The organism is Carboxylicivirga taeanensis, from assembly GCF_051851475.1.
GTDB classification, from domain to species: domain Bacteria; phylum Bacteroidota; class Bacteroidia; order Bacteroidales; family Marinilabiliaceae; genus Carboxylicivirga; species Carboxylicivirga taeanensis.
In genome coordinates this window covers 1-115,343 of record NZ_JBPUSJ010000009.1, presented here as the reverse complement: position 1 = coordinate 115,343, position 115,343 = coordinate 1, and the positions used below count along the sequence as shown (strand labels likewise).

Here is a 115,343-nt window from a genome sequence, read left to right as displayed (position 1 = left end):
GAGTTTTTGGGCAAGAAGCTTACCGATAAGCAGGTGGAGCAATTGGTAAAAAAGGGACAAACATCAAAAATAAAGGGGCTTACAAAAGACGGAGCTAAAATAGAAGGCGTTGTAAAGCTCGATGACTCTTTTAATCTGGTTGTTGAAGAGGCAGAAACAGTGGTTTGGACCTGCCCTATGTGTAAGGCTGGTACGGTAGTAAAGGGAAAAGCCGCTTACGGGTGCAATAATTTTAAGAATGGTTGTCGTTTGCGTATTCCTTTTGAGTTTATGGGGAAAGTATTTACAACTAGTCAGGTTGAGGCCTTGGTGCTAAAACAAAAAACCGGTCTTATAAAAGGACTCGTTGATCCCCAAACGAACGAGAAGATAAATGCCAAAGTGGTATTAAGCAAAGACGGCCGGTTGACAATCGAATTATAGCGAATATCATCATGTGTTCAATTATCCACGATTTTGAACATGGCTTTATATGATTATTTCCCATTAACAACCAACTTTGATGGTTTAAATAAATAATCATGAAATACCTTATTAGCTTACTATTAGTTTTGATTACATGCTCCGTTGCCGGTCAGAAACAGCCGCATATTTTTTTAATTATGACCGACCAGCAACGAGGGGACTGCCTGGGTAAAGAAAATCCAGCTATAAAAACACCGCATATGGATGCTCTGGCTGATGATGGTGTTTGGTTTTCAAATGCTTATAGTTCTGTTCCCAGCTGTACACCGGCCCGTGCTGGTTTGCTTACAGGGATGTCGCCCTGGCAGCATGGCATGTTAGGTTATTACAAAATAGCCGAAAAATATAAGTACGAAATGCCTCAGATGTTACGTGATAATGGCTATTATACCATTGGTATCGGAAAAATGCACTGGCATCCGCAACGTAACTTACATGGCTTTCATCAAACACTTTTAGACGAGAGTGGACGAGTGGAGTCCGATGATTTTGAGAGCGACTACCGTCAGTGGTTCAGACAAAAAGCTCCCAATCTCGATCCCGATGCAACGGGCATTGGTTGGAACGAGCACCGCGCAGGTACCTACTTATTGGCCGAAGATCTCCATCCAACATATTGGACTGCGCAAACAGCAATTGATTTCATCAAAGAATATGAACAAACGCAGCCATTGTTTATGAAGGTGAGTTTTGCCCGACCACACAGTCCCTATGATCCGCCAAAGCGATACCTTGATATGTACGATAATGTAGACGTGCCTGTACCATTTATGGGAGAGTGGGCTGGTCGTTTCGCTGACTATCCGGAAGATAAAGATGCCGCTTTTGGTGATTATGGAGTGGAGCATGCGGTAAACTCCAGGCGTCATTACTATGCAGCCATAACTTTTATCGATGATCAGATAGGTCGGTTTATCGATGAGTTGAAAGACAAAGGTCTGTATGATGATGCACTGATTATTTTCGTATCTGATCATGGAGATATGATGGGTGATCACAATCACTGGCGAAAAACCTATGCTTATGAAGGTTCTACCAGGGTGCCTTTTGTCCTAAAATGGCCCAAGTCTGTGCCTGTAAACTCCTCAAAAGGTGCTGAATTACTGCAGTGTATTGAATTAAGAGATATTTTACCAACAATGCTCGATGTGGCAGGTGTGCAGCAGCCGGCAGAAATGGATGGGAAGTCCTTGATGGACATCGTGACCAATGAAAAGGCTACCTGGCGTGAGTACATTGATATGGAGCATGCAACTACCTATGATGCTCATAACTACTGGTGTGCCTTAACTGATGGAACAATGAAATATGTGTGGTTCTTCAGAACCGGCGAAGAGCAGTTATTTAATTTGACCGACGACGCAGGCGAAGAGCACAATCTGGCAGAGCTTGGCAAATATAAAAAAGAGTTAAAAAAATGGCGCAAACACATGACTGAGCATTTGCGTGAAAGAGGAGCGCCGTATGTAAAAAAAGGTCGATTACAAACTTTTGACAGGAATATTTTAATCAGTCCAAATTATCCACAAAAATAGTTGCATAGTGTAAGGTTTGTGCAAAGCTGTTTATAAGTATTAAATGCGGTGATTCTTTTGTTGAGTTTCGCCGCTTTTTTTACTTTTGAACTTTTATTATTAATTGCAGCAAATGAAACGTAGCAAGCGGTGCTGCTATTTATCTCATACCACAAATATGAAAAACACTAAAACTATCATATTAAGTCTGCTGATCGCTTTTATTACAGTGGTTTGTAACAGTGTTTATGCTCAGGAAGGGATTCCGGAAGGGACGGAAAAGATCATCATCGATGGTTCTGAGTATTACCTGCATAAAGTTCGTAAGGCTGAAGGCTTATATCGCATCAGTGTATCATATGGCGTTTCGCAGAAAGAAATATTAGAAGTAAACCCTGCTGCAGCCTTTGGCCTCAAGGAAGGACAGCTTATTAAAGTGCCTGTTATTAAAGGACGTAATAGTACGCAGGAGCAACTAAATACAGGGGAGTATATCTACCATACCGTTGAAAAAGGGCAAACCGCCTATTACATTGCTAAGCGTTACAAGGTGGATTTACAGGATGTTTATAACAATAACCCCGGGAGTGAGCAGCAGTTATTGGTTGGTGCCATTGTCAAAATCCCCAAAAAGGATGTTGAAGATGCTGCCCCTTCTTCGCTTGAAGGCGGCTATCGCATTCACCAGGTAGCTCCAAAAGAAACTTTGTATGGCATTGCCCGAAAGTATGGGGTTGATATTCGCGACATTATCAAGCATAATAAGGGCCTTGAATCGGGCGTGCTTTCAGCCGGTTCATTTGTACGGGTGCCGCATGTGAATTCAGAAGTGAATGACCAGAAAAGTCAGCTGGTTGATGGCGCTGAGGACGATAATTACATCTATCATAAAATAAAAGCAGGTGAAACGCTTTATAGTATTGCTGAAAGTTATAAAGCCAAGTCGCAGGATGTTATGGCGGCTAATGCCTCTGTAAATGCCAGTGATTTGCCTTTAGGATACTTGGTGCGCATCCCCAAAGCCAGCATTCGGGGAGAAAAAGAAGATGCTTTTTTAAGTAATGGTTTATTTATCGAGCACAAAGTCAAAAAGCGTGAGAGTATCTATGATATTGAACAGCGTTATGGTGTTCCGGCTGATATCATCGATAAAGTTAATGCTGCTTCTGGTATTGACATAAACCGGTTGAAGAAAAACATGATTATTAAGGTTCCTACGGAGAAATGGCTGCAGGGGTATTATGAGATGGCTAAAGGAACAGACGAGGAAACCCCTCAGGAGGTGCCCGAAGAGTTGTTTGCGTTTGAGCAGCGTGATTGTGGCACTTACGATTACAGCGTTAGCAAACCATCGATAGCAGTGGCTTTACTATTACCCTTTAATGTGGAAGCAACCAGGAATGTTAATTTCACTACTGAAGAAGTAGAAGGGGATACCATAGAGGTGGAGCGGGAAAAAAGAAAGCTGTCGTTGCATTCAAAAGTATTTGTTGAATTCTATCAGGGTACGCTGTTGGCTCTTGATGCCTTGAAGAAGGAAGGGGTAAATGTGGATTTATTTGTTTATGATACTGCCCCTGATACCAATAAAGTAAAGCAAATATTGCTTAAGCCCGAGTTAATGCATGCCGATTTGATTATCGGACCGGCCTATTCATCCAACCTTAAGCTGGTATCTGAGTTTTCAAAGCGGAATAATATACCAATGGTTTATCCGCTATCAACCAGCAATAGTGAAATGGAGAGTAACCCAATTCTTTTCCAGGCCAACACGCCAGATACGCTCATGATTAATGCCATGACGCAGAAGGTGATTCAAAGTTCGAGAGGCAAGCGCCTGGTAATGATACGTACTGAAAGTACTGATAACGAATTTGAACAGAAGTTAAGCCAGCTTATTCGCGATAAAGTTTATTGGGAAAGTTTCAATAATGGAGAGGTGCCCGATTTTGTTGAGTATAAGTTCAGACAGGACGATTTGGTAAGCATGGAGCGGATGTTTTCTGCCGACAAAGAAAATGTTATTGTGATTCCTTCAATGGAAGAAGCCCAGGTTAACCGCATCATTACAACAGTAAAAGGGGCAGCTGATAAAGCCAAGGCGCACGTCACTTTATGGGGCTTGCCCGATTGGCTAAAGTATAACACGGTTAATCCTGAAGACATTTACAAATTAAATGGTCATATCTTCAGTTACTATGCGGTGGACTATACCGACACCATCAGCGAAGGTCGTATTCAACTGTACCGGGATTCATTTGGCACAGAACCCATGGCAATTTCACCATTTTTTGAAACGGCCTCGGTAACATCAAATATGAGCCGATATAGTTTATGGGGGCATGATGTAACCTATTATTTTGTCACAGCTATTCGCGAATATGGGAAGAGTTTTCCATACTGTATTGAGCAGCATCACCCACACACCATTCAGTCAAGGCTAAAATTCTCACGTTTGGCCAACTGGGGTGGCTTTTATAATCGCGGGTTACTGGTGGTGAAATTCAGTCCGGATTACGGTGTGTCTATTGAAGAAGTGAACTAATCGAATATTAATCTAGCCGAACGATTACATGAAGCTGATGGCTCTGGCTGTCAGCTTTTTTATGCTATCTTTGCACAAATTTTAATGAATGGTTTCAATTAATCAGTTAACGGTTGATTTCGGCGGTTTCAAACTTTTTGAAGAAGTATCATTCCTGATTAATAATAAAGACAGGATTGGACTCATAGGGAAAAACGGTGCCGGAAAGTCGACTTTACTAAAAATAATAGCAGGTCATCAGGAGCCTACCGAAGGCACAGTTTCAATGCCCAAAGGAATTAAAATGGGCTACTTGCCTCAGCACATGAAGTATGCTGATACCCGAACTGTGGTTGAAGAGGTTGAGCTGGCTTTTGGCGAATTAAAAAGCCTGGAGCAACAAATCGCTGACATCAATACCGAAATTGCTGAGCGAACCGACTACGAATCGGATTCGTACATGGCGCTTCTGGATCGCCTTAATGAAAAAACCGAGCGGTTTAATTTGTTGGGCGGCAGTAATCACGAAGCACTAATTGAAACCACCTTAAAGGGCTTGGGGTTTGAGCGAAGCGACTTTACGCGTAATACAGGCGAGTTTAGTGGTGGCTGGCGCATGCGTATCGAGTTGGCCAAGATCCTACTTGAACAGCCCGATATTTTCCTGCTTGATGAGCCCACTAACCATTTGGATATTGACTCCATTCAGTGGCTCGAAGATTTTCTCAAAACCTACAGTGGGGCCGTGGTATTAATATCGCACGATAAAGCCTTTCTGGATGCAATCACCAACAGAAGTATTGAAATTTCTTTGGGGAGGATATACGACTATAAAGCCAGCTACTCCAAGTTTATCGAATTGCGCAAAGAGCGGCAGGAGCAGCAGCTTAATGCCTTTGTCAACCAGCAAAAAAAGATTGAAGACACCGAAAAATTTATAGAGCGCTTTCGTTATAAAGCGACCAAAGCTGTGCAGGTGCAATCGCGCATAAAGCAGCTGGAGAAGCTTGATCGCATTGAAGTGGATGAGTTCGACAATTCGGCTTTAAATATCAAATTTCCACCAGCTCCCCGTTCCGGAACGGTTGTTGTTAAAGGGGAGGGCGTTACCAAGGCATATGGCGATTTGCTGGTGCTAAACGACGTGGATTTGACCATTGAACGGGGCGAAAAGGTGGCTTTTGTAGGGCGTAATGGTGAAGGAAAAACCACCATGGCGCGAATAATTATGAGTGAATTGGCTCATCAGGGCAAACTCACTACCGGACACAATGTGAAGATTGGCTACTTTGCACAGGACCAGGCAGAGCGACTCGATGAAACTCATACAGTACTTGAAACTATTGATTTGGTGGCTGTAGGCGAAATTCGTACTAAGATACGTGATCTCCTCGGAGCCTTTATGTTTTCGGGTGAGGAAGTAGAAAAGAAAGTGGCCGTCCTCTCAGGTGGGGAGCGCACGCGTTTGGCGATGGTACGCTTGTTGCTGGAGCCCGTGAATCTCCTCATCCTCGATGAGCCGACGAACCATTTGGATATGCGTTCAAAGGAGATTCTCAAACAAGCTTTGCGCGATTTTGATGGAACGGTGGTACTCGTTTCGCACGATCGTGAGTTTTTAGATGGTTTAGTGGATAAAGTGTATGAGTTTCGTCATCAGAAAATAAAGGAGCATATAGGAGGCATCTACGATTTTTTGCAAAAGAAAAAGATGGATAGCCTTAATGAGCTAAATGAGTCCATTGCTTCGAAGAAGAATGAATCGGCCCGTAAAGAAACCTCTCAGGCAAAACTGTCATTTGAAGAGCGCAAGGAATTAAATAAGAAAATTAAAAAGGCTGAGAAACAGGTGGAGGAGTATGAAGGGCAAATTGCAACCCTTGAGGAGCAGTTGGAAGGCCTGACGGAAAAAATAAACCAGCCGGAAAATGCCGCTGATACGGCATTATTTATAGAGTATAAAGATGTGGAAACCGCTTTAACCGGGCGCATGCACGACTGGGAGCAGGCACATGAGGAATTAGAAAAGCTGCAACAGCAAAAACTGGATTTAGACTAATTATGGAAAAGCAAGCAAAAGAGCAACAGATGGTGTTCGGCATACGGGCCGTTCAGGAGGCAATAAATGCAGGTAAAGAGATTGAGAAGGTAATGATTAAAAAGGGTTTGCAAGGCGCTCTTTTTCAGGCTTTCTTAGATCTGGTAAGGGAGCATCAGATTCCATTTCAGTTTGTGCCAATTGAGAAATTAAATCGCGTGACCAGACAGAACCACCAAGGGGTTATTGCCATGATTTCGCCAGTTACTTACCAGAATATTGAACAGCTGGTACCTATGCTTTACGATGCCGGTAAAGAGCCCTTTATCATGGTACTCGACCACATTACGGATGTGCGCAATTTTGGGGCTATAGCGCGAACAGCGGAGTGTGCTGGTGTGGATGCCATCGTGATTCCGGAAACGGGGGCTGCGGCTGTTACATCTGATGCCATGAAGACCTCAGCAGGGGCATTGCATACCATTCCGGTATGTCGGGTAAGAAGTTTGCTGTCGACCGTCGAGTACCTGCAGAATAGTGGTTTAAAGGTTGTGGCTGCCACCGAGAAAGGAGCTGTTGATTATGACAAGGCCAACTATCGTGGTCCAATTGCACTGGTTATGGGCGCTGAAGACAGAGGGGTTAACCCTAAAATTCTGGCTGCCGCAGATGTGAAGAGCAAAATTCCAGTTTTAGGCGAAATTGAATCATTGAATGTGTCGGTGGCTGCCGGTATTTTGATGTATGAAATTCTGAAAACACGCATGAGTCAATAGTTCAGTTCTTAAGCGCTGGTAGCGCTTGAGCATTTAAATTGATAATGGCTGACATGGAAGGGATACACGCAGTGTACCGCGCAATGTCAGCCTTTTTTGTGGCTTTGCAACCGGTTTGGATAGTTGATTTTTGAAGAGTATTTGATGGTCCGAATAAAGAAAATCTTCTAATGTGCTTGAGATAGGAGTGTTGCGGCTGAATACAATTTTTAACATTTAGACTTTTTCTGTAGTCAAACACCTGTAAACAGAGGTGAATTTGCAAGTACGTCGCACTTTTTTAATCATGACGATTCGGCCTTTCATCGTTAAAAATTTGATTTTTGTCATATCTTTTCTAAATTCGACAAGTTTTGCGATGAGGAAAATCATTTTTTTTTAATCAAAAGCAACGCTTATGATTCACAAGGAAAGAGTCCTAAAGGCACTAAACCGCGAAGCGGTGGACAGGGTGCCATTTTTTTATTGGGACGTCCCTGAATTTGGTGTTAAGTTGATGAAACACCTGGGGTTTCAGAATCGTGATCAGCTATTGGAGTATCTGGATGTTGACTTTCGTTGGGTTGAGCCAGATTATGTAGGAAAGAATCTTGTTGAGAGTGATGGTCTGTCAAAGACCGATATTTGGGGAGTTGGTTATTCAAAAGTTAAGCAGGGAGACTTCGAGTTTTGGGAGGCTACCCATTTTCCTTTAGAAGGACAAACAGACCCGTTAGTGTTGGAGGATTTTGATTGGCCTACAACTGCTTTATTTGATTTTGATTCGTTACCCCCTAAAATCAAGAAATATAAGAACTATGCTGTAATGACAGCACCTGGTTATTCATCACCAGGTTTATTCCGAATTATTCAGCGTTTACTCGGAAGAGATAGTTTTTTGGATGTCATCATGTACCATCCTAAGTTCTTCGAAACCTTAGTAGAAAAAGTCAATCAATTCTATCTGGACTTTATTGAAAAATTCTTTGAAAAAGCGCAGGGTGGCGTTGACTTTATCCGTATCGCCGATGATTTTGGTTCCCAGTCCGGGCTGTCTATCAGTCATGAGATTTGGGAGCAGTATTGTAAACCAGCTATCCAATCGTTTGTTGAGATACCAAAAGCCAATGGGGCAAAATTTTACATGCACTCCTGCGGTGGTGTGCGTAAGCTCTTGCCTGAGTTCATAAGTATTGGTGCGGATGTGCTTGATCCTATTCAAACCAGGGCCAATGGCATGCAGCCCGATGGACTTAAAAACGATTTTGGCAGGTACATTGCCTTTAGTGGTGCTTTGGATGAAGAACTCCTCCTAAGGCAGGGAACACCTGAGCAGGTTAAAGACGGAGTTAAGCAGCTTCTGGATACCATGGCTCCTGGAGGTGGCTTTATTTTAGGTCCCTCGCATAAGCTTAAAGTGGAAACACCCGTAGAGAATGTACTGGCTATGTACGAAGCCGCTAAAGAGTGGAAATATTAGAATATAAATTTTATCGCAATTCTATCGGCCTTGATTCATGAGTGGATGAATCAAGGCTTTTTATTGAATTAAGATTAATATTTCCATGTTGTTAGGAGAATTTCTATCTTTGCGGCCGCTAATTGATTATCCTTTTATGCTTGCTCTTTTAGCAAGTTAATCCCTAGTAACATATACTCATTCATGCACTATGTGAATAGTGTTAGGTGTGTTTTGTGTCATTTTAAAATTTATATACATGGTTTTTATTGAAAAACTACGACAGGGGTCGTCCCTTAAAAATGAAATTTTATCCGGTTTAACAGTCGCTCTAGCGCTAGTGCCAGAGGCCGTTGCTTTTTCTCTTATGGCAAAAGTAAGTCCTTTAATTGGCTTGTATTCAGCGTTTATTATTGGCTTGATAACGGCCTTGTTTGGCGGACGTCCGGGAATGATTTCGGGAGCGACTGGCGCCATCGCTGTGGTTATTGTGAGCTTAGTGGTGCGTCATGGTGTTGAATTTCTTTTTGCAGCTGTTGTGCTGATGGGCATCATACAAATTCTGGTGGGCGTACTCAGGCTCGGAAAATTTATTCGTTTAGTGCCGCATCCGGTAATGTTTGGATTTGTTAACGGACTGGCTATTGTGATATTTATGGCACAGCTGGATCAGTTTAAAGTGCCCGATGTTGATGGTGCATTACAATGGATGCAAGGGTCTGCTTTGTGGATGATGTTAGGATTTGTGGCGCTGACCATGCTAATTATCCATTTCTTGCCAAAAATTACAAAGGCAGTTCCAGCCGCGCTAACCGCTATTTTAGTTGTGTCAGGCATCATCCTCACACTGGGTATCGACACCAAAACAGTAGGAGATATAGCTTCTATTTCCGGTGGATTACCTGAGTTTCATCTGCCAATGATTCCATTTACCTGGGAGAACATCATGATTATATTGCCATATTCACTGATAATGGCTTCTGTGGGATTGATCGAAAGTTTGCTGACCTTATCCGTGATTGATGAAATGACAGAAACGCGAGGGAGAGGAAATAAGGAGTGTATTGCTCAGGGAACAGCCAACTTAGTTTGTGGCTTTTTTAGTGGCATGGGTGGTTGCGCCATGATTGGTCAGAGTATCATCAACGTAAGTTCTGGTGGGCGGAAACGACTGTCTGGCATTGTAGCCGCTGTTGGGCTTTTGTTAATTGTGCTGTTTGGCTCTTCATTGATTGAAAAAGTGCCAATGGCCGCACTGGTTGGTTTAATGTTTATGGTGGCGGTTGGTACCTTCGAATGGGCCAGTTTGAAAATATTTAATAAGGTGCCGGTAATCGATGTAATTGTGATGATTATTGTAGCAGGGGTAACCGTTTTCTATCATAACCTGGCTGTAGCAGTGTTTGTGGGGGTTATTATTTCGGCCTTATCGTATGCCTGGGAAAATGCCAAGCGCATCAGAGCGCGCAAGTACATCGATGACGAGGGGATTAAGCATTATGAAATATATGGTCCACTCTTTTTTGGTTCTGTCACCGCGTTTCAGGAGAAGTTTGATGTTATCAACGACCCGGATGAAGTCATTATTGATTTTGCTGAGTCGAGAGTCGCTGATCATTCGGCCATTGAGGCTTTAAGTAAAGTAACAGAGCGTTATGCCAAGCAAGGCAAGAAGGTGCATTTGCGTCATTTAAGTGCAGATTGTCGCAGTTTGCTTGACAATGCATCGACAATTATAGATGTTAATTATTATGAAGATCCAAAGTACAAGGTAGCTGTTGATGAGTTAGCTTAAGAGGACGTCACTATATAAAATAGCAGCCGGTTAAACACTATTATCCGGCTGTTTTTGTATCTACTGGTAATGCTGTGATTATGGTGTTGGCAGGCCTTCTTCAATTTCGTTTAAGATGCGCACTGGACTCATGTATATTTCTGTTTTGTAGGTTTTATACTCTTCCGAAGCATCGGAATCGTGCAGCACGAAGCTGGCCCATTCGTATAGGTGTTGACCGTAGCCGGCGGCAATCGTCAGGCTGTCTGTATAGTGCTCAACTTTTCTCTTACCTTTTTGCGACAGGTATTGGATGCCCCGTTGCACAACTCCTGTCATCTTTCGGCTTTCGTAGTCGCGAATATGCATAAGTTCATGGGCGAAGAGTCCAATACGGGCATCAGAGGGAACATCTTTCAGGTGCACCCCGTCAAAGCTTTCTTTTTTATTGACCACGATAATGTAGCGCCTGTTTTTTTTGCCCAGCAGTAAAGAGGGGAAGGTAGGCCGCGCGGCCATGGTTGTTTTTATTTTTTTGCTTTTAACTTTTATTTTGCAGTCGTGCAAATCAGTAAACTCACGATAAGGAATCAAAAAATCATCGAAATACTTATCGTTAAAGCTCGTATCAACCTTCAGGTTTCCAATTGTATGGTATCTTTTTTCAGGTGGATTGGCTGTGGTTTGTGCGGCCACAGCCGAAGAAATTAAAATACCTGTTATTACCCCAAACCAATCTTTCAACATCATAGCCAATAACTTTTAAATAAGTATTATGCGTTGAAGGGGTAAATTGTTTCGAATATTTAGTTAAAAAATGTGAATAGTCATTTGTAAGGCAAAGGTATTGTATAGTACTTGCCTTGTTAAGTGCTTTTTAGCTCATTTGCATGGCGTGCAGTTTCTTATAAATACCATCTTTATCAATTAACTCATCATGAGTTCCCATTTCAACAATCTGGCCATCATTAAATACGCAGATCATATCGGCATTGCGAACAGTTGATAGGCGGTGGGCAATAACCAGTGAAGTACGGTTCTTCATCAGATTTTCGAGAGCATCCTGCACCAGTCGTTCCGATTCTGTATCCAAGGCCGAAGTGGCTTCGTCAAGTATCAGTATTGGCGGGTTCTTTAAGATGGCACGCGCGATGCTTATCCGTTGGCGCTGACCTCCCGAAAGTTTACTTCCCCGGTCACCAATCACTGTTTGATAGCCGTTTTCAGACGCCGTAATAAAATCATGGGCATTGGCTACTTTGGCCGCATTGATAACTTCCTCTTCAGTGGCGTGTTCAACCCCAAACGTAATGTTATTGTAAATGGTATCGTTAAACAAGATGGCTTCCTGATTAACATTGCCCATTAGCTCCCGAAGGTCGAAAAGCTTTAAATCCTTAATGTTGGTACCATCTATATATATACCGCCCCCTTGTACATCGTAAAAGCGCGGAAGCAAGTCTACAAACGTCGTTTTACCGCTGCCCGACTGGCCAACCAAGGCGTATGTTTTGCCTTGTGGGATGGTTAAGCTCACATTCTTAAGAACATTGACATCCTCGTAGGCAAAGTTGATATTGCGGTATTCAATGGCATTGCTAAAGGTTTTTATTTCTTTGGAGCCGTCATGCTCCTTAATGCCTAAATCAGCATCAAGAACTTGTTCGATGCGCTCATAGGCCGCCATCCCTTTTTGAATGCTATAGGCTGCTTGTGAAAAAGCCTTTGCAGGATTGATGATTTGGTAAAACATGCCTAAGTAAGTCATAAAAACCGCCATGCTTAACGTCTCGTCGCCTTTTAAAATTAACGATCCTCCATACCAGAAAATAATCACAAAAACAATGGTGCCTAAAAATTCGCTTGTTGGGTGTGCCAGGTGTCTGCGGCGTTGCAGTTTATTCATGGTTCGGCGGTAGCTTTCAATCTCACCATTAAAGCGCCCCGACATTCTCTCCTCGGCATTAAATGCTTTAATGATTCGTAAACCAGAAAGAGACTCTTCTATAATGCCAAGTATTAAGCCAAGTTTGTTCTGTCCTTCGCGGGAAGTTTTCTTCAGGCTCTTGCCGATGCGCCCAATTACAAAACCGGCAATGGGCAGCACCAGAAACACGAATAGGGTTAATTCAAAGCTAACTAAGAACATGGAGGTGAGCACTACCACAATAATTACCGGGTTTTTCAAAAGCATATCCAGTGATGACATAACCGAAGACTCAACTTCTTGTACATCAGCAGTAGAGCGTGCCATCATATCGCCTTTTCGCTCGTTACTGTAAAAGCCTAAAGGTAATTCGATCATTTTGTTATAGATGGCCTTTCTAATATCGCGTGTAATGCCATTTCGGATGCCGGTTATGGTATACGAACCTAAGTAGGTGAAACCGGTTTTTAGTAGCGTGGTGATAATACCAAACAGTCCAAGAAACAATAGAGTGGTTCCTTGTCCATAATGGTTTTTGATGACAGTAATGTAGTAGTTAAGGTTATTGAATAATGCATCTTTATCGAATGACCATGCCATTAATGTTGTCACCTCCTTATCATCTTCCAGAATCACCTGTAGCATGGGTATCATCGAAAGCATGGAGAAAACAATAAATAATGCACTTAATACATTAAACAGAAAGGTTAAAGCCAGTTGGGCTTTATATGGAGGTAAATAAGTGCGTAATACTTTTATGAAATCGCTCATTGTGTTGTCTTTGAATTTATGTCAGTAGATTTCTTTCGGTTTTTAAAGCGTGTGCGCTGTCTTTAACTATTAAATACTACCGACGAAAACGGGCAGTAAAAGTAAGTTTTTACTGCCCGAAACACAAATAGTACTTATGTTATTATATCTTAAAAACACCAGTGTAGGTGTGAGGTGTTAAGGCACGCATTTCTTCTTTTACTTCATCAGAAATGTTTAAGCGCTCAATAAACTCACTCATTGTCTTGGCATTAATGGCTTCATTAGTGCGAGTAAGGTCTTTCAGCGCTTCATACGGATTTGGGTAGCCCTCGCGGCGCAGAATGGTTTGAATACCTTCAGCCACAACCGCCCAATTGTCTTCTAAATCGCGTTTGATAGCCGCTTCGTTCAGTAACAATTTACTGAGCCCTTTGGCCAGCGAACGCATTGAGATCACTGAGTGGGCAATAGGCACGCCAATGTTACGCAGTACGGTAGAGTCTGTCAGGTCGCGTTGCAATCGTGAAACGGGCAGTTTTTCTGCCAAATGCGAAAATATTGCGTTGGCTACACCCAGGTTACCTTCGGCATTTTCAAAATCAATGGGGTTTACTTTATGTGGCATTGCACTTGAACCCACTTCGCCTTTTTTAATTTTCTGCTTGAAATACTCCATCATGATGTATGTCCAGAAATCGCGCGAAAGGTCCAGCAGAATCACATTGATACGTTTGAGGTTATCAAATGTGGCTGCCATATTATCGTAGTTCGATATTTGGGTGGTAACTTGTTCACGGTCCAGTTTCAGGATGTTGTTCACAAAGTTATTTCCAAAATCAACCCAGTCGATAGTTGGATATGCTGCGTTGTGTGCATTGAAGTTTCCTGTGGCACCGCCAAACTTAGCCGAGCAAGGTATCCCTTTTAAAAGGGCCAACTGCTTGTTCAGGCGCTCCACATATACCTTCATTTCTTTACCTAAACGAGTTGGAGATGCTGGTTGACCGTGTGTTTTTGCCAACATTGGAATATCTTTCCATTCATTTGCCAAATCATCTAAAGTTTGAATCAGCTCTTCCAGCAGAGGGTAATATATTTCATGCACCGCATCGCGCAAGGAGTATGGTACCGCTGTGTTATTAATATCCTGTGAAGTGAGGCCAAAGTGGATAAACTCTTTGTACTTGTCAAGGTTTAGAGCATCAAATTTTTCTTTGATGAAGTATTCAACGGCTTTCACATCGTGATTGGTTACAGACTCGATTTCCTTGATTCGCTCGGCATCCTCCAATTCAAAGTTTTTATACACCTTACGCAGGTCGGCGTATAGGTTTTTGTCGAAATCGGCCAATTGTGGTAGTGGTTGCTCACAAAGTGCAATAAAGTACTCTATCTCAACAAGAACTCGGTAGCGGATAAGAGCATATTCTGAGAAGTATAAGGCTAATCCATCTACTTTGTTTCTATATCTTCCGTCAATAGGAGATATGGCAGTCAATAATTGAATATCCATCATTTTTTCTATTTGATTTTTTGGCAGTGCAAAAGTAGTAAATTTTAGTCTAAAAGCTTAGTTTTGGCGCCTCAGGATTTTAATTATCGGAAAATTACAAATGAATTACAGACAAGGGTTTCAATTGGGTTTACGAACCTATTCAAAGGCATTATCATTTATGTTTAAGAATGGATTAGGGTGGTTCTTTATTTTTCCCATTCTGTTCAATGTATTGTTGTTTGTTGCAGGAGTTTACTCTGTGGGTTCTTTAAGTGATGGCATGATAGCTTCGCTGGCAGAGTGGATAGATTTTGCCTCCTGGAATTTTTGGGGTGCAGGTTTCTTAGTTGCACTTATTGAGGGGGTTATCTGGCTGGTTCTGCGGCTCTTGTTTTTTATTGTATATGCTTACGTTGGGGGCTATGTTATCCTGATTTTGCTGTCGCCGGTATTTGCCCTTTTGTCAGAAAAAACTGAGGAGTTGTTGAGTGGCAAGAAAGTCCCTTTTAACCTGACTCAGTTTCTTAATGATATTTTGAGGGGAGTAATGTTAGCCATGCGTAATTTAGTTGTTGAGCTGCTGTTTACTGTTTTGCTTTTATTGCTAAGTTTCATTCCTTTAGTTGGTTACCTCACACCAATTGCTCTCTTTCTTGTGTCTGCCTACTTTTATGGTTTTTCATTTTTAGACTACACATTTGAGCGCAGACGGTTTAAAATTGATGCCAGTGTGCGTTTCATGAGAAATAATAAAGGTTTGGCAGTTGGTAATGGATTTGTTTTCTCTTTAGTATTACTAATTCCTTATGCAGGGGTTATGCTGGCGGGTTTTGTTTCCGTTATTTCTGTGGTGGCCGCCACCTTGGCTGCTAATAAAGCTATTGATAATGAGTGTGAAGTAATTGTTAGCTGATAAAAAAGAGCTTTTTCAATGATTTAACTCACTATTGTAAATTATTTCAATATCATTTTCCTCTCTAGCTTTGTGCTGTGATTATTTGAGTATTAATATACAATTATCTGATAGGATGAAATCTAAAAACATTGCAATTCTTGGAGGAGGAAATTTAGGATCTTCAATTGCCAAGGGGCTTGTAAAGAGTGGTTTAATGGCACCACAGCAATTAACCATTACGAATCTTGATTTGGAGTTAATCCAGCACCTGAAAGATGAGGATGGATTTAATATTACCACCAATAATATTGAAGCAGTAGCAGAAGCAGAGATCGTTATAATTGCAGTAAAACCCACCGCTGCCAAGGCCTTATTGACTCAGGTAGCCGACGAGCTAAAAGTCGCTAATAAAGTGGTTATTTCTGTTATTTCAGGAGTAAAGATTGAGGACCTGGAGCAGGTGTTAGGCAACAGCGTACCTATTATCAGGGCCATGCCCAATACGGCCATTGCAATTCAGGAGTCGATGACTGCCTTATCTTTCAATACGCAAGGCCTGAAGCATAAACAGGAGGTAACAGAAATATTTAACCAGTTAGGTTCAACAATGGTGATACCGGAAACACAGATGCCGGCAGCAACAGTGTTGGCTTCTTGCGGTATTGCGTTTGCCTTAAGGTTTTTAAGGGCAGCATCACAAGGGGGGATTGAAATTGGCTTCTCATCAAAGTTATCGCTTGAAATTGCGGCGCAGATTATGAAGGGCGCTTCCAAGCTGATTATCGAAAACAACTCGCACCCCGAACCTGAGATAGATAAAGTGACTACGCCACTGGGGGTAACGATTAAATCCTTGAATAAAATGGAATATGAAGGCTTTAGTTCTTCACTAATTCAGGGTGTTGTTGCGGGCTACAATAAAATTTTGGAAACAGAATCCTAAAAAATAAAGCCGCCTTTAATTTTCAAAGGCGGCTTTATTCAAACCAAAACTCAAACTATTATGATAATTATTAGCGTACAGGTTCTCTTCGCGGGCAAGCAGGTAATTTAACTTCTTGTTCATCACCTTCGTAGCACGACTCTAAACAGTCCTTAGGATCGCAGCAGGTGTGACACACGCGCTTGTAGGCCGCGTAACTTAACAGCTCCACACCAGTGGCTAAGAAATCACTTTTTACTGGCTCTTCCTTCATCAGGTCGGTGCTCAGGTATTTTTTGTTGTCATCGGCAAATACGGTTACCACTACCGCATCAGGTCCCAATTCTTCCTGTATTTTCAAAGCACCTAAAAAGTTGGCTCCACTTGAAATACCAACGCCTAAGCCCAGCTCCGAACTCAGTTTTTGCGCCATTATTATCGCATCGCCATCGTCCACACTTACAATTTCATCCAATTCATCCAGTTTAACAATGGAAGGGATGAACTCATCAGAGATGCCTTGAATACGGTGCTTACCTACTTTGTAACCCGTTGACATAGTGGGTGAGTTAGACGGTTCAAGCGGGTAAACTTTAATGCCCGGTATTTTTTCGCGTAAGTATTTTCCAACTCCCATTACTGTTCCTCCGGTTCCCACGCCTGCCACAAAAGCATCGGGTATTAAAGAGCGGAACTTCAACTGCCAAAAAAGTTCTGGTCCTGTAGTAGTGTAGTGAGCCTCGCAATTGTCGTAATTGGAAAACTGACGTGGTAAAAAAGTGTTATCATTATCCGCTGCCAATTGGTTGGCCATTTCGATACTTCCCAAAAAGCCGCCCTCTTCAGGGGTAACTAACTTGATATTAGCTCCAAAGCTTTTTATCAGGTTCTTACGTTCCTGACTCATCCAGTTAGGCATAAAAATAGTAACGGGATGTCCTAATGCTCTGCCAACGCCTGAGAAGGCGATGCCGGTGTTGCCACTGGTGGCCTCAATAATGCGGTCACCTGGCTTTAGGTTGCCATTTTCATAGGCTTTGTTTAAAATATGAAAGGCCATCCGATCTTTAATACTGCCTGTAAGGTTGAGAAACTCCGCCTTGGCATATATTTTCCGGATTTGACCTTTGTATTCAAATTCAATGGCTAGCAGAGGCGTGTTGCCAATTAGGGTTGATAAGCCTTGTATTCTGTTAAATTGCTTTTCATTCATGGTTCACGATTTAAAGACTAAGGGGTCTCTTTTAATTTGTAATATGCTTTAAAGACACACATAAAAGCATTTAGGGTGACAATAATAGCTGAAAATTTAGGTTTGTACTTATGATTTTTCTCACTCACCATGATGAAAGCACTCATTTTTAGACTATAGTGGAACATTATTAAAAAAGCGTTTTACTATCATTAAAAGATAGCAAAACGCCTATGTGTTCTGTTGCGATTATTTACTACAATTGTCGGTATGGCCTTCTTTTTTGGTGATGATTGTCAAACCAAAGCTTTTGTTCGTCATTGAGTTGACTTCTTGTTTCAAGCATCTTATCAGCATGCAGTTTGGCTATTTGTAATTTTATTTCAGATTGACGATCAATAAGTCGGTCTAACTTTTTGACATCATAGGTTTTGCCTGTTGATAGTGTCTGAATCTGCGCGCGTAGCTCATTGAGTTCGTTATTCAATGGCTGTTGTTCCTTCATCATGTTTAGGTGCGATTGTTTCATGGTAGCTTGCAGCTCTTCAGGCATCATTCCACGCTGCATATGGCGCTGGTGGCCGCTCCTGTTTCCTTGTCTGCCACCATAATTTGCCTGTATGCCCTTTCTTTGTTCGTCGCCGCGTCTTTGCCCCTGGCACATTGGTGTTTCACAGTTGCCGTATCCTGCGTACTTTCGGCCTTTATGGTTCCCGTTCATATGGTATGCTTGTTTAGTTCTGCGGGCGTCAAACTCTATTATCTGCTGGTCGTTCAAAAACGATTTGACTACTTGTTGATGACGAAAGCGTTTTTTTTCAATCGCTGCCTCAATGTTATTGATCTCCATAAGCACCTCATCAAGCGATTTTCTATTAATAGGTTCCGTTGTCATTACGGTACGTTTTCGGGCCCGAAGCTCATTCAATCGGTTTTTATCATCCTGTATTTCTTTCTTAAACCTGACGCGTTCCGTTTGTAATTGCTTCTGTTGTTCCTCATTCAGTTCATCTGTCAGGCAATAAGTTCCAGAACCATTCTTGGGGCAGTAACCATTGCGGTTAGCTTGCTTGCCTTGTGCTGTAGCATTGCACATCACTGTAGTGAGGATGGCAAGTGCTAATAAGTACTTGTATTGCATTGTTTGATAATTTAAAATTTAACAATAGGGTATAGCTATCACATTATAGCACGCGCGCTTATGCTAAGTGACTTATTTATAGTATGTTGTTTTCTAGTGTCTTTTTCCCCGGCCTCTAAAGCGCTTTTTGTGTCCGTCATGCATCATGCGCGAGCGTAGTAGTTTATCCAACATCTCTCGTTGCTCATCGGTTTCGCAAATGTTTCGAAGTTTCCTGAAATGGAAGTAGTTCGCTTCATTGATCTTTCGCTGCTTTACGCTCAGTTCATTCAGCAGGCGCTCTACGGCAAACGTATCAGAATGGCTATTGAATGTTTCGCTCATTAATTGCTGTCGTAGACTGTCTAATTCTGTTTGCCCTTTGTACATGTATTTAGCATGTTCTTTCCAGAGCTGATACATTTGATCAAATTGGGCTTCAGTTATGTTTGTATGACGAAGCAGGTGTTCACGCATTTCAAGTCGATGATCTTCCTTGCTAAAGCGGCGTGTTTCATTCTTTTGTTTCGCATCGGTATCCAGCCACCAAACACCCAGCAAGATGATGTTTCCTAATAAAAACAACCCCAGGATCACCCAACATATTTTGCAAGTATTTTTCATGCTAATCATTTGTTTGGTTATTGGCTATATACGTCTCATTGTCATAGTATTCGTACCAATTGGTACTGGTGCCCAATTCATATACGCTGGTCCAGTCATTACTGCTTTCTGTTGTATTTTGTGTGGAAGTCACCAAAATGAATATGTTAGTAATAAATACCGCAATGGCTACCGCCGCAGCTACTTGAAACAGCACTTTTATATATCTGGAGGCAGGCTGAATAATATCCATATCGGCCACCTTTCTCATTAAATCATCAACAAAACCAGCAGATGGTTCGTAGGTATTAATCAGCTTCTGATTTAGGTACTGATCAATGTCTTTACTATGTATTTCCCTCTTTTTCATAACTAACACTCACTTTATATGACGATATAAATCCAAGTTTCCTGCGTTTAAATAAATTCTTCCTTGTGGCTGAAGAGTGTTTCCCTTAACTTTTTCTTCGCTCTTACTAACAGCGACTCTACCGATGATATGGTTGTTTCCATTATTTCAGCCACTTCATTTTGTTTTAATTCATTAATTTGTGAAAGAATGATGGCTTTCTTTTGTCGTTCTGGCAATTGGTTTATTGCAGAATATAATAGCTGCCTTTTTTCATCTTCTTCAAGGTAATCGCTGGGTGATTGGTCGCTGGTGATATGTAATTGTTCTACTTCACTTTTCTCAATAAGGCTTACTTTGCCACTACCTCTTTTCTGCCGTTTGGCTTGCCGGATAAAGTCGAGCGATTTATTGACCGATAAGCGGTAGAGCCAGGTTGATACTGTTGATTCTTTTCTGAAATTCTTGAGAGATCGGTACATTTCAATAAAGACCTCCTGTGCAATATCTTCGGCGTCATGTCCATTATTGACAAATGATAAGCAGATGTAGATGACCTTTTTATGATGCATCTCCACTAACTGGCGAAATGCATCTTTGTCACCTTTACTGCTTAAATCGATTAATTGCTCCTCTTTTGTCATTAAATTACCTCTACAAACCTTAGACGATGAATTATTGCTGATCCTGTGTTTAGATGTAAAAAAATTATTGCATTATTACTTCACTAGTGGCTGCCACAGGGCGTTTGTTAACGATGAGAAGAACGGGCAGATGGTCGCTGATTCCACCATTATAGCGCGGGCCAACATAGGTCCTGTATGGTTTTACTCCACTATAGGCCGGGTCGGTTTCCAATAAAAAGGGGAGGGCCACTATGCGATGTTCAAAGTTGTAGTGGGATTGTGACTGCCAGGCGTTGGCTACTAAAATATGATCGATTATCGACCATTTCCCTTGGTATTTGTATGAACCAGCAATGCGTTGGTTATTCAGGTCTTCTGGTTGAAGAAGGGAGCTGGCTTCAGCAGAATGAATTAATGCGTGCAAGGCCGGTTCATGCAGTTCGGAGTTAAAATCTCCCATCAAAACAAGTTTGGCATCATTCTCCGCTGCTTTAATGGAGTCAATGTGGCTACTGATAAGTTTGGCAACCTTCTTTCTTTTAAACTCAGACGCTAAAGTGCCACCTCTTTTGGATGGCCAATGATTGATGATTAGATGAACCGTGTCTGATTTGATACAGCCTTTAACATAGAGGGCATCTCGCGTAAAAAAATCTGTTGCTGCATCGGATAGGCTGATAGGTTTTGCATGAAGGGGAATAAAGTCTTTACTTCTATATAGGAGGGCAACATCAATTCCGCGTGGGTCATCGCATTCGTAGTGAATATATTTGTACTTTAATGCAGATAAGCCTGAGTTATAGATTAATTGTTTGAGCACCCACTCATTTTCAACTTCGCACAGGCCAATTAGCGCAGGCGGGTCCCAACCATTACAGGCCAGTATCGTTTTACTGATGCCGTTTATTTTTTTGTACATTTTTGCATGCGACCATCGTTTGTCTCCCTCTGGCAGAAATTCATTATCTATCTTGAGTGAGTCATCCACACAGTCGAACAGGTTCTCGATGTTATAAAAGAGGATGGCGTAATTTTCATTTGTTGGGGGCTGGCCAAGCAAGGGGATGAAGCCCCAATACAGAAAAAGGAATAATGAGCACAGTTTCATTTCTTTTCATAGCGTTCATAAGCCCCTAAATCGGGCCCGGCATCTTCCAGACGATTGGTGCCTAAAATATCCAACGGATATGGTTCTGCCAGTTCGTATGACCCAATATCTTTGGCCACAGAAAGTGTGTCAAGCTGGAAATTGTTGTCAACAGTGCTGATGAATAAGGGGTCTTCGTTGAGTAATACATTTATGTATTTCGATTCATCAGATACATCAAACCCATCTTTTACTTTTAAAATAACACTATTAAAAACATAGTTGGCGTCCATCTCTGGTATTTCGGGATTACTGTATTTTAAGTCGAATCCTAACTCAGAAATACTATTGCCATAAATGATACAATTATTAAAGGAGGCTTTTTTCAGTGGGACGATTTGTTCCTCTTCATTGACATCCAGGTAGTAATTGTTTAAAAATACGGCTGGTTTACTGCGGTAGGTCCAGTCAAAATAATTTGCAAACGTGCAGTGACTAAATTCGTAGGAACCACCAACGGTTAATGCAGCAGAGCTGTTTCCACAGTTTCCGAAAACGCTGTTGGCAACTTCTAAATTAGAGGTTTGAGCCAGCAGCCCAAAAGTACTAACATGTTCAATTTTTGTGTTGGTTATTGAGATCGGGGGGGTATTAAGCCCAACCGAGTCGGCTAAAATACCCATCATACCATTTTTGATGGTGCAGTAATTGAATGAAGATGCTCCAGAGCCGGGTAATAAATGGATGTAGCCCCATTGGCCAGGTTTATCGGCATACCAATCCTCCTGTCGGTGCCCGGCAAAAATAACAGGCTCTTCTACGCTGCCATTTGCATTGAGTGTTCCCAGCACGAGCAGGCTCGCATCTTTGTAGAAATAAAGTTTAGCGCCCGGATCGATTGTTACGGTTTGGGCCGAATCAACCACCAAGTAGTCGTAAATAAGGTAGGGCTTATCTTTGGTTAGCGTTTGTGTTTTAAGCCACTCCTTTTTCAGAAGAATAACGTCTTGTCCGTATGCTACCAGATGGATAGTTTGGACCCTTTCTTTTGTTCTGAAGAAAATAGAATCGGTTACCACGTAGGGGGTGTTGCTGCCCACAGGATCAATGGTAACTTCCACGAAAATATAGAGGCTATCCTTCGATCGGACTCTTACATCTTCTGCATAATTATCTGAAAATCCATCAATATTTAAGCGAAACTGGGATTCATCACCGCCAGCTAATTCAATTGATTCAATGGACATATCCTCCGCATAAGGGTTAAACACCCTGAAGTTTTTTGTGGTTGAACCAATGGATGTGAAAATGGTATCGAACATAATTGTATCCGACGAAAAGACTAGCCCTTCCTCACCTCCTCTGTATACAAATTCGCGCTCACAAGCGGAGAATGATACAAGAAGGATAACTATTAATATACACAGGTTAATGTGTTTCATGTTTTGCTTTCACTAATCTTTGCTATCCGGCTTAAACTATTACGAAATGTAGTGCGGGAAACCATATGCAAAGTAATAAAACATCGACCAAAAAACAATACATTTTTTCACATTTAGCCAAATATTTTTACAAAAATTAACCAGGTGTTGACGAAAGTGTACCGTTGTCCTTTAAACGCTGATTGTTACTATTTATTTTGTTTCGTTTAGAATTTGTATTCGATTTTAGTAATTTGGCTTCAAATTTTATACTGTATGCAAAATTCACAACCTCGCCCATATACGTTCGATCGTGTTGTCAGGATGGTTTTTTCGGCTATCATTTTTGGGGCACTTCTTTATGTTGTTAATCTTTTAAAGAATGTTCTGGGCCCCTTTATAATAGCTTTATTCATAGCGTACCTGCTGGACCCTTTAGTAAATTTCGTGCAAGGCAAACTGAGAGTCAGACACCGGGGGGCTTCCGTTTTGTTAACTGTGTTAACCGTGGCGGTAGCACTCTCTTTGATTTTAATGTATTTGGTTCCTGCTTTTGTCGATGAGATGAATAAAATGGTTCAATTGATCAGAGTTTATCTTCAATCGGTTGATGTTAGGGGAGTGCTGCCCCCTAAGTTGGAGAATGGGATAAAGGCGCTGCTTCGTGAGATGGAAGTGATAAACTACCTCAATTTTGAGAACCTGACAGAGTTTTTCAAAAAAATACTTCCAGGTTTTTGGAACTTATTTTCAGGTTCGATGCGGGTTATAGCCGGTTTGGTTGGTATTTTGGTTGTGACGCTGTATACCATATTTATTCTGATGGATTTTCAAAAGATTAGAAATTTTGGTATGGGCTTAATACCAGCACGTTATCGAGAGGTAACTTCTGATATATTTGACGATTTGGGACATTCAATGAACTTGTATTTCCGCTCACAGGGATTAATTGCTTTAATTGTTGGGGTATTGTTAGCCATTGGCTTTAAAATTATAGGTTTACCAATGGCCATCCTGATCGGCTTATTTATTGGCGCTTTAAATATCGTTCCATACCTGCAAATTGTCGGGTTAATTCCTGCCTTACTTTTGGCGCTATTAAAAGCCATGGAGACGCAACAAAGCTTTTGGCATGTGGCCTTTTTGGTACTGTTGGTTTTAGGCATTGTTCAGCTAATTCAGGAAACCATATTGGTGCCCCGCATCATGGGAAAAGCCTATGGGATGAATCCGGCTATTGTTCTTTTAGCCTTATCCATTTGGGGAAGTTTAATGGGCTTGATCGGCTTACTGCTTGCGCTGCCATTAACTTCTGTTATTGTATCGTACTATAAGCGATTTGTGTTACACGAAGAGGCTGAAGATTTATTGAATGAGACGAATCTCGATTAGCGCCAAATTTTGATAACTAATAAAAACCTTATCAAAAGGAAAAGAAAGTAACAGTAATTAATAAACAACAAAACGTAGGACTTTCAAAAGTAAAAATTAAATTTGTCAGGAATTAATACTTAAATACTATGACAAAAAATATACAGGCTGTTATAAAGCAATTTATAATAGAGGGTACTTTTGAGGAGGCCATTATTTTTGGCGATGGTTTAATTAACACAACCTATAAGGTGAAGACCAAAGAAGCAGATAAGCCAAATTATTTACTGCAGGTGGTCAATCATCATATATTTAAAAACGTACCTGAGCTTACGAAAAATATTAAGCGAGTAACCGATCATTTGCGCGCTAAGTTGGAGCAAATTCCGGGAAGTGATATTAAGAGACAGGTGCTCACACCAATTGATACTGTTGATGGTAAAGGCTACGTTAAAGATGCCGAAGGTAATTATTGGCGCGTGTTTTTATTCATCGAAAATGCCCGTTCATACAATAAGCTATCGAATGCTAAGCAGGCCTATGTGGGTGGAAAAGCTTTCGGTCAGTTTCAGAGTCGCCTCGCCGATCTGCCTGGTGAACCATTGTATCCCGTGTTGCCAGATTTCCATAATACCGAGATGCGTATTTTGAATTTTATTGAGCGGGTAAAACAAAATCCCGTAGGACGATTGAAAGAGGTGCAGGCTGAAGTGGATTTTCTAATGGCTCGTTCCGAAGAGTATAAGAAGGTGGTGCAAATGGGACGCGAAGGCATCTTGCCTGAACGCATCGTTCATCAGGATACGAAATTTAACAACGTTCTGCTCGATGAAAATGATGAAATCCTTTGTGTTATCGATTTGGATACAGTAATGCCCGGATTTGTGTGTTACGATATTGGCGATGCTATTCGAAATGGCGCCAATACAGGCCTGGAGGATGATCCAAACCTCGAAAATGTGAGTATGGACATCGACCTGTTCGAAGGCTTTATCAAAGGATTCTTGGAAGAAACAAAATCTGTTTTAACCCCTGCTGAAGTAGATACCTTGGCCTTTGGAGCTAAGCTTCTAACGTATGAGCAGGCCGTTCGTTTCCTTGATGATTACATCGATGGCGATAACTATTATAAAGTCAATGCACCTGATCATAACCTGGTACGCACCAGGGCACAAATTAAATTGTTGCAAAGCATGGAAGAGCAATTTGAGCAGATGGAGGCCATCGTTAAGCAATATGCTTCATAAAGTCGGGTAGCTTTCAATAAACTCTATGTAGCCTAAGTTTATAAAAGCCGGATGAGATAATGTCTCATCCGGCATTCTTTTTTTGCCGAATAGGTTTACTGTTTTCAGTTCATTCGTCAAGGCCTTTTTCCAAAACGACCATTCTAAGTCATCTGTGTTCACAATTATATATTTTGTTTTGTGAATTGTGTACTTTTGCCACATAAAGCTTATTCATGATTTTACTACTCACCCCGCCATTTACGCAACTAAATACACCTTATCCAGCTACTGCCTACCTTAAGGGGTATCTCAATTCACTCAAGCTACAATCGGTTCAGGTTGATTTGGGCATTGAGGTGTTCAACACGCTTTTTACCAAAGGAGGATTAACCCAACTTTTTAAGCAGATTGATGATGAGCAGTCTCTATCGCCCAATGCACAGCGGATTTACTTGCTAAAAGAAGCGTATGTGAATAGCGTTGAGCGGGCCTTGGGTTTTTTACGACAGCCAACAACGGTTGAAGCTCAAAATATTTGTCATGGCAACATACTGCCAGAAGCGGCGCGGTTCAATCAACTCGAAGAAGATACAGATGCTTTTGGTACAATGGGGCTTTTGGATAAAGCAAAGCACTATTGCACCTTGTTTTTAGAGGATTTATCTGATTTCATTGTAGAAACGGTTGATGCCAATTTTGGGTTTAGTCGCTATGCCGAGCGACTTGGACGGGCAGCATCGTCTTTTGATGCAATTCAGGCCCATCTGGAGAAGCGCTGTACTTTTATTGAGCAAATTTTGGTTGATGAGTTGGCAAGGCAGGTGCATCAGCATCAACCCGAGCTGGTGCTGATTTCAATACCCTTCCCCGGCAATATAACTGGTGCGTTGCGCATTGGGCAGTGGTTGAAGCAGAACAGCCCCGATGTTAGAGTCGTGCTGGGTGGCGGGTATGTCAATACCGAGTTGCGGGAGGTGACGGATGCCAGATTGTTTAAGTTTTGTGATTATGTGACTTTGGATGATGGAGAGTTGCCTGTAAAGTGTATTGTAGAACATCTCCAAGGGCAAAGAACCCTAGCATCGTTAAAACGCACTTTTGTGTTGCAGAATGGCCATGTTTGTTTTATGAATGGGGCGACAGAGCAAGATATTCTACAAAAGAACCTTAGTACGCCTGACTATTCAGATGTGGCTTGGGGGAAATATATATCAGTGGTGGAGGTTGCTAATCCCATGTTTCGGCTTTGGTCCGATGGGCAGTGGTTAAAATTGACTTTGGCTCATGGGTGCTATTGGGGCAAATGTACTTTTTGCGATGGCTCCTTGGATTATATTAAAAGGTATGAGCCGAGTCCGGTAACAATGATTGTTGACCGTATGGAAGCGTTAATGGAGCAAACGGGGCTAAGAGGTTTTCATTTTGTTGATGAGGCAGCGCCACCAGTTTTACTCAAAGACTTGGCTTTAGAAATCATTAGAAGGGATTTGCAGCTTGTTTGGTGGACCAATATTCGGTTTGAAAAAAGTTTTACATCCGACTTATGTCTGCTGTTAAAGCAAAGTGGTTGTATTGCTATTGCCGGTGGCCTTGAGGTGGCTTCACCGCGGGTTCTCAAACTAATCAATAAAGGCGTAACGCTTGAACAGGTGACGAACGTGACGGCCAATTTAACCGGAGCCGGCATCATGGTACATGCTTACCTAATGTATGGTTTTCCAACTCAAACCGACCAGGAAACGATTGATTCACTGGAGGTTGTTAGGCAGCTGTTTAGTCTGGGAGTTATTGAGTCTGGTTTTTGGCACCAGTTTGCACTGACCGCTCATAGCCCTGTCGGCCTCAACGCACAGCAATACAATGTTTGTATTACCGGCGGCCTGGATGGTGATTTTGCGAAGAATGATTTAGATTTTATGGATCTGTCAGGAGCCAATCATACACGATATGGTGAAGGCTTAAAAAAGGCCCTTTACAATTACATGCATGGTGTGGGCTTTGATTTTCCTTTGTCTGATTGGTTCGAGTTTCGAGTGCCTAAAACACAACTGCCGCCCAACTACATTCAAAACCTGCTTAGCGAAAGTTTAGTGTTAAAAAGTAATAGCCAAGTGATATGGCTCTCACAAGCACCTGTTTGTAAGTATTTTGTTCGTGAACGAGGAAAAAAGCGATTACCAATGGCTGAATTAACTCTTTTGGGCAACAAAACTCATGTGGTAATAGAGGTCAAAGAACAGCTGGGGACATGGTTATGCAGCTATTTGAAAGAGCTATCTGTTGCTTCGGGTAAAAAGGTTACCCTCGAAGAATTTCAGGCAGATTATGAAGCATCAACAAAGGGCAGTTTCGATAAGTTTATTAACAGTTACACCTTTAGTCAGTTACGCGAAGCCGGCCTGCTGATTCTCTAGTGCTCTAAAAGTAATTTTCCCCCTGAAAGCCACCTTATCCTGTGTACGGTTATAGCCTTCAAAGCTGTTTATTGTGTTTGTTTGTTGGTGGTTGAGGGCAATGGTATCGCCAAGCATTGTTTCTTTGAGGTAGTTAACCGAAAGTTGTTGGGGGTAATGGGATTGATGGAAATCCACTGAAAGTTGATCCATCATCCAGTCGATATAACGTGTTGAAGTCACGTGCTTATTTAAATCGATATCGAAATAGCTGGGAGCAATTAGCTGGGAAGTGCAATTGGGTATGGCCGCCAGTTTTTCGGGCGAATGGCTTAATGCGTGAACATCTTTTAAGCGTGTAAACACTTCCATTTTTTCTTTGTTGAAAGTCCCCGGGCGTTTGCTTTTTAAGTCAATAGCCAGCCACGCCGAGCTTGCTTTTGCAACAACCTGTTTTTGTGCATCACGAACAATAAAATCACGGATGTAAAAAATGCGTTCGACATTCTTTGGCCAGGTTTCAACTTCTACCTGCTCGCTCCACATAACCGGCCGAACAATTTCAATGGTCAGGCGGTTGAGAACCCAAAACAAATGTTCATCTTTTAAATCTGCAAAACCAAAGCCAAGCTGTTCGGCAGAACTTATTGCTGATTGAATCAGATAGTTAACCAATGCACTTACTTTCAGCCTCGAAAACATGTCAGTATCTGCTGAAGTAATCGTGTATTGGGTGATGCTTTTTGTCGAATTGCTCATGGTATATGTGTCGAGATTGCAAAAGTAAACAAATAACTCAAAATTGCCTGAGGGAGGTGTTCTGCAAACCTTTTCGGAAGGTGTATCGAAGGATTGATGAAGAAAAGAGAAAGTGGTAAGATATTGGTTGTTAGTATTTAATGATTTATCTATAGGTGCAATGTTGATTATCAGTAGGAAACTGTAGTTTGTCTTTTTTACTTTTACATGCAAACTAAAAACATCAATACTATGAAAAGTATCCTTTCCTTCTTTATTCTATTGTCTTTAAGTATGGTATCTTGCCTGACCAAGGAAAGTCAAACCACCGTAAAACAAAGCGAAGTGCCCTTTTTATGGGAAAATGCCAATGTGTATTTTCTTTTGACAGACCGCTTTAATAATGGCAATCCGGCCAATGATGTTAATTTCAATCGCTCTTCAGAAACAGGTGTTTTAAGAGGCTTTATGGGGGGCGATCTGAAGGGGATTACTCAAAAAATCAAGTCAGGATACTTTACCGACTTAGGAATCAATGCTATATGGTTTAGTCCTGTTGTTGAGCAAATACATGGTGTGGTAGACGAGGGAACAGGAAACACCTACGGATTTCATGGTTACTGGACGAAAGACTGGACTGCTCTGGAACCTAATTTTGGCAATGAGGCGGATTTGGCCGAATTGGTTCAAACGGCTCATCAACATGGCATCCGGCTGGTATTAGATGTAGTTATTAATCACACCGGTCCGGTGACTGAGCAAGATCCACTATGGGGAACCGATTGGGTGCGAACAGAACCGCAATGTCGTTATCAGGACTATGCCTCCACTGTGAGTTGCACGCTGGTTGAGAATTTGCCAGATATTAAAACTGAAAGTACCGATGAGGTGGAGTTACCGAAAGCCTTACTCGACAAGTGGGCCGAAGAAGGGCGTTTGCAGAAAGAGATGGATGAGCTTGATGCTTTTTTTAGTGCCACCGGCTATCCGCGCACACCACGCTATTATATTATCAAATGGTTAACCGATTTTATACGTGATTACGGCATTGATGCTTTCAGGCTTGATACAGTAAAGCATACTGAGGAAGATGTGTGGGCTGATTTATGGAAAGAGGCAGCAAAAGCATTTTCCGAATGGAAAAACATGCATCCTGATTTAGTGCTTGATGATAATGATTTTTTCATGGTGGGCGAGGTGTATAATTATGGTATTTCCGGCGGTCGCTGGTTTAACTTTGGAGACCGTCAGGTCGACTATTTTGCACATGGCATGCGTAGCCTCATTAATTTTGAATTCAAGCACGATGCTAATAATTCCTATGAGCAGATTTTCTCAAAGTATAGCAAGGCGCTTAATGGTCCTTTAAAAGGATTAAGTGTTATGAACTACACGACATCACATGATGATGGAGGCCCCTTTGATAAGCAAAGGGGACGAAGCCTGGAAGCTGGCACAAAATTGTTGCTGTGTCCGGGTGCAGCTCAGGTCTATTATGGCGATGAAAGTGGGCGTTCACTGGATATTGAAGGAGCCGTTGGCGATGCAACTTTGCGCTCATTTATGAATTGGGAAGACCTGAAAAATGATAAGGAGATTAATGGCGTGACAGCTAATGATATTTTACAACATTGGCAGAAGCTAGGACGTTTCAGGGCGGCTCATCCCTCTGTAGGAGCTGGTGTTCATCAGCAACTTAGTGCTGAGCCCTATTATTTTAAGCGCGAATACGTCTCAGGTAACTACAGCGATAAAGTTGTTGTTGGACTCGACTTAAACAAGGGGCCTAAAACAGTGAATGTTGGCGGCGTGTTCTCAAATGGTGATGTTCTGATGGATTACTATTCAGGCGAAAAAGTGACGGTTGAAGATAATGAAGTAAAAGTTGATACAGATTTTGAGATTTTACTCCTCGGATTTTAGAGTAGTAGCGAGAAGCTGAATCTATATGGAGTTGTCGAAAAATTGAGTTTTACGAAAAACTTTGAGTAATGCCATGCATGCAAAGGTGAGAGAGTCATTCTTCACACCTTTGCATGTATGGTTTTTCTGTTTTGTGTCCTTGAGAAGAAGGATACTTTTTAATATCCTTTCAAAGACTATATACTGTTCTGGTTATTTTGTCTCCTCCTCTTTAAGTTCCGAAACCTGTCCATTGTAGCTAATATGGCTTCTGTTATTACTCATTACACTAAGTGATGCGTTGCCATTATAGCCAATGTCCAGTTTCAAGGAGTAAGTATCCTCTTTGCTACGTGCCTCAAAACTATAGCTAATCCTCATTTTTTTCTCGTTGATCTCAATTTGTTCATTTTTAATACTGGTGGTTTCAAATTTAATACCACTACCACCTCCATAAGGGACAGAATAGGCTCTTCCAAAATAAGGCAGATCACCGGTTGTTTCTGTGCCTTCGACTTTAACAAAGCCGTAATTAGTGGTTAAGTCAATTGAGCGTCCTCCTTGCGGAAAAGCTCGGTCTGGTACAAAAATAAACTGTTTGCTGTTCACCAACTTTTGGGTTTCAATAAATTGCTCTTGCTGACGTTCCTTTTTGTTTTTTTTCTGTGCCGAAGCACTAAATGTTGGACTTAGCAAAATCAATGACAGGGTAATGATGCTGAATATTGATTTCATAGTAGTTGTATTTGATGTGATTGTAGTTGATAAATAAAGATAAGACACATAACTGGCAACTTCACTAATATATTTGTAAATTTCGAACAATTTAATGAATTGTAATACTTTTATAATTAGTTTATTTGCAATCAAATAGTATGCCACAGATTAACGAAAACAGCAAACAGTTTAATTGCTTTGTTTGTGAGATGGTGATTCAGGAGGTGGAGGTTGAATACCATGCGCGCGTGTATTTGCCGGTGTGTGAAACGTGTAAAGGGACCAACGCAGAGAAACAAAAAGAAACAGAACTATTGAATGGTTTGGCTGAAGGGTTTGTGTGTGGCTGCATTTAATCCTGATCCTATGAAAATGATAAAACGTGTATTCTTTTTGGTGATTTTTGCCAGTCTCAGCTTCGTGGCAGATGGGCAGGAAACTTCTGAACAACCCAAGCAGGCGTTTAAAGACAAATTATTTACCGGCGGGAGTCTGGGGCTGACTTTCGGCGATTATACAAACGTGATAATCAGTCCGGTTATTGGTGCCCGTTTAAATCCCAAAGTGTATGCTGGTTTAGGTATTGAGTATCAGTATACCAAAGACAAACGTTTTAACCCTTCTCGTACATACAATCAATTTGGAGGAAGGTTGTTTGGTCAATATAATATTACCCCAAGTTTGTTTGCCCATGGCGAGTTTGCTGGCTATAGTATGGAACGCTATACTGCAACCTTACAAAACAAGCAGCGGGACTTCGTTCCTTTTATCTACTTTGGAGGTGGTTACCGTCAGATGCTGTCTCGGCGGAGCTTCGTATCTGTGCAGGTTTTATTTGATGTGTTGCAGCATAAATATTCCCCGTATAAAGCCTGGGAACCAATTTTTAGCGTTGGTTTTGGCGTAGGTATCTAAACGCATTTGTTGCAAGCATTATTTTTGCCGAACGAACTTTTAAAGCTTTAACTGCAATTTTTGAAATTGAAAGTTTGAGCGCTACTGACATGCGTTTGATACTAATTTATCCAGTCACCTAATGGCATGAGGTGTTCCGTTCATGAAATCGATTTGTTTGATTAGCAGCCTAAAGGTAGCCTTTGAGTTTATATACCAGCATACCGGCCCATTCTTTTGTGAGAATAGCCCACGATTGCAAGGTGTGCAGCGAGGGTAGAAAGTAATCAGCCGGTTTGAATGGTTGGTGGTTAGTGAAAGGGTTGGTAGCAACCGCCTGTACACTAAAGTTTTGTTTCTCAAAGCAAGCCGTAGCTCGTTTCATGTGAAAAGCTGATGTTACCAAAGTGATGTCTTTCTTCAGTTGATGGCTATCGAACAGTGCAGCGGTGTTAAAGGCATTTTCGTGGGTGTTTCTGGATTGTGATTCAACGAGTATTTGACTTGCAGGTATGCCAATAGCCATCAGGTAGTCTTTTAAATACTCTGCTTCTGGCTTTTCTTCAAAATAAATTTCAGCTGAACCCCCAGTAATTACAACCAGACGTGAGGGGTTCTTTTTAAAGAGGAGTAAGGCCTGCATCAGCCTGTCTGTTGCTTCCTTAAAAATAATACGGTCTGTTTGCTCATCGTAGCTCGACAAACCACCAAGGACAACTATTGGTGTATGATTGGGTGCTAGCTGGTTGAGGTTTTCTGTAGGATGCTCCCACTGTGCAATAACCTTCTGGAAAATAAAGGTGTTGGAAAATAAAAGGAAAAGTGTAGCAGCGGATCCAAATAGATAGTATTTGAGTCGTTTATGCTTGCTTAGGGTTCCGCCAATAATTAGTAGGACGCACCAATTAAATGGAACTAATAAGAAGAATAAAATTTTAGATAGTAAGAAAAACATTTGTTATAGCTAAAATTTGCAAGTTACAGCAGGCCGTTTAATTTTGTGTAAAGAAAAACAAAGTTATCATTTGCTCAAAATCCTGTTTTATGCATTTTAATCAACTTCTTCGAGAGCGCTTCTCTGTGCGGGAATATAAGCCTCTCAAGGTTTCCAAGGCTCTGCTTATTGAAGTACTTGAAGCCGGACGCCTGGCACCATCTGCAGCTAATCGTCAGCCCTGGAACTTTATTCTGGTCTCTGATGAGGCTAATCTGGATCAACTAAAATCCTGCTACGACAGAGAGTGGTTTAAAAGTGTTCCTCAGGTGATTGTCGTGTGTGGCAATCACGATGAATCGTGGAAACGTTCATACGATCAAAAAGATCACTGCGATGTTGACGCTGCTATTGCCGTTGATCATATGACATTGAGAGCGGCCGAATTAGGTTTGGGAACCTGTTGGATTTGTCATTTTGATCCCGATAAAGTGCGTGAATTACTTCGCTTACCAAGTCACATTGAGCCCATTGCCCTTTTGCCCATTGGCTACCCGCAGGATAACAAAATGCCGGAAAAAAAGCGCAAAGCTTTTTCTGATGTGGTACACGAAGAGTATTTTGGAAGGCCTCTTAGTCGATAAGGCAGAAAAGTTTACCGGATGGAGATGAGTTGTTAGTGATTATTTTGAGGGAAAAAAACCTGCAAAAAAAAAGCCCTGAAGCAAATGCATCAGGGCTATGTATTTTTATGGTTAGCGTATCCTATCTGAAGTTAATGCCAACGCCGCCAGTGATAACTGCATACTCGCCAAGGCTGTAATCGCCATGTATCGAAAAAATGCCTAAACGAATATGCATGCCGGCATTGAAATCAAAGCCGTTGGTGGTGTATTCCAAAGTAACCGGATCTGGAAGCTCGCCTTCAGGGCCAACATCAAAGGTGCCTTTTAAGTCAAAATTACTGGTGGCGGTGCCGTAACCAATGCCTGTGTAAAATGAGAGAACCGGTATGTTGGCTCCAATTAGTAAGCGCGAAGTAAATGCGCCCGATGTGGTTTCCAGTTTGCCGGGATAAGCATTGTCCTGAATAACGCCCAAATCGGCACTAAAATCGGTATAGGCCGCTAGAACAGAAGCTTCCAGAAAAGGCACCCGCTTCACAAATGGGATATACTCCTTAATCTCATGTTTAATGCCAAGTCCCCATAGGCCAGCCTCGCCAAAATCGCCATAGCCTACTTTGGGCATAAAACGTCCCATTATTTCGGTATGAAACGGTAAGCCAACAGCCGCCTGCACCATGGGCGTAATAAAAATGTCAGCATTGGCTCCTTCTATTGTAAATACCTCAGAATTGGTTATTTTGTCGTTAAAGGCCATACTTTGGTTATCACTACCAGCCATTGTTGGAGCTAAGCCATCCTTAGCTGGTTGAACGGTATTTAAGCTTAATGTATTCGGATCAAAGCTTTTTTTACTGCCTGGTGCTGTGGTGTAGCTCGCAGTGATGGTGAAATCAAAGCCACCCAGTTTGTGTACTTTGGCCGAATTATACCAGCCACTATTCAGGTTAACGCCCAGCATTTCGCCATAGGGCATCAGATAGGCTTTAGCCAGGGTGTTGGCATCTGCCTTCCCAGCTTTTAAAAAATCAACAATTTGTCCTTGCCCATAAACAAGGGATGAAGTTGCGATGAGTGCAACGCTAAGTATCGTTCTAACTTTTTTCATTTTGCGAATGTATCGGTTATTTTTTTATGATTCTCCATTAATTATTGCCACTGCTTCTTTAACCGGAATGCGCTGGTTTTTGTTGTAAGCAACAATAAATCCTTTGATATTTTCCTCGCTCAGGGTGGATTTAGCTTTTTCAATATCCTGATAGCGTCCTACAGAGTATTTATACCAATCATTAACATGCATTTCAACAATTTCGAGATTGCCACTGTAAAGTAGCTTTAGTTGTTCAGCACTGGCTTTTTGCTTGTCGGCCATAATTTGTATTGTAAAAAATACAGTGGGGTGAGCTACTTCGTTATTGTTGGGAAGAGCTTCGTTGTTGCTGGCTGGAGAGCTTATTTCGGGACTGCTGATTGAGCCTATAGCAACTGGAGGTGCTGCAGATACACTTGTTGACAGGGGCGCTGTACTGGCGGCCGAGTTGGTGTCAGCCACAAATGTATCCAAACTAGTTGATGCTGTATCTTTTGCAACGGGCAGATCTTCCTGCTGGTCAGTCGTTGTTTGCAACGTATCTGCTGATGCCTCGGCTATTAGTTCCGGTTCTTCTGTTGCTTCATTCAGGCTGATGAGGCATTTTTTATGCAGTTCGATGGCTTGTTGCTGATTGGCTTGTGCTTCTTCGATCAATGCGAGCATCTTCTCGGCCGAAGACTTGTTTTCTGCCTTATTATAGAGTTTTCTGGCTTTTTTCTCCAGTGTTTTTACATCCTCGCGTGATTGTTTGGCTTCTGAGTTACCCGCTTTATCCATTTTTTTCAGATGATCGTCCAACACATCGATGTATCGCTTGTAGCCATCTTTATAATAGAATGAAGCTTTGATTTTTATGTCTGTAATTTTTTTATTGTACTTTTTAATTTTCCGCTTTTTTATTCGGCCCTCGGCGTTTTGCAAAACTTCAATTTTCTGCTCAAGATCAAGTGTTTGGTCTTTGAACTTATCTCCCTTGCCAATCAGTTTTCCGGCCGATTCGATTCGCTTCATTTCTTTTGGGCTTAGGATGTTTTTAAGCTCCTTATTATCGGCCCCGGTTATGGTTGTAATTGAAAGAATCAGTAAGGTTAGAATGATTCGTGTGAAATGTGGCTTATTCATTTTAAATGCTTGACTTTGTGTTGTTTCTTATAACCGGTTTTTGCTACTGTTTTAATAACACCCGGCTGTTAAGGATTTTTAACGAACGATATTTAAAAAGGTTTGTTGTTATTAGGTGAAAATTGAAGTAATTGATGATTACTTTTGCTGTATTAGTAAAAAAATAGGGTTCGGCAAAAGCTCTTCATAAGATTAAATAGAATTAATTGAGATAATATATGGTACAAAATACTTTGCAGGAGCGCTTTAAAACGCTTCATCAAACTCCACCTTTTGAGCAGATTAAAGAGGATAACTATTTACCCGCTTTTAAGGCTTTAATAGCTAAAGGGAAAGATGAAATTGAGGCAATAAGCAACAACCCTGAATTGCCTGATTTCTTTAATACCATTGTTGCTTTAGAAAAGGCAGGAAGTCAGCTGGGAATTGTTAGTCACATCTTTTTTAATTTGAACCATGCCGAAACCAATGAACAGATTCAGGCAATTGCACGTGAAGTTTCGCCGTTACTAACTGAGTATTCGAATGATATTTGGCTGAATGAGAATTTGTTTAAGCGGGTCAAGCAGGTTTATGATACAATAAATCGGGCAGAGTTAAGTGCTGAGCAGGTTCAATTATTGGAGGAGTCGTATAAAGGATTTGTGCGAAAAGGGGCCTTATTGGATGGAGCAGCGCGTGAACGGTATCGGGCCATCACCACTCAACTGTCTAAATTGACCTTGCAGTTTGGCGAAAACCTATTGGCCGAAACCAATGCTTTTCAGTTGCATGTTACGGCAAAAGAGGAACTTGCCGGTGTGCCGGAAGGTGTTTTGGAGGCTGCAGCGGCACTGGCCAAATCCCAAAATAAAGAAGGCTGGATTTTTACATTACAGTTTCCCAGCTACATGCCTTTTATGAAATATGCAGAAAACAGAGAGCTGCGAAAGGCCCTCTTCATGGCCTATTCCAAAAGGGGCAATAATAACAATAAGCACGATAACAAGGAGTTAATCAGACAGATAGTTACGCTGCGGGTAGAAAAGGCGAAATTATTGGGTTTCGAAAGTCATGCTCATTTCGTTTTGGAAGAGCACATGGCGCTCCATCCCGATAAGGTAAACAGCTTTTTGCAGGAGCTGCTCGATGCTTCTTTGGATGTTGCCAAGCAAGATGTGGCAGAAGTAGAGGAATATGCCCGCCAAAAAGGGTTGGAGGGACAACTGGAACGCTGGGATTATGCATTTTACAGCGAGCAGCTTAAGGCTCAAAAGTATGGATTGGATGATGAGGCAACACGACCTTATTTTCAGCTCGAAAAGGTTGAAAAGGGAGTGTTTGGACTTGCTACGAAGCTTTATGGGATAAGCTTCCGTGAGAATAAGGAAATTTCGGTGTACCACGAAGAAGTGAAAGCATACGAAGTATTTGATGCGGACGGTAGTTTTTTAAGCGTTTTCTATGTGGATTATCACCCCAGAGCATCCAAGCAGGGAGGTGCCTGGATGACTAGTTTCCGTGATCAACACAGAGATGGACAGGGAGATATACGCCCACATATTTCTATTGTTTGTAATTTTACGCGACCTACTGAAAATAAACCTTCTTTACTCACCTTTAACGAGGTGCAGACCTTTTTGCATGAATTTGGCCACGCCTTGCACGGCATGTTCAGCAAAGTAACGTATGAGAGTTTGGCTGGCACAAATGTGTATCGCGATTTTGTGGAGTTACCATCTCAAATAATGGAAAACTGGGCGACTCAAAAAGACTGGCTTAAAGAGGTAGGTGTGCATTACCAAACAGGTGAGGTAATTCCGGCCGAGCTTATTCAGAAGATTGTGGACAGCGAAAATTACCAGAGTGGTTATGCAACTGTCCGACAATTAAGTTTTGGAATGAATGACATGGCGTGGCACTCGCTGACTACCGCTTTTGAAGGCGATGTGGTTGAGTTCGAAAAGGAGGCAATGTCAGCTACAGAACTGTTTCCAGCAGTTGAAGGAACGGCATTTTCTACCGGCTTTGCTCATATTTTTGACGGAGGCTATGCCGCAGGTTACTATGGCTATAAGTGGGCCGAGGTATTGGACGCTGATGCTTTTGAGGCTTTTAAGGAAAATGGAATTTTTAATCGCGAAATTGCCTTAAAATTCAGACAAGAAATCCTGGAAAAAGGAGGGACTGCACATCCAATGACGCTTTACAAAAACTTTAGAGGTCACGAGCCTTCTATTGAACCGCTATTGAAAAGGTGTGGTCTGAAAAAATAAAGGAGAGAAGGACTTTTCAGAAGTAAGTTCACGCAATAAACGCTAATAATAACGCCCGGCACGGAATAAACCGTTTATCAGTTATTTCCGTGCCTGGCGTTATTGTGTTTTTAATTCCTGATGATATTCCTTTAAGGCGCCTGGTTTTTTGATGAGTATAGTGAACATACGAAAACCTTTGCTAAAGGACGCATCTCCAATATTTTTTAAGTTCTTTCGCTCAACTCCAGCAGGCTTTCCAATCGTTCAATCTGACTTTGCTTATTAACTTCTCGCAGGTTGCGAGCCGTTTCGGTATGGTATTGATGCATACGTATAAAAGCGAGCTGCTTATGATTCCACTCCTGAATCGTTCCAATCATACTGCGCTCTTTCAGCTCCTGATACAAAGTGTTGGATACTGGAATGAAATCGCTACGCCCCAGATAATCAAGATCCGAATCGCATATAACCTGTTCGAGTATATCTTTTGGCTGCGGCGGAAATTGCGTTGATAAAATCAGCCGGCACACCGTGTCAATTTGTTCTTTGGGATAGTTATAATTCTTTAAGATGTCGCGCGCTATTTTAGCACTGTGCATTTCATGGTCGTGATAGTCAATGGTATGTCCGCTATCGTGGAATAAGGCGGCCAGTTTAAGTACCAAAATATTTTCTTCGCTCAGGCCTTCAGCCCAACCAATCAGTTCTACTTCGGTTACCACATCAATGGTGTGTTTAATGTTGTGATAGTAGAGGTTTTCAGGCAGCTTTTGCTCTAGTATGTCCAGCAGTTCCTCCTGGATATCCATAAACTGGATGAGGTTGTATTTCGTATTGAAGTTTCGGTTGGGCAGGCGTCCTTCGCCATTTTCCGACAGGGCGGGCAGAATCCCTTCCACCTTAAACATATCCAGCAGGCCTTTGTACCTGGCGGGCATTTTTCCATTATCCTGCACCTTGAAAAATTCTTTAATCAGCTCATAGGTCATCACTGATATGTTTATTTCCCCGGCTTTACAGGCCATTCCCATGCGCGATGCAATGTTCACACTTTCTCCAGTTAGGGTAAATGGCGAGCTTTTTTTGCCGGTTGGCTCACCCAATACAGGACCAGTATGGATACCAATACTCACCTGCCAAAAGGGTTCAGTATCCCCATTGATCAGACAGTTGTTGGCTGCAGCCTGCATCTCCAGGGCTGTGTTAACCACATCTATCGGATTTGTTCTGTTTTCTTCCAGAACCCCGCCGGCAAATAAAAAGGTATCACCGATGGTTTTAACTTTTAGCACGCCATATTTCTTGGCAATATCATCGAATCGCAGATAGAGCTCATCTAAGGCATCGATTAGTTTTTGGGAATGGGCATTGCCGCGTATTCTATCAAAGCCATTAATGGTAGCATGAAGCACCGAAACCATTTTGAATCGTTTGACCCGCTTTTTAGAGGGGACTCTAAGGCGTTCTTCAATTTCCTCATATGAATATTCCGATAGCAGATTCAGGTATTTTTCATTCTGCTTCTGAATGATTTCATAGCGCCCAACAAGCCCCTGCAGTTGGTCATTTAGTTCTTTGTTTCTGTTGGCTAACTTTGTAATCCTCAATATGTAATCTTCAATGCTTTCCATTGTTTGGGTCTTTTGATAGCGTATTAATTATTGCGAGTTTATGTGCCTGTAAAAGTTGTATCGCAAGTATAATTAATGCCTTCATTTATAAACTGTCTCTAAACTCTACGTTGAAACGTTGAAAAATGTTCTTTATATTTATTAGCATTCTATAAATTTACATAAACAAACGAAAAATGCATATGAATTACCTAACTCTTGTTCTGCTATTGCTCTCGAATGTTGTGACTGCACAATTGACAAAAACCTGGGAGACAAAACCTGTTTTAGAAGTGCCTGAATCGGTAAAGTTTTACCATGAAGGAAATTGTATGTTTGTGTCCAATATAGTAGGTAAACCCTTAGATAAAGATGGAATAGGCTACCTAACAAAACTATCAGTATCGGGTGAGATATTGGTGCATAAATGGGTGGATGGGCTAAATGCTCCTAAGGGAATGGCCATAAAAGAGGGGCTTCTCTTTGTTACAGACATCGACGATTTGGTTGTAATCGATATCGAGAAAGCCAAAATAATCAAACGAATACATCAGCCGGCGGCCGTATTTTTAAACGATGTGACAATTACTCATGAGAAGGACGTATTGGTCTCTGATACGCAAACATCAACCATTTATGTATTAGAAAATAATAAGTTGGTGCCATGGTTAACTAACGAAGCCTGGGGGCGCATCAATGGTTTGTTTGCTGAAAAGGATTATGTATTGCTGGGGACAGGCAACAGTATTATTAAGATTTCGGTGGCCACCAAAGATGCACAGCTCTTTATCGAAACAGGAGGACAGGCAGATGGCATTGAAGCAGATGGCAAAGGCGGCTATTACTATTCTTTTTGGAAAGGGGCGCTTTATCACTACACTCCCGGTGAAAAGCCCCGACAATTATTGAACACGGCTGAGCAGAATATTCAGAGTGCTGACATCGGCTATAATACGCAGACGCACGAAGTGCTTGTACCCACCTTTTTCGCCAATCAGGTGGTTGCCTATAAGTTAGATTAAGCCTGCAGCAGCTTGATAACTTTTTGAATTTTTTCTTCCATGGGCTCAAAGGCGTTTACCCAATGTATATGGGCGCCTTTGCGTTCCATGCCTCTGAACCAGGTCATCTGTCGCTTGGCAAACTGATGAATAGCAACGTTTAGTTTATCAAACATCTGCTTGTAGGTCAATTGGCCGGTGGCATACATTGTTAGGTACTTGTATTCCAAACCGTAGTATATTAAATCTTCCGGAGTAACCCCGCTATCCAATAATTGCTTTACTTCATCAATCATTCCTTCATCAAGGCGTTTTTTGAGTCGATCAGTAATTTTTCGACGGCGCGATTCTCGGTCTATATTGACTCCAATTATCAGTGGATGGATGTCAGGAAGTTTCACTTCAATTTCGGGGTGCTCTTTGTAATACTCTTCAATCTCGATGGCCCGAATGGCTCTTTTTACCGTATCGGTATCCGTTTGGTTATGCAGAGATTTGTAGCCGGCCAGAATCGTACTTAATTCCTGCAGGTTTTTTCCCTGCAGGCTATCTCGTAGGGGTTGATTAACTGGCACGTTAATGAGCTTGTATTTTTTTAGTACAGACTCAATGTACAGGCCTGTGCCGCCACACATAACAGGCCAGCGTCTATTATGCTGCACCTGCTCAAAGGCTTTGAAAAAGTCTGCCTGGTATTCAAAAACGTTGTATTTGTAACCGGCATCAACTATATCAATGAGGTGATGGGGAATAGTTTGTCCATCAATGGTGTAATCTTCCAGATCTTTACCGGTTCCCAAATCCATTCCGCGGTATATCTGTCTCGAATCGGCGCTAATAATTTCTCCATCCAGCTCTTTGGCCAGATGAGCCGCAAAAGTGGTTTTTCCGCTGGCCGTAGGCCCTAATAGAACTAATAGGTTGTATGGAGAATTGTCGTAATGCATTTTAAAAAGATTTATGCCAAAACTAAAACAAATTATTTGAACTTCGCTAATGGCGTGGGCTTACTTCCAGCTGGCCGCGGCTATTTTCGATGACTATTTCATACTCCTCCATCCACCGGAGTACTTTAGACAGCTCCTCTTGCTGGATGTTGAGTTTTAGAACCAGTTCATCGTAGGTTAGCGATTGATTAGCCAGAGTCGTCAGTATCTGCTCCTGAATGTTTTTAAAGGTTGACAGTGGCAGTTGTGTTTTTTTTACATTTTGGCAAACATCGCACAGGCCACAATCATCGCTTCCCTGCTGGCCAAAATAGTTGAGCAGTAACCTGCTTCGGCATATGTGACCAGACGTGCCATAATCAATTACACTTTGAATGCGCTGCTCATATTTTTCTTTTCTGTCCTTATAAACTTCTTTTTTGAGTTCTATGTATCTGCCGTCTTCGCGCGATGTTGTATAGGTTATTAGCGGAGTCTTTTTTTGAGGGATGTATTTTATTACACGCATTTGACTCAGTTTTACCAAGTATTGATAGATGGTGTTTTGTGTTACTTCCATGCGTTTGGCCAGTAACTCTTCATTAATGGCCACATATTCGGTGAACAGGCCGGTGTAGGAGCGGAGCAATAGCTTTATGAAGCGATCAAAATCGTCATTGGCCACCTGAAATTTATATAACTCATCCCGGCGCATGATAAAATGTACTTTGGCTGATAGTTGTATTTCTTCGGTGAATTCAATATAACCAGCTCGTTGCAGTATTTTCAGGCTATTGAATACCGTCATGAGGTTCATCCGATAGTTCTTGCAAAAAAGGGCCAGATTGAAATCATAAACTCTGCCATATCCACTTCCTGCGGCGAGTTGGAAAAAGTTCCCCAAGGCCTCGTATACGGCAACAATTTTTTCCTTTTCAGGAAAGGTAACACCTACCGAACGTTTAAGTCTCACTTTGTCATTGTCGGACCAAAGCAGCACTGCATATGCTTTTTTACCATCACGTCCGGCGCGTCCTGCCTCCTGAAAGTATGCTTCCAGCGAGTCGGGCGCATCCATATGCACCACCAGTCGCACATCGGGCTTGTCGATGCCCATTCCAAAGGCATTGGTCGAAACAATTACCCGAATCTCTCCATCGGTCCATTTTTTCTGCCGAAGGTCCTTTGCTTCTTGCGGCATGCCCGCGTGGAACGAACTGGCCGATATTCCGTTTTTAACGAGCAGATCTGAATATTCCTGTGTTTTTTTTCTGTTTCTGACATAAACTACGGCACTACCAGGTACTTTATTTATAATATTAAGTAGTTGTTGCTCTTTATCTTCAGCCTGTCGGACTACATAAACGAGGTTATCTCGTTTAAAACTTTTCTGAAACAGGTTTTTCTTTTTGAACAGCAATCTATCCTGAATGTCGTCAACTACCTCGGGTGTTGCAGTGGCTGTTAGAGCCAGCACAGGCGTGTCGGGGAGCAGTTCACGTATTTCGGCTATTTTTAAATAGGAGGGTCTGAAATCATAACCCCACTGAGAAATACAGTGCGCTTCGTCAATGGCCAGCAGGTTGACCGGCATCTGTTGTACTTTTTCCTGAAAAATATCTGTGGCTAATCTTTCTGGCGAAACGTACAGGAATTTGATGCCACCAAAAATACAATTATCCAGGGTGACGTTAATCTCCTCTCTGCTTAAGCCAGAGTGAATAGCAACCGCTTTTATGTCGCGCTTTTTCAGGTTGTTTACCTGATCCTTCATTAAGGCTATTAAGGGCGTTACCACAACGCAAACTCCCTCTTTGGCTAGAGCAGGTACCTGAAAAGTGAGCGACTTACCACCACCCGTGGGCATTAACCCAATGGTGTCATCCCCATTAGCTATCGAGCGAATAATGTCCTCCTGGAGGGGACGAAAGGCTTCATACCCCCAGTATTGTTTTAAAATATGATGAAAAATATCCATACCAAAGCAAAAGTAATATTATAGCGGCTGTTGAAGGGTAATCGCATGTATAAAATTAATTAAAAACAAACTAAAGGGCAGGCATTTAATTAATTGCTATTGATTAAGAGAAATTAACTTTGTAATATTTACCAATTAGCACCTAGGAGTAGTTTTTTTTACTAATTTTGCCAAAATTTTTAAATCCCAAAAAAACAAGGTTCCATGTCATTTACTGAGGATAAAGTCGTTTCTGAAGGTTTAACATTTGATGATGTTTTGCTTATTCCTGCCTATTCGCAGGTGTTGCCGCGTGATGTAAAATTAAACGGACGCTTCTCTAAAAATATTGAATTAAAGACACCAATTGTATCTGCTGCAATGGATACAGTAACCGAAGCGAGTCTGGCTATGGCTATAGCACGCGAAGGAGGTATTGGTGTAATTCATAAAAATATGCCAATCAAGGATCAAGCCAAACAAGTGGAAATGGTAAAACGTGCCGAGAATGGTATGATTTATCATCCTGTAACAATTTTGCAGGGAAGCACTGTGGGCCAAGCTCTTGATTTAATGAAGGAATATAAAATTGGAGGTATTCCGGTTGTTGATCAGTATGGGTATTTAGTGGGTATTGTTACGAATCGTGATTTACGCTTTGAGCCAGATATGAACCGGTTGATTGATGAGGTGATGACCACCGAAAACCTGGTGACTACCAACCAAACTACCGACCTTGAAAAAGCAGCCGCTATTTTGCAGCAGTACAAGATTGAAAAACTGCCTGTTGTGGATGCTAATAATAAGCTGGTTGGTTTGGTAACCTATAAGGATATTACTAAAGCTAAGGATAAGCCTAACGCTTGTAAAGATGAAAAAGGTCGTTTGCGCGTGGCTGCCGGAGTGGGCATTACTGCTGATACTTTTGAGCGCATTGATGCGTTGGTAGAAGCGAATGTAGATGCCATTGTAATTGACACGGCTCACGGGCACAGTGTTGGCGTTTTGGAAACGCTAAAAAAAGCCAAAGAAAAATATCCGAACCTCGAGGTAGTAGTGGGTAATATTGCAACCGCACAGGCTGCCCTTGATTTGGTAAAAGCGGGAGCAGATGGTGTTAAAGTTGGTATTGGCCCTGGCTCTATTTGTACAACACGCGTTATTGCGGGTGTAGGTGTACCACAATTATCGGCTATTTATGATGTGTCAAGAGCATTGGATGGAACAGGTGTACCTGTTATTGCCGACGGAGGAATTCGTTACTCTGGAGATATCGTAAAAGCTCTGGCTGCCGGATCACACGCTGTAATGTTAGGTGGTTTGTTCGCAGGAGTTGATGAGTCACCGGGTGATACCATCATTTATAACGGCCGTAAATTTAAGGCTTACCGAGGAATGGGTTCTGTTGAGGCCATGCAGCAAGGTTCAAAAGATCGCTATTTTCAGGATGTTGAAGATGATATCAAGAAATTAGTGCCAGAAGGAATTTCAGCGCGTGTACCTTATAAAGGAACCTTGTATGAGGTAATTTATCAGCTAATTGGTGGTTTGCGTGCCGGTATGGGGTATTGCGGCGCTGGTAATATTGCTGAGCTGCACAACGCTAAGTTTACAAAAATATCTAATGCCGGAATGAATGAAAGTCATCCGCACGATGTTACTATTACGCGTGAAGCACCTAACTATTCTCGCTAATATTTTTTTAAAGATATAACAAAGCCCGGTTCGTTGAGCCGGGCTTTGCTTTTTATTATGCCCTAGTGTGGTTTACTGATAGTATTTTTCTTTAATTTCTGCAGCGCGTTGTGTGATGTCTATGTTCTGCAGAACCTTAAGTTTAAGGTGTTGTGGATAGTTCGGATGGTTATCTAAAAACTGTTTTACTGCCTCGGTAGCTTGCTTAGATGCATGGCCTTTAAAACTGTTATGCAGCCAGCCAATAGGAAAGAATATGTCGCCCGTGCGTTGTATCTCTTCAAGCATTTGCAGGGTATTGGGCAGGTAATTGATCGACTGGTTGGTTCGCAAAGGATGGTGAAGGTAGGCTAATGCATTTTGCACCCAGGCCTCTTTTTTCCTGTTCTCAAGGTTTGATAGAGAAAGGAAAAAGGCATCTCGCTCCGTTGCATCGGCAGATAAGGAGGGAAGTAGATAGCTTAGTTTTTCTTTATTATGCTTACTTTTTAATTGTGACATCACCTCTTCTTTAAGCGCATTGGCAAGCGGATGCTCTTTAATACTTAACTGCGCAATAATGCTAATTCTGTCATTGTCACTTAGCTGGATGCCGTCAATCTGAATTTGTCCCTGCAATAGCTGGCTTAGCTGCTCCATGGCTTTTTTGCTGGTGCTGACATTGCTCCAGAGTCTCAAAAGTGTTTTCTTGCTGGAAATATTTGATTGCGACAGCATGCATTGCCAGAGTTCTTGCTCCAGTTTAGGACTTAGTTTGTTTCTGCTTTTTTCTGGCATGAATAGCCAATAGACAGACTGTAGTTGCTGGGACATCTGATTAATAATCAACTGGTTGGATTCGTGCTTTATGCCTTTCAGCAGGTATTCGGCAAATGCATCTGGATGAATGCTGCCATCCAGAAAGTTCTCATAAAGATTAATAGTCAGTCGTCCACGCAATAGATCATTGTCTGTTTGAAAGGCATTGTTGAGCCAAAACTTCAGTTGCGGCTGAGTGAGGCGAACCAATCCATAGCCTTTATCATCAGCTAAAAATAATGTATTGACTTGCTCGGGGGTGATGTCCAGCTTGATGCTGGCATCAAACATTTGGTATTGACGTGTCTGCGATTGGCCTTGAGTAATATTTATTTCTTGTGGCCAATAGGTTTTTTCAGAGCTTAGTTGCGGATGCTCAGGGGTTTGATGAAGCAGCCAGATGTCTTTATTGTCGGCAGCTGGCTCAAAATGGATCACCGGGCGACCGGCTTCAAATACCCAGGCCTTGCTCCACACAGAGAGGTCTGTTTGTGTGTATTTGTCAATGCAAGTGATTAAATCGTTCCACGAGGCGTTGCCGTAAGCATTTTGCTTAACATATTCACGTATGCCTCTCTTTAGTTGTTCTGCGCCAGCCATGTTTTCCAGCTGTTTCATTACTATTGGCGATTTGTGGTAGATGATACCCCCGTATAGTGTACCTGCATTCTGCAAATTAGTAAGTTGTTGGCTAATCGGGTTAGCACCAGCTGTTCTGTCAACGGCATAAGACGGAGGGAAGTGGGCCATAAGAAAACGCAGTTGATGATTCATTTCGGGAAACCAGGGTTGGGTGATTTTATCCGCTATGAAATTGGCGAATACTTCCTTCAGCCATACTTCATCGAACCAGGGCATCGTCACTAGGTCACCAAACCACATATGTGCAGTTTCATGCGCAATGAGATTGGCGCGTGCCAGTTCCTCGTTACGAGTTGGGTGAGGGTCGAGAAAGAGCTTTTCTGCCCTGTAGTAGGTGGCACCCGGGTGTTCCATGCCGCCAAACTGAAAGGAAGGGATGGCTACCAGGTTGTATGCGTCAAACGGGTAGTTGAAGTCCGTAAACTTTTCCAGCCAGTCCAGTGAGGCGGTGGTTTGTCTGAAAACTTCGTTAATATTTCTACTGTAGCGAGCCGTGTCATCAACCATATGAAACAAACCAATTTCTTTGTCCTTCCATATTATCGAATCGTATTGGTATTTACCGGCTGTAAATGCCCAAAGGTAGGTACTGATGGGCTGAGATGGTGCAAATGCCAGTTGAATGCGTCCTTCTGTGGCCTGCTTAATGGTAGCTTTGCCATTTGCAACGCCGCTCCATTCTTCAGGTAAATCCATTTTAACGGCAAAACGTCCTTTAATGTCTGGCTGATCAAAGCAGGGAATAGCAGTTCGGGCTCTATCAGGTACAAAAAGGGCATAGAAATAATCGTTATTTCGATTTAACGCGCCATCATCCAATGTATAGCTTACTTCAACTGTATTGCTGCCTTTACGTAAAGATTTTTTGGGCAGTTTAATGTGTTCATTAACAATACCAGGGCTAAGAATGGTATCTTCATTTACTACTAACAGATGTATCTGTTCGTCTTGGGCTTTAAAATCGAGGTAGGTTGTGCTTCTTGATTTGAGGTCGAATTGGATATGTGAATGGCCGTCAATAGGTTCGTCTTTGTCATTGGGCACTACTAGCGAAAGGGTATAATGAAGGTTTGAAATGTTAGCTTTGCGCTTTTTGGCCAGCAGCTTGCTGACCCCTTTCTCGGGTTCAGGCGCCTGATAAAGGTTACAGGCATTTAGTAGTAAGGCAATCCCTATGAGGAAGATATAATTTTTCATTCTACATACTATTTTAAACCTCTAAAGTAGCGAATCATTGCCTAAACAAACAAGCTTGTGATGAATGTCACCTTCTGACAAAACGGATAGGTATCGGCCGCAATAAGCAGCGCCTCGTGAACCTGTATGTTAGGTATTGCCTGTTTATCTGGTTGAACATCAGAGTGACTATTATATAGATTTACTAGCTTATAATGCTTACTTTTGGTTATTAACGACTAAAATCTAATTCGATGAAACAATTTTTTTTCATATTGATGATCCTTCTTTTGTTGAGTGCATGCTCAGGCATAAAAACGACTTCTGATTACGATAGCAGTGTTAATTTTCATGCTTTTAAAACGTATGAATTTTACGGATGGGATAAGAATACAAGTGAAGCGCTAAATTCGCTGGACCGCAGGCGCATTGAAGCAGCATTTGCCGAAGAATTTAAAAAACGGGGACTTGAGCTGGTTGAAAAAGGCGAAGGAGATTTGATTGTCAGTCTTTTTTTAACCAATGATGAGCGAAAACAAACAAGTACAACCAGGGTGTATCATCCCAATGTTCAGGTTTATATGGGCTATGGCGGTTATTATGGTTTTGGTCCCGGTTGGGGCTATGGTCCCGGCTGGGGAGGCTATACTTCAAGCCATACAACTACCTATAATTATAAAGTTGGCACCTTACTTTGCTCGGTTTATGATGCTCAACAGAAGCAACTTATTTGGGAAAGTGCAGCCAGTAAAACCATTGATGAGAATCCTGAAATGCGAAAGAAAAGTATTCCGTATGTTGTGAGGGCGATTATGCGTAAGTATCCTGCCAAATAGGTGTTTAATGAATCTTGACGAATGAAGTGTCTATGTGTTTTGAACTTTTTTAGGCCTTCACTATTTTTTTTTAATCCGTCTTGTATCCTGCGCCATTAAACAGAAGTGCTGCAGTTTTTGATGGTTTGGTTGGTAGTAAAACTTATTTTTAAGTTGAATTATTTAAAAATAAGTTGACAAACTTAAAATTAAGTTTTAGCTTTGAATAGCTGATTAACTAACTTAGTATCTTAATGGTAACTTTAACAAAGGCAGAAGAGAAAATTATGAAGCTTCTTTGGGAGCTTGAGAAGGGGTTTATTAAAGATATAATTGCCCAAATGCCCGACCCTAAACCGCCATACAACAGTGTATCAACTATTGTAAGGGTGTTGGTGAAAAAGGAAATTGTTGGTTTTAATAAATATGGGGGAACGTATGAGTATTACCCCTTAATTTCGAAGGAAGAATATCGGAAAAGTCAATTGGGTAGTTTAGTCAAAGGTTATTTTAACAACTCGTTGTCGCAGGTGGTGAATTTCTTTTCTGAAAATAAAAATGTAAAAATAGAAGAAGTTAATGAAGCAATAAAAATGCTTGAAGAGCTTAAAAAGAAGAAGCAATGACCCGGTTCCTAATCTATTTGTTCGAAAGTGGTTTGTGCCTGAGCCTTTTTTACGGGGGCTATATCCTGTTTTTCAGGAAAGAAACCTACTTTACTTTCAATCGCATCTATCTGATGCTGTCGATGGTATTAGCATTAATTTTGCCGCTAACATCAGTCCAGTTTTCGTTTGATAGTGCTGATTATTTGGGAACAACACTGAGTAAAATTACGGAGTTCAGAAATTATTACGAAGAATTGATATTGATGACCGAACCAGCTTTTCAAGTTGGGGGTAGGGATGTTGTCAATGGCAGTGATGCTACAGTTCAACAGCCAATTCTCCACAATACAGGGGGTGAAGGGTCGCTTTCTTTGAGTTGGTCAAGCTTTATATTTTATGTCTACATTGGAGGCTTGCTCTTCTTCACTATACGCTTGTTGGTGCTTATGTTCAATATTTACCGCATTATTAGGCGCAACAGGGTTATTGACTATAAAGGTTTGTCTGTTGTGTTGATCAATGAGGATGTCCCATCATTTTCATTCTTAAAATGGGTATTTATAAACAAAGAAGCATTGCAATCTGAAGAATTTGAGCAGGTAATAGCACATGAAAAAGTTCATGTGCAACATAAACATACTGTGGATTTACTATTGGCCCATATCATTACGATATTTCAATGGTTTAATCCGCTCACATGGCGCATACAGAAATCGATTAAAACATGTCACGAGTACATTGCCGACCGGCAAGTGATTGACCAGGGGCATGCCTTATTCGATTATCAGTCTCTCTTACTGAGTCAGTTAATCAGCATTCGCTCAGTTGAGCTGGTCAATAATTTTAATTTATTGTCAATTAAAAAACGAATAGCCATGATGAATAAAATAAAATCCGGATTAATCGGTCAGCTAAAAGCCTTATTGGTCATCCCAATGCTTACAATGGCGTTTTTCTTCTTTGCCAACATGACAGGAAAGGCTCTCATCACCGAAGCAGATCATGTAAGCCATTCTATTTTAGATCCAATACCCAAGATGGAGACATTGCCTCTACAGTTGGTGGTTGAGCAAGATGAGGCTGCAGTAGGGGAGGCTCCTGCTGTAACAGAAGAAGAAGCTATAAAGACTTCAGAAAAAGAGGCCTTAGAGGCTTTGGTGGGACATTACCAGGTTAACTTGCGTGCTGAGCCTTTAAAGAAAAATCAACCTTTAATTAGCGTGCCAGAAGCCAGGTCTGTAAAGGTGTATGATGAAACTTACGTGTTATCAAAACTTGTGCTTTTTGGCAGTGATTTTTGGATAGACGGTGAGAAAGTGCAATTAGATAATTCTACTGCTTTGTTGAGTAAAGTCGCACAACGACCTGGGAATACGAATAAAAAGTCAATTCTTCTTAAGATTGATAAATCGACCCCGATGAAAAACGTGGATGTGGTTAAAGATGCACTGCGCATCAACGATTTGCTGAAAATTGGTTATGAGGCAAAAGCCAAGCCAGAATCGGAAGTAAACAGCCGTTCCACTGCCTTGTTTAACCTGTTGCCGCCCAAAGAGGCCAAAATGCTCACAAAGGAGGAGGCATTTTTCAATGGGATTGAAGTGTTCTCGTTCAATGCTTCTTCAGAAGCAGAACTTCAGAAGATTGCCAAACGCTTAAAGAACCACATTGAGAGTAGTAAAAAGTACGTGATTCTTTATGAGTACCGTAACAGTACCACTTACGATGAGTATATTCAAGCACTTGACATGGTCTATTCGACCGTGTGGAAGCTGCGCAAACAGCATGCGTTTCGCAGTGGTATCGATTACGAAACGATGACAAAGGAGCAGGAGATACAATTTAGAAAACAATTCCCATTAACACTTACAATGAGGAATGTGGATGAAGAATAAAGTGATGAATTAATCATCTGCAAAAACGATAGAGCCCGGCCTTGTGTCGGGCTTATTTATTATAAATAAGGCATTTTCTTCTCAAGACAAGGCGATTTTATTACATTTGATAATTGGTGCACTTTAAACGTTAAGGTGCTAATTATTCTTAATAAACAATCAAGAATTTATGGCTTCAAACCAATTTAATCTCAACTCCTCAAACGGGATACTTGAGAAATTACTTAAAAACATCAGGTCGCTGGTAGTTATGGTGGGCATTGCGGTGTTGGCCTGGACGGCATTTTTTCAAATAGAGCCAATGGAAGTTGGCGTAATTGTGCGGTTTGGAAAATATGTACGCACGGTAGAACCAGGACTTAATTACAAAATTCCATTGATTGAATCTGTATACAAAGTGGCTGTGGAACGACAACAGAAGATGGAATTCGGATTTAGAACAAGCAAAGCCGGGGTGCGCTCACAATATTCAAGCGAGGGAGCAATTGAAGAGTCACTCATGCTCACAGGCGATCTGAATCTTGCTGATGTGGAGTGGGTTGTGCAGTACCGAATTGACAATCCGTTTAACTATCTTTTTAAAGTGCGTAACCCCGAAGTTACCTTACGTGATATTTCAGAGTCGGCCATGCGACAAATTGTTGGTGACAGAACGGTTAATGAGGTGATTACTGTTGGACGTTCGGAAATTAGTCTTAAGCTGCAGGAGCTGATTCAGGAAATCTGCCGTGAATACTCTTTGGGTGTGAAGGTAGAGCAGGTCGTGCTTCAGGATGTGAATCCGCCTGAGCAGGTGAGGGATGCATTCAATGCAGTAAACGAAGCCGAACAAGAGAAGGAAACACTTATTAACCAAGCTAAGGCTGAGTACAATAAGGTGATACCGAAAGCGGCCGGACAGGCCAAAGAAACGATTCAAATGGCAGAAGGATATGCAACAGAGCGGGTTAATAATGCCAAAGGAGATGTGGCCCGATTCAATGCGCTTTATACTGAGTATATTAAGGCGCCTGAGGTAACTCGCCGACGCATTTACCTTGAAACCATGGGGGCGGTGCTTCCTAAGCTGGGGCAAAAAATCATTACAGACCAGAATGGTAATAGCGTACTGCCATTACTTCAAATGCAACTTTCACAAGAAAAATCAAGTCAAAATGGGCAATAAGAAATCTATCATATTAATCGTATTTAGTGTTATTATTCTGTTTTTTGTCCTTCAGGGAGCCTACGTTGTTAACGAAACCGAGCAGGTGGTTGTAACACAGTTTGGTAAGCCGGTGGGCGATGCAATCACCACACCGGGCATTAAATTTAAATTACCCTTCCTGCAGGAAACTCATTTCTTTGATAAGCGATACCTGGAGTGGGATGGTGACCCTAATCAGTTAACAACTAAAGACAAGAAATATATTTTTGTGGATACCTATGCGCGTTGGCAAATAATCGACCCCTTACAATTCTATAAGCGAATGAACAATGAAAGGGGTGCCTACTCTCGCCTGGATGACATTCTGGATGGGCAAACCCGTAATTTTATTGCCAAGCACAATATTGAGGAAGCGGTGCGTACGAGTAACCGCACGCCTGTATCATCTGGTATTATTGGTGAAATGATTGGAGACAGTTTAACAACCATTAGTATTGGTCGTGATAAAATACAGGATATGATTCAGGAGTCGGCTAATGAACTGGCCAAAGAATTGGGGGTTGTTATCCTCGATTTTCGATTTAAGCGCATTGATTATGAGGAGAAGGTAAAGCTTCAGGTGTACGAGCGGATGAAGAGTGAACGCTATCGGATAGCCGATAAGTTTAAGTCGGAAGGCCAGGGTGAAGCATCTCGTATCAACGGAGAAAAAGATCGTGAATTAAAAACCATTGTTTCAGAAGCCTATAAAACGGCCGAGGAAATTAAAGGAAAAGCCGACGCTGAAGCTGCTGGTATTTACGCAGCCGCTTACAATAAATCAGCGCAATCGCGCCAGCTCTATAGTTTTGTGAAGTCGATGGAAACTTATGAAAAGACTTTTGATAACCAGACACATATTATATTATCCACTGACAGCGAGTTTTATAAGTATCTCAAGGACATGGAATAATTAATTATAAGTGATAAAATAAAACCTGCCCCGACTTACGTCCGGGTGGGTTTTTTTATGGCGATGGATATCAAAATTGTGAGTCCCATCAAATATGGGTAAAATAAATAGCTCATAATGTCGAAGGGCGATAAGGCACCTCCCGCCAATCCAACAGCTGCTAATATCTGAGCACCATATGGCAGGCTGCCCTGTACGAAGCACGATGCAGTATCCATAAGGCTTGCAGACCGTTTTCCTTCTATATCAAATTTATCTGCAATTTTTTTCACAATAGGGCCCGACATTAAAATGGCGATTGTGTTATTAGCCGTGAAAATATTCACAACCCCAGTCAGTAGAGCGATGCTGTATTCCGCTCCCTTGCTGCTTTTAGTGCGTTTGCCAATGTGGTTGATGATGTAGTCAATGCCGCCGTTGACACGAACGACTTCCACTATGCCTCCTACCAGTAACGAAACAATAATAATTTCGGACATACCTAGCATCCCTTTGCTGGTAGCAGAAAAGAACGACCAAATAGTAAGGTCGCCAACAATAAAGCCAACGCCACCCGCAAGTAGTATGCCTATGGTTAGCACTAAAAATACATTCATCCCCATTATGGCAGCTATTAATACAGCCAGATAAGGAGTTACCTTCAAATAGTCGATCCAATCAACGGTTGCGGTTTGCTCTATATTGCCAGAAGGCAACAGAATGTAGGCGATGAGTGATATTAAAGCTGAGGGAATTACCAGCTTAATGTTCGCATTAAATTTATCGCGCATGCTGCAGTGCTGTGTTCGGGCAGCCGCTATGGTCGTATCCGATATCATCGACAGGTTGTCCCCAAACATAGCTCCGCCAATGGCAGCTCCAACAGCTATGGCTGCATTTATCTCTATTGATTCGGCCAGGCCAATAGCTACGGGTGTTAATGCCACAACTGTGCCAACAGATGTACCAACGGAAAGGGAGATGAAACAGGCAATAATAAATAGTCCTGCCAAAAGTATTTCCTGGGGTAGAAAGTGAAGGCCAATTGTTACGGTTGCATCTACTGCGCCTATTTGTTTTGCTACACTGGCAAAGGCTCCGGCCAATAAAAAAATGGCACACATCAGCATAATGCCAGAGTCGCCCATGCCTTTGGTAAAGACATCAACTTTTTGAACGGTCTTTTTACCAGGGGCTACTAGTGTGGCAATCAGTGCCGCTATAAGAAATGGAATCAGGATGGGGAGCTTGTAAAAATCACCGCTTATCCATCCCGGAACAAGGTACATAATAAGAAACGCAACTATTGGTAATAGCGCTTTAAAACTTTGGTTTTTCATTAATGTGGTTTTTGCTTTGCGGCACAAAATTATTAAAATGCTTTCGATCCATTGTTTAAAATCGAAAACTAATTGTCGTAAAAGGGTATATAAATGATTGCTAACGATGCATTCACCTTTTATTTACAGGCTTGTAGCTTGAAAGTTAGTTTAGCTGTTTGCATGTGCTGCACAGGATAACAGGTTAGTTGGCACCTGGTAGAACATGAAAAGAGTAGGAGGAGCGGCTTTTTCCGTTATGAAAGTTGATTTTGTTGTTGAGACAGGCATATTAGAGGACATTGCCAATGGGCCTGTTTCGCAAGTTTGACGTGTAGGACGCTGTGGTTGATGGTTCAAGGCTTTTGATTTGTTCTAATCAATGCTGCGGCATCAGGGTAAGATAAATTGGAATTGCAGTGGTCTTTCATACATATTTACTAAAAAGCCATGCTTTATAACCGCACTTGCTCATTGTAACATTTGTCAGGAGGATGAGCATCGAGTGTATGCGGCCGATATCTTAGTCGGGATAGTCACCTGAGGGGATATTTTACAAATGTGTTGAACAAAATAAATGTGAGATAATGGTGTTGTGTATAACTTGTATCGCCCTTATTGCATTGTGCTGTCTTCTGATAATGAAATATTACGAGAGGTATGTTTGACATATTTTTTTGCTATTTGTTAGTTGACAAAAGAATATTAATTATATCTTAGGCAATGTGTAATTACCAAACCAACCTGTCGTCAACTAAATATTAACTAAATCTGAATGTATGAAAAAATTAATCAATTTTGTTAACACGGCAGCTTCCAGCACAGGGGACTGGGCGCTACTGGTTATGCGGCTAACATTGGCCTTTGGCTTTTTTGAGCCGGCAGTTAAAAAGTTTGATAACATTCGAGGCACTGCCGAATGGTTCGCGACTTTAAATATTCCTTTGCCAACCGTAAGTGTGTTATTAGTCGCCACTTTCGAGTTTATCGGCTTTTTCTTTCTGATGCTAGGGTTATTAACCCGCTATATAAGTATTCCACTGATGTTTATAATGCTGATAGCAATTTTAACCGTACACATGGGAAACGGATTTTCAGCCTCAGAAAATGGGTTTCAGGTCCCATTTTATTTCCTCATAATGTTGTTTGTGATATTCAGTAAAGGACCCGGGAGATATAGTATTGATGAAGCTGTTGTGAATAAGGCGTAGCGTAGGTAACAAAAAAAAGAGGGCAATCGTTATGATTACCCTCTTTGCAGAGCCAATGACGAGAATTGAACTCGTGACCTCTTCCTTACCAAGGAAGCGCTCTACCCCTGAGCTACATCGGCAAACTAAAATTGAACAGACCGCAGAATCACATTCAATTTTAATTACTATTAAACCCTGAGCGAAAAACGGGACTCGAACCCGCGACCCCGACCTTGGCAAGGTCGTGCTCTACCAACTGAGCTATTTTCGCATGCCTGTTCGTTTAACAGGTGTCTGTTTTTCTCAACAGCGCTGCAAAAGTAAAACTTTTTCTAAAGTTGACAAATCTCTAAAGCCATTTTTTTCGCTTCTTTTTAATTTTTTTCAGAAGCACTTTTGCCGGGTAAACCAGGCGCTGTCTTATTTATGAGATGTATTTGCCAAACTATCAGATAAAAGTGGGGGTGTAGGAACATTTATCAACCCTTTCAGAACAATTGAACGAAGCAGCATTGTAAGTGGCTTAGTAATTTTGTTGCATAACTTATTACAGAATATAATGGGCAGAATACTATTTACATTATCATTTTTTTTGACCTTGGTGAGTTGTCAGGATGTAATTTTCGTTGACAAGTATGATATTATACCGCAGCCAAACGAGTTAATTTATCAGGAAGAATACCTAACTATAGGTAGTGGAATAACTATTCAAAGTGAGCATCCGGATGGGCAAGCACTGCGAAATTTGTTCGAATCACAACAAAATAGAGAGGGGCTTCAGTTTAATTCAGAAGAATCCGCCATTCCATTGGTGTTGGTGCACGACCCCAAATATGGACCGGAAGCGTATCAGTTAAGTGTGCAAAAGGATTCTATTCTTATTCATAGTGCCTCCCGGGCGGGCTGGTTAAATGGATTTCAAACTTTTTTGCAGATGTTGCCGTTGAGGAGCTCAGACGCCGTTCAGTTAAGATGCTGTGTAATTAATGATGAACCACGGTTTGCATATCGAGGAATGCATCTGGATGTGTCGCGCCATTTCTTTACGCTCGATGAGGTAAAGCAGATGGTTGATCAAATGGTATACTACAAGTTTAATAAGCTCCACCTGCACCTGACCGATGATCAGGGGTGGCGATTGCAAATTGATAAATACCCTTTACTAACCGAGAAAGGTGCCTGGCGCGAACACAATGGTCAGGATAGTACCTGTATGGAGCGAGCCGAAGTAGATGCTACCTTTATCATCCCTGAAAAACATTATAAAACCATTGATGGGCAAAAGCTATACGGTGGTTTTTATACCAAGGACGATATTCGAGATTTGATACAGTACTGTGCTCAGCGCAATATTGAAATTATTCCGGAAATTGACATTCCCGGACACTTCAAGGCGGCCATCGAAAACTACCCATATTTGTCGTGTACAGGTAAGGCTGGTTGGGGTACGCATTTTTCTTACCCAGCTTGTTTAGGAGAGGAAACAACTTATGAATTCATTGAGAATGTGTTGAGTGAAGTGGCCGAATTATTTCCTTCAAAATACATTCACATTGGTGGCGATGAAGTGAATAAAGATGAGTGGAAGAAATGCTCTAAATGTCAGGCAGCTATTAAGAAAGCCCAGCTGAAAAATGAGCATGAACTGCAGTCGCATTTCAATCATCAGATAGAGGCGTTCTTGGCCGGTAAAGGCAAACAGCTTTTGGGTTGGGACGAAATTGTTGAAGGAGGCGTAAGCAAGCATTCAACCGTTATGTGGTGGCGAAACTGGGCGCCTAATACCATTAGTGGAGCTGCCGAAAATGGCAACGATGTAATTGTAACACCTGATTTTGAGTATTACTTTGATTTCACTTATGCGGCAACACCTACCAGTAAGGTGTATAATTTCGAGCCCGTTCCTGAGGGGTTCACACCGTCAATGGCCAAGCACATTATTGGGGTGCAGGGTAATGTGTGGACTGAAGGCATTCCTAACACCAAGCGTCTGTACTATCAGGTGCTGCCTCGCATGTTGGCTCTTGCCGAAACTGGTTGGACAGATAAGAGTCTGAAGGATTTGGCCTCGTTTGAGCAACGCCTAAAAACCCACTATAACTATTTTGAAGCTCAGGATCTTTTTTATCACTTGCCTGAACTAACCGGGTTCGACGAAAAACAGGTCTTTACCGATCAAGGAGTGCTCCGGATCAATATCCCGGAGGCTGAAATGGATATTTATTATACCACTGATGGTTCTGCGCCAACACCGGAATCGGACAAATATACGGCCGAGGTTACAATTGAAGAATCGTGTACCGTTAAGTTCAGAAGCTACAAAGGAAACGTTTTTAGTAAGATTTATACCGTGGAGTTTGAAAAGCAAAAGCTTGCTGAAGCACAAAAGGTAGAGGCGCAGTTAGGCTTAATGAAAAAGTTTTATGACGGCCGCTACTGGAAGTGTGAGGAGGTGCCCGTTGCACAAAAACCAGATGTTGAGTTCAGAGCCGATGATTTTGGTTTAGGGCAGTATAAAGGACAGGAGAATTACGCCTTGGTTTTTGATGGCTACTTTAATGCAGAAAAAGACGGCGTGTATACTTTTTATACAAATTCTGACGATGGGGATCAGTTGTATATTAATGGGGAGCTGATTGTTGATAATGGGCCGAGCCATGGACCCAACGTACGTAAGGGCGCGGTAGCTCTAAAAGCAGGTTTACACTCCTTACGGTTAATTTATTGTCAGATTGGCGGTGGTGCCGTTCAGGAAGTATTTGTTCAAGTGCCTGGAGGGGAAAAACGAAAAGTGAACACCAATGAGTTATTCCATTAATACAGTATTGGGGTAATAATTGAAATACTTAAATATGAAGGTTGGATTTCTCCCGATGTTGAAGGTCGATAATTGCAAAAGGAGAATAAATGTAGAGCATGAAAAAAATAATTCCTATTTTACTACTGGTACTATTAGCTGCCTGTAATTCAAAGGAAACTGGAGAAGCAGGCCAGTTGGACTTGCCGGCTTTCGCTCCTAAACAGTACATCTGCTATCGCGCAGCTCAGCCCATCAATGTTGATGGAGAGCTAGATGAGGAAGCGTGGCAAAAAGCTGAGTGGACCGATTTATTCGTTGATATTGAAGGCGATAAAAAACCACAGCCAAGCTACCCAACCCGTGCAAAAATGCTATGGGATGATGAGTACTTGTACGTGGGTGCATTTCTCGAGGAACCGCATTTGTGGGCGACTATTACCCAACGTGATGCGGTGATTTACTACGATAATGATTTTGAGGTTTTTATCGATCCGGATGGTGATACGCACGGCTACTACGAGTTTGAGATGAATGCTTTTAATACTGTGTGGGATTTACTTTTGGCAAAACCGTATACCGATGGAGGCCCTCCAATTAACAACTGGGACATAAATGGTTTGCAATCAGCGGTAAGTCTAAAAGGCACTATCAACCAGCCTAACGATGAGGATGAAGGATGGTTTGTAGAAATCGCTTTCCCGCTTAAAGCACTGCATGAGTACTGCGGTGGAGTAGAGGCTAAGGGCGGAAATCAGTGGCGCATTAACTTTAGCCGTGTTCAGTGGCAGCACCAAGTAGTGGATGGGCAGTACAAGAAGAAACTAAACCCCGAAACCGGAAAATCGTTCCCGGAAAATAATTGGGTATGGTCCCCGCAGGGAGTCATCGATATGCATCGGCCAGAAACCTGGGGATTCATACAATTTTCAGATGCCTTGGTTGGAGAAGGCACTGATGAGTTTATCTTCCATCAGGATGAGCTGGTGAAGTGGGAATTGTACACCCTTTACTATGCTCAAAGAAGGTATAAAAGTAAAACTGGTGTGTATGCCAATAGTTTGGAACAGCTAAATAATGTGGTGGCTGGTAATTATAAATACATACAGCGGCTGGAGTCCACAAGTTCCCTTTTTGAAGCGATTGCTTCACATTCAGATAGCAAAAGTCAGTGGCATATTAATAATGAAAGACGTACCTGGAAAACAAATAAATGATAATCAGCTCTTTTAACTCTGACTGATAACATTTATTGGTTGGCTGTAAATTTCTGGACATCATTGAAAAATAAAGCTGAACAAATGAAACGACCTTATAAAATTCATTAGTTCATTTGACACAGAGTAGGATGAGTTAATATTTTTAGGAGTTTCATATAGCCATTAAAATAAATTATAATCATATGAAAAAGTACTTATTAGTTGTTTTATCTCTTCTGCTGGCCACAGGTATTAGTGCGCAGAGCTCAGGCAACGAAAGCGATAAAGCGAAAGCAAAGCGAATGGAGTGGTTTAAAGATGCTAAGTTGGGCATTTTTGTCCATTATGGAATCTATGCCGTTAACGGAATTGATGAATCCTGGTCGTTTTTTAACGGCTATATCAATTACAAAGATTACATGAAGCAGTTGAATGGTTTTACTGCTGCTAACTATCAGCCAGACCAATGGGCAAAACTTTTTAAGGAGAGCGGGGCTAAATATGCTGTTCTAACCACTAAACATCACGATGGTGTGGCACTGTGGGATTCAGAAACAGACCATTACAATACCGTGGATGACACACCTGCCGGCCGTGATATTGTGGCTCCTTTCGTCGACGCCTTGAGAGAGGAAAACCTGAAAGTGGGATTGTACTATTCGCTGATTGACTGGTCATACCCAGACTACCCGGCTCATTTGCGTAATGAAAATCGTTACGAGAACGATGAGCAGCGTTGGAACCGTTTCACCGACTTCTATTTTGCTCAAATGAATGAACTGTCTTCTCGTTTTAATCCTGACTTATACTGGTTTGATGGTGATTGGGAGCATACTGCTGAGGAGTGGAAATCAAAGCAGCTGCGTGAGCTAATGCTGAAATACAATAAAAACATCATTCTCAACAGTCGACTGCAAGGCTACGGCGATTATGACACACCTGAGCAAGGGGTGCCAATCAACAAGCCAAACAATCCTTATTGGGAGTTGTGTATGACAATGAACGATTCTTGGGGCTATCAGCACAACGATCATAACTATAAAACACCATATCAGTTAATTCGTATTTTTGTGGATTGCATCAGCATGGGAGGTAACTTACTGCTCGATGTTGGTCCTCATGCCGATGGAACTATTCCAGAGCCGCAGGTGAATATCCTTAAGGAATTTGGACGCTGGACCTCTAAACACGATGAGGCCATTTATGGTACAGTGGCCGGTATTGATGGTAAGCACTACAACGGACCAACTGCCTTATCAAAAGATCGCAAAACATTATTCCTGTACCTCGACAGACAGCCTAACCAGCCAGTGTTGGTAAATGGTTTGGATGGTGAGGTTAAAAATGTGCGCGTAGTAGGGACAGATAAGTCATTGGCGCATACTTTCGATAATAACCTGCTATCTATTGAAATGGATAGTGAGCTTTGTGACCCGACTGTAACAGTGATTGCTGTTGATTTGAAAAAAACTATCAAGCTGACAGAGCCTTCAAAAGAACTGAACGAGTTTGAGCTGGCTTCGGTTAAAAAGGATGCCGATTGGGCTGAAAAGCACAAGGTGGCCCTGGCGGATATGACATCACCTATTCCTGCCGGACACTATAATGGTCCGACGGCATTATCAAAAGATAAGAATATTTTATACCTGATGGTAGATGGTAAGAATAACGGACCACTTGTCGTTCGAGGCTTAAAAAATAAAATTAACCGTATTTGGGTCGTTGGAAATGGTACAAAATTAAGCCACAAGATTATCGGTAAGCAGTATTGGAGTGCGGTTCCGGGTATTGCTTATATCGATCTGCCAGAAAAGGTGTTAGATAATAAGATGACGGTTATTGCTGTGCTCCTCGATGGTGAGATTGACCTTTATCGCGGTAAAGGGCATGTGATTGAGAGTAACTAGTTTGATTTTGTATTATTATAGTACTTGTAAGCGTTTTTTTATGAATTAAGTTTCATGTAACAAGCGCCTAGGTTTACGTCAGGTGCGCAAAAAGCTCAAAGGTTTATGTTTTGAGCTCTTTGCGCCTTGGCGTTTTTTTTGCTTAATGTCCTTTAGAAGGAAAAGAGTGCTCGGGGCTTCTTTTTCAGCGCTACTTTCGATTTTCACCAAAGGGTTGGGTGGCCTCAGAATTGCGCACCAGAACAGCTGCCTGAAAACAATCTGTTGTAACATACCCGGAGTCCTCCGCTACGAATACTAACTTGTCTGATTGCCTGAACGGGGAATCAGGCTGATTCAAATTGTAATAGGTAAGCGAATGGGCGTCACTAGCTTCCATGAAATCACTAATCCCATCTTTGGCCTGAAAAAAGTGACTGTCATTGGTAATTCTTAAGGAATGGTATAATTTCTTTTTTGACCGGAATACTTTGAACACACCCGGAATAAATTGCTCCGGCACCATCCGTTTTCCGTTAACATAAAACAAAGCAATACTATATATTGCTTTATCAGCGTTAGATAACCTGGACGCATACCAATCAACGAAGGCCTCTTTAACTCGGTATCCATGGTTGCGACCAAACACCCCAAACATTTTCTCATGTTCCAAATGATATTGGGCCATCAGCTTGCCGTAATTTTCAAACATCAGGCTATCGCGTGTCTGGTCCCAATTTTTAGCACCAATGCAAGTAATTAGGTTAATCATGTTCTGCAGACAGTAATCGTGCAAAAAACGATCCTCTTCCGAAAAATTACTTGTGTTTGTGGAAGAAAGAATTTCACGGGCGTAATCCGTGCCCTCTGCACTCAGATAATGTTTATGTTCAGGCAAAGGAGGGAAATCTATGGGTAACTGATACTTACTACGGATGCTGGTTATTAGCTTAAGGTTGTCCACAGCCGATTGTGCCACGTCCACGCCAAAAAATCGGAGTTTCTTGGTATAGGTTTGATTCAGTGAATACAGATCCAGGTAATACTGATAGCGTTCCTGACACCAGGAAAATGTTTCTTTGCAATCGTTCAAATAGCGTTGGAGTAAAAGCGTATCACCGGTTTCCATAAATTCGTTCAGGAGTCGTGCTTCAACGATGTCGGCCTCTGCCATAATGTAGGTGAAGTCAGTTTTGTTTTTTAATTCTTTCAGAAGTTTTAGAGCAACCACATAGTTGTCTTTATAACCATGGCTTTCATTGATAAAAAAATACTGATGATTTTGGACAATACTGTCAGTCAGCAGTTGCTCAGCCGTTCGAATATCTTGTTTAACTCTAGAGAGGTAGTGGGTGTAAATAGTATCCTGGTTCTTTTTTGCAAGAGTTGGTAAACTTATAAGCATTGCTAGGGTGTATGCTGCTATTATTTTCATAATAAAAATGTTAGGTTATTGCTGTTAAAATAATAGTAATTTGTGGTACTTGCAAAGATTGATCCTCATACTTACTGTCTGTTTTTTGAGGGGAATTTAAAAATAGCAATTATTGAGTGTTAATATGTGATGAATTATTATTTTTGTACCACAATTAACTACAATTTAATACTCATGAGTAAGGGCAAAGAAATTATATTGCTGAATATTTCGGGTGAGGATAAACCCGGTTTGACGGCCACGCTAACGGGAATTCTATCGCATTATGGAGTGAATATTTTGGATATTGGTCAGGCTGTGATTCATGAGGATCTGGGCTTGGGTATACTCTTTGAGGTCCCAGAGTCGGCTGAGTCGGCCCCGGTATTAAAAGAATTGTTGTTCAAATCCTATGAGCTGGGACTGAATCTGAAATTTACCCCCATTACCGAAGCTAAATATAAGGAGTGGGTTGGCCATCAAGGTAAGGAGCGTTATATCATCACCCTACTGTCGCGTAAGTTAAGTGCCGAACAGTTATCACAAGTAACAGGCATCATTTCTAATCAGGGCCTGAATATCGACTATATTTCGCGTCTTAGCGGCCGTGTATTGCTCGATGATCATGAGGGGAATGATAAGTCTGTTGTTGAGTTCTCGGTGCGTGGCACCCCCAAAAACGCTGCTGGTATGAAGCAGGAGTTCATTGATATTTCAAAAAAAGCGGAAATTGATATTGCGTTTCAGGCCGATAATATTTTCAGACGCAACCGCCGGCTGGTATGTTTTGACATGGATTCGACCCTGATACAAACGGAGGTAATTGATGAGCTGGCTGTTCGTGCCGGTATTGGCGATAAAGTAAAAGCCATCACCGAAGCGGCTATGCGCGGGGAAATTGATTTTGACCAAAGTTTTAGACAGCGTGTGGCTTTACTAAAGGGGTTGGATGAAAGTGTAATGAAGGACATTGCTAAAAATTTACCCATTACAGAAGGGGCGGAGCGCCTGTTTAAAACCCTTAAAAAGTACGGTTATAAAACGGCTATTCTCTCCGGTGGATTTACCTATTTTGGTAATTACCTGAAGCGAAAACTGGATATAGACTATGTATTTGCCAATGAACTCGAAATTGAAAATGGCCAGTTAACGGGCCGACATCTTGGCGAAATTGTAAATGGTGAGAAAAAAGCCGAGTTACTAAAATTGTTGGCCTTTAAAGAGGATATTCATTTGGAACAGGTCATTGCTGTTGGTGATGGTTCCAATGATTTGCCCATGCTGAAACTGGCCGGTTTAGGCATTGCTTTTCATGCCAAGCCTAAAGTTCGTGCTTCGGCCAAACATCATATCTCCACCATTGGTCTGGATGCCATTCTTTACTTATTAGGCTTTCGTGATCGGGAAATAAATATCTAAGCCAGTGTTTACTCCTTGACTACTTGTGAGTTAATGTTCTTTGAATCGCTGCAGGAAAATGAAGAAATTTATTATTTTTGCCGCCCAATGATTTGAGTACGATATGGGGAAAGGAATTTTTCATCGCTCGGAGCTGTTAATGGGCAAGGAGGTGATGCAGGCGTTAGCCAGTAAAAAAGCTATTTTATTTGGTATTGGTGGAGTAGGCAGCTGGTGTGCCGAAAGTTTGATAAGAACCGGTATTACCAAGTTGACGATTGTGGATAGCGATCGGGTATGTGTTACCAATGTCAATAGGCAACTAATGGCAACATCCAAAACGGTTGGACAGGTAAAAACCGAAGCGCTCAAAGAGCGTTTGCTCGAAATAAATCCTAAGGCTGAGATTACTGCTCTTCAAAAAATATACAGTAAAGAAACATCCGAGGAGTTCAATCTGGATGAGTATGATGTTATTATTGATGCCATTGACAGCTTAGGAAGCAAGGTACATTTAATTCGCCGTGCGACGGAAACAAAGGCACTTTTTGTTTCTTCGATGGGAGCCGCATTGAAGGTCGATCCAACCAAAGTTCGTGTGGATTCATTCTGGAATGTCAAGGGATGTCCGCTGGCGCGAAAAATTAGAAAGATGGTAAGAAAGGTAGGAGAGCCTTCGCGCGATTTTTTATGCGTTTACAGTGATGAGTTGCTTGAAAATGCGGGTGCGGATGCCACTTGTGGAACAGAAAAATGTTTGTGTCCCAAAGCCGAAAGTGGTCCCGGCGATCCAGACTTGGTTAACCATGAGTGGTGTAGCCTAAAAGCCGCTATTAATGGCAGTTTGGCTCATATAACGGGCATTTTTGGTATGACTTTGGCCGGACTGGTGGTTCAGCAAATACGTGAAGATGTGATAAATAAATCTTAAATAAAAAATCCCGGCTTTTAGCCGGGATTTCTCATGTATGGCAGTTCGCCTAGTAACCAAAAATATCTTCTAAAGCCAGCTCATTGACTTTACCTAATTGCGATAATGCTTTTTTGTCCAGGTCAGATTTGCGACCAAGAACCATATAGGTGTAGTTTTTACCTTTGATGTGTTCATTAAAGAAGGTTTCAAACTCATCCAATGAAATGGTGCGTGCTTTGTCATAAACATCCTCACGGATATCGTAATCAATTCCCCGGTCAGCATTTGTTAAATACTCCCAAAATAGGTCTTTGTTGGTAATCCGCTCGGTATTTATTTGTTTAACAATGCCTTCGCAAGCCTGATTGAATTGCCTTTCGGCACGTGGCATTTCGTTCATCAACTCGGTCAATGTCGATGTAGCAATGCCTAGTTTATCAGCTTGTGTGCCTAGTCGGCCATAAATGAAATTCTCCTTGTCTTTTTTACGGGCTGTTACATAACCAGCGCCGGCAGAATAGGCCAATGCCTTTGATTCCCTAATTTCCTGGAAAACAACGGATGATAAGCCAGATCCAAAATAGTTGTTAAATACCTCAGCATAAGGCAGCAATTCAGGGTCAAAAGAAGTGTCTTTTACTAAAAGTAATATGTTGGCCTGATTAATATCGTAATCAACTACATATACCTGCGAACTTTCGTTTTCACGCATTGTATAATCCACTGCTACAGGAATCGTAGCCAGCTGTTCAGGCGTTTTGTGGTGCTCAGCTAGTAGTGCTGTAACTGTTTCAGATGAAGAAGGACCATAGTAATAGACTTTATGTTCATAGTAGGTCATTTCATTCAACTGACGAGTTAATTCTGCCGGATCAATCGCTTTTAGTTCCTCAGCAGTCAGCAGGTTCTTGCCTGGAGATTGCTCACCGTAAATACCAAAGTCCACCATTGCTCCGAATATGCTGCCTTGACTTTTCTTGGCATCGGTGCGTTTCTTAATAATGCCTTTAACAAACTCATCGTAAGATTCCTGTTCAGCTTTTGCGTTGTGGATAAGGTGCTCCAATAGCTCGATGCCTTTTTCCAGCTGCTCGTCGAGGCCCGCAATGCTTACATAGCAGCGGTCGTCACCGGCATTTACCGAAAGATTCAAGCCGTAGCGGAACAGCTCTTTACGCAGCTCCTCGGGTGAGTATTTATCGGTGCCTATAAGCGGTAAATAATCTACGGCGAGTGGGAATCTTAAGTTGTTATTCTTGCCTAAATCAATAACATAGTTTAATCGGAACAAGCCGTTGGTCTCATTTTTAGAATGGAAAAAGTCCAGCCCAGGTTTAAGTTCTTCTTTGTGCAGTTTGGTATTAAAATCCACAAACACCGGCTCTATATCACCTACCTCTGTGGCTAAAAATGATTGGGCATAGTCTGATTGCAGCTCTCTGTTAACCGGGATGGCTGTTATTTCTGGTTTTTCTACTTTTACCAAAGCACTGTTATCACCGGTACGTTTATATACAACCACATAGTTGTCGGCGTACTTCTCTTGTGCAAAAGTCATTACCTCTTCTTTGGTAATCTGTTTCATTTTATCCAAACTGGCTAGTACATCTGCATGGGATTGTCCGGATGTAAACTCATTCATGAGCGAATAAGCCGAGTAGAAAGGATACTCGAGTGCGTTCATAAAGTCAAGGCGTGCTTTGTTAACGATGGCTTCGATGATCCAGTCCTCAAACTCACCGTTTTTAACTTTCTCCAATTGCGCCAGTAATAAGTCGCGTACTTCCTCCAGTGTTTGTCCTTCGCGAGGCTTACCGCTGAAAATATGGATGCCATAGTCGCGCATAAACCAGGCGCCTGAGGAGGCACTCAGTACTTTTTGTTTTTGTACCAGGTCAAGGTCAATTAAACCGGCTTGTCCGTTCGACAGGATGGAGCTGATTAGATCAACCATTAACTCATCGTCGCTGCCTATCCCGTTAAAGCGGAAAGCCATCTCCATGCTTTCGGCATCAGGGCCAATCACTTCTTTCACAACAGGTGCCGTAATAGGTTCTTCTTTCGGCAGTTGTGGTTCGGTAAATTCCTTCTTTTTCATCTGGCCAAAATGCTTGTCAATCAGCTGAATGGTTGGCTCAAATTCCAAATCTCCTGCCAAAGCAATGGCCATGTTATTAGGGATGTAAAACTTATCCTTGAACTTGTAGATCTCTTCCATGGAAGGATTTTTTAGGTGTTCTGGATAACCAATGACACTGCGTTTATACGGATGATTGGTAAATAGCCCCTCCATCATAGTTTGGAAAGCTCGACGACCATCCATGTCCTGGTACATATTAAACTCCTCATAAACCGTTTCTAACTCGGTGTGGAATAATCGTAGTACAAGGCTGGTGAAGCGCTCGTGTTCTAAACTGGCCCAGCGTTCCAGTTCGTTTTTTGGAACTTCGCACATGTACACGGTCGATTCATAAGAGGTACCGGCATTAACACGAGAGGCTCCCATGGCAGTATTTAATTTATCAAATTCGTTGGTAGCCACATAGGTAGCTGCCAGCTGCGACAGGCTGTCAATTTGAGCATAAATTGCTTTTTTTGCATCAACATCATCGTTTGAACGGTGTTGCTCAAACAGCTCTGAGATCTGTTCCAATAGGGCACTTTCTTTTTCCCAATCAGTAGTGCCTACCTTATTGGTGCCTTTAAACATCATGTGCTCCATGTAATGAGCCAATCCTGTTGCATTAGGGTCTTCAAACGTAGAGCCGGCTTTTACTCCGATAAGAGCGGCCACTCGTGGCTCATCCAGGTTACGTGTCAGATACACTTTTAAGCCGTTTTCAAGGGTGTAAATGCGGGCATTGTAGGGGTCATTCGTCACCGATTCGTATTGGTAGCCATTAGAATCGGTATGTGTTTGGGTTTGATAGGTTGGTTGCTGGCACGAAAACAGTGCCAAAAAGCCTGCTAGGGTCAGGCATGATAATAGTTTCATTAGTTTAGTTTTAGTAATTAGAATATATGAAGATAGTTAATTGTAGTTAATATAAAATATTTATTAAATTATTATTTAAGTAGGGGCATCAATTATTTTACCTTTTTACTGAATCGCATCTCTCTAGATATGGGGTGATTGTTGGGATGGCGCTGACTGGCGTTTATTTTGGAGAGCTATTTATTTAGTTAAATATAGGAGTGTAAAAAACTTGCGATTGATTTTTTCTGACGAGCCTCTTAACCGGCTTTTATAGCTTGGTTGGATGACTGCTTTTTCAAGCCTGTTGTCTCCTTACGAAAACAGGATAAGAATAATGTTGTACCTTTTATTGGACACATAGCCGGGTCATCTTTGATTGATATCTGTTATCTGTTTCCATTCGCCATGCGAAAATGTAAATGGTTCCTCTGAAAATAACGCTTGCACTTTGTGTTGCCAAGTCATGAGGCAAGCGAAAAATGGTTTCCTAATCTTTGAATCAATCACGAATTATCTAATTTAGAAGCGTAAACCTTAAAATTATTACTATGAGAAAATTAAACGCAAGTGTTTGGGGACTGTTGCTGCTTTTGTTGCACATACCCATGATGGCACAGCAAAATATCTATGTCAATCAGGTGGGCTATGCAAGTACTGCTCCTAAACGGGTATTGGTGGATTATCCGGCAGAGCGCTTTGAACTTATTAATGTGAATGAGGGCAGGGTGGTGTTCGAAGGAGAATTTCAGTTACGTAAGCAGCTGGATGAATGTAGCGGCATGACGCTTTATGAGGGCGATTTTAGTGAGGTGCAAACCTCAGGGAGGTACCTCATCCGTATTCAATCCTCACTGAATTCAGGCATTACATCTTATACTTTCTCCATTGGCGATGCCGCGTATTCCGATGTGTTGCAAATGGCAGACAAAGCCTTATTCCTGCAACGCTGCGGCCTGAAGATAGAAGAACAGCATGCCGGACCGTTTGCCCGCCAAGTCTGTCACCTGGCACCGTCTTATTACCATCCTAACTGCCAACTTACAGGCGAAAAGGACATGACCGGAGGCTGGCACGATGCCGGCGACTATGGAAAGTACGTAGCGCCTGGTAGTATGACCATTGCCATCCTTTATGCCAGCTATGAGCTGAATCCATCTAAATGGCAATCGGATGCCCGGAATATTCCGGAGAGCGGAAACGGCATTCCTGATCTGTTCGACGAGGTGCGCTATGAATTGGAATGGCTGTTTAAAATGCAACGGCATGATGGAGCCGTTCATGAAAAATTACATACCAAAAACTACGTTCAGTTCATTATGCCATCGGCAGGAGAAGTGCCTCAGTTTATTTATGAAGTATCCTCCACGGCTACAGCTGACTTTGCGGCTATCATGGCTAAATCGGCGAGAATGTACAAAGCAATTGATGCGGAATTGTCGGATCGGTGCTTGCGTGCGGCTACCCTGTCTTATAAATACCTGGACCAGCACCCTGATATTTTTCCGGAAGGGGGCTTTAAGAATCCGCCAGATACTAAGGCAGGAGGGTATTCGGACGATTATGACAAGGAGGAGCGCATTTGGGCGGCGGCCGAAATGTACCTGACTACAGGGAAAAAGAAATATCTGCACGATTTTAATGAGTTAAATCGCATTTTTAAGAGTGAGTTTATGGAGGTGAACTGGAACAATCCAGCCACTTTTGGTTTCTACTCCCTTTTGCTGGCTGATAAGGAGGAATTGGACGGACTGCAGGCTGATTTACGCGAGGGCCTGGCCAATTATTGCGACAGGCATAAGCAGGTAGCGGCGGCTGATGGTTTTGGTATCGCCATGAGGGCTGATGATTATACGTGGGGCTCCAATGGAACCGTGATGTATAAGGCAATGAATTTGGTTATGGGCGATTACCTGTTGGGCGACAGACAGAGTAGAGAGCTTGCTGCCCGCCACCTGGATTATATTCTCGGACTTAACCCCAACAAAAAGTGTTACGTAACCGGCGTAGGCACCAACCGTATTTTGCATTTACACCATGCGCCAACGGTGTCGGATTTTAACGCAGAGCCCATACCCGGCATCATGACTGGTGGCCCCAATAAGTATAGAAACGATGAAGCGTTGCAGGCAGTTTTTGATGCTAATACCCCGCCGGCACGTATTTATCTGGATAATGAAGAGAGCTATTCGTCTAACGAAAATACCATCTATACCAATGCGGCTTTTCAGTTTGTGGCTACCTATTTTAACAAGCCATAACTTAAGAATGGATCGGTTAAAGCATTGATGGATAGTTTGATATCACTAATCTTACAACAAGGACGCAAGGGGCTGAAGAATAGATTCACCGTTGCGTCCTTGGCATGTTTTTTAGCTGTGTGTCCTTTCCGAGAATTAAAATTATTCGCGAAGAACCACTTCTTTTAAGCCTTTGCAGCAATTACTCAAAAAGATCATTCAATAAACCTCCGCTTTCCTTCCCGGTGTTTTTACCCATGGGGGAAATGGCACTGATCAGTTTGCTGATTGGCATGGATTGCAGCCATACTTTACCGGTTCCACGCAGGGTGGATAGAAACAGGCCTTCACCACCAAAAACCATTGATTTTAATCCGCCAGCACGTTCTATGCTAAAGTCGATGCCTTCGGTAAAGCCCACTACGCATCCTGTATCGACCCGCAACGATTCGCCCCTTAGTTCTTTTTCAACCAGGGTGCCACCTGCATGAATAAATGCTTTGCCATCCCCTTCGAGGCGTTGCAGAATAAACCCTTCACCACCAAAGAAACCGGCTCCCAGGCGCTTATTAAAATGCATGGAGAGCTTGGTGCCCAGTGCGGCGCATAAAAAGGCATCTTTCTGTACAATCACTCGTCTACCCAATTGGCTCAAATCCAGAGGAACAATGGTGCCTGGGTAAGGTGCCGAAAAGGCCACTCTTTTTTTTCCGAGCCCCCGATGGGTGAAATGCGTGATAAATAGGGATTCGCCGGTAATAATGCGGGATGCTCCGGCCGCCAGTTTACCTAAGAAGCCCTGAGAAGGGTTAGAGCCATCGCCCATTTTTGTTTCAAACTGAATCCCGTCTTCCATATAGAGCATGGCACCGGCTTCGGCAATAACGGTCTCATGAGGGTCCAGTTCAACTTCAACAAACTGAACATCATGCCCCTTAATTTCGTAATCTATTTCATGTGAATTCATGGTGTCGTTGTATTTGAGTTATTTTATTTAATTGCGGGTAATAATTTGTTTTCGATGTGCTTTTTGGTGGCTGTGTAACCTAACTCAACAATTTCTTCAAACTTGCTGAAGTCCCACATCGAGTACTCATTCAATTTTTTTATCTCAATATAAAAATCACAATGCAGTTTACTTAACCGTTGGTTTTGAATGATAGACAGTCTGAAAACTCGCTCCGCAATATCCCTTGTTGATTTAAATTGTTCAATCTTTTGGTCGGCTAAAACGCTGGAGCCAATTACAGTATCGCACTCAAACATAAGAGGCTCTGCCGGCAGGTTCATAAACAGTCCGCCGTCTACATAGGTATGGCTGTCAATCACCGTAGGTGTAAATGCGACCGGAACACTGCAGCTGGCAATCACCCAGTCAAATAGTCTGGAATCGTCACTAACCACCTTTACCTTTCCGGTGTTTAAATTGCTGGCCGTAATGCAAAATGGCTTTTTTAGTTTTGAAAATTCTTCGTGCCCGATGTAGGCTTTTAACCGTTCTTTAATTCCTTTTAAGGACACCAGGCCTCCTTTTAACAGATCGATATTGAACCAGCTCCATACCTTTTCCTTTTTAAGCATATTGTGAATTTCAATACCGCTGAATCCGGCACACGATAGCACGCCAATTATCGCGCCCATGCTGGTGCCGGCTACCGTGTGTATCTCAATATTGTATTCTTCCAGTGCTTTAATAACGCCGATATGAGCAAAGCCTTTTGCCCCGCCACCGCCAAGGGCTAAGCCTGTTTTCCCGAGTCGTTTCATGCTAAATCACTTCTGAAAGTATATTTTTAAAAGCTTCAATATCATCAATGATATATTCTTCTTCTGTTTTTTTCCAGTCAACAGTGAGACGTACTGAGTTAGTCGTTAGAAGTTGATTTACTTCCTCGTTCGTTAATACAATGCTCGCCTTATAGTAGGATACGTTCCATTTCTCAATGAATTTTTCCTCAATGCCCTGGGAAAAAACACTTTTTATCACCGAGCCATCTGCCAGAACTAAACTAATCTGCCGCTCTGCTGCTGTATAGCCAAAATACCGGTTGGCATCACCAACAGGCATCATAAATTCAAAGTTAACCGAAACTTCTCCCTTGTTATTGCTGGCCGATATGGCACAACGCACTCTTCCTTTTTCTTCGCCAAAAAAGCGAGACAGCCTTTTACTTACTGCATTAAATAAATCAGTTTTTTCAGAAGTTACTTCGCGGGTTTTGTCAACTGTAAGCGCCGAAGCAGTTACAGCCGGACGAACAGCCACGGTAGCTTTATAATCAGAAGATGAGGTGTCTGCCGGCAGGTCTTTCTCGTACTTCCAGGTTCCATTTTCAAATAATACCACTGTTTCTCCGTGTTGCGTTATGGCTTTAATGGTTTGAGCACTGGTGGTCAGTGTGGTTAAAAATAAAATCAATAGAATGGATAGTTGCTTCATTTGTGTCGATTTTTAATCCTTAAAGATAGAAATACTGCGGAATAAAATAGGGCAAGGTGCTGCTATTGTTTTTGCAAACGTTTGCTATTCGGGCACATTCAGCTTCTTGTATTTTTATCAGATTTGTTTATCGGAGTTCTCCCATTGCGTAATGTGCAGCTAGTCAGCCGGTAATTTATTCATTGGGCAATGGGTGTTTGTATTTTCACACTGGGCGTTATTTGGAAAAACACCAATATACTGTTGCAATCTATTATTTTTGGGCATGCACAAATGCCTATTAATGAGGTTGTTTTTAAGTAATGTGTAAAGTGCTAATGTAAAATAGAGATATATGAAAAAGTTAATCGTTTTTCAGTTGTTAATCGTGTTAGGCTTTGGGATGTTTGCCGAGGAGTTAAAGTCACCCAACGAAGCCTTATCGATGACCATGGAGGTGAAGGAGGGAGTGCCCTATTACCAGTTGAGCTTTAAAAATAAGCCCGTTATTCAACCCAGTCGGTTGGGCTTTGAGCTGAAAGAGGCTCCCGATTTGATGAGTGGCTTTGAGGTAACGGCCGTTGAACATAGCAGTTTTGATGAAAGCTGGGAGCCTGTTTGGGGGGAGTGGAAGAGCATTCGAAACCATTACAATGAAATGGTTGTCACCTTAACACAGACAGAAACACAGCGAAAAATACTCATCCGTTTTCGTTTGTTTGACGACGGATTAGGCTTTCGTTACGAATTTCCGGAGCAGGAGCACCTGACTTACTTTGTGATTAAAGAAGAGCGTACCCAGTTTGCTATGGCTGGCGACCATAAAGCGTTTTGGATACCAGGAGACTACGATACGCAAGAGTACGACTATACCGAATCGAAATTGAGTGAGATACGTGGACTGATGAAGCAGGCCATTACGCCCAATGCTTCTCAAACACCGTTTGCCGAAGCAGGGGTTCAAACGGCTCTGATGATGAAGAGCAATGATGGGTTGTATATCAACCTACACGAGGCTGCACTAGTTGACTATTCGTGTATGCATCTGGTGCTCGATGATAAAAACATGGTGTTTGAATCCCATCTGACACCTGATGCCATTGGCGATAAAGGGTATTTGCAGGCTCCCTGCACCAGCCCGTGGCGTACAGTGATAGTAAGCGATAATGCAGCCGATATACTGATGTCTAACATAACTCTAAACCTTAATGAGCCTTGTGCATACAATGATGTATCGTGGATTCAACCGGTGAAATATATAGGTGTTTGGTGGGAGATGATTACCGGTAAAGGCAGCTGGTCGTACACCGACTTGCCAAGTGTTAAGTTGGGCCAAACAGACTATTCTACTACTACGCCAAATGGGACACACTCGGCTAATAACGATAAGGTAAAGCGTTACATCGATTTTGCTGCAGAACATGGATTTGATGCCGTTTTAGTGGAAGGTTGGAATGAAGGATGGGAAGACTGGTTTGACAAGTCGAAGGACTACGTGTTTGACTTTGTAACACCTTACCCTGATTTTGATGTGGAGATGTTGCGCGATTATGCCAAAAGTAAAGGGGTACGTATTATGATGCATCACGAAACATCGGGCTCGGTGCGTAATTACGAGCGTCACATGGATAAAGCTTACCAGTTTATGGCCGATAATAATTACAACTCTGTAAAGAGCGGCTATGTAGGCGATATCATCCCTCGTGGCGAATACCATTATGGGCAGTGGATGGTGAACCATTACCAGTATGCCCTGGAAAAAGCGGCCGAATACGAGGTGATGATCAATGCACACGAGGCCGTGCGCCCAACGGGTCTGTGTCGTACCTATCCTAACTTGATCGGAAACGAGAGTGCCCGTGGTACCGAGTACGAAGCTTTTGGCGGGAATAATGTTAACCACACAACCATTTTGCCATTTACTCGCCTGATTGGCGGCCCCATGGACTACACGCCCGGTATTTTCGAAACAGATGTTAGTCAATACAATCCGGATAATGGCTCGAGAGTACGTACCACTATCGCCCGTCAGTTAGCCCTCTACGTTACCATGTATAGTCCGCTGCAAATGGCAGCCGACTTGCCCGAAACCTATGCCAAGCATTTAGATGCTTTCCAGTTTATTAAGGATGTGGCTATCGACTGGGATGATACGCGTGTACTGGAGGCCGAACCGGGTGACTACATCACTTTTGCCAGAAAAGAAAAAGGCAGTAATCGCTGGTTTGTGGGACGCACGAACGATGAGCAGGGTCGTACTTCAAAAATACGATTTGACTTCTTGCAGCCCGGTAAAAAGTACCTGGCAACGATTTATGCCGATGCAAAAGATGCCCATTGGGAAACCAATCCTAAGGCTTACAAAATTGAAAAATATGTGGTAAGCAGCAAGTCAAAACTCTCACAGTATTGTGCGCCTGGTGGTGGTTATGCCATCAGCATAGAGGAAATTACCGACAAGGCAGCTGCTAAAGGTATTAAACGCCTCTAAGAAACGATTCAACCTAACTTAAAGTCAACCACCTTTGCGACAGTAAAGGTGGTTTTTTGTGATATAAGGCCTTGTTGGTGTAAATAATTTTGATTTTGGTAAAAAAATAGAAGGTAATTTTTGTAGAAAAAAACACAAAATAATATGTTTATAACGTATTAACTAAATATAAAATTTATCAACTTAATTTTTTCTTAAAATGACAACCTTCTTAGGCTTATTAGTGGCTGTAGCTGGTGTGGCAGCTATTATTTTCTCCAAACTCGATAGGCAATCCAGTAAACTTCCTGAGTTATTTAAAGGCATTAAGAAAATCCATGGTAATATTCTTATTGTTATAGGTATAGCACTGATGCTGGTAAACTCGCTGTTCTTTTTTGCCGATCGTGGGTTTAATTACCTGTTGGTTTCTCCTACCGGCCATATGAGTGCCGTAATGGAGCAAGGAATTAAATGGCGTGGTTTTGCTAAAATCGATAAATGGCAAAAATACATTGATGTTAAAGTGGTAAGTAAACAAACCGAATCGGATTTGGATGAATTGGAAGGGGTAATGAATCCGGTTCCTGTTCGTTTTATTGATCAGGTAACTGCCCAAGGCCATGTTTCTCTGCGTTTTCAATTGCCTGATGATAGTCCTTCGTTTATTAAGCTGGCTGTTAAATACCGGACCATGAGTAACCTGGTAAATAATACGATTATTCCAACAGTGCGTGAACAGTTAATCAATACCGGATACATGTTTGCGGCGCAAAACTATATTTCGGGGGAAGCACAATCGTTTAGACAAACCTTTGAAGAACAGCTTAAAGAAGGTACTTATGCGGTCAATAAACTGGAGGTGAAAGATACCATTTATGACGCGATTGACATGACTACCAAACAACGAACAATTAAAGAGATACAAACCAGTTATCGGGTGGAGAAAATTTTGGAGAATGGCATTCCTAAACGTATTCCCCATGAGTTGTCGGAGAATAACATCATTGTGTCGCAGGTAATTGTGGATAAGATTGATTTGGAAGCCACTTTTAAGCAGCGCCTCGAGGCACAACGTGATGAATCGGCCAAGCGGCAGTTAGAACAACAGATGATTGAAACGGCCAAAGCAGAGCAGCAGCGCATTGTAGCGCAGGGCGAGCGCGACAAAGCTGAAGAACGCGTGAACCAGGAAAAGGAACAGGTAAAAGCCCTTATTGCTATTGAAACGAAGCTGAAGCAGGAAGAAACCAACAAGAAACTGGCCGCTATCGCTCTGGAAACAGAGAAGCTAAATGCGATGAAGAAGAAGGTGACAGCCGATGCCGAAGCCTACGAAATTGCGAAGAAAGTAAATGCCGGTATTACGCCCGAAGTAAAACTGGCCATGGAGCTGGATCGCGATGTGAAAGTGGCAGCCGAAATTGCCAAAATCAAATTCCCCGAAACCATGATTCTGGGTGGCGACTCGAAAGGAGGCACGCCTCTGGAGAGTTTAATAGGGGCGGCAATGGCCAAGCAGCTGCAAAATAGCAAGGGTAACTAAAAGAAATATGCACTAAATAAGGAGCCACTTCGTTAGGAGTGGCTTTTTTATTGCCCACTGCCTTCGTTACTTCCCCGCAATGGGCTAGCCACTGAACTATCTGCACGCCCGAGGCTCTTAAATAACTCCTGTTTCATGCATAAATACTGGTTAACAATCCTTATCTTAAACACACTAAAAATGAATAAGCATGACAGTAAATAACGAATCAAAATTAGTGACTGTATTTAACGGCACGCCCATGGAGGTGGAGATACTTTGCCAGGTGTTAAAAGACAATGGCATTGAAGCCAGCATGAAAAACCAGCTTATTGGCATGATAGCCCCGCACCAGACGCTCGATGGTGCTGATGTGCTGGTAATGGAAAAAGATAAGGCAGCGGCCCTAAAATGGGTGGAAGAATTCAAGAATGCCAAATAACAGCATTTGGCGCATTACAGCGAAACCCCGCCTCATGCATAAGGCGGGGTTTGGTATGTGAACCTATTCATGATTAATGTTTATTCTTGCGTTTGAGGTGCTTCAGTAATCGCTTCTGTGGATGTTGTGGTATTAGCTAATTCATTGTATTTAACAATCTGCAGGTGGCGGCAGTGAGCAATAGTTTCCAAATGCCTGAAAGTGCTTCTGCATTTTGCAGTGAGTTTTGTCCAGGTAATTGTTGGCGAAAATTGGAACCACCATGAATTATTATAATGTAAAGTTAGCAGGCCTGTTATTTTTGTTAATTTAGTGAGTACTTTGTTAGTCGGTCAATAGAACGGTGAGTGGCGGGCAGAAAGAAAAGTGATGGCCCTGATTGCTAACTACAACTTAAGAAATGATATAATATGATGAAATCGATTTTTTTAATCCTGTTTACGGCATTTTTAATTATTTCGTGCACTCAAAAGGATGGTTCAATGGAGGCAGAGGCATTCGCAGATTTCGACATGGAAGAGGAAATAATGCCAATAACGCGTCAGCAAGCAATATCTCCACCATCTTCACCTGAAGTGCCATTGACAACCAAAGAAGTTGTTAAAAAGAAGATAATTAAAGATGGCAGAATCGGATTAAAGGTGAATGATTTGGAGTTAACCAAAACACGCATTGATTCGCTGGTTAAGAAACACGGGGCCTATTATTCTAATGAGAACATGAATAATACAGATTGGCAATCATCTTACAGTTTAACCATTCGAATACCGTCATCAAATTTTGAGAGCTTTATTCATTCAATTGAAACAGGTAAAGGAGAAATATTATATAAGGAAATTGATGCACGAGATGTAACAGATGAGTTTATTGACCTGGAAACAAGGCTTCAAACCAAGCGGGCCTACTTAAAAAGGTACAGAGACTTGTTGGGGATGGCCAAAACCGTGAAGGAAATTCTTGAAATTGAGGAAAAGATTCGCCGATTAGAAGAAGAAATAGAAAGCACTACAGGAAGACTCAAGTATTTAAGCGATTTAGTTGACTACAGTACACTTAGGTTAAACATTGAAAAACAGAAGGATTTTAAATACAACCCTGAAAAAAGGGATAAGTTTTCTGAAAGAGTTAAACAATCGCTGTCCAAAGGGTGGTTTGGCTTCATAGATTTCCTTTTGCTTCTTATTAAAAACTGGCCGTTTTGGTTGATGATTGTGCCTGTTGCTTATTTATTCAAACGATTTAGAAAAAGAAAAAAGAAAGATAAGTAGCTGAGGCGGGCTGATCAGCATTTATTATTGTTGCTGGCATTATTTTGACTGTTTTAGTTAAGTACCAACTGATAGAAAGTTATCCAAGCTTAGGATTCATTCTTATACTTATCGCTTATCAATTAGGGCAGTATGTTGAGCGAAAATTAAAAATAAAAACAAAAGATTAATAGGGCGATAAATACTAAGAATCATCTGAATTTAAGGCAGAATATTGCAAGTATTAATTAGACTCCTGCACGGTTTGATTTGTAATGACGCCATTCATAACCAGTAGTATGCAACTAGATTGTTTATGAACCTGAAGTTGAGTCCTATTAGTCAATGGCTACTGCTATTAAGCAGGACTGAGAGGGTGTTTTTATTCCGGTACTACAGAAATTTTTCTTAGAGGAAGATTAAAACGATAAAGCCCGCCTCATACTGAAGCGGGCTCTTGTAGGAGTATATTAATTGGTATTAAAACTTCATGCTGAGACGCACCATAACATTGGTACCTGCCTGCGGGAAGTAGCCATCCAACACATCGTGTTCCCCTGCATAGTAGTAACGATATACCCATGCATTGGATTCGTACTCTTCGTTAAACAGGTTATTCACTTTACAGCCTAAATTAAAATCGCCTATAGAAGTAAGCGTAAAATCGTAGCTGAGCAGCAAGTCATTAACAAACCAGGCATCTAGCTGACGCTGTGCATTGGATGTATTATCAATGTACTGGTCACCAACATACTTACTTAATAATGAAACGGTCATGCCTTTAGCCGGTGTCCAGTTAATCTGGCTGGCTGCCGTTAGCGAGGGTGAAAAGGCAATATCAGTTTCCCCCAACTCTTTGATGTACTGATAAGGTTCATTCGCCGGATCATCCCAATAGCTCCAGTTGTCTACGTACTCCGTGTAGTTCTTAATTTTATTGGCCGACAGGGCCATATTGGCTGTCCAGTTAATGCGGGGTGTCAAATACACGCCTCCTTCAATTTCGATACCGGCACGGTAGCTTTCCGGAACATTCACCATTATTGGCGCCCCAACATCGTTAATCTCACCGGTAAGCACCAACTGGTCTTCGTAGCGCATGTAGTAAGCATTCAGGTTAATAAATGCGCTGGCAGTTGTGTATTCGTAGCCCAGCTCCCAGTCATACAAGGTTTCGGCATCAGGTTTTCTGTTGGCCGGAGCATCCCTGAAATCACTTCGCGATGGTTCGCGTTGTGCCATGGCAAATGATGCAAACAGGCGCTGCTGCTGGTTCAGCTGGTAGTTAAGCCCCATTTTAGGATTCACAAAATCAAAGGTGTAATCCTGGGTTAGATCGCTGTTGTCGTCATGTGTCCCGCTCATGGTATATTCCACGTGGCGGTACTGCACATCGCCGTAGAGCCAGAAGTTATTGCTGAGGGCATAGGTGGCTTTCACGTAGCTGTTGAGGTCATTCTTCTTCCCGTTATTAAAATACCACTGGTGGTTATGCGGGATGCCGGCATTGTACTGGCTCCAGATAACGTTCCCATAGTGATCGCCATCGTATTGATTGTAGGCTCCACCAATCACCAGTTCAAGGTTGTTATTATTATAAATGGCTGAAGCGGTAGCGCCGTAAAAATGGTTATCAAGCCACTTACGCTGAATAAGGTCTGTTTTGCTGATTGTGTCGCTCTCGATAATAATGTTATCGAAGCCCACGTTGTAATCCTTAAATTTACGTCCGTTTTTGAACGATTCGTAGTGCCCCTTACCTCTGGTGTAGTGCAGGGCCGCTGTCAGGTCCCAAAAAGCACTGGCCCGGTGGGTAAAATGCAGCTGGTAATGGTCTTGCTGGTAGTTGTCGGTTTGGTTTTCGTACAAATACTTATTGAAGGTGCGGGCATCTGAAGCGAAGAGGTTGGCGGCTTCGGCATCCGTCCATCCGTCCATCATAATTAGCTTATCCATGCCGGCTTTATCATTTTCCAACTTCACCTTGGGCACCCCGTTCCAGGCCTGATAAGTTCTTTCAGTGCCCGAGAAGGTAATGAATTTCACCGTGCTTTTCTCTCCGTAGTAGCCCCCCGAAAAATAGTAGGACTTAAGGTCCGAGGTAGCCCGGTCGATAAAACCATCGGAGTTAATACGCGACAGGCGCACATCAAACGCCATGTGGTTTTTAAGCAGACCGCTGGATACGGCCACAGAGTTTTTCATGGTATTAAATGAGCCATAGCTATTGTCGATAAAGGCCATGGCTTTGGGCGACGAATTGAGCGTGTTCAGGTTGACAGACGCGCCAAATGAAGCCGCTCCATTGGTTGATGTTCCCACACCACGCTGTACTTGCACCTTATCTACCGAAGCCGCAAAATCGGGCATGTTCACCCAAAATACACCCTGAGATTCGGCATCGTTCATGGGGACACCATTCACCGTTACATTGATGCGGGTGATGTCGCTGCCTCGTATGCGCAGGCCGGTATAGCCAACGCCCGAGCCTGCATCGGAGTTGGTAACAACCCCCGGCATCAGGTTCAGCAGGTAGGGTAAATCCTGTCCGAAGTTCTGTTCCTGAATCTCTTCCGAATCCATTTCTGAGCTTGCCACCGGCGCATTTTTACTCGCTCTGATGGCCGACACAATAATCTCATCGGTCAGTACAGCCGAGGGCTGCATCGACACGTTTAAAGCTTCGTTAGCCGGTAGCTCTTGCGATTCGTATCCCACATACGAAAAGACCAGTGTGGGCTTGCTACTCTTTGTGATAATTGAATAATGGCCGTTCGCGTTTGTGATGGTGCCATTATACGAATTTTTGATAATCACATTGACACCCACCAGTGGCTGGTCAGACTCATTGGTGACACGTCCGTTAAATGTGTTTTGCGCGATGGCTCCCAGTGTCATCACTGTAAGCAGCGCGAATGCATAAAACCTCTTCATTTTTATACGCAGTTTAAGTTATTAACTAATACCGCAATGAGGAATAATTAGGAGATACTCTGTTCCCTTGTCGGCATGACCCGACCAGGTTCGAAGGGTATAATCTCAGCCCCTGAAGGGGCACCCCATTGGAATTGCTGGCAAAAGTAGCCAGTGCTTTCATATTTTCAAAGAAAAACAAGACCTATTTGTCTTGTTTGGAATAGTGCAGTTGTTAAGGGCTTCATCTATAGGGCTAAAGGCGATGAGCCGGAGGCTTCAGTTTTGTTGGTCAACCCCTCCGTTTTTAGCACTTCCCCATAGTGACGATTGATTCACGCCCCTGATTTTAACGCATGCAATCGTCCCAATCCTTCCAAACCGGTTCGTACCCGCCGGCTTTGATCATTTCGCAAACAGCTTCCGGACTGCGGTCATCATTAACGGCAAACTGCTCCAGCGCTTGGTTGTAAACCGCGTAACCACCTGGTTCAGTTTTGGAGCCGGCACTCATGGCGGTGACGCCTAGCTGCAGCATGTTGTTCCGAAAGCTTTTACTCTCGCGCGTTGAGAGCGACAGCTCCACATCCGGATTAAAAATGCGGTAAGCCATAATGAGTTGGGCCAGTTGCTTATCCGTCACGTGCACATTGGGTTCGAAAGAGCCCATGTGAGGACGCAGGCGGGGGAAGGAGATGCTGTATTTGGTGCGCCAATAAGTCTTCTCCAGAAAGTTGAGGTGCAGAGCGGTGAAAAACGAATCGGTGCGCCAGTCTTCGAGCCCCAGTAAGCAGCCAATGCCAATTTTATGGATGTGTGCGCGCCCTAATCGCTCCGGCGTTTCCAGGCGGTAGGCGAAGTCTGATTTTTTGCCTCGCGGATGATAGCTTTTATAGTTGGTACGGTTGTAAGTTTCCTGGTAGACATATACTGTGTGCACACCGGATTGGATGAGCTGTTCATATTCGGCTTGCTGCATGGGTTGTACTTCTATGGAAACGGATGCAAAGTGGGGTTTAACCAGTTCTACCATCTCCTTCAGGTATTCAAAGCCACATTCACGAGGATGTTCGCCGGTTACCAGCAACAGGTGCTGAAAGCCCATCTGTTTAATAACTGCGATTTCTCTGATGACCTGCTCTTTGTTTAATGTGATGCGGGTGATGTCGTTATTGTGGCTAAAGCCACAGTAGGCACAGGCATTGGCACAGGCATTGGACAGGTAAAGGGGAATGTATAGCTGAATAGTTTTTCCGAAGCGGCGCTGCGTTATGGCGCGGCTCTTTACCGCCATGGGTTCCAGATAAGCCTCAGCGGCAGGCGAGATGAGTGCTTTAAAGTCTTCCAGCGATGGCTGCCCACTTGCCAGAGCTTCCTCCACATCGGTCTTCGATTTATTTTGTATTGATTGTTTGGTGCTTTCCCAGCCGTGCATAGCATGCACTTCTTCAAATGTTTTCATCTTTTCGTCAGTAGTGAGTAGACAGTCGTCGGTAATTGTAGGCCTTTTTCCTTCAATTACATGCTGTAAGTAGCTAGCAGTTGTAGGCTGATAGCCGGATTTTATAATTCATCTAAAAAAGCCGTCAGAGGACTGGATGCTTCAGCACCCATGGACTTATGGGCCAGTTTCGCTTCGTATGCCATGCGACCGGCTTCTACGGCCAGTTTAAATGCTTTGCCCATTTCAACCGGATTGGACGATACAGCAATGGCGGTATTTACCAGCACGGCATCGGCTCCCATCTCCATGGCGTCGGCCGCGTGCGATGGGGCACCTATACCGGCATCTACCACAACGGGTACCTGGCTTTGTTCAATAATGATGCGCAACATCTCCCGGGTTTGTAAGCCCTGATTCGATCCGATAGGTGCTCCAAGGGGCATAACAGCGGCTGTTCCCACTTCTTCGAGGCGTTTGCACAAAACGGGGTCGGCCTGCACATACGGTAACACTATGAAGCCCAGCTTTACCAGCTCTTCGGCGGCTTTAAGTGTTTCAACCGGGTCAGGTAACAAATACTTAGGGTCCGGATGAATTTCCAGTTTCAACCAGTTAGTAGCCAAGGCTTCACGGGCCAGCTGGGCCGCAAAAACAGCCTCTTTGGCAGTGCGTACCCCCGATGTATTGGGCAACAGGTTGATGCGCGGGTGTTGCAGGTGTTTTAAAATATCATCGGACTGGTTGTTAAGTTCTACACGGCGTAAAGCTACCGTTACCAGTTCCGATTCGCTTTCTTCAATGGCTGTTTGCATCAGCTTATTGGAAGCAAACTTACCGGTTCCTGTAAACAGGCGTGATGAAAATGTTTTGTCGCCTAATTGAAGTGGGGTCATATATATTAGCTTATAGCTAGTAGCTGTCAGCTGCTAGCTGTTATTATCGTATTATTTGTATTTTTTAAATAGCGTGTTTTCTGCTTGTTTGCTACCACACTTTTTCGCTTAATGGAACTTAGTCCAGTTGGCCGAGCTGTATCGTCCAATAGCCTGCAGCAGGTCAAGGGTTGTTGCCCCGGGTTGCTCACTCTGGGCAATGTATGATGAGATAGCCACACCATGTATTCCAGTTTTAAACAGTTCGGGTAAGTCAGTCGGTACGAGGCCGCCAATGGCAATCACGGGCAGTTTAATACCGGCTTCATCACACTGTTTAAGGATGGACAGATAGCCTTCGTTGCCCAATACAGGGCTTAAGTTTTGTTTCGTTTCAGTAAAACGATAGGGGCCAAGTCCTATGTAGTCGACTCCCAAAGCAGCCAAACGCTGGATGTCCTCAAAAGTGTTAGCTGTACCGCCAATAATGGCTTGTGGTCCCAGTATTTCTCTGGCTTTATCGGGTGCCATATCCTGCTGGCCTAAATGAACGCCATCAGCACCAATCCTGGCGGCTATTTCTACATGATCATTCATGATAAAAGTGGCCCCATTGTCCATGCAATAGCTGAGTGCCTCAATGGCTACTTTCTCTATGTTCTCGGTGGTGTCATCTTTCATGCGCAGCTGCACCCAGTTGCCACCTCCCAATACTACCGACTGTATTTGTTGCAGATAGCTTTGTGCCGATGGGGATGTGATGAATTGCAGACGTGCGATTGATTTTTTTTGCATTGTTATTTATTTAATCGGGTGTTATGATAGCCCAACAAAGTACTGTTGCTGCTGATAATTTTTTTCACGTAAAAATGAGCTGAGTGACAAGCTGCCTCCAGGGAGCTACCATGTGCAATTTCAGCGGCGATGGCAGCCGATAGTATGCAGCCAGTGCCATGTTTTTGCCAATCGCCGATCACTTTTTGCGATTGTATTTGTGTGCCGGCTTCTTGCTGGTAGCTATACAGGGAGTCGCGCACCGTATCGCCTGTGGCGTGGCCGCCTTTAATGAGTATCGCTGTTTTTAACTCCTTGGCCAGTTCAAGTGGGTGAGTCGTGTCAAACAGCTGCTGATATTCCGGGATGTTGGGAGTGAGGAGGTGAACCTGCTCACTGATTAGTGGTCGGATGCTTTGGTGAAGCTGTGTATGAAACAGAAATCCGGCAGAAGCTTTTACGATGGGATCCCATATAATAAAGGCTTCTGGCCAGCTTTTCTTTAACCACTCCAGAACCTGGCTCAGTGTTGAAGCCGATTCTATCAAGCCAATTTTAATAGCCTTGGGACTGTAGCGTTCTGCCAGCGGTTGAAGCTGTTGGATCACTTCATCGGCCGATAGCCATTTGACCCCTTCGAAACGAGATTCATTTTGATAGGTGATGGCTGTTACAGCGCCTAAGCCATAGACCTTATGTTGTTCAAACGTTTTTATATCACTTGTAACACCTGCGCCACTGCATGGGTCAAATCCGGCAATGCTCAGTACATAAGGTCTTTCATTCATTTGTTTACGTCCATTTTTCGGTGACTTCCTTAAAGCGCTGAACCAGGCCTTCGATGTCACCATCTGTTTCAAATTGTGCCCACAGATGTCCATGTAATACCACACCATCAAAGCCTAACTCTTTGGCTACATCCACATTTTTATGGTCGATGCCGCCTAGCGCTAATACTTTAACATGGTGGATTTGAGCTAAATATTTCTTTAGATTGGTTTGGTCGATAGCCGGACCATACCCTTCTTTCGTTATACTCTCAAATACCGGACTTAGCAAGGCATAGTTAAAAGATTCACTCAGGTTGATAAGCTCACTCATTGAGTGAACCGATATGCTTTTAGGCAATGCTTTGTTGCTGTAATCATCAATCAGATGGCGGTTGTAGGAGGTAAAGTGTACGCCCCTCAGCCCCTTAGGCTCCACAATAGCCAGGTGGCTGTGAACCACAATCCGGTTGTGATATTTCGCATCAATCGAATCGATAAAAGCAATCATTTCCGCTTCACTGTATGCTGGTTTGCGTACGTGAAGAATTTCCAATCCCGCCTCAAATAAAGCATTTAATGCTTCAACTTCCTTTTCAAGTTTCGATGGATAACAAATTACTATTGGCTTCATAAAGTTTAGTTTTAATCCAACACAAAAATAACTGTAATTCGTCACATATATAGCTCTCCTCCTGTTTCTTTAAACAATTCTTTCTTATTTTCCAACTTTTTGGCTAAGTCTCTTACTTCCATAGTACTTTTCATGGAGCAGAACTTCTCCCCGCACATGGAGCAGAAGTGGGATGATTTATAGCCTTCATCGGGTAGTGTTTTATCATGATACTGCATGGCTGTTTCGGGATCGAGCGCCAATGAAAACTGATCTTTCCACCGGAATTCAAAACGCGCTTTACTCATGGCAAAATCGCGGAATTGTGCGCCCGGAAATCCCTTGGCCACATCGGCTGCGTGGGCTGCCAGCTTGTAAGTAATTACTCCGGTTTTTACATCGTGCTTATCGGGCAGACCCAGGTGCTCCTTGGGGGTTACGTAGCACAGCATCGCGGTTCCGTGCCAGGCAATCATGGCACCACCAATGGCTGATGTAATGTGATCGTATCCTGGTGCAATATCTGTCGTTAATGGCCCCAAAGTGTAGAATGGCGCTTCTTTACAGTGCTCCAGCTGCAGTTCCATATTTTCCTTAATACCTTGCATGGGCACGTGACCGGGGCCTTCAATAATTACCTGCACGTATTTATCGCGGGCTTTTTGAGTCAGCTCACCCAAGGCCTCCAGTTCACCAAACTGTGCCCGGTCGTTGGCATCGGCAATAGAGCCCGGACGTAGTCCATCGCCCAATGAAACGCCCACATCGTAGGCTGCCAATATGTCACATATTTCATCAAAGTGCGTATAGAGAAAATTCTCTTTGTGATGATACAGCATCCATTTAGCCATGATGGAGCCGCCTCGTGAAACAATGCCTGTTACCCGTTTGATGGTGGATGGGATATGTTTCCAGAGCAAACCGGCATGGATGGTAAAATAGTCGACGCCTTGCTCAGCCTGCTCAATTAGCGTATCGCGATAAATATCCCACGAAAGCTTTTCAACGTCGCCGTTTACTTTTTCCAGCGCTTGATATAAAGGCACTGTACCAACCGGTACCGGTGAGTTGCGCACGATCCACTCGCGCGTTTCATGAATGTTGTTGCCCGTGGATAAATCCATGATGGTGTCGGCGCCCCAGCGGAAGGCCCAAACCGCTTTCTCTACTTCTTCCTCGATAGATGAGGTGGTGGGGGAGTTGCCAATATTGGCATTGATTTTCACCAGGAAGTTACGGCCAATGATCATGGGTTCGGTCTCGGGGTGATTGATGTTAGCTGGCAAAAAGGCCCTGCCGGCAGCTATTTCATCGCGTACAAACTCAGGTGTCACCTCCTTTTCAGGAATTTGCGCACCAAAACACTCCCCACGATGCTGACGATAGTTCTCCTTAACCTGCTGTAATTGCTGATTCTCGCGAATCGCGACATATTCCATTTCCGGGGTGATAATCCCCTGGCAAGCATAATAATATTGGGTAACGCAGCGCCCATCCTTCGCTTTAAGGGGCTGGGAGCTGGCATGGTCGAAGCGCAGATGGTCCAGGGTTTTGTCGCCCAAACGCGTTTGTCCATACTCAGAACTCAACTGCTCCAGTTGCTGTACATCGTCTCGTTCTGCTACCCACTGCTGCCGGATTTTCGGTAAGCCTTTTTCCAGATCCACCAAATAATTTGTATCGGTATAAGGTCCGCTTGTGTCATAAACCGTAATAGGTGGGTTATGGATCATTTTGCCTTCACTGGTTTTGGTGTCGCTTAATTCAATGCTGCGATGCGCTACCCGGATGGCATGCATTTCGCCTGTTTCGTATATTTTCCTGGAGTTGGGAAACGGACCGGTTGTCAGCCTTTCCTGTGATATTTTAGTTTTTGTCATGGATATTTCGGTTAAGGATTAGCCGCCTTGGCTGGCTTTAATAATGAGTAGTTTATCACCATCGGCGATTTGAGATGTTGACCATTGGCTTTTGGGAACGACCATGTCGTTTACCGCCACTGCAATGCCGCCTGTTTGCAGTTGCCCGATGTGTTTTAACACATCATCGATTGAAGAATTTTCGGGTAGAATTGTTGCTTGCCCGTTGATAAATAGATTCATCGTCTGTATATATTTATACGGGAAGCCAAATAGAGAGTCATTCATATCCCTGCGTCAGCATTACCTGCATCAGGTTCAATGGGTGTAATCTCAGCCTGTAAAGTAAGGCACCCCGAATAAGTTGATGATTCAAAGGTAAACGAAAATCTACTTGTTAAACAAAAAAAAGCCGAAGATTTTTTCTTCGGCTTTCAAATCATTAGTTAATGACCTGTTTTATTTATCTACTTCTAATATTTCGCTAATCATTGTTTCCAAATCGTTTTGCGAACGATAGCCCATGGCTGCCTGAGGTTCTCCTTTAAGCGGAACAAAAACAATAGTTGGCAAACTTCTAATACCAAAGGTAGCGGATAACTCGCGCTCCTGATCCGTATTGATTTTATAAATCTGAATCTTTCCTTTGTATTCCTTTTGAAGATTTTTTAACACCGGTGAAAGCATTTTACAAGGCCCACACCAATCGGCATAAAAATCCAAAATTGCTGGTACCTCGCCTTCGTATTTCCACTCCGTATTGTTCTCGTAATCAAAAACCTTCTCTTTAAAGCTTTTGGCATCTAAATAGATAACAGCGTTGTCCTCTTTCGATTTGTGGCTATCATCGGGAGTGGGCGAATAAAGTTCAAACCCCACCGCCGAAACGGTAATTATTCCAATCAAAACCAATAGTCCAATCTTTCTCATGTCTCTATGCAATTAAATTATCAATTACTACGCGTAAGTTAAACCCTGTTATCACACTTTAGGTTTGCCATTTGAACCGATTTAACAGGCAGTTAACAGCTGTGCGCCATTCTTTGGCAGATATATCAATTACTTTTCAACTTTTAAAACATCCTTAAAGGCCTGAATAAAAGTATCCTTTGGTAAAGCCCCCTGAGCCATTTGTGGCTGTCCGTCTTTCGGAATAAATAAGATCGACGGAATGCTTTGGATACCAAAGGCACCGGCTAATTCTCTTTCGGTTTCTGTATCGACTTTATAAATGTCGATTTTGCCATCAAATTCAGTAGCTAGTTCATCCAAAATTGGGCTCACCATCTTACAAGGTCCGCACCAGTCAGCGTAAAAATCAATTACTGCCGGCTTATCGCCTTCAAACTTCCAGTCTTTGTTATTGGTATAGTTGAATACTTTTTCCTTAAACGTGTCATTGGTTAAATGTTGTACCATAATTTCTTATTTTAATTTTTGTGAACACTGCAAAGTTAATAAAATATTTCTAAATATCTACAAATGTACATGTGTTGATGAATCAACAATTGTGCCAAAAGCTATATCTGCCAAAAAAAATCGATTTGCCATAATTTGTTGTAATTTTGTCAGCATTATGATACAAGATGCACAACACAGGATGGAAAAGAGTCTAAATAACCCGGTTTTCCATGCCATTCGAGATATATGTGAAGAAATGGGTTATCCTGCTTTTGTTATAGGCGGCTTTGTTCGTGATTTATACCTTAATCGCCCATCGAAGGATATTGATGTAGTGGTTGTAGGAAGTGGTATTGATGTGGCCGATAGAGTAGCCAAAAAGTTGGGAGGTCTGCGACTGACGGTGTTCAAGAACTTTGGGACTGCTATGTTGCGTTACAGAGATTTAGAGGTGGAGTTTGTGGGGGCACGTAAAGAGTCGTACCAACGTAACTCCCGCAAGCCATTGGTTGAAGACGGAACTCTGGAAGACGATCAAAACAGGCGAGACTTTACCATAAATGCATTGGCATTGAGCTTGAATAAATCCAACTATGGTGAGCTGGTGGATCCGTTCAATGGAATAAACGATATGGAGAAGGGCATTATTCGAACGCCTTTGGAGCCAAAAATTACGTTCTCAGATGATCCTCTTCGCATGATGCGTGCTATTCGTTTTGCCACTCAACTCAAATTTAGGATTGATGAAGCCACTTTTGAAGGTATCAAATCACAGAAAGATCGCATTGAGATTGTTTCGGGCGAGCGGGTGGCCGATGAGCTGAATAAAATTGTGATGGCTGATAAACCTTCTATAGGGTTTAAGTTGCTTGAGTTGACAGGACTGTTAGAAATTATTTTTCCGGAACTGCAGGCCATGAAAGGGGTTGATAAAGTTGAGGGACGAGCCCATAAAGATAATTTCTACCACACCCTTGAGGTGCTGGATCGCATTGTTCCGAATACAGATAATTTGTGGTTGCGTTGGTCGGCCATATTGCATGATATAGCTAAGCCTCGCACTAAACGCTACGATAAAAAGACCGGATGGACTTTCCATAATCATAATTTCATCGGTCAAAAAATGATACCGAAGATATTTGGACGCATGAAGCTGCCTCTGAATGAAAAAATGAAATACGTTCAGAAGATGGTTGGTTTGCATATGCGTCCGATTGTATTAAGCGAGGATGTGGTAACAGATTCGGCTGTGCGGCGTTTGCTATTTGAGGCTGGTGATGATATTGATGATTTAATGACACTGTGTGAGGCAGATATTACCTCTAAGAATGAGTCAAAGGTGAAGCGTTACATGCGTAACTTTAAGGTGGTCCGTCAGAAGCTTAAAGAAATAGAGGAGAAAGACCATGTTCGCAATTTCCAGCCACCGGTTACGGGCGAAGTGATAATGAAAACTTTTGGTTTGCAACCGTGTAAGGAGATAGGCGATATTAAGGCAATTATTAAGGAAGCCATACTCGATGGAGAAATTGGCAATAACTACGACGAAGCTTACGCACTGATGCTGAAAAAAGGAGAGGAAATGGGACTTAAACGTAAGATATAAGATGCCGCAAACCCATTCTAAATATTTTTTTGACGAAAGTCATTCCAGCTGTATAAAGCAAGGAAGTGATGTAATTATTATTGCTGATAATTTTTCAACACCCGAGAATATTGGCAGTATTATTCGCTTAGCTGCCAATGTTAATGCTTCCCAGGTAATGGTTGTTGGAAGTGAAGGCTGCCGTCAGAGCAAAGTAAAGAAAACGGCTGGCGCTGCCATTGGGCATGTTAAGGTGGATTGGTTAAGTATCGATAGTTTTAGAGTTCCTGATGGCTATACTCCGGTGGCACTCGAAACCGTTGATGGCGCCGAGGAAGTTTTTGAATGTGAGTTGCCAGCCAAACTAGCTCTTGTATTAGGGAGTGAAAAATTTGGTATCTCACAAGAGCTGCTTCAGGCTTGCCAAAAAGCGGTATACATACCAATGCCGGGCGCCATAAAATCAATGAATGTATCCCATGCAGCTTCGGTATGTCTGTTTGAATGGTTAAGAAGAAACAGGCAGTAAAATATTTAATAAAAAGCAGAAGCAGATTAGCAACTATTCCGTATATTCGCACCAGCATTAAGTAGGTAACATCTCATCAAGATATTTAAAGTAAACGAGTTGATTTTCAGCTTGTTTTTAGGGTTAGTTTTTTAAGGGTTAAAAGGGGGACGGTTGTTCCCCTTCCTTTTTTTAGACCCATCACACTCTGCTATTTTTGCCAATGTTTATCACACCTATTTTTTTGATGTTAAACAGCAAAGGAGTCCTTAATTTACAGGATGGTCCCTTAAATGTAAACACTAAAACAAGCGGGAGCAGAGCTGATTTTTAAATAGTTTATAAATTGTTACTTTCACAGTCTGATTAAGGTAACAGGTTTAATCTGTGCAAATATTTTACATAGTATGAATAACAAAGTTATTATAATTACAGGTGCATCATCGGGTATAGGACTGGCATGTGCCAGGGAGTTTGCTCAACGAGGAGCTAAGCTTGCACTGGCTGCACGCAGTGTGGAAAAGCTAATGGAGGTTGAGCAGGAACTTAAGTCTAAAGGTACAGAAGTTATTTCTGTAAAAACTGACGTTAGTGTGCAGGACGATTGTAAACACCTGATAAGTGAAACGCTTAAGGCCTTCGGCCGGATAGATGTGTTGGTCAATAATGCGGGCATCTCCATGCGGGCAGCTTTTCAGGATGTAGATATCGATGTGTTGAAGCAGCTGATGGATGTGAATTTTTGGGGAACGGTTTATTGTACCAAATATGCGCTGCCATCCTTATTGGATAGCAAGGGCTCAGTGGTGGGGGTATCGTCTATTGCTGGTTTTATTGGCCTACCAGGCCGCACGGGCTATTCTGCCTCAAAATTCGCGATGCATGGGTTTTTGGAGACCATCCGTGTGGAGAACCTGAAAAAGGGATTGCATGTGTTGATTGCGGCGCCTGGCTTTACTGCTTCTAATGTGCGAAAAGCCGCTTTAACAGCCGATGGAAGTAGCCAGGGAGAAACCCCGCGTAAGGAGGAGAAAATGATGAGTGCCGAAGAGGTGGCCCGACACATGGCCAAGGCAATAATCAAGCGCAAGCGCACGCTTATACTTACTTTTGTGGAAGGAAAACTCACCGTATTTCTAAATAAATTTCTGCCAGGTCTGCTCGACAAGTTATCGTATAATCACATGGCTAAAGAACCCGATAGCCCGATAAAATAGGGGACAGATATATAAAAAAGGCTCGCAGCGTTGATATATTATCATTCGATGCGAGCCTTTCGTATGTTTTTAAGGTAATTCTACCAGCTTCCGCCGGCGCCACCGCCACCGAAGCTGCCACCTCCGAAACCGCCAAAGCCGCCTCCGCCGAAGCTGCCGCCTCCGCCTGAGAAATTACCAAAGCTCCCTCCGTGCAAGCTGTTGCTTCGGCTACCCATCATTGACATTAACAGCCAGAAAGGTAAGCTTGAGCCGCCAATGGAGTTGCGACGCTGGCCTCCTGCAGCTTTCATTACAAAACTGATAATGGCAATGATGAAAATAATGCCAAAAAGGCCTAATCCGCCACCTTTTTTTGTTCTGTTCAAATAGTCTTCAGCCGAATATTCTCCTCGTGTTAGCTGCATCAGGGTGTTTGTTGCCCGTGCAATGCCCGAGTAGTAGTCGTTTTGCTTAAAACTTGGTATCATTTCCTGGTCGATAATTCGATTAGCGACCGCATCAGGTACAGCCCCTTCAAGGCCGTAGCCGGTGGCAATAAATGCCTGTCCGCGGGAGTTGCCAATCTTTGGCTTCACCACCATTACAATACCATTGTTTTTACCCTTCTGACCAATTCCCCACTTTTCACCTACTTTAAAGGCAAAGTCTTCGCGTGAAGTACCCCCAAAATCATTGACTAGCAATATGGCGATTTGGGTGCTTGTTTCGCGTGCAAATTGCGCCAGGTGTCTTTCGATCTGCTGCTCCTGTTCGGCCGTTAACAAGCCAGCATAGTCGTTAACTAGCCGGGGAGGATTTGGGCGTTCAGGTATGTCTTGCGCACTAGCCAAACTGGTCCAAAGGGCAATAATTATTAGAAAAAATTTGTTCATTGTCTGTTGTTTTTAACTACCAAATGAAATGTCGTCCGATAGCTCATTTACATCATCAGATTGGTAGGGGAAATGTGCTTTTAGTTGTTCACCACTTGCAATAATACCATCAGCCAGTCCTTCGGCAAACTTCCCCTCTTTAAAGGCCGAAAGCATCTGGTCTTTTATTGCATTCCAGAAATCATCGGGTACCTTTTGATTGATGCCGGCATCGCCCAGAACAGCAAACTTACGATCTTCGTAGGCCAGGTAAAATAGTACACTGTTGCGCTGTTCTGTTTTATGCATTTTTAGCTTTTCAAACCAGAAGGCTGCCCGATCTAACACATCTTCGTCACATTTTTTATCCAGATGAACGCGGATTTCCCCCGATGTGTTAAGTTCTGCTTTTTTTATGGCTTCAACAATTTGTTGACGCTCGTCTTCACTAAAAAAATCTTTTGCCATACTGCTCATCTTAAAATTCGACTTTTGGTGCTTTTTCTGAACCAGCTTCCGCTTTAAAATACGGTTTCTTCTCGAAGTCAAACCAGCTGGCATAAATAACACGTGGGAATTTTTTGATGTAGGCGTTGTAATCACGGGTTGCGTCATTAAACTTTTTACGTTCCACCGCAATGCGGTTTTCTGTTCCCTCCAATTGGGCTTGTAAGTCTAAAAAGTTTTGGTTGGCTTTTAGGTCTGGGTAGCGTTCCATTACCACCATTAAGCGGGATAGGGCCGACGAAAGACCATCTTGAGCCTGTTGAAACTGAGCCAGTGAGGCCTCATTGAGGTTGTCCGCATTAATATTAACGCTGGTTGCTTTTGAGCGCGCTTCGATAACGCTTGTTAAGGTTTCCTGCTCATGTTCAGCATACCCTTTTACCGTGTTAACCAGGTTTGGAATAAGATCGGCCCGTCGCTGATAGACATTTTCGACCTGCGCCCAGCTGGCATCCACCATTTCATTTTTTTCAACCATGGTGTTATAGCCACAGCTGGTAAAAAACGGTATTGCAAAAGCAATTAGAAGTAAGTGTTTTATTGTTTTCATAAGTTAAGTGTTTATTGTTGTTTTAGATTTTATAATCAAGCTCACAGGGGAGCTACAATTATTTAACCAGGAAATCAAACATCAGTTCATCCTCAATATAACCTTTCAGGCGATCGTTGATGGCTACCGGACCAACTCCCTCAGGGGTACCGGTGTATATTAAATCGCCTATTTTGAGTGTAAAGTATTGAGAGACGTGGGAAATGATCTCATCAACCGGAAAAATCATATGGCCCGTATTGCCTTTTTGCACCGTTGTGTTGTTCTTATCTAATCTAAAGTTGATGTTTTGAATGCCGGCAAATTTACTTTTACTCACAAAGGGGGAAAGCATTGCTGAGCCATCAAATGCTTTGGCTTTTTCCCAGGGCAAGCCTTTACTTTTTAATTCAGCCTGTAGGTCGCGAGCCGTAAAATCAATGCCCAATGCAATCTCATCGTAATAACGATGGGCAAATTGTGGGGCAATATTTTTTCCTATACGGTTAATTTTAATTACTAACTCTACTTCATGATGAAAATCGTTCGCAAAGTCAGGAATAAAAAATGGTTTATTCTTTAAAAGTAAGGCGGAATCAGGTTTGCTGAAGATAACCGGCTGTGAAGGCACCTGATTATTTAGCTCCTCAATGTGCTTTACGTAGTTGCGTCCAATGCATAAGATCTTCATAACTAACTATTTATTGAAGCTTCGAAGTTTAATATTTGTAAGTACTTTTTTGGTGAAAAGCGGGAAGTCGCCATTCATCATCCAGCCATAATACGAAGGGTCTTTGCTCAGCACTTCTTCAACACTTTTACCTTTGTATTTTCCAAAGTTAAATACTTCTACGCCTTTGTCGTTAAATATAATCCTTCCAATAAAATCGGCATTGCGATTAAATGAAGAAAAATCATTTAAAAACTCGATGTTATTTTCCAGCTCCTTATAGCGATCAAGCTGAGACTTCAGCACCTCGTAGGTCGCTCTGGTATCAGCCTCGGCCGAGTGAGCATTTGTTAAGTCCTTATCGCAGTAAAATTTATAGGCAGCAGATAGCGTGCGTTTTTCCATTTTATGAAAGATAGTTTGTACATCAACAAACTTTCTTTTTTTCATGTCAAAGTCAATATCGGCGCGGATAAACTCTTCGGCCAGCAAAGGCACATCAAATTTATTGGAGTTGAAGCCGGCTATATCGCATCCTTCCATTATTTTAGCCAGTGTTTTGCCTAATTCTTTGAAAGTGGGCGCATCTTTTACATCCTCATCGTAAATGCCATGGATTTCTGATGTAACTTTTGGTATTGGCATTTCAGGGTTTACTTTGTAACAATAGGATTCTTCCGTACCATCTACATTTATTTTGAGTATTGCTATTTCCACAATACGATCATTGGCAATGTTGATACCGGTTGTTTCCAGGTCGAAAAATACAATTGGATTTTTAAGATGAAGCTCCATGCTTTATTTCAGTTTTTAAATTTGTTTAAACATCAAAAATAGGCAATTCGTCTGTTTCTGCGCCTATTTAGCGGTAATATCTGCGTAAATCCATTTTTTGTGCCTTATCGTTTGTTTTAAATTCAATGTAAATGAGGCTATTGTATTTTCTGGAGGGCGACTTTCTGATTGTTTGAAACAGTTGATCAATGACTGCTTCCTGGTTTTTTTAGAGCAAATGATTTTTAAAGAAATAGGGGTCTGTTTTCCAATCTTTAAAAATTCCTTTTGCCAGAGCTAGCCATTTAACCAAACAATTTTTGTTGGTTTCTTTGGCTCTATAGAGCTTATGTGTAATGTTGCTGATTTTTAAATTTTTATTGAACAAACATATGCAGAACTTGTTAAGTTGTTAAAAGAATGCACAAGATTATGAAAAGGAGACAATTCATTGGTTTAGTTGGTTTAGGTACAGTTGCAGCCTGCACACCTGGTGCAAAAAGTAACTCTAAAAATCAGTCAAAGAACGAGATGGTGAAAGCCGCACCCATATCAGGGCATTTTTTTCCAGCACTTCCCTACAATTACGATGCACTGGAACCATATATTGATGCAACTACCATGCAGTTGCATTACGACAAGCATCACCGCGGTTATTTCAAGAAATTTTCTGCAGCAATTGAAGGGAGTTCTCTAGAAACGACGGCAATGCCTGCTATTTTTGCCGAAGTATCCAAGCACGGTGAAGCGGTTAGAAATAATGGTGGTGGCTATTATAATCACATGCTATTTTGGGAGAATCTGAGTCCTGATGGAGGAGAGCCCTCGGCTAAGCTCTTAAGTCATATAGTTAAAGATTTTAAATCGTTTGATGGCTTTAAAGAGGTGTTCGCAAAAGCTGCGAAAACACAATTTGGTAGCGGATGGGCATGGCTGATACTAGATACGGATCGAAATTTGCAAGTTGTATCAAGCCCTAACCAGGACAATCCGCTTATGGATGTGTCTGAAATAAAAGGGATTCCATTGCTAACTATTGATGTGTGGGAACACGCTTACTATCTTAATTATCAGAATAAACGAGGCGATTACATTGATGCATTCTGGAATGTGGTTAACTGGAATGTGGTGAATAAACGGATTGATAAGGCACTTAAAGGTGAGTGGATAGGCTAGTGTCAAAAGCTTTAATGAATTTAATTAATTATCAAGAGGGTGGCTACTAAAGTGTAGCTACCCTTTTTATTTTGATGATTACAGAGGGAGTCAGATGTATTGCGCTGATAGTTAGCGACTACGTGAAATGATTGTAAGGATCAATTGGTTATCGTCAATCGTATTAAATTCCTACTATTACCATTGAGGAAAACCTTTTTATACGGTTATCTTTTACTAAAAGACATTCGTTTGTTGGGTTTTGGGTGGCTTGGTTAAACCAATTTAAATCTGATAAGATTAATATATTTGGCGCAGATGTCAATTTTATTTCATTTTTTATTAATGAGTTGAGTGATGCGATACAATCAACTGGTATAGAGTAAGTAGGCTAACTTATTTGCCGAAAAGATTTCATTGCTATTTCATTTATAAGTGTGGGGTGCTATTGCGCTTTCGGTCTGATGAAATATATTTGTGACGCGCAAGGTCATTGAAGAAGCTGATTGATAATTTTGTTTGTAATAGCTGGCTGTCGATATTATTAAGTCGCTGTGTGCTTATTCTTTGAGCAGACTTTTTACAGAAAACATTGGTGCAGATGGATGGAGTTTATGTTTTAGACAATGATCAACTTTACTATAAGGGACAACTTAAATATTGATTCGAACAATTAACTGGTTTAATGGGAAGGTTATTTTATGCAATATAACCAACAAAGGGAAGTAGAACTTTCAGAGCAATTTTTACGTTCTGGAGATATTGCATCGTACAGTAAGTTATACAAGTACTATTTTAGGAGTTTGTGCTTTTTTGCATATGGCTATCTAAATGATAAAAAAGCGGCTGAAGATGCGGTTCAGGATGTTTTTATAAAAGTGTGGGAGCAAAAGTCTGAAATTAATGATGCCAAGAAACTAGGTGGGTACTTATATGCTAGTGTTCGAAATAAATGTCACAACATTCTCCGTAAGGAGGAGTTAGAACAGCGGTTTCTTGCTGATATAAGTAGCAATGATAGTGTTGCATGGGAGGAAGAAGATTTACAGGCTATAAAGTCTGAGGTTTATCGAGAAGTGGTTGCTAGTATTGATAAGCTACCTGCCCGTATGAAAGAGGTGTTTCAGCTTAGCTACATTTCGAGAATGAGTGAAGCAGAAATATCGGACGTGTTAAATATTTCTGTTAATTCCATAAAAACGCATAAGAAACGGGCAAAAAGTATTCTGCGTAAAGAGTTAAAGCACCTTTTGGGGCTATTGGTTATATTCCATTTGTAAACTTCCTCTTTTCAATCCCCTCATGCCTTAACAAACACCGTGCAGGTATTTGGTGCGTGGTTCTTGAAATCCTGCTTAGCTATCGAACGCTTCCTATACACACTGAGTGTGGTGCAGTGTACTATTTTACTTTTCATTCCATCCCATCCTTTTTTTGTATGCCTTGATTATTGCCAAGCGCTGCTATGTTTTTTAACACTAGCTCGATTTATTTTGCATTTTTAATTGTGTGGTAGCGCAAGGAGTTTATTGTGCAGGTTACCATATTAGGGAGTTTAATAAAGAAATGTATGATTCAGTTCATGAGGGATTTAAGTTCTTTTGTGAGGTAAAAGCCTAGTGGACTTAAAATAAAATGAGCAAGGCAATTTTTTCGTTGCTCTGGATGATTACACTAGGTGGATGATTTTAATTTGTAAAAAAAAATCAATTTTTGTCACTCTTTTCAAAATCACATTTGTCAGTACAACGTAAATTAATTCATAGAATATGGACTTTTTCCACATATCGCGATTGATCATATCCAAATTAAAAGGAAATATCTCAGTTTCTGAGCAGCAACTGCTTGACGAATGGGAGGCTGTTTCGGATGAACGCCAATCATTATTAAAGAGTTTAGAGGATGAAGATTTGGTGAAGAATGATTTACACATGTGGAACCAGTTTGATGAGGAAAAAGTATGGGTAGAAATCACGGAAAAGATTAACAATCGCTCAGGGGTGAGAAGGATATTTTCGTTGCTTTCAAGAATTGCCGCCATCTTTATTATAGCCCTTTTAGCAGGGTCGGTTGTTTACCTTTCATTGCGCGAGCAGTCAGCAGATGAATTGGTGGTAAATCAAACATATGAGCCGGGTACATCAGGTGCTGTTCTGAACATAGCCGGCATGGAACCTATTGTTTTAAATGATACGACTAACGCAGAGATTGATTCGGATAATGAGGTTATAGCAACTGTAAAGAATGGGATGTTGGCGTGTTTAGCCGAAGGCAATGTGAAATCGGTACCCATTGAAATTATTGTGCCCCAATACTCTGATTATCACTTTGTATTATCCGATGGTTCAGAAATCTGGTTAAACGCTGGAAGTAAAGCCAGATTTGAGCAGCCTTTTTCGGTTGAGTCACGAAATATTTATATCGAAGGGGAAGCATTTTTTAATGTGACGCACCGCCCCGATCAACCCTTTGTGGTTGATATTGCAGGACGTAATAGTATCGAAGTGCTTGGAACATCCTTTAATGTTAAAGCTTACACGGATGAAGCTGAAGAACAGGCTGTTTTGGTTGATGGAAGTATCCGCTGGACATCCACCACCGGAGAAGTTCATCTTCTTGAACCTGGGCAGTTGCTTAGTTTTAGCGAATCTGCCAATGCCGCTCAGGTGCGCGATGTTGATGTGTATCCGTATGTTTCATGGAAAGATGGGCGCTTCGTTTTTGATGGCAACTCATTAACTGAAATTATAAGTGTTTTAAACCGATGGTATGGCGTATCTATTTTATGCGTTGATGAAGAGATTGGGGAGTTGCACTTTAGCATGGATGTGAATAAGCAGCAGCAGTTAGATGAAATACTCGATATTATAGAGACTACAGGAAAGGTGAAGTTTACTTACCGTGAAAATCAAATACTAGCAGAAAAAAACTAATTATTAATTGATGACGACCAATCGCTCGTGGGGGAATGGCAACGTTTAATGAATAAACAATATGTATAATACGTAAACCTAATGATAATGCATCGAAAGTATAAAAATCTAATCCAAGCAAATCAAAGCTTAAAGCTTACCAGGGTACTTCTGATACTTGTGCTTTTTCAAGTTTTCACAGGTGTTGTTTATGGGCAAAATGAGCGACTATCCATTAGTCTGTCTGATGTTCATATAAGTGAAGTGTTCAAGACAATAACAGCACAAAGTAGGTATACATTTGCTTATAATGACGAGGATATTGCCAGAGTAACAGCAGTGTCTGTTGATCTTAAAAACGCCACCGTCCCGCAAATCCTCGATCAATGTTTTGTAAATACAGGTTTAAATTATGTAATTAAGGGCGATGTTATTGTTGTAAAATATAATGATGAAGCGCCACCGGCACGTAAGCAGCCAAGAACCATTACCGGAACTGTTATTGATGAAAATGGGGAACCCGTTATTGGAGTAAACATTGTCAATACCGGCTCCTTTGCTGGAACAGTCACTGATTTTGACGGGAAATATGAGATTGTTATTCCCGATGGCGAAGGCGTTCTTTCATTTACTTTTATCGGGTATAAAAAACAAGAAGTTAAAATTGAAGACGACAACATCATTGATGTACAGCTTCAGCCCGAAATGAATGAAATTGACGATGTTGTTGTTACAGGTTATACAATAATTGATAAGGAAAGCTACACGGGATCTGCCAAAACTATTTCTGGCGAAGAGCTGAAAACCGTATCCTCACAAAATGTATTGGCTTCAATATCTGTTATTGAACCATCGTTTAAGTTGGTTGATAATATTGATGCAGGAAGTGACCCTAATCATATGCCTGAATTTAATATTCGAGGAGGAAGCAGTCTCGAAGGCGATTATCTGAATTCGCCTAATATGCCTACGTTTATTCTAGATGGCTTTGAAGTGACTGCTCAGGTTGTGTTTGATCTGGACCCTAACAGAGTTAAGAGTATTACGATACTAAAGGATGCATCGGCCACAGCTATTTATGGTTCAAGAGCAGCAAACGGTGTTGTTGTAGTCGAAACCATCGCGCCTAAAACGGGTAAGCTGAAACTTAATTATAACATGGTCACTGATTTCAGCATTCCTGACTTAAGCTACTTTGATATTATGAATGCCGAGGAAAAACTGGAGTATGAGCGCCTTGCCGGCTTATATGAGTCAAATACAAACAGTAATATCAATCAAGACAAGTATCTGGACGAATATAATGAAAGACTGAAGTTGGTAAAGCAAGGAGTGAATACTGATTGGATGAGTATTCCTTTAAAAGATGTAAGTGTTAGTTCTAAACATTACCTTTTTCTCGAAGGTGGCGACAATACTTTTCGCTACGGAGTAGATTATAGTTACAAGGACATAAACGGGGTGATGAAAGGTTCATCCAATAAACAGGTGGCCACCGCTGTAAAGCTTCAGTATCGGTTTAAAAAGGTAAATTTCAAATACCAACTGTCGTATAACAATGTTAACCAAGAGAACTCCCCTTATGGGACCTTTTCGCAGTACTCTTATCAGAATCCTTATTACTACCCATATACCGAAAATGGAAATATAAAGAGAGTTCTTTATGCATCTGAAGGTACAGCATCGTCAGACGTATACAATCCAATTTATAATACAACCTTATCCACAAAGGACGTTAACAGTTACAATGTTTTTACCAATAACCTTTCGGTTAACTGGGAAATTCTGGAGGGATTAAGATTAAAGTCTAACTTGTCTATTACCCAGCGTGACGCGACTATTGATAAGTTTAAGCCCGCTAACCATACCGACTTTATTGATTCAAGCCTCAAAGGGAGTTATTACAAGTCAGTTACTAAATCCAATTCATTTGACGGAAACTCAGTACTGTCTTATTTTAAGGTGCTTAAAAAGCACTTAATTAACTCCACATTCATCTTTAATATAACCGAGAAACGCGATGATAATTTCAATATAACGGCTTATAATTTTCCGAATGATAAAATGGACCATATTAGTATGGCCATTGAATATGCTGATGGAGCTAAACCCGAAGGATACAATTATATTACCCGACTGTTGGGGTTTGTGGGTAACGTGAACTATAGCTACGACAATAGGTTTTTGTTGGACATGTCGGTAAGAAGTGATGGTTCATCGATTTATGGCTCCGACAAAAGATGGGGAACATTCGGCTCGGTAGGTGTTGGATGGAATATTCATAACGAGAAACTATTGGCTGGCTCCAAATCTATTAACCTGCTTAAGCTGCGAGGCTCATTAGGAACCACTGGTAGTAACAACTTCAATCCTTATCAGGCCTTAACAATGTATACCTACAAAGATTATCTGATATCGGGTTTGCCATATGATGGTAGTATTGGTGCCATATTAAAAGCCTATGGGAATACAGATTTGATGTGGCAAAAAACCGAGAAGCTCGATGTTGGTTTGGATTATGGCTTAATGAACAACCGGATTACGGGAAGTTTTAGTGTTTATCGAAATTTGTCTAAAGGCGTTTTAATCGACGTTATTTTAGCCCCATCCACTGGTTTTAGCAGTTTTAAGGACAACCTTGGGATGGTTAAAAACTCTGGTTTTGAATGGAGTCTGAGAGGGACAATGCTTAAGAATATGACCAATAGAATGCAATGGGACTTGTTCTTTTCGATTACTCAAAACAAAAATGAGCTCATGGAGATTAACGACAACCTGGCTGCTTATAACGATGTTCAGGATTCCAATACCAGTGAAAATAGTATTCAAAAACCGGTGGTTCGCTATATGAAAGGTCATTCGATTAATACGATTTGGGCCAATGAGTCGTTGGGTATTGACCCTAATACCGGAGAAGAAGTGTTTTTGGATATGAATGGTCAAAAGACTAATGTTTGGAGTACGGCTAACTATAAACCACTGGGGAACAGAGACCCTAAGCTCGAAGGGAATTTCGGTACAATGTTCATGTTTAAAAACTTGACCATGAACGCGTACTTTAGGTTTGAGTATGGGGGCGATATTTATAATAGCACATTAGTTGATAAGATAGAAAACGTTAATCCGCGTAATAATGCAGATCGAAGAGTTTTGTATGGCAGGTGGCAGAAGCCTGGTGATATGGCTCTTTATAAGGCTATTACAAACACCACGTTAACAATGCCCACTTCAAGGTTTATCGAGCAGCAAAATTTTATCGAGTTGTCCTCGCTCAACCTAACTTATCAATTTGAATTAGATTCATTTAAAAAAGTAGGGATTGACCGATTTAAAGTTTCGGCTATCGGCAATAATATTTTCAGGTGGTCAACAGTGAAAATGGAACGGGGTATTAACTATCCTTTTGCCAGAAATTACTCATTATCAGTTCAATTATCCTTTTAAAAATGCGACTCATGAAAAGACTATTTATAAATTTCATTCTGGTTGTTACAGCTTTGGGCGCTACTTCATGTAACGAATGGCTTGATGTTTCGCCTAATTCAGACATCAAGCAGCAAGATTTATTAACCAGTGAAGCAGGGTTTAATGATGTGTTAAGCGGTGTGTACTCAATTCTCACAACCGAAGCCAGTTATGGCCGGGACATGACATTTGGCTATGTAGATGTGCTCGCCCAATATTACGACAGACTGAATGCAAACGATCATATTTACTTCAAGGCTAAAGACTATTTGTATGAAGAGCCTGAAAATAAAAGTACCAATGCTCGCTTATGGGGTACTCACTATAAGGCCATTGTAAACCTGAACTCCATACTATCATATATTGATCAGCAGCAGGGTGTTTTTTCATCCGACGGTGTTTATCAATTGTATAAAGGCGAAACCTTGGGGTTAAGAGCGATGATACATTTCGATTTGTTAAGGTTGTTTGGCCCCAGCCCTGCAGATGGAATGAATGAAACAGCTATCCCCTATATGGAAAGCTACACCAATATTGCTCAAGACCCTCTAACAACGCAGCAAGTGCTTGATAAGGTGATTGATGATTTAGAAAGTGCCAGAGAATTGATGCGGGATTATGATTTATATGGACCAAATCGTGCATCACTGCAATATCTTAATAGTAACTTTCTTATTAATAGGCAGAAGCATTTAAACTATTATGCCATAACTGCTCTATTAGCAAGAGTGCAACTGTATGCCGGGTTAAAAGCTGAAGCGTTGCTCACTGCCAAGGAAATTATTGGTGAGCCAGGTGGTGAACCTATTGAGTTAATTACTTTAACCTCAAAACCTATTTCAACCGATAGGCTTTTCGCCGATGAAGTGTTGTTTTGGTTGGATAAACCACAACTACAGGATGTAATAAGTCCGTATTTTGGAACCGCAGCCGCCTCATCATCCATTCAGGGAAATACCAACATCTTATCAATAAACAACTCAAGTAATTCAGCTTTATATAAGGCTTTAGCACCTTCGGACTCCGATTTTAGGCTGAGCCTGTGGTTTCAAGTGTCTAATGTTCCTTCTGCAGTAATGCCACATAAGTATACTAATATGAGTAAGATACCCATGGTTAGGGTGTCCGAACTCTATTATATAGCGGCCGAATGTGCTCAAAGCACAGACGATGCTTTGGCTTACCTTAACAAAATAAGGGCACACCGAGGCCTGGCCCCAATTCCGGAAACAATTCACCTTCAGCAAGAAATTGAACGCGAGTATAGTAAAGAGTTTTTATGCGAAGGACAAATGTTTTTCTACTACAAAAGACAAAATATGACTTCAATAGGTGTGTATCGCACTGTAACAGATGTGAGCAGTGAAATTTATCAACTGCCTGTGCCATTAAATGAGATTGAGTTTGGAGGGTACTAATATAAAAGAACGGAACATGAAAAAGACATTGATTCAACTATGCCTAATCATCTTAACCATTTATGGTTGCAGTCAAAATGAACGATTGCAATATGATGAGAAGCCAGGCGTGTATTTTGCAGACTATGATCAGAACAGCGATAGTTTAGTGTATAGTTTCACTACAACTCCAAATGCTATTGATACCATTAATCTGCGGGTGAAAATACTTGGCTCAGCAACAAAAGATTTAGTCTATAAAATAAATGTGAGCAGTGAATCAACGGCTCAGGAAGGGGTTCATTATGTTGGTCTTAATGATACACATACCTTTCCTGCCGGCAAATCATCTACTAACCTGCCATTAATTTTAACCAAAAGTGCGGATTTGGAGGACTCGATGGTTACTCTTTCGTTAGAACTTGTAGGTACTGATGATATGGATGTCGGTTATCTGGATAAATCATCTGTAAGAATCTTTCTGACCGACCAACTGATTAAGCCTCAATACTGGGATAGCAAATTTCAACGGTATTTTGGCGAATACTCCAAGGTAAAGCACCAGTTATGCATTGATATTATGGGGCATGATTTCCCATTAACCTATCAGGAAACAAGGGGTTGGGGTGGTTATAGTGCCTATAGTTACTGGATGTATGTAGGTCGCGAAGCTGCCAAATACATCGCAACAAACGATGTATACGACGAAAACGGTAAGCTCATTCCTTTATGGGAACCTTATTAATCTCATATTTCACTCTTTGATTAATACAATGTTTATATGAAAAAAATGAAACATACTATAGCACTGCTTCTTGCTTGTATATTTATTACCACATCTTGTATTGAGGATAATACAATAACAAATTTCAAGGATCTGAATACTGTTGAAATTAGTGATATTGAGCTTAAATATTCGGTACCCCTACTCGATACACTCGAAATTGAACCAACAATTACCACCAGTGCTGACGATGACTCTAACTTGTCCTACCTCTGGTATATTTACAGGCCAAGTGAAGAAGGGAAGGATACAATAGGTTTTGAAAAAAACTTAAAAGCAGCCATGCTTCCCAAATTCGTAACCGCTGGTTTGACTTACAACCTGGGTTATAAAGTAATAGATAATACGACCGGTATTTATTATCGCAAGGAAACAGCTGTTGAAATAACCACACTGTACTCCAAAGGCACTATTTTGCTATGTCGGGAGAATGGCGCAACAGAACTGAACTTCCTGCAGGCAGATTCTGAAAGAACATTGCTGGAAAACATATTTAGTAAGGCAAATGAAGGGAAGGTTCTGCCTGCAAATCCTTTGCACATTGACGTTATTAACCCTGTTGAATCAAAGCCATTTATGAAATCGGTGTTGGTGGCCTGTGGTGCCGACGAAGGAGGGTACTATTTAGAACCCAATACGATGAAGGCCTCGATGAGTTTTTTTGATGGTTTCGACAGTTTTGTTACGGAGCATGAAATTCCAGGCAGCACGTATTATCAAAAATATAAACAAGTTGAATACCTGATTGTAAATGGGAGAATCCATAAGCGGGCTTCTAATATGGGCGTAGTGCAATGGGAGTCTAGTTTATTACCTCAAGATGGTCAGTATAGCTACCGCGTGGCCCCTTTTATTATTAATGGTATTTATCCAATGTATTTTGATTATGAAAACGGCCGCTTGTTGAAGCATACTCCCTGGAATAAAGGGGTGCTGTACCAAATCGAAATTGGTGCAAATGGGGATGAGTTTTTTAATCCAAATAATATTGGTGCCAATATGGAAATGCTCGCTGTTGGCAGTGCCGCGGGAGCCGCCTATTGGTTCGTATTAAGAGATCCGCAGACCAATAGCATTACTTTATACAAGTTTATCTTTAAGCGCACCATGTTGCCTACTCCTCCATATATTAAAATGGAATTTGTGTCAACGGCAAAAATTGAACTGGATGCTAGCATTGCTCCCAACATTTCGTCAGCCATCAGTTTTGCTGCTAATGATAAAATGCAGGAAGTTTTAATGTATGCAACTAGCGACAAGGTGTACGCTCTTCGATTAAATACACTTACCTCTTCAAGCACCGAAATGTCTGAAGCTGTATTGGTCGACTTAAGTGCAGAAAATAAGGAGATTACCTACATGGAGTTTCCAACCATACAGATACCTGAGCCATTGGTTGATAATCCGGACAATACTCGTGATTCGCAACAAATCAGATTGTCAGTTATTGATAATACGCTGGCTAATCAAAAGGGGGGAGTCATGTTTTATGAAGTGTCGACACAGGGAGGTGCCCATGCCAATAAACTATTTGAAAGACTTGGGTTTTGCGATGAGGTAATAGATATAGACGAGAAATATAACTAGTTAAGAAGTAAATATTTGGAAATAAAATAATATAAATGAAAAAGACTGTAAACATTTTAGTGTTACTATTAATTAGTAACCTGGCATTTTCACAAGGGATTGTGTTTTTTGAAGGAACATACCAGGAAGCTTGTAAAAAAGCCAAACAGGAAAACAAAAATATTTTTGTTGATGTGTATACAACATGGTGCGGTCCATGCAAAAAAATGGCGCGCGACGTGTTTACTCAAAAGGTTGTTGGCGACTACTTCAATGCCAATTTTGTAAACCTAAAATTAGATGCAGAGAATCAGGCAGACAGTAAATTCTTTAAGCATTTCAAAGCCTCAGCCTTTCCATCCTTCTTTTGGGTTACACCTGATAGCGAATTATTGGATACACAATCGGGGGTGCTCAATCCTGAGGCCTTCGTAAAAGTCGCACAAAACGCTCTAAAAGAGATGAAGGGCCAAAAAGCCCGTTTGCTTGAGGAACGGTGGAAAAACGGCGAACGCTCCTATCAATTATTAAACGAATATGCCTTTGGTCTGTTATCGGTTACCGATCCTAAAAAGGTGACGCCGGTTGCAACTGAATACGTGAAGAGTTTGACTCCTGAGGAGATTAGAACACCTCAAACAATGTCCATATTAATGAGGTTCTCAAGAGCACGTAATGGCGAATTTCCTGATAATTATCTGTTCAAAACGTTTGTTGAAAATGCGGAGTATTACGGGCAGTTAACCAATACGTCTGAAACAAGACTGGGAACCTACTGGAGAAAGCTTTACGGTACTTTTGTGCGCATGCCAAGTTCTTTAGTCATTAAAGCAAATCGTGCTAAAGATGACAAAACCAAAGATGAGCTGATGAAAAAGTTCGATGAGGCAATAAAGCAACTTGGTGACATGGATTTTAAATACAAGGAAATGTTTTTGGCTTCCATTGCCTGCGAAAAATTATTGTATACCGGTAATTATGCGGATGGAATTAGTGAAGTGGCTGATGTTCTCGATAAATACGGCAGTGATTATCCTTTCCTCTATAGCGAGCTTTTGTATTCAATCAGCTTTTCTGAGTATTTCCTTAAAGGAAATAAAGTAAAAGGCGAGGAGTTGTTAGCTATTGCAAAAGAGTGCCTTAAGAAAACGCCGAGCAAAGCATCGGTGATGTATTATGCCATGGCACAGAATAACCTGAATAATGTAAAAGAGGCCCTGGAAGCACTTACGTTTATGCATGAATATCCAGACCCTCAGTTGTCAAAAAGGTACTATCAGTATTTTGGCATTGGCAACTTTAAAGCGAAATTTCCTTACTAAAATCGACCAATTTTAATCAGCTTAACCCTACTAATCAAGATGAACCTACGTAATTAAAACTCAAATCATGAAAAATTTCTACCTTAGTTTAATTATTTGCCTGTTTTCAAGTTCCTTGTTTGCACAGGTGGAACTGGTGATGCCAAAACCATATGGAGGTTACGGACTAGAGCCAACAATACTGATTGCCAGTACAGATTATTTAGCCATGTACGGTATGCAAGGATACAGTGGAAGGGCTATAGTCTACAATCCTCACGTTTTTGATGGGACTAACTTCAATGCGGCAGAAATACGAAGTGGAGGACCGTCTTACGCAACGCTTCCGTTTGTACTTAATAACTCTATCTATTATAAAGCAGCCGTGGATGGCAGAACCTATGCAACTTACTTGGTTGATGCTACTGGAGCAACTAAAGTTGGTGATTGGTTTATGGAGGCCGAGCAATATTTCATATCCGAAGGCAAGGTTGTATTCATGGCCAAGGAAGCTGCTTCGGGCCAAAAGCTTTTGTTTTCGTGGGATGGAAACGCAGCTAATTCTCCTGTGTTATTGCCAAACCAACTTGATGGAAACAATTTGCCGCTATATACCTTTGGGGGTGGTGTTATTAAAGATGGTGACAAATACCTAATGAGTGCAAAACCAGCTGTTAATGGAGTAATTGGGACTCATTATGAACTTGGTTTGTTTGATCCGGCAACTGGTTACTCAACTGTTAAGGACTTATATCCTTCTTATGATTTTAGTGTTCCTAAATCTTTTACCAAAGTTGGAAATGAAATTTACTTTACTGCTGCAAGTGCTCAAAATGTATTACGTATTTGGAAGACAGACCTGACAACTGATGGAACTGTGGAGGTAGTTGGTATAAACGATGCATTGAAGGCTGATCATACCTGTGGAATTTTAGGAGCTTTTAACAATAAGCTACTCATAAAAGGCACTAAAGTTGGTGAAACAGATAAGAAGCTGTTTGTGTACGATCCGGCTGATGAGCAAGCTGGCCTTCAGGTGGTAAAAATGAATGATGGGACTACCGACCTTAAGGTGAGCTTCAATCCATGGGATAAAGTTGTTGAACATAATAATAAAGCCTTCTTTGCTGGTATTGATGGAACCGATGGTTTGAAGTATTTGTATAGCTTTAATGGTCAGTTAACGGCTGATAAAGTGGACGAAAATGTGCAGTCTGTCAATTACCCAACAGCATACAAGGGAAAGTTGTATATGCAAGCTATGAGTGCAGGATCAGGTGGTCGTAAGGAGTTATTTGTTTATGATAACATGACAACTGCATTGGAACCTGCTGCTACAGCTGCTAATGCAATTGAGGTGTATCCCAATCCTTCAAATGGTCAATTATTTGTTAATGGGTTAAAAGGAAATAATGCCACATACGAAATTTTTGATTTAACTGGCGCCTCAGTTGCCAAGGGGCTTGTAAGTAATAATAGCATTGTTTACCACTTGGAGGCAGGTGTTTACTTGCTTAAAGTGTTAGGCAGTGATAATCAATATATTAAAAAAATTATTGTTCAATAAGAGGGGGAGGTCAAAGCTACACTGCTTGCACCATTACCTTCGTTTAGGAATCGGGGAATAACACCTTTCAGTTATAAGGCTGTCCATTATACGGACAGCCTTTTTCTTTTCATACATTGTTTATGATGTGCTGAACCTGTCAGTGTGCTCTTCTTATGGAAACATGAACCTCTTTTACGCTTATTAATAGGGTTTTTATACAGCCTGTTCCTTTTTGCTGTGGTCTTCTTACAATTGCTTTTGGACTTGTATTGAAAGGCTTGTATTTTGAACTACACGTATTTACATAATAATTCACTTTTCAAAGTAGAAACGGGTAATTATTTATTTTTGTCAGGTCCATCATTATTTTGGTCAGGATTTTTGTGTTATTGATGTATAAAAACCAACTAATTAAACGGCTTTCGTATTAATTAAGGTAATTAAGTAATTAAATTAACGAACCAACGAATGACTAACCGTTTTTTAGTAAAAACAGCACGAAGTAAGTTTAGCCTTATTCTTCTGGCCTTTGTGTTTTTTACATACCTCTCAAAGGCTCAAACGCCCGGTATGATTTTTGAAAATTTGGGAAACCATGTTTTAGACCCCAATGGCGATGGGTTTATATCTAAATCAACAACCGGCTTTTCAGCAGCCGATAAATTTGCTAATCAGCAAAGCGAAATACCCTTTGTCCCTTTTGCTGTAGTTCAAATGGAACCAACAGAAGATCCAGGACCAGGACCCAACTGTTTTTTTAATGATTTTGATGATATCCGGGAATATGGCGAACCTATGTATTCCTATTTTGATCAGAATACCTCTGGCGGTCCCTATTTATTGTATCGCTTTCGTTTGGCGGGGTATGCGCCTAATTCAAAAAGCTATAGTGTTTTTATTGATATTGACGGACGTTTTGGTGATCCGGCCATCGTAGGCGCTTCTGCCGGAGACCCTAACTACACAGCTGAAAATCCTGGTTTTGAGGTCGAAATATATTTAGCTACTAATTTTGGAGTTGGTATTTATAATATTGATGGTGTGCACGCCGGAACCTCAAGTGATGGTGCCAATGTGGATGCACGAGACGGTACGTTTCCCTATGAGGATTTTGCACAGAAAGCTGTGGCCTGGAAGTATACCGGAGGAAGCTGTTCGGATGGGCAAGAGTATTTTTATGATTTTTACATTCCCTGGCGCGCGGTTAGTGCCTTAACTTTTGATGAAGCTACCATTGCAGGCGGGCATATTACCACAACCACCCCGCTACGTATGGTGGGCGCTACCATAATGAATCCGAACCCCGGGTTTAATAAAGGGTTGGCAAACGCCTCTTTGTCCGATTGGGGAGGCATAGATAGTGAGGGGACGCCTGAAGAATTGGTGACGGATCTGATAAATGTCTTCCCCCCAACAACTGCTGAGGACATTGATGATAACCAGCGCATTGCGCCACGAAGTGATTGTCCGTTTATTAATACACCCATTACTGGATCTACTTCGGTCACCGGAAGTTCAAGTGAGGATGATGGGACCAATATTGTGGTTTATGTTGCTGACAATAGGGAGTTTAACTCAGCTGTAACTTACACAACAACCGTAAGTGGTGGAACCTGGACCGTGACTGTGCCTGAGTTGATTACCGGTTATTACGTAAAAGCAACGGCCCAAAACCCTGCCGAGGTAATTGGCTCAGTTACCATTTCCGAATCGGTTTCTTTTGACGATTGCGATGTGGAGCAGGTGATTAATAGTTGTGACGATAATAAAACACCTGCCGTTATTAATGTTGAGAAAATTAATGGAAGGAAAGGGTTTAAGGGACAAATACCTAATCCCAACGGGCATTTAATGGAAATTGCGATTTATGATACCAATGGCAATCTCTTTGATTTAGGGGCTTTACCAGAGGCACCTAATCCAGCTTTAACAAGGGATATAAATTGGGAAATTCAGGCAGATCAAAGTGGTGGATCGTTTGAACCGGGTATTTATTACATTGTTTCACGCGATTTAACGCTTAATATTTGTCCTTCCGATTACGAATTTATCTGTATGTCGGATAATAATGGGGATTATAGAAATGCAGCCAGTGATCCGATTATCAATGGGGGAACTGTTATCAGCCCTTCAGAAACCATGCTTACGGGGACAACCAATGGCGAGAGCGGTTCAACGGTGCAGGTTTATATTAACGGAGCAGTGCAGGAGGCTGTGGTAACAGGCAGCAGCTGGACGCTGGATAATCTTACTTTTCAGGGCTGTGAAAACATTGAAGTGGTTCAATACATAACCCAGGCAGGTAGTGCGGAATGTGTGTCTGGCAAGGCCATTGCTACAGTAGGGCAGCAACAACCGCCAGCCCCTGTTGTCGATGGGGCTTATTGTGCAGGCACTGGTGTGGCGGTCAGCGGCACAGCAAATGCTGATGACGGAACCGTGATTCAGCTGCTGGCGAATGGTTCCGAAATTGGAAGTACAACCCTTAGGCAGGGTAAATGGGCCGTTTATGGTTTAACACTCTCGCAGGGGCAGGTTCTTTCTGCCAAAATACCTGCTGGCTCCTGTTCAGCAGCCAGTGATGAGTCGGCCGGGGTAACGGTTGGTTCCCCAACATCAGCCAGCGGCTTGGCCATTGATAACACCACCGTGGAGGGAGCGACCTCCGTAAAAGTCACAGTGCCAGCCGGAGGTCCTTACACCGTGCGTTTATACATCGATTATTACAACGAAGACGCCTGGACGGCCGTTGGTGTAAACGGCGGTACCACCCATACCTTTACAGGCTTAAGCGATAGCAATGGACGAAGTCTGATTTATGCCGGAGCACGTTTAACAGCCAGTGTGGAGGCCGTTTCGGCCTGCGAAAGTGATTTGTCTGCTGAGTTTGAAGTACCATGTGACCCTTCGCTCATTGAAGATATGAAAACGATTACGGCTGAAACACCTGTTTGTGCCAATACGCCATCGAGCATTGTGATTGAGAATAGCCAAAAAGGGGTCATGTATCAGGTGTACGATGCCGCTAATAATCCCATTGGCTATACAGCAGCCGGAAATGGAGGGGCTATATCGGTGTCAACAGGGAACCTTCCTTATGGAGGAACGCATCCTGATAACGATGTGCAAAGTTTTACGGTTCGTGCCATGCGTATGGTTCCAACCAGCAGCAGTTGCGAAATAGAATTAAACGGAGGAAACCCGGTTGTGGTGGAGGTGCGTCCCGATGTTGGACCTGTTAATCTGGAGCTTGTTGCTCAGCCCGAACCAACGGCTATCTGTTCAGGCAATACGTTTGACGTGACCATTGCCGGAGCCGAAAGTGGCATTAGCTATCAATTGTTGCACGATATAACGGCCCAGCCACTGAGTGATGTACTCATCGGAACTGGAGCTGACTTAACCATTACATCATACGCTATCAATAATACCGGAAATATTCCTGTAAAAGTGCGGGCTTCAAATGGTTCATGTCACTATGATTTGGAGACAGTTATTGGGGTGCAGATTAAAGATTCACCGGTGATAACGGGGAACTTATCAGTCTGCCAGGGGGATGTTGAAATGTATTCAACAGAAGCTGGCATGACAAACTATGTGTGGTCGGTAACCGGAGGAACCATTACTGGTGCAAATGGAACGAATTCGATTTCCGTAACCTGGCAGGATGTTGGCTCACGCACAATAACTGTCAATTACGATGAGAGTGTATGCGGCACCACCATGGATGTTCAAGTGGCGGACTGTAGCAATACAACACCTGTTGCTAACAACGATTTGGTTCAACTTTACGAGGATAATGGGGCAGTCAATATTCTTGTTTTGGCCGATAATGGCAATGGCGCGGATGATTTTGGAGCCGATGGTCCTTCTACTGGCGCATTGGTAATGGTTTCTGCCCCTGAAAATGGAGTCGCCATGATTCATACCAATGGAACAGCTAATAACCCAGCGGATGATTATGTGGTTTATACGCCAAATGCCAACTACAATGGACCGGATGGTTTTACGTATGAGATTTGTGATGCAAATGGGGATTGTGCCGTGGCAACGGTTAATTTAACCATTGTGCCTGTTAATGATGAACCTTCATTTATGAAGGGTGATGACCAGCTTCTCGATGAGAATACAACAGGTTTACAGATAGTTAATTCATGGGGCAGCGGGCAAAGCACAGGGCCAGCTAATGAGGCGCTTCAATCGCTCAGCTTTATTGCGTCTAGCGATAATAACGAACTTTTTACGACCCAACCAACCATTGATGCTGCTGGTAACCTGAGCTACGAATTAGCACCTGACCAATGGGGTGTGGCCCTAGTAAGCGTTTATGTGCAGGACAATGGTGGCATAGCCGATGGCGGCGATGATACAAGCGCTCCACAAACGTTTACCATCACAGTCAATTCTGTTCCAAAAGCAAGTATTGCTGTTGATAAAGTAACCATATTGGAGGCCAATGAGGAGGTAGCTACTTTTACAGTTAGTTTAAACCATAGCTCAGATAAGGAAGTAACGGTGAACCTGAAATTCATTGGTTCAGCAGTGGTAACGCAAGATTACACTGGTGGAACTGATGTAGTGGTATTTGCTCCTGGAGAAACATCGAAAAATGTGCTGGTAACAGCTGTGGATGATAATCTTTGTGAAACGGGCGATGATGAGACCCTTATTGTCAGTATTGACTCGGTTGTTAACGGAGTGGAAAATGGGGATCAGGTTACAGAAACAAGCATTATTGATAAGAATGTTATCCCGCTTATTTCAATCAGTGGAACAAGCGATCCACTTAGCTGTGGAGCTAATGGCACCATTGCACTGAACCTCACCAATGTGGCTGATGGTTCATATCTGGTAACACATGCTGATGGCGATTTTGGAACAGTAGCAGTCACTGCCGGAAGCGCTACTCTTAATGCCCCGGCCGGCACATACACTGATATTCAAATTATGGCCAATGGCTGTGTATCAGCCTTAGGCATCCAGGCCGTTCTAAACGCTCCGGCAGCGCCAGAAGCACCGTTGGTAGGTTCCATCACGCAGCCTGACTGCGAAACGGCCACCGGAAGCGTGGTACTAAGCAACCTGCCAGCCGGCAACTGGGTTCTTAATCCGGGC

At 42.0% G+C, this 115,343-nt stretch carries 88 protein-coding genes, 2 tRNA genes and 2 riboswitches (1 of these 92 running past the window's edge); of the genes, 48 read left to right on the top strand and 42 right to left on the bottom strand.

Annotation, left to right across the window (positions count from 1 at the left end; translation table 11 throughout):
- The 7 genes from ACSX1H_RS13760 to ACSX1H_RS13730 all read left to right on the top strand — a co-directional run.
- Nucleotides 1-423, top strand: the final stretch of a protein-coding gene (locus ACSX1H_RS13760; RefSeq protein ID WP_439184745.1) for a type IA DNA topoisomerase. It extends 1,935 nt beyond the left edge of the window; 423 of the gene's 2,358 nt are visible here — the last part of the coding sequence; its start codon lies off the left edge, out of view; the stop codon is at nt 421-423.
- Between the two features lie 98 nt (nt 424-521).
- On the top strand, nt 522-2,000 hold the full coding sequence (locus ACSX1H_RS13755) for an arylsulfatase (protein ID WP_439184744.1): 1,479 nt from the start codon (nt 522-524) through the stop codon (nt 1,998-2,000).
- 157 nt (nt 2,001-2,157) lie between these two features.
- A complete protein-coding gene (locus tag ACSX1H_RS13750) occupies nt 2,158-4,524 on the top strand; it encodes an amino acid ABC transporter substrate-binding protein (RefSeq protein WP_439184743.1) in 2,367 nt (788 codons plus the stop codon).
- An 88-nt stretch (nt 4,525-4,612) separates the two neighbouring features.
- Nucleotides 4,613-6,562, top strand: a complete 1,950-nt coding sequence (locus ACSX1H_RS13745; protein WP_439184742.1) for an ABC-F family ATP-binding cassette domain-containing protein — start codon at nt 4,613-4,615, stop codon at nt 6,560-6,562.
- Nucleotides 6,563-6,564: 2 nt separating this feature from the next.
- Nucleotides 6,565-7,317, top strand: a complete 753-nt coding sequence (rlmB, locus tag ACSX1H_RS13740) for a 23S rRNA (guanosine(2251)-2'-O)-methyltransferase RlmB (protein ID WP_439184741.1) — start codon at nt 6,565-6,567, stop codon at nt 7,315-7,317.
- 397 nt (nt 7,318-7,714) lie between these two features.
- On the top strand, nt 7,715-8,776 hold the full coding sequence (locus ACSX1H_RS13735; RefSeq protein ID WP_439184740.1) for a uroporphyrinogen decarboxylase family protein: 1,062 nt from the start codon (nt 7,715-7,717) through the stop codon (nt 8,774-8,776).
- Nucleotides 8,777-9,014: 238 nt separating this feature from the next.
- Nucleotides 9,015-10,550, top strand: a complete 1,536-nt coding sequence (locus ACSX1H_RS13730) for a SulP family inorganic anion transporter (protein ID WP_439184739.1) — start codon at nt 9,015-9,017, stop codon at nt 10,548-10,550.
- Nucleotides 10,551-10,628: 78 nt separating this feature from the next.
- On the opposite strand, the gene ACSX1H_RS13725 is transcribed toward ACSX1H_RS13730, so the two are convergent.
- The 3 genes from ACSX1H_RS13725 to purB form a co-directional block, all read right to left on the bottom strand.
- Entirely contained in the window at nt 10,629-11,279 is a 651-nt protein-coding gene (locus ACSX1H_RS13725; RefSeq protein ID WP_439184738.1) for a hypothetical protein, read from the bottom strand.
- A 127-nt stretch (nt 11,280-11,406) separates the two neighbouring features.
- The gene (locus ACSX1H_RS13720; protein WP_439184737.1) at nt 11,407-13,227 is read right to left on the bottom strand and encodes an ABC transporter ATP-binding protein; all 1,821 of its coding nucleotides are present in this window, start codon (nt 13,225-13,227) and stop codon (nt 11,407-11,409) included.
- Nucleotides 13,228-13,369: 142 nt separating this feature from the next.
- Nucleotides 13,370-14,725, bottom strand: a complete 1,356-nt coding sequence (purB, locus tag ACSX1H_RS13715; RefSeq protein WP_439184735.1) for an adenylosuccinate lyase — start codon at nt 14,723-14,725, stop codon at nt 13,370-13,372.
- Between the two features lie 97 nt (nt 14,726-14,822).
- Between purB and ACSX1H_RS13710 the strand changes: the two genes are divergently transcribed.
- Nucleotides 14,823-15,617 carry an EI24 domain-containing protein gene (locus tag ACSX1H_RS13710; RefSeq protein WP_439184734.1) on the top strand — a complete coding sequence of 265 codons (795 nt, stop codon included), beginning with the start codon at nt 14,823-14,825 and terminating at the stop codon, nt 15,615-15,617.
- Between the two features lie 115 nt (nt 15,618-15,732).
- Nucleotides 15,733-16,542 (top strand): pyrroline-5-carboxylate reductase, encoded by an 810-nt coding sequence (gene proC, locus ACSX1H_RS13705; protein WP_439184732.1) that lies wholly within the window; start codon nt 15,733-15,735, stop codon nt 16,540-16,542.
- Between the two features lie 70 nt (nt 16,543-16,612).
- On the opposite strand, the gene ACSX1H_RS13700 is transcribed toward proC, so the two are convergent.
- From ACSX1H_RS13700 to ACSX1H_RS13670, 7 genes are all read right to left on the bottom strand, one after another.
- Nucleotides 16,613-17,734: a PLP-dependent cysteine synthase family protein gene (locus ACSX1H_RS13700; protein ID WP_439184730.1), complete on the bottom strand. Its 1,122-nt coding sequence runs from the start codon at nt 17,732-17,734 to the stop codon at nt 16,613-16,615.
- Between the two features lie 235 nt (nt 17,735-17,969).
- Nucleotides 17,970-18,854 (bottom strand): hypothetical protein, encoded by an 885-nt coding sequence (locus tag ACSX1H_RS13695; RefSeq protein ID WP_439184729.1) that lies wholly within the window; start codon nt 18,852-18,854, stop codon nt 17,970-17,972.
- Between the two features lie 93 nt (nt 18,855-18,947).
- Nucleotides 18,948-19,457, bottom strand: coding sequence for a Spy/CpxP family protein refolding chaperone (locus ACSX1H_RS13690; RefSeq protein ID WP_439184728.1), 510 nt, complete (start codon nt 19,455-19,457; stop codon nt 18,948-18,950).
- A gap of 1 nt (nt 19,458) precedes the next feature.
- Entirely contained in the window at nt 19,459-19,806 is a 348-nt protein-coding gene (locus tag ACSX1H_RS13685) for a hypothetical protein (RefSeq protein ID WP_439184727.1), read from the bottom strand.
- Nucleotides 19,807-19,853: 47 nt separating this feature from the next.
- Entirely contained in the window at nt 19,854-20,429 is a 576-nt protein-coding gene (locus ACSX1H_RS13680) for an RNA polymerase sigma factor (RefSeq protein WP_439184725.1), read from the bottom strand.
- Between the two features lie 64 nt (nt 20,430-20,493).
- Nucleotides 20,494-21,519: an endonuclease/exonuclease/phosphatase family protein gene (locus ACSX1H_RS13675; RefSeq protein ID WP_439184723.1), complete on the bottom strand. Its 1,026-nt coding sequence runs from the start codon at nt 21,517-21,519 to the stop codon at nt 20,494-20,496.
- Nucleotides 21,516-22,940: a hypothetical protein gene (locus tag ACSX1H_RS13670; RefSeq protein WP_439184721.1), complete on the bottom strand. Its 1,425-nt coding sequence runs from the start codon at nt 22,938-22,940 to the stop codon at nt 21,516-21,518. Before ACSX1H_RS13670 ends, ACSX1H_RS13675 begins: the two co-directional genes overlap by 4 nt.
- 255 nt (nt 22,941-23,195) lie before the next feature.
- On the opposite strand from ACSX1H_RS13670, the gene ACSX1H_RS13665 reads away from it, so the two are divergent.
- From ACSX1H_RS13665 to ACSX1H_RS13655, 3 genes are all read left to right on the top strand, one after another.
- Nucleotides 23,196-24,311, top strand: coding sequence for an AI-2E family transporter (locus ACSX1H_RS13665; RefSeq protein WP_439184719.1), 1,116 nt, complete (start codon nt 23,196-23,198; stop codon nt 24,309-24,311).
- Nucleotides 24,312-24,439: 128 nt separating this feature from the next.
- Complete coding sequence (locus ACSX1H_RS13660) at nt 24,440-25,537, top strand: phosphotransferase enzyme family protein (RefSeq protein WP_439184717.1); 1,098 nt, start codon at nt 24,440-24,442, stop codon at nt 25,535-25,537.
- A gap of 215 nt (nt 25,538-25,752) precedes the next feature.
- Nucleotides 25,753-27,933, top strand: coding sequence for a B12-binding domain-containing radical SAM protein (locus ACSX1H_RS13655; RefSeq protein WP_439184716.1), 2,181 nt, complete (start codon nt 25,753-25,755; stop codon nt 27,931-27,933).
- Here ACSX1H_RS13655 and ACSX1H_RS13650 read toward each other — a convergent pair.
- A complete protein-coding gene (locus tag ACSX1H_RS13650) occupies nt 27,904-28,671 on the bottom strand; it encodes an acyl-[acyl-carrier-protein] thioesterase (RefSeq protein WP_439184714.1) in 768 nt (255 codons plus the stop codon). The genes ACSX1H_RS13655 and ACSX1H_RS13650 overlap by 30 nt on opposite strands.
- A 231-nt stretch (nt 28,672-28,902) precedes the next feature.
- On the opposite strand from ACSX1H_RS13650, the gene ACSX1H_RS13645 reads away from it, so the two are divergent.
- Nucleotides 28,903-30,573, top strand: coding sequence for an alpha-amylase family glycosyl hydrolase (locus ACSX1H_RS13645; RefSeq protein WP_439184713.1), 1,671 nt, complete (start codon nt 28,903-28,905; stop codon nt 30,571-30,573).
- A 192-nt stretch (nt 30,574-30,765) separates the two neighbouring features.
- On the opposite strand, the gene ACSX1H_RS13640 is transcribed toward ACSX1H_RS13645, so the two are convergent.
- Entirely contained in the window at nt 30,766-31,287 is a 522-nt protein-coding gene (locus ACSX1H_RS13640; protein WP_439184711.1) for a DUF4251 domain-containing protein, read from the bottom strand.
- A gap of 140 nt (nt 31,288-31,427) precedes the next feature.
- On the opposite strand from ACSX1H_RS13640, the gene ACSX1H_RS13635 reads away from it, so the two are divergent.
- Both ACSX1H_RS13635 and ACSX1H_RS13630 read left to right on the top strand, forming a co-directional pair.
- Entirely contained in the window at nt 31,428-31,625 is a 198-nt protein-coding gene (locus ACSX1H_RS13635; RefSeq protein WP_439184709.1) for a hypothetical protein, read from the top strand.
- A gap of 10 nt (nt 31,626-31,635) precedes the next feature.
- The gene (locus ACSX1H_RS13630; protein ID WP_439184707.1) at nt 31,636-32,184 is read left to right on the top strand and encodes a hypothetical protein; all 549 of its coding nucleotides are present in this window, start codon (nt 31,636-31,638) and stop codon (nt 32,182-32,184) included.
- A gap of 169 nt (nt 32,185-32,353) precedes the next feature.
- Here ACSX1H_RS13630 and ACSX1H_RS13625 read toward each other — a convergent pair whose 3' ends face one another.
- Complete coding sequence (locus tag ACSX1H_RS13625) at nt 32,354-33,118, bottom strand: YdcF family protein (protein ID WP_439184705.1); 765 nt, start codon at nt 33,116-33,118, stop codon at nt 32,354-32,356.
- Between the two features lie 89 nt (nt 33,119-33,207).
- Between ACSX1H_RS13625 and ACSX1H_RS13620 the strand changes: the two genes are divergently transcribed.
- On the top strand, nt 33,208-33,741 hold the full coding sequence (locus tag ACSX1H_RS13620) for a nitroreductase family protein (protein ID WP_439184703.1): 534 nt from the start codon (nt 33,208-33,210) through the stop codon (nt 33,739-33,741).
- A gap of 121 nt (nt 33,742-33,862) precedes the next feature.
- Here the strand turns inward: ACSX1H_RS13620 and ACSX1H_RS13615 are convergent, their stop codons facing one another.
- A complete protein-coding gene (locus ACSX1H_RS13615; RefSeq protein WP_439184701.1) occupies nt 33,863-34,831 on the bottom strand; it encodes a DUF6588 family protein in 969 nt (322 codons plus the stop codon).
- Nucleotides 34,832-34,855: 24 nt separating this feature from the next.
- Nucleotides 34,856-35,938: an SPOR domain-containing protein gene (locus ACSX1H_RS13610; protein ID WP_439184699.1), complete on the bottom strand. Its 1,083-nt coding sequence runs from the start codon at nt 35,936-35,938 to the stop codon at nt 34,856-34,858.
- Nucleotides 35,939-36,156: 218 nt separating this feature from the next.
- On the opposite strand from ACSX1H_RS13610, the gene ACSX1H_RS13605 reads away from it, so the two are divergent.
- Complete coding sequence (locus tag ACSX1H_RS13605) at nt 36,157-38,193, top strand: M3 family metallopeptidase (protein WP_439184697.1); 2,037 nt, start codon at nt 36,157-36,159, stop codon at nt 38,191-38,193.
- Between the two features lie 206 nt (nt 38,194-38,399).
- Here ACSX1H_RS13605 and ACSX1H_RS13600 read toward each other — a convergent pair whose 3' ends face one another.
- Complete coding sequence (locus tag ACSX1H_RS13600) at nt 38,400-39,806, bottom strand: adenylate/guanylate cyclase domain-containing protein (protein WP_439184695.1); 1,407 nt, start codon at nt 39,804-39,806, stop codon at nt 38,400-38,402.
- A gap of 182 nt (nt 39,807-39,988) precedes the next feature.
- On the opposite strand from ACSX1H_RS13600, the gene ACSX1H_RS13595 reads away from it, so the two are divergent.
- Nucleotides 39,989-40,807, top strand: a complete 819-nt coding sequence (locus ACSX1H_RS13595; RefSeq protein WP_439184694.1) for a hypothetical protein — start codon at nt 39,989-39,991, stop codon at nt 40,805-40,807.
- Here ACSX1H_RS13595 and miaA read toward each other — a convergent pair.
- Both miaA and ACSX1H_RS13585 read right to left on the bottom strand, forming a co-directional pair.
- The gene (gene miaA, locus ACSX1H_RS13590; protein ID WP_439184692.1) at nt 40,804-41,733 is read right to left on the bottom strand and encodes a tRNA (adenosine(37)-N6)-dimethylallyltransferase MiaA; all 930 of its coding nucleotides are present in this window, start codon (nt 41,731-41,733) and stop codon (nt 40,804-40,806) included. The two genes, ACSX1H_RS13595 and miaA, sit on opposite strands and share 4 nt — an antisense overlap.
- Nucleotides 41,734-41,779: 46 nt before the next feature.
- Nucleotides 41,780-43,690 carry a RecQ family ATP-dependent DNA helicase gene (locus ACSX1H_RS13585; protein ID WP_439184690.1) on the bottom strand — a complete coding sequence of 637 codons (1,911 nt, stop codon included), beginning with the start codon at nt 43,688-43,690 and terminating at the stop codon, nt 41,780-41,782.
- Nucleotides 43,691-43,894: 204 nt separating this feature from the next.
- Between ACSX1H_RS13585 and guaB the strand changes: the two genes are divergently transcribed.
- Entirely contained in the window at nt 43,895-45,364 is a 1,470-nt protein-coding gene (gene guaB / locus ACSX1H_RS13580; protein ID WP_439184688.1) for an IMP dehydrogenase, read from the top strand.
- A 72-nt stretch (nt 45,365-45,436) separates the two neighbouring features.
- Here guaB and ACSX1H_RS13575 read toward each other — a convergent pair whose 3' ends face one another.
- A complete protein-coding gene (locus ACSX1H_RS13575) occupies nt 45,437-48,001 on the bottom strand; it encodes a M1 family metallopeptidase (protein WP_439184686.1) in 2,565 nt (854 codons plus the stop codon).
- A 233-nt stretch (nt 48,002-48,234) separates the two neighbouring features.
- Between ACSX1H_RS13575 and ACSX1H_RS13570 the strand changes: the two genes are divergently transcribed.
- The 5 genes from ACSX1H_RS13570 to hflC all read left to right on the top strand — a co-directional run bounded on the left by ACSX1H_RS13570 (nt 48,235) and on the right by hflC (nt 53,397).
- Nucleotides 48,235-48,816 carry a DUF4136 domain-containing protein gene (locus ACSX1H_RS13570; RefSeq protein ID WP_439184684.1) on the top strand — a complete coding sequence of 194 codons (582 nt, stop codon included), beginning with the start codon at nt 48,235-48,237 and terminating at the stop codon, nt 48,814-48,816.
- Nucleotides 48,817-49,049: 233 nt separating this feature from the next.
- Nucleotides 49,050-49,421 carry a BlaI/MecI/CopY family transcriptional regulator gene (locus tag ACSX1H_RS13565; protein ID WP_439184683.1) on the top strand — a complete coding sequence of 124 codons (372 nt, stop codon included), beginning with the start codon at nt 49,050-49,052 and terminating at the stop codon, nt 49,419-49,421.
- Complete coding sequence (locus ACSX1H_RS13560) at nt 49,418-51,298, top strand: M56 family metallopeptidase (protein WP_439184682.1); 1,881 nt, start codon at nt 49,418-49,420, stop codon at nt 51,296-51,298. The genes ACSX1H_RS13565 and ACSX1H_RS13560 overlap by 4 nt, the downstream gene beginning before the upstream one ends.
- Nucleotides 51,299-51,467: 169 nt before the next feature.
- The gene (gene hflK / locus ACSX1H_RS13555) at nt 51,468-52,463 is read left to right on the top strand and encodes an FtsH protease activity modulator HflK (RefSeq protein ID WP_439184681.1); all 996 of its coding nucleotides are present in this window, start codon (nt 51,468-51,470) and stop codon (nt 52,461-52,463) included.
- Nucleotides 52,453-53,397 (top strand): protease modulator HflC, encoded by a 945-nt coding sequence (gene hflC, locus ACSX1H_RS13550; RefSeq protein WP_439184680.1) that lies wholly within the window; start codon nt 52,453-52,455, stop codon nt 53,395-53,397. The genes hflK and hflC overlap by 11 nt, the downstream gene beginning before the upstream one ends.
- A 35-nt stretch (nt 53,398-53,432) precedes the next feature.
- On the opposite strand, the gene ACSX1H_RS13545 is transcribed toward hflC, so the two are convergent.
- The gene (locus tag ACSX1H_RS13545) at nt 53,433-54,716 is read right to left on the bottom strand and encodes a Na+/H+ antiporter NhaC family protein (RefSeq protein ID WP_439184679.1); all 1,284 of its coding nucleotides are present in this window, start codon (nt 54,714-54,716) and stop codon (nt 53,433-53,435) included.
- 758 nt (nt 54,717-55,474) lie between these two features.
- Between ACSX1H_RS13545 and ACSX1H_RS13540 the strand changes: the two genes are divergently transcribed.
- Entirely contained in the window at nt 55,475-55,906 is a 432-nt protein-coding gene (locus ACSX1H_RS13540) for an HvfX family Cu-binding RiPP maturation protein (protein WP_439184678.1), read from the top strand.
- 50 nt (nt 55,907-55,956) lie between these two features.
- Here ACSX1H_RS13540 and ACSX1H_RS13535 read toward each other — a convergent pair.
- Nucleotides 55,957-56,028, bottom strand: a tRNA-Thr gene (locus ACSX1H_RS13535).
- 58 nt (nt 56,029-56,086) lie between these two features.
- Nucleotides 56,087-56,159 (bottom strand) — tRNA-Gly (locus ACSX1H_RS13530).
- Between the two features lie 288 nt (nt 56,160-56,447).
- Here ACSX1H_RS13530 and ACSX1H_RS13525 point away from each other — a divergent pair.
- The 3 genes from ACSX1H_RS13525 to ACSX1H_RS13515 all read left to right on the top strand — a co-directional run bounded on the left by ACSX1H_RS13525 (nt 56,448) and on the right by ACSX1H_RS13515 (nt 61,791).
- The gene (locus ACSX1H_RS13525) at nt 56,448-58,706 is read left to right on the top strand and encodes a family 20 glycosylhydrolase (RefSeq protein WP_439184677.1); all 2,259 of its coding nucleotides are present in this window, start codon (nt 56,448-56,450) and stop codon (nt 58,704-58,706) included.
- A gap of 98 nt (nt 58,707-58,804) precedes the next feature.
- A complete protein-coding gene (locus ACSX1H_RS13520; RefSeq protein ID WP_439184675.1) occupies nt 58,805-59,902 on the top strand; it encodes a carbohydrate-binding family 9-like protein in 1,098 nt (365 codons plus the stop codon).
- Between the two features lie 185 nt (nt 59,903-60,087).
- Complete coding sequence (locus ACSX1H_RS13515; RefSeq protein WP_439184674.1) at nt 60,088-61,791, top strand: alpha-L-fucosidase; 1,704 nt, start codon at nt 60,088-60,090, stop codon at nt 61,789-61,791.
- A gap of 190 nt (nt 61,792-61,981) precedes the next feature.
- On the opposite strand, the gene ACSX1H_RS13510 is transcribed toward ACSX1H_RS13515, so the two are convergent.
- Nucleotides 61,982-63,205: a hypothetical protein gene (locus ACSX1H_RS13510; protein WP_439184673.1), complete on the bottom strand. Its 1,224-nt coding sequence runs from the start codon at nt 63,203-63,205 to the stop codon at nt 61,982-61,984.
- A 174-nt stretch (nt 63,206-63,379) separates the two neighbouring features.
- Here ACSX1H_RS13510 and serB point away from each other — a divergent pair, with 174 nt between their 5' ends.
- A complete protein-coding gene (gene serB / locus ACSX1H_RS13505) occupies nt 63,380-64,603 on the top strand; it encodes a phosphoserine phosphatase SerB (RefSeq protein ID WP_439184672.1) in 1,224 nt (407 codons plus the stop codon).
- 103 nt (nt 64,604-64,706) lie between these two features.
- Nucleotides 64,707-65,513, top strand: a complete 807-nt coding sequence (locus tag ACSX1H_RS13500) for a tRNA threonylcarbamoyladenosine dehydratase (protein WP_439184670.1) — start codon at nt 64,707-64,709, stop codon at nt 65,511-65,513.
- Nucleotides 65,514-65,562: 49 nt separating this feature from the next.
- Here the strand turns inward: ACSX1H_RS13500 and ACSX1H_RS13495 are convergent, their stop codons facing one another.
- A complete protein-coding gene (locus tag ACSX1H_RS13495) occupies nt 65,563-68,490 on the bottom strand; it encodes a M16 family metallopeptidase (RefSeq protein ID WP_439184668.1) in 2,928 nt (975 codons plus the stop codon).
- Between the two features lie 530 nt (nt 68,491-69,020).
- Here ACSX1H_RS13495 and ACSX1H_RS13490 point away from each other — a divergent pair.
- On the top strand, nt 69,021-70,730 hold the full coding sequence (locus ACSX1H_RS13490; protein WP_439184666.1) for a glycoside hydrolase family 9 protein: 1,710 nt from the start codon (nt 69,021-69,023) through the stop codon (nt 70,728-70,730).
- A gap of 181 nt (nt 70,731-70,911) precedes the next feature.
- Here the strand turns inward: ACSX1H_RS13490 and ACSX1H_RS13485 are convergent, their stop codons facing one another.
- From ACSX1H_RS13485 to ACSX1H_RS13475, 3 genes are read right to left on the bottom strand one after another with little or no spacing between them, the layout of a single operon-like run.
- Nucleotides 70,912-71,676: a TIGR00266 family protein gene (locus ACSX1H_RS13485; protein ID WP_439184664.1), complete on the bottom strand. Its 765-nt coding sequence runs from the start codon at nt 71,674-71,676 to the stop codon at nt 70,912-70,914.
- Nucleotides 71,677-71,699: 23 nt separating this feature from the next.
- Entirely contained in the window at nt 71,700-72,476 is a 777-nt protein-coding gene (locus ACSX1H_RS13480) for a patatin-like phospholipase family protein (RefSeq protein WP_439184662.1), read from the bottom strand.
- Nucleotide 72,477: 1 nt separating this feature from the next.
- Nucleotides 72,478-73,149 (bottom strand): hypothetical protein, encoded by a 672-nt coding sequence (locus tag ACSX1H_RS13475; protein WP_439184660.1) that lies wholly within the window; start codon nt 73,147-73,149, stop codon nt 72,478-72,480.
- A 334-nt stretch (nt 73,150-73,483) separates the two neighbouring features.
- Here ACSX1H_RS13475 and ACSX1H_RS13470 point away from each other — a divergent pair, with 334 nt between their 5' ends.
- From ACSX1H_RS13470 to ACSX1H_RS13455, 4 genes are all read left to right on the top strand, one after another.
- On the top strand, nt 73,484-75,619 hold the full coding sequence (locus ACSX1H_RS13470) for a glycoside hydrolase family 97 protein (RefSeq protein ID WP_439184659.1): 2,136 nt from the start codon (nt 73,484-73,486) through the stop codon (nt 75,617-75,619).
- Nucleotides 75,620-75,818: 199 nt separating this feature from the next.
- The gene (locus tag ACSX1H_RS13465; protein ID WP_439184658.1) at nt 75,819-77,144 is read left to right on the top strand and encodes an SPFH domain-containing protein; all 1,326 of its coding nucleotides are present in this window, start codon (nt 75,819-75,821) and stop codon (nt 77,142-77,144) included.
- Nucleotides 77,145-77,334: 190 nt separating this feature from the next.
- Nucleotides 77,335-77,565, top strand: coding sequence for a putative signal transducing protein (locus ACSX1H_RS13460; protein ID WP_439184657.1), 231 nt, complete (start codon nt 77,335-77,337; stop codon nt 77,563-77,565).
- Between the two features lie 410 nt (nt 77,566-77,975).
- Nucleotides 77,976-78,833: a DUF4349 domain-containing protein gene (locus tag ACSX1H_RS13455; protein WP_439184656.1), complete on the top strand. Its 858-nt coding sequence runs from the start codon at nt 77,976-77,978 to the stop codon at nt 78,831-78,833.
- 459 nt (nt 78,834-79,292) lie between these two features.
- On the opposite strand, the gene ACSX1H_RS13450 is transcribed toward ACSX1H_RS13455, so the two are convergent.
- The 10 genes from ACSX1H_RS13450 to trxA (ACSX1H_RS13405) form a co-directional block, all read right to left on the bottom strand.
- Nucleotides 79,293-81,746: a TonB-dependent receptor gene (locus ACSX1H_RS13450; protein WP_439184655.1), complete on the bottom strand. Its 2,454-nt coding sequence runs from the start codon at nt 81,744-81,746 to the stop codon at nt 79,293-79,295.
- 46 nt (nt 81,747-81,792) lie between these two features.
- A riboswitch (TPP riboswitch) is annotated at nt 81,793-81,884 on the bottom strand.
- Nucleotides 81,885-82,074: 190 nt separating this feature from the next.
- A complete protein-coding gene (thiH, locus tag ACSX1H_RS13445; protein ID WP_439184654.1) occupies nt 82,075-83,187 on the bottom strand; it encodes a 2-iminoacetate synthase ThiH in 1,113 nt (370 codons plus the stop codon).
- A gap of 101 nt (nt 83,188-83,288) precedes the next feature.
- Nucleotides 83,289-84,062, bottom strand: a complete 774-nt coding sequence (locus tag ACSX1H_RS13440; RefSeq protein WP_439184653.1) for a thiazole synthase — start codon at nt 84,060-84,062, stop codon at nt 83,289-83,291.
- Between the two features lie 108 nt (nt 84,063-84,170).
- Entirely contained in the window at nt 84,171-84,836 is a 666-nt protein-coding gene (locus tag ACSX1H_RS13435) for a thiamine phosphate synthase (RefSeq protein WP_439184652.1), read from the bottom strand.
- Between the two features lie 2 nt (nt 84,837-84,838).
- Nucleotides 84,839-85,603: a hydroxymethylpyrimidine/phosphomethylpyrimidine kinase gene (locus ACSX1H_RS13430; protein ID WP_439184651.1), complete on the bottom strand. Its 765-nt coding sequence runs from the start codon at nt 85,601-85,603 to the stop codon at nt 84,839-84,841.
- Nucleotides 85,604-85,607: 4 nt separating this feature from the next.
- A complete protein-coding gene (locus ACSX1H_RS13425) occupies nt 85,608-86,216 on the bottom strand; it encodes a thiamine phosphate synthase (protein WP_439184650.1) in 609 nt (202 codons plus the stop codon).
- A 41-nt stretch (nt 86,217-86,257) separates the two neighbouring features.
- Nucleotides 86,258-88,075: a phosphomethylpyrimidine synthase ThiC gene (gene thiC, locus ACSX1H_RS13420; RefSeq protein ID WP_439184649.1), complete on the bottom strand. Its 1,818-nt coding sequence runs from the start codon at nt 88,073-88,075 to the stop codon at nt 86,258-86,260.
- A gap of 18 nt (nt 88,076-88,093) precedes the next feature.
- Nucleotides 88,094-88,297: a sulfur carrier protein ThiS gene (gene thiS, locus ACSX1H_RS13415; protein ID WP_439184648.1), complete on the bottom strand. Its 204-nt coding sequence runs from the start codon at nt 88,295-88,297 to the stop codon at nt 88,094-88,096.
- Between the two features lie 29 nt (nt 88,298-88,326).
- A riboswitch (TPP riboswitch) is annotated at nt 88,327-88,422 on the bottom strand.
- 91 nt (nt 88,423-88,513) lie between these two features.
- Nucleotides 88,514-88,984, bottom strand: coding sequence for a thioredoxin (gene trxA / locus ACSX1H_RS13410; RefSeq protein WP_439184647.1), 471 nt, complete (start codon nt 88,982-88,984; stop codon nt 88,514-88,516).
- 129 nt (nt 88,985-89,113) lie between these two features.
- A complete protein-coding gene (trxA, locus tag ACSX1H_RS13405) occupies nt 89,114-89,473 on the bottom strand; it encodes a thioredoxin (RefSeq protein WP_439184646.1) in 360 nt (119 codons plus the stop codon).
- Nucleotides 89,474-89,654: 181 nt separating this feature from the next.
- Between trxA (ACSX1H_RS13405) and ACSX1H_RS13400 the strand changes: the two genes are divergently transcribed.
- The 3 genes from ACSX1H_RS13400 (at nt 89,655) to ACSX1H_RS13390 (ending at nt 92,765) form a co-directional block, all read left to right on the top strand.
- Nucleotides 89,655-91,061, top strand: a complete 1,407-nt coding sequence (locus tag ACSX1H_RS13400) for a CCA tRNA nucleotidyltransferase (RefSeq protein WP_439184645.1) — start codon at nt 89,655-89,657, stop codon at nt 91,059-91,061.
- Between the two features lies 1 nt (nt 91,062).
- Nucleotides 91,063-91,569: a TrmH family RNA methyltransferase gene (locus ACSX1H_RS13395; RefSeq protein ID WP_439184644.1), complete on the top strand. Its 507-nt coding sequence runs from the start codon at nt 91,063-91,065 to the stop codon at nt 91,567-91,569.
- A 386-nt stretch (nt 91,570-91,955) separates the two neighbouring features.
- Nucleotides 91,956-92,765, top strand: a complete 810-nt coding sequence (locus ACSX1H_RS13390; protein WP_439184642.1) for an SDR family oxidoreductase — start codon at nt 91,956-91,958, stop codon at nt 92,763-92,765.
- A gap of 80 nt (nt 92,766-92,845) precedes the next feature.
- On the opposite strand, the gene ACSX1H_RS13385 is transcribed toward ACSX1H_RS13390, so the two are convergent.
- The 5 genes from ACSX1H_RS13385 to ACSX1H_RS13365 are packed head-to-tail and all read right to left on the bottom strand — an operon-like array spanning nt 92,846 to nt 96,120.
- Nucleotides 92,846-93,640, bottom strand: a complete 795-nt coding sequence (locus ACSX1H_RS13385) for a TPM domain-containing protein (protein ID WP_439184641.1) — start codon at nt 93,638-93,640, stop codon at nt 92,846-92,848.
- Nucleotides 93,641-93,652: 12 nt separating this feature from the next.
- Complete coding sequence (locus tag ACSX1H_RS13380; protein WP_439184639.1) at nt 93,653-94,087, bottom strand: TPM domain-containing protein; 435 nt, start codon at nt 94,085-94,087, stop codon at nt 93,653-93,655.
- Nucleotides 94,088-94,097: 10 nt separating this feature from the next.
- Nucleotides 94,098-94,676: a LemA family protein gene (locus ACSX1H_RS13375; RefSeq protein WP_439184638.1), complete on the bottom strand. Its 579-nt coding sequence runs from the start codon at nt 94,674-94,676 to the stop codon at nt 94,098-94,100.
- Nucleotides 94,677-94,734: 58 nt separating this feature from the next.
- Nucleotides 94,735-95,346, bottom strand: a complete 612-nt coding sequence (locus ACSX1H_RS13370; RefSeq protein WP_439184637.1) for a fumarylacetoacetate hydrolase family protein — start codon at nt 95,344-95,346, stop codon at nt 94,735-94,737.
- A 6-nt stretch (nt 95,347-95,352) separates the two neighbouring features.
- Nucleotides 95,353-96,120 carry an exonuclease domain-containing protein gene (locus tag ACSX1H_RS13365; RefSeq protein ID WP_439184635.1) on the bottom strand — a complete coding sequence of 256 codons (768 nt, stop codon included), beginning with the start codon at nt 96,118-96,120 and terminating at the stop codon, nt 95,353-95,355.
- Nucleotides 96,121-96,630: 510 nt separating this feature from the next.
- Here ACSX1H_RS13365 and ACSX1H_RS13360 point away from each other — a divergent pair.
- The 10 genes from ACSX1H_RS13360 to ACSX1H_RS13315 all read left to right on the top strand — a co-directional run.
- A complete protein-coding gene (locus ACSX1H_RS13360) occupies nt 96,631-97,275 on the top strand; it encodes a superoxide dismutase (RefSeq protein ID WP_439184831.1) in 645 nt (214 codons plus the stop codon).
- A 680-nt stretch (nt 97,276-97,955) separates the two neighbouring features.
- The gene (locus tag ACSX1H_RS13355) at nt 97,956-98,534 is read left to right on the top strand and encodes an RNA polymerase sigma factor (protein ID WP_439184634.1); all 579 of its coding nucleotides are present in this window, start codon (nt 97,956-97,958) and stop codon (nt 98,532-98,534) included.
- A gap of 489 nt (nt 98,535-99,023) precedes the next feature.
- On the top strand, nt 99,024-100,187 hold the full coding sequence (locus ACSX1H_RS13350; RefSeq protein ID WP_439184633.1) for a FecR family protein: 1,164 nt from the start codon (nt 99,024-99,026) through the stop codon (nt 100,185-100,187).
- An 87-nt stretch (nt 100,188-100,274) separates the two neighbouring features.
- On the top strand, nt 100,275-103,610 hold the full coding sequence (locus tag ACSX1H_RS13345) for a SusC/RagA family TonB-linked outer membrane protein (protein ID WP_439184632.1): 3,336 nt from the start codon (nt 100,275-100,277) through the stop codon (nt 103,608-103,610).
- 11 nt (nt 103,611-103,621) lie between these two features.
- On the top strand, nt 103,622-105,049 hold the full coding sequence (locus tag ACSX1H_RS13340) for a RagB/SusD family nutrient uptake outer membrane protein (RefSeq protein ID WP_439184631.1): 1,428 nt from the start codon (nt 103,622-103,624) through the stop codon (nt 105,047-105,049).
- A 16-nt stretch (nt 105,050-105,065) separates the two neighbouring features.
- Nucleotides 105,066-105,773 (top strand): DUF4843 domain-containing protein, encoded by a 708-nt coding sequence (locus tag ACSX1H_RS13335; RefSeq protein WP_439184630.1) that lies wholly within the window; start codon nt 105,066-105,068, stop codon nt 105,771-105,773.
- Between the two features lie 36 nt (nt 105,774-105,809).
- Complete coding sequence (locus ACSX1H_RS13330) at nt 105,810-107,399, top strand: PKD-like family lipoprotein (RefSeq protein ID WP_439184628.1); 1,590 nt, start codon at nt 105,810-105,812, stop codon at nt 107,397-107,399.
- A 35-nt stretch (nt 107,400-107,434) separates the two neighbouring features.
- Nucleotides 107,435-108,700 carry a thioredoxin family protein gene (locus ACSX1H_RS13325; RefSeq protein ID WP_439184627.1) on the top strand — a complete coding sequence of 422 codons (1,266 nt, stop codon included), beginning with the start codon at nt 107,435-107,437 and terminating at the stop codon, nt 108,698-108,700.
- Between the two features lie 67 nt (nt 108,701-108,767).
- Nucleotides 108,768-110,246 carry a T9SS type A sorting domain-containing protein gene (locus ACSX1H_RS13320; protein WP_439184626.1) on the top strand — a complete coding sequence of 493 codons (1,479 nt, stop codon included), beginning with the start codon at nt 108,768-108,770 and terminating at the stop codon, nt 110,244-110,246.
- A 450-nt stretch (nt 110,247-110,696) separates the two neighbouring features.
- Nucleotides 110,697-115,343: Ig-like domain-containing protein (locus ACSX1H_RS13315; protein ID WP_439184624.1), on the top strand; the 4,647-nt coding region annotated here is incomplete at its 3' end.

Bases quoted from the DNA above. Each gene is read 5' to 3' on its own strand.
- ACSX1H_RS13460 (WP_439184657.1), top strand. From the start codon at position 77,335: ATGACAGTAAATAACGAATCAAAATTAGTGACTGTATTTAACGGCACG.
- ACSX1H_RS13565 (WP_439184683.1), top strand. From the start codon at position 49,050: ATGGTAACTTTAACAAAGGCAGAAGAGAAAATTATGAAGCTTCTTTGG.
- ACSX1H_RS13470 (WP_439184659.1), top strand. From the start codon at position 73,484: ATGAAAAAGTTAATCGTTTTTCAGTTGTTAATCGTGTTAGGCTTTGGG.
- ACSX1H_RS13515 (WP_439184674.1), top strand. From the start codon at position 60,088: ATGAAAAAGTACTTATTAGTTGTTTTATCTCTTCTGCTGGCCACAGGT.
- ACSX1H_RS13665 (WP_439184719.1), top strand. From the start codon at position 23,196: ATGCAAAATTCACAACCTCGCCCATATACGTTCGATCGTGTTGTCAGG.
- ACSX1H_RS13630 (WP_439184707.1), top strand. From the start codon at position 31,636: ATGAAAATGATAAAACGTGTATTCTTTTTGGTGATTTTTGCCAGTCTC.
- ACSX1H_RS13375 (WP_439184638.1), bottom strand. From the start codon at position 94,676: ATGAAAACAATAAAACACTTACTTCTAATTGCTTTTGCAATACCGTTT.
- miaA (WP_439184692.1), bottom strand. From the start codon at position 41,733: ATGCATTACGACAATTCTCCATACAACCTATTAGTTCTATTAGGGCCT.
- ACSX1H_RS13355 (WP_439184634.1), top strand. From the start codon at position 97,956: ATGCAATATAACCAACAAAGGGAAGTAGAACTTTCAGAGCAATTTTTA.
- ACSX1H_RS13695 (WP_439184729.1), bottom strand. From the start codon at position 18,854: ATGCAATACAAGTACTTATTAGCACTTGCCATCCTCACTACAGTGATG.
- ACSX1H_RS13660 (WP_439184717.1), top strand. From the start codon at position 24,440: ATGACAAAAAATATACAGGCTGTTATAAAGCAATTTATAATAGAGGGT.
- ACSX1H_RS13745 (WP_439184742.1), top strand. From the start codon at position 4,613: ATGGTTTCAATTAATCAGTTAACGGTTGATTTCGGCGGTTTCAAACTT.
- ACSX1H_RS13325 (WP_439184627.1), top strand. From the start codon at position 107,435: ATGAAAAAGACTGTAAACATTTTAGTGTTACTATTAATTAGTAACCTG.
- ACSX1H_RS13510 (WP_439184673.1), bottom strand. From the start codon at position 63,205: ATGAAAATAATAGCAGCATACACCCTAGCAATGCTTATAAGTTTACCA.
- ACSX1H_RS13620 (WP_439184703.1), top strand. From the start codon at position 33,208: ATGCATTTTAATCAACTTCTTCGAGAGCGCTTCTCTGTGCGGGAATAT.
- ACSX1H_RS13540 (WP_439184678.1), top strand. From the start codon at position 55,475: ATGAAAAAATTAATCAATTTTGTTAACACGGCAGCTTCCAGCACAGGG.
- ACSX1H_RS13710 (WP_439184734.1), top strand. From the start codon at position 14,823: ATGAATTACAGACAAGGGTTTCAATTGGGTTTACGAACCTATTCAAAG.
- ACSX1H_RS13625 (WP_439184705.1), bottom strand. From the start codon at position 33,118: ATGTTTTTCTTACTATCTAAAATTTTATTCTTCTTATTAGTTCCATTT.
- ACSX1H_RS13435 (WP_439184652.1), bottom strand. From the start codon at position 84,836: ATGCAAAAAAAATCAATCGCACGTCTGCAATTCATCACATCCCCATCG.
- ACSX1H_RS13650 (WP_439184714.1), bottom strand. From the start codon at position 28,671: ATGAGCAATTCGACAAAAAGCATCACCCAATACACGATTACTTCAGCA.
- ACSX1H_RS13600 (WP_439184695.1), bottom strand. From the start codon at position 39,806: ATGGAAAGCATTGAAGATTACATATTGAGGATTACAAAGTTAGCCAAC.
- ACSX1H_RS13485 (WP_439184664.1), bottom strand. From the start codon at position 71,676: ATGAATTCACATGAAATAGATTACGAAATTAAGGGGCATGATGTTCAG.
- ACSX1H_RS13475 (WP_439184660.1), bottom strand. From the start codon at position 73,149: ATGAAGCAACTATCCATTCTATTGATTTTATTTTTAACCACACTGACC.
- ACSX1H_RS13390 (WP_439184642.1), top strand. From the start codon at position 91,956: ATGAATAACAAAGTTATTATAATTACAGGTGCATCATCGGGTATAGGA.
- ACSX1H_RS13735 (WP_439184740.1), top strand. From the start codon at position 7,715: ATGATTCACAAGGAAAGAGTCCTAAAGGCACTAAACCGCGAAGCGGTG.
- ACSX1H_RS13730 (WP_439184739.1), top strand. From the start codon at position 9,015: ATGGTTTTTATTGAAAAACTACGACAGGGGTCGTCCCTTAAAAATGAA.
- ACSX1H_RS13525 (WP_439184677.1), top strand. From the start codon at position 56,448: ATGGGCAGAATACTATTTACATTATCATTTTTTTTGACCTTGGTGAGT.
- thiH (WP_439184654.1), bottom strand. From the start codon at position 83,187: ATGAAAACATTTGAAGAAGTGCATGCTATGCACGGCTGGGAAAGCACC.
- ACSX1H_RS13430 (WP_439184651.1), bottom strand. From the start codon at position 85,603: ATGAATGAAAGACCTTATGTACTGAGCATTGCCGGATTTGACCCATGC.
- hflK (WP_439184681.1), top strand. From the start codon at position 51,468: ATGGCTTCAAACCAATTTAATCTCAACTCCTCAAACGGGATACTTGAG.
- ACSX1H_RS13605 (WP_439184697.1), top strand. From the start codon at position 36,157: ATGGTACAAAATACTTTGCAGGAGCGCTTTAAAACGCTTCATCAAACT.
- guaB (WP_439184688.1), top strand. From the start codon at position 43,895: ATGTCATTTACTGAGGATAAAGTCGTTTCTGAAGGTTTAACATTTGAT.
- ACSX1H_RS13370 (WP_439184637.1), bottom strand. From the start codon at position 95,346: ATGAAGATCTTATGCATTGGACGCAACTACGTAAAGCACATTGAGGAG.
- ACSX1H_RS13330 (WP_439184628.1), top strand. From the start codon at position 105,810: ATGAAAAAAATGAAACATACTATAGCACTGCTTCTTGCTTGTATATTT.
- ACSX1H_RS13490 (WP_439184666.1), top strand. From the start codon at position 69,021: ATGAGAAAATTAAACGCAAGTGTTTGGGGACTGTTGCTGCTTTTGTTG.
- ACSX1H_RS13455 (WP_439184656.1), top strand. From the start codon at position 77,976: ATGATGAAATCGATTTTTTTAATCCTGTTTACGGCATTTTTAATTATT.
- ACSX1H_RS13585 (WP_439184690.1), bottom strand. From the start codon at position 43,690: ATGGATATTTTTCATCATATTTTAAAACAATACTGGGGGTATGAAGCC.
- ACSX1H_RS13495 (WP_439184668.1), bottom strand. From the start codon at position 68,490: ATGAAACTATTATCATGCCTGACCCTAGCAGGCTTTTTGGCACTGTTT.
- ACSX1H_RS13720 (WP_439184737.1), bottom strand. From the start codon at position 13,227: ATGAGCGATTTCATAAAAGTATTACGCACTTATTTACCTCCATATAAA.
- ACSX1H_RS13635 (WP_439184709.1), top strand. From the start codon at position 31,428: ATGCCACAGATTAACGAAAACAGCAAACAGTTTAATTGCTTTGTTTGT.
- ACSX1H_RS13360 (WP_439184831.1), top strand. From the start codon at position 96,631: ATGGTGAAAGCCGCACCCATATCAGGGCATTTTTTTCCAGCACTTCCC.
- ACSX1H_RS13400 (WP_439184645.1), top strand. From the start codon at position 89,655: ATGGAAAAGAGTCTAAATAACCCGGTTTTCCATGCCATTCGAGATATA.
- ACSX1H_RS13685 (WP_439184727.1), bottom strand. From the start codon at position 19,806: ATGAAAAAGAGGGAAATACATAGTAAAGACATTGATCAGTACCTAAAT.
- trxA (WP_439184647.1), bottom strand. From the start codon at position 88,984: ATGAGAAAGATTGGACTATTGGTTTTGATTGGAATAATTACCGTTTCG.
- ACSX1H_RS13750 (WP_439184743.1), top strand. From the start codon at position 2,158: ATGAAAAACACTAAAACTATCATATTAAGTCTGCTGATCGCTTTTATT.
- ACSX1H_RS13395 (WP_439184644.1), top strand. From the start codon at position 91,063: ATGCCGCAAACCCATTCTAAATATTTTTTTGACGAAAGTCATTCCAGC.
- rlmB (WP_439184741.1), top strand. From the start codon at position 6,565: ATGGAAAAGCAAGCAAAAGAGCAACAGATGGTGTTCGGCATACGGGCC.
- ACSX1H_RS13365 (WP_439184635.1), bottom strand. From the start codon at position 96,120: ATGGAGCTTCATCTTAAAAATCCAATTGTATTTTTCGACCTGGAAACA.
- ACSX1H_RS13615 (WP_439184701.1), bottom strand. From the start codon at position 34,831: ATGAAAAAAGTTAGAACGATACTTAGCGTTGCACTCATCGCAACTTCA.
- ACSX1H_RS13450 (WP_439184655.1), bottom strand. From the start codon at position 81,746: ATGAAGAGGTTTTATGCATTCGCGCTGCTTACAGTGATGACACTGGGA.
- ACSX1H_RS13340 (WP_439184631.1), top strand. From the start codon at position 103,622: ATGAAAAGACTATTTATAAATTTCATTCTGGTTGTTACAGCTTTGGGC.
- ACSX1H_RS13575 (WP_439184686.1), bottom strand. From the start codon at position 48,001: ATGAAAAATTATATCTTCCTCATAGGGATTGCCTTACTACTAAATGCC.
- purB (WP_439184735.1), bottom strand. From the start codon at position 14,725: ATGATGGATATTCAATTATTGACTGCCATATCTCCTATTGACGGAAGA.
- ACSX1H_RS13425 (WP_439184650.1), bottom strand. From the start codon at position 86,216: ATGAAGCCAATAGTAATTTGTTATCCATCGAAACTTGAAAAGGAAGTT.
- ACSX1H_RS13560 (WP_439184682.1), top strand. From the start codon at position 49,418: ATGACCCGGTTCCTAATCTATTTGTTCGAAAGTGGTTTGTGCCTGAGC.
- ACSX1H_RS13320 (WP_439184626.1), top strand. From the start codon at position 108,768: ATGAAAAATTTCTACCTTAGTTTAATTATTTGCCTGTTTTCAAGTTCC.
- ACSX1H_RS13500 (WP_439184670.1), top strand. From the start codon at position 64,707: ATGGGGAAAGGAATTTTTCATCGCTCGGAGCTGTTAATGGGCAAGGAG.
- ACSX1H_RS13680 (WP_439184725.1), bottom strand. From the start codon at position 20,429: ATGACAAAAGAGGAGCAATTAATCGATTTAAGCAGTAAAGGTGACAAA.
- ACSX1H_RS13440 (WP_439184653.1), bottom strand. From the start codon at position 84,062: ATGACCCCACTTCAATTAGGCGACAAAACATTTTCATCACGCCTGTTT.
- hflC (WP_439184680.1), top strand. From the start codon at position 52,453: ATGGGCAATAAGAAATCTATCATATTAATCGTATTTAGTGTTATTATT.
- ACSX1H_RS13645 (WP_439184713.1), top strand. From the start codon at position 28,903: ATGAAAAGTATCCTTTCCTTCTTTATTCTATTGTCTTTAAGTATGGTA.
- ACSX1H_RS13335 (WP_439184630.1), top strand. From the start codon at position 105,066: ATGAAAAAGACATTGATTCAACTATGCCTAATCATCTTAACCATTTAT.
- ACSX1H_RS13610 (WP_439184699.1), bottom strand. From the start codon at position 35,938: ATGAATAAGCCACATTTCACACGAATCATTCTAACCTTACTGATTCTT.
- ACSX1H_RS13545 (WP_439184679.1), bottom strand. From the start codon at position 54,716: ATGAAAAACCAAAGTTTTAAAGCGCTATTACCAATAGTTGCGTTTCTT.
- ACSX1H_RS13570 (WP_439184684.1), top strand. From the start codon at position 48,235: ATGAAACAATTTTTTTTCATATTGATGATCCTTCTTTTGTTGAGTGCA.
- ACSX1H_RS13655 (WP_439184716.1), top strand. From the start codon at position 25,753: ATGATTTTACTACTCACCCCGCCATTTACGCAACTAAATACACCTTAT.
- ACSX1H_RS13350 (WP_439184633.1), top strand. From the start codon at position 99,024: ATGGACTTTTTCCACATATCGCGATTGATCATATCCAAATTAAAAGGA.
- ACSX1H_RS13675 (WP_439184723.1), bottom strand. From the start codon at position 21,519: ATGAAACTGTGCTCATTATTCCTTTTTCTGTATTGGGGCTTCATCCCC.
- ACSX1H_RS13690 (WP_439184728.1), bottom strand. From the start codon at position 19,457: ATGAAAAATACTTGCAAAATATGTTGGGTGATCCTGGGGTTGTTTTTA.
- ACSX1H_RS13465 (WP_439184658.1), top strand. From the start codon at position 75,819: ATGACAACCTTCTTAGGCTTATTAGTGGCTGTAGCTGGTGTGGCAGCT.
- ACSX1H_RS13670 (WP_439184721.1), bottom strand. From the start codon at position 22,940: ATGAAACACATTAACCTGTGTATATTAATAGTTATCCTTCTTGTATCA.
- ACSX1H_RS13755 (WP_439184744.1), top strand. From the start codon at position 522: ATGAAATACCTTATTAGCTTACTATTAGTTTTGATTACATGCTCCGTT.
- ACSX1H_RS13380 (WP_439184639.1), bottom strand. From the start codon at position 94,087: ATGGCAAAAGATTTTTTTAGTGAAGACGAGCGTCAACAAATTGTTGAA.
- serB (WP_439184672.1), top strand. From the start codon at position 63,380: ATGAGTAAGGGCAAAGAAATTATATTGCTGAATATTTCGGGTGAGGAT.
- proC (WP_439184732.1), top strand. From the start codon at position 15,733: ATGAAATCTAAAAACATTGCAATTCTTGGAGGAGGAAATTTAGGATCT.
- ACSX1H_RS13725 (WP_439184738.1), bottom strand. From the start codon at position 11,279: ATGATGTTGAAAGATTGGTTTGGGGTAATAACAGGTATTTTAATTTCT.
- ACSX1H_RS13595 (WP_439184694.1), top strand. From the start codon at position 39,989: ATGAATTACCTAACTCTTGTTCTGCTATTGCTCTCGAATGTTGTGACT.
- ACSX1H_RS13520 (WP_439184675.1), top strand. From the start codon at position 58,805: ATGAAAAAAATAATTCCTATTTTACTACTGGTACTATTAGCTGCCTGT.
- ACSX1H_RS13345 (WP_439184632.1), top strand. From the start codon at position 100,275: ATGCATCGAAAGTATAAAAATCTAATCCAAGCAAATCAAAGCTTAAAG.
- thiS (WP_439184648.1), bottom strand. From the start codon at position 88,297: ATGAATCTATTTATCAACGGGCAAGCAACAATTCTACCCGAAAATTCT.
- ACSX1H_RS13640 (WP_439184711.1), bottom strand. From the start codon at position 31,287: ATGAAATCAATATTCAGCATCATTACCCTGTCATTGATTTTGCTAAGT.
- ACSX1H_RS13480 (WP_439184662.1), bottom strand. From the start codon at position 72,476: ATGAAACGACTCGGGAAAACAGGCTTAGCCCTTGGCGGTGGCGGGGCA.
- thiC (WP_439184649.1), bottom strand. From the start codon at position 88,075: ATGACAAAAACTAAAATATCACAGGAAAGGCTGACAACCGGTCCGTTT.
- ACSX1H_RS13385 (WP_439184641.1), bottom strand. From the start codon at position 93,640: ATGAACAAATTTTTTCTAATAATTATTGCCCTTTGGACCAGTTTGGCT.
- ACSX1H_RS13700 (WP_439184730.1), bottom strand. From the start codon at position 17,734: ATGAATGAAAAGCAATTTAACAGAATACAAGGCTTATCAACCCTAATT.
- trxA (WP_439184646.1), bottom strand. From the start codon at position 89,473: ATGGTACAACATTTAACCAATGACACGTTTAAGGAAAAAGTATTCAAC.